At 64.2% G+C, this 112,548-nt stretch carries 118 protein-coding genes, 1 tRNA gene and 1 pseudogene (1 of these 120 only partly in view); 86 read left to right on the top strand and 34 right to left on the bottom strand.

Annotated features, from left to right (window positions below):
- Positions 1-187: the end of a D-alanyl-D-alanine endopeptidase gene (pbpG, locus tag HWX25_RS12525; RefSeq protein ID WP_175908674.1), read on the top strand. Its footprint begins 965 nt before the window's first position; only the last 187 of its 1,152 coding nucleotides appear in the window; the start codon falls outside the window, past its left edge; it ends in the stop codon at positions 185-187.
- A gap of 101 nt (positions 188-288) precedes the next feature.
- Here the strand turns inward: pbpG and HWX25_RS12520 are convergent, their stop codons facing one another.
- Positions 289-1,098, bottom strand: a complete 810-nt coding sequence (locus HWX25_RS12520; protein WP_059535866.1) for an IclR family transcriptional regulator — start codon at positions 1,096-1,098, stop codon at positions 289-291.
- 183 nt (positions 1,099-1,281) lie between these two features.
- On the opposite strand from HWX25_RS12520, the gene HWX25_RS12515 reads away from it, so the two are divergent.
- The 12 genes from HWX25_RS12515 to iscX all read left to right on the top strand — a co-directional run bounded on the left by HWX25_RS12515 (position 1,282) and on the right by iscX (position 10,425).
- Positions 1,282-2,004 carry a (Fe-S)-binding protein gene (locus HWX25_RS12515; RefSeq protein ID WP_175908673.1) on the top strand — a complete coding sequence of 241 codons (723 nt, stop codon included), beginning with the start codon at positions 1,282-1,284 and terminating at the stop codon, positions 2,002-2,004.
- 34 nt (positions 2,005-2,038) lie between these two features.
- A complete protein-coding gene (locus tag HWX25_RS12510) occupies positions 2,039-3,451 on the top strand; it encodes a lactate utilization protein B (RefSeq protein ID WP_175908672.1) in 1,413 nt (470 codons plus the stop codon).
- Positions 3,452-3,578: 127 nt separating this feature from the next.
- Positions 3,579-3,806, top strand: coding sequence for a hypothetical protein (locus tag HWX25_RS12505; RefSeq protein WP_175908671.1), 228 nt, complete (start codon positions 3,579-3,581; stop codon positions 3,804-3,806).
- 101 nt (positions 3,807-3,907) lie between these two features.
- Positions 3,908-4,390, top strand: a complete 483-nt coding sequence (locus tag HWX25_RS12500; RefSeq protein WP_175908670.1) for a low molecular weight protein-tyrosine-phosphatase — start codon at positions 3,908-3,910, stop codon at positions 4,388-4,390.
- Positions 4,391-4,509: 119 nt separating this feature from the next.
- Positions 4,510-5,049 carry a Fe-S cluster assembly transcriptional regulator IscR gene (gene iscR, locus HWX25_RS12495; protein WP_009691731.1) on the top strand — a complete coding sequence of 180 codons (540 nt, stop codon included), beginning with the start codon at positions 4,510-4,512 and terminating at the stop codon, positions 5,047-5,049.
- A gap of 63 nt (positions 5,050-5,112) precedes the next feature.
- Positions 5,113-6,336, top strand: a complete 1,224-nt coding sequence (locus tag HWX25_RS12490; RefSeq protein ID WP_175908669.1) for an IscS subfamily cysteine desulfurase — start codon at positions 5,113-5,115, stop codon at positions 6,334-6,336.
- 68 nt (positions 6,337-6,404) lie between these two features.
- Positions 6,405-6,812 (top strand): Fe-S cluster assembly scaffold IscU, encoded by a 408-nt coding sequence (gene iscU / locus HWX25_RS12485; RefSeq protein WP_009691729.1) that lies wholly within the window; start codon positions 6,405-6,407, stop codon positions 6,810-6,812.
- 64 nt (positions 6,813-6,876) lie between these two features.
- On the top strand, positions 6,877-7,200 hold the full coding sequence (iscA, locus tag HWX25_RS12480) for an iron-sulfur cluster assembly protein IscA (protein ID WP_011885413.1): 324 nt from the start codon (positions 6,877-6,879) through the stop codon (positions 7,198-7,200).
- Positions 7,201-7,294: 94 nt separating this feature from the next.
- Positions 7,295-7,822, top strand: coding sequence for a Fe-S protein assembly co-chaperone HscB (gene hscB, locus HWX25_RS12475; protein WP_034176899.1), 528 nt, complete (start codon positions 7,295-7,297; stop codon positions 7,820-7,822).
- 54 nt (positions 7,823-7,876) lie between these two features.
- A complete protein-coding gene (gene hscA, locus HWX25_RS12470; protein ID WP_175908668.1) occupies positions 7,877-9,745 on the top strand; it encodes a Fe-S protein assembly chaperone HscA in 1,869 nt (622 codons plus the stop codon).
- An 84-nt stretch (positions 9,746-9,829) separates the two neighbouring features.
- Positions 9,830-10,171, top strand: coding sequence for an ISC system 2Fe-2S type ferredoxin (fdx, locus tag HWX25_RS12465; RefSeq protein ID WP_059464189.1), 342 nt, complete (start codon positions 9,830-9,832; stop codon positions 10,169-10,171).
- Between the two features lie 44 nt (positions 10,172-10,215).
- Complete coding sequence (gene iscX / locus HWX25_RS12460) at positions 10,216-10,425, top strand: Fe-S cluster assembly protein IscX (protein ID WP_040144569.1); 210 nt, start codon at positions 10,216-10,218, stop codon at positions 10,423-10,425.
- Between the two features lie 128 nt (positions 10,426-10,553).
- On the opposite strand, the gene HWX25_RS12455 is transcribed toward iscX, so the two are convergent.
- The 5 genes from HWX25_RS12455 to HWX25_RS12435 form a co-directional block, all read right to left on the bottom strand.
- Positions 10,554-11,297, bottom strand: coding sequence for a glycine zipper 2TM domain-containing protein (locus tag HWX25_RS12455; protein WP_059535846.1), 744 nt, complete (start codon positions 11,295-11,297; stop codon positions 10,554-10,556).
- A 346-nt stretch (positions 11,298-11,643) separates the two neighbouring features.
- Positions 11,644-13,170, bottom strand: a complete 1,527-nt coding sequence (gene lysS, locus HWX25_RS12450; RefSeq protein ID WP_059535844.1) for a lysine--tRNA ligase — start codon at positions 13,168-13,170, stop codon at positions 11,644-11,646.
- Between the two features lie 75 nt (positions 13,171-13,245).
- A protein-coding gene (prfB, locus tag HWX25_RS12445; protein WP_107938119.1) for a peptide chain release factor 2 occupies positions 13,246-14,350 on the bottom strand; the annotation gives its coding sequence in 2 pieces (ribosomal slippage) (positions 13,246-14,268 and positions 14,270-14,350; 1,104 coding nt in all).
- A 160-nt stretch (positions 14,351-14,510) separates the two neighbouring features.
- Positions 14,511-16,208, bottom strand: coding sequence for a single-stranded-DNA-specific exonuclease RecJ (gene recJ, locus HWX25_RS12440; protein WP_175908667.1), 1,698 nt, complete (start codon positions 16,206-16,208; stop codon positions 14,511-14,513).
- A 10-nt stretch (positions 16,209-16,218) separates the two neighbouring features.
- Complete coding sequence (locus tag HWX25_RS12435; protein ID WP_175908666.1) at positions 16,219-17,295, bottom strand: regulator; 1,077 nt, start codon at positions 17,293-17,295, stop codon at positions 16,219-16,221.
- Between the two features lie 152 nt (positions 17,296-17,447).
- Here HWX25_RS12435 and HWX25_RS12430 point away from each other — a divergent pair, with 152 nt between their 5' ends.
- The 9 genes from HWX25_RS12430 to ftsB all read left to right on the top strand — a co-directional run bounded on the left by HWX25_RS12430 (position 17,448) and on the right by ftsB (position 28,403).
- On the top strand, positions 17,448-18,701 hold the full coding sequence (locus HWX25_RS12430) for a lipoprotein-releasing ABC transporter permease subunit (protein ID WP_059535838.1): 1,254 nt from the start codon (positions 17,448-17,450) through the stop codon (positions 18,699-18,701).
- 55 nt (positions 18,702-18,756) lie between these two features.
- Positions 18,757-19,452 carry a lipoprotein-releasing ABC transporter ATP-binding protein LolD gene (gene lolD, locus HWX25_RS12425; protein WP_059450449.1) on the top strand — a complete coding sequence of 232 codons (696 nt, stop codon included), beginning with the start codon at positions 18,757-18,759 and terminating at the stop codon, positions 19,450-19,452.
- Positions 19,453-19,516: 64 nt separating this feature from the next.
- Positions 19,517-20,305, top strand: coding sequence for a TatD family hydrolase (locus HWX25_RS12420; RefSeq protein ID WP_175908665.1), 789 nt, complete (start codon positions 19,517-19,519; stop codon positions 20,303-20,305).
- Between the two features lie 54 nt (positions 20,306-20,359).
- Positions 20,360-22,852 (top strand): DNA internalization-related competence protein ComEC/Rec2, encoded by a 2,493-nt coding sequence (locus tag HWX25_RS12415; RefSeq protein ID WP_175908664.1) that lies wholly within the window; start codon positions 20,360-20,362, stop codon positions 22,850-22,852.
- Positions 22,853-22,985: 133 nt separating this feature from the next.
- Positions 22,986-23,831 carry an alpha/beta hydrolase gene (locus tag HWX25_RS12410; protein WP_059535830.1) on the top strand — a complete coding sequence of 282 codons (846 nt, stop codon included), beginning with the start codon at positions 22,986-22,988 and terminating at the stop codon, positions 23,829-23,831.
- Between the two features lie 164 nt (positions 23,832-23,995).
- The gene (locus tag HWX25_RS12405) at positions 23,996-25,654 is read left to right on the top strand and encodes a CTP synthase (RefSeq protein ID WP_175908663.1); all 1,659 of its coding nucleotides are present in this window, start codon (positions 23,996-23,998) and stop codon (positions 25,652-25,654) included.
- Positions 25,651-26,505 carry a 3-deoxy-8-phosphooctulonate synthase gene (gene kdsA, locus HWX25_RS12400; protein ID WP_014896643.1) on the top strand — a complete coding sequence of 285 codons (855 nt, stop codon included), beginning with the start codon at positions 25,651-25,653 and terminating at the stop codon, positions 26,503-26,505. Before HWX25_RS12405 ends, kdsA begins: the two co-directional genes overlap by 4 nt.
- 106 nt (positions 26,506-26,611) lie before the next feature.
- On the top strand, positions 26,612-27,895 hold the full coding sequence (gene eno / locus HWX25_RS12395) for a phosphopyruvate hydratase (RefSeq protein WP_011885396.1): 1,284 nt from the start codon (positions 26,612-26,614) through the stop codon (positions 27,893-27,895).
- 82 nt (positions 27,896-27,977) lie between these two features.
- Positions 27,978-28,403, top strand: a complete 426-nt coding sequence (gene ftsB / locus HWX25_RS12390; protein WP_175908662.1) for a cell division protein FtsB — start codon at positions 27,978-27,980, stop codon at positions 28,401-28,403.
- A 94-nt stretch (positions 28,404-28,497) separates the two neighbouring features.
- Here ftsB and HWX25_RS12385 read toward each other — a convergent pair whose 3' ends face one another.
- The 3 genes from HWX25_RS12385 to HWX25_RS12375 form a co-directional block, all read right to left on the bottom strand.
- Complete coding sequence (locus tag HWX25_RS12385) at positions 28,498-28,857, bottom strand: hypothetical protein (protein ID WP_059817823.1); 360 nt, start codon at positions 28,855-28,857, stop codon at positions 28,498-28,500.
- A gap of 138 nt (positions 28,858-28,995) precedes the next feature.
- Complete coding sequence (gene hslO, locus HWX25_RS12380) at positions 28,996-29,946, bottom strand: Hsp33 family molecular chaperone HslO (protein ID WP_059535822.1); 951 nt, start codon at positions 29,944-29,946, stop codon at positions 28,996-28,998.
- Between the two features lie 25 nt (positions 29,947-29,971).
- A complete protein-coding gene (locus tag HWX25_RS12375) occupies positions 29,972-30,496 on the bottom strand; it encodes a gamma carbonic anhydrase family protein (RefSeq protein ID WP_059817822.1) in 525 nt (174 codons plus the stop codon).
- 144 nt (positions 30,497-30,640) lie between these two features.
- On the opposite strand from HWX25_RS12375, the gene HWX25_RS12370 reads away from it, so the two are divergent.
- The 11 genes from HWX25_RS12370 (at position 30,641) to HWX25_RS12320 (ending at position 40,026) form a co-directional block, all read left to right on the top strand.
- Complete coding sequence (locus HWX25_RS12370) at positions 30,641-31,498, top strand: ferritin-like domain-containing protein (protein WP_175908661.1); 858 nt, start codon at positions 30,641-30,643, stop codon at positions 31,496-31,498.
- 200 nt (positions 31,499-31,698) lie between these two features.
- Positions 31,699-32,589: an alpha/beta fold hydrolase gene (locus HWX25_RS12365; protein ID WP_175908660.1), complete on the top strand. Its 891-nt coding sequence runs from the start codon at positions 31,699-31,701 to the stop codon at positions 32,587-32,589.
- Between the two features lie 82 nt (positions 32,590-32,671).
- Positions 32,672-33,502, top strand: coding sequence for a 3',5'-nucleoside bisphosphate phosphatase (locus tag HWX25_RS12360; RefSeq protein WP_175908659.1), 831 nt, complete (start codon positions 32,672-32,674; stop codon positions 33,500-33,502).
- Between the two features lie 72 nt (positions 33,503-33,574).
- A complete protein-coding gene (locus tag HWX25_RS12355) occupies positions 33,575-34,207 on the top strand; it encodes an L-threonylcarbamoyladenylate synthase (protein WP_059535812.1) in 633 nt (210 codons plus the stop codon).
- Between the two features lie 45 nt (positions 34,208-34,252).
- On the top strand, positions 34,253-34,915 hold the full coding sequence (locus tag HWX25_RS12350) for a site-2 protease family protein (RefSeq protein WP_059817815.1): 663 nt from the start codon (positions 34,253-34,255) through the stop codon (positions 34,913-34,915).
- 8 nt (positions 34,916-34,923) lie between these two features.
- Positions 34,924-36,126 carry a tryptophan--tRNA ligase gene (locus HWX25_RS12345; RefSeq protein WP_059690935.1) on the top strand — a complete coding sequence of 401 codons (1,203 nt, stop codon included), beginning with the start codon at positions 34,924-34,926 and terminating at the stop codon, positions 36,124-36,126.
- Positions 36,127-36,135: 9 nt separating this feature from the next.
- Complete coding sequence (locus HWX25_RS12340) at positions 36,136-36,738, top strand: class I SAM-dependent methyltransferase (protein WP_175908658.1); 603 nt, start codon at positions 36,136-36,138, stop codon at positions 36,736-36,738.
- A gap of 47 nt (positions 36,739-36,785) precedes the next feature.
- Entirely contained in the window at positions 36,786-37,688 is a 903-nt protein-coding gene (gene dapA / locus HWX25_RS12335) for a 4-hydroxy-tetrahydrodipicolinate synthase (RefSeq protein WP_059464169.1), read from the top strand.
- 111 nt (positions 37,689-37,799) lie between these two features.
- On the top strand, positions 37,800-38,945 hold the full coding sequence (gene bamC / locus HWX25_RS12330; protein WP_059535804.1) for an outer membrane protein assembly factor BamC: 1,146 nt from the start codon (positions 37,800-37,802) through the stop codon (positions 38,943-38,945).
- Between the two features lie 4 nt (positions 38,946-38,949).
- Positions 38,950-39,726 (top strand): MBL fold metallo-hydrolase, encoded by a 777-nt coding sequence (locus tag HWX25_RS12325; protein ID WP_175908657.1) that lies wholly within the window; start codon positions 38,950-38,952, stop codon positions 39,724-39,726.
- A gap of 117 nt (positions 39,727-39,843) precedes the next feature.
- Positions 39,844-40,026 (top strand): hypothetical protein, encoded by a 183-nt coding sequence (locus HWX25_RS12320; protein ID WP_162499716.1) that lies wholly within the window; start codon positions 39,844-39,846, stop codon positions 40,024-40,026.
- Between the two features lie 320 nt (positions 40,027-40,346).
- Here HWX25_RS12320 and HWX25_RS12315 read toward each other — a convergent pair whose 3' ends face one another.
- Positions 40,347-41,567 carry a cupin domain-containing protein gene (locus tag HWX25_RS12315; RefSeq protein ID WP_175908656.1) on the bottom strand — a complete coding sequence of 407 codons (1,221 nt, stop codon included), beginning with the start codon at positions 41,565-41,567 and terminating at the stop codon, positions 40,347-40,349.
- Positions 41,568-41,599: 32 nt separating this feature from the next.
- On the opposite strand from HWX25_RS12315, the gene HWX25_RS12310 reads away from it, so the two are divergent.
- Positions 41,600-42,142: a peptidylprolyl isomerase gene (locus HWX25_RS12310; RefSeq protein ID WP_175908655.1), complete on the top strand. Its 543-nt coding sequence runs from the start codon at positions 41,600-41,602 to the stop codon at positions 42,140-42,142.
- Here the strand turns inward: HWX25_RS12310 and HWX25_RS12305 are convergent.
- Positions 42,122-43,393, bottom strand: coding sequence for a hypothetical protein (locus HWX25_RS12305; RefSeq protein ID WP_175908654.1), 1,272 nt, complete (start codon positions 43,391-43,393; stop codon positions 42,122-42,124). The two genes, HWX25_RS12310 and HWX25_RS12305, sit on opposite strands and share 21 nt — an antisense overlap.
- Positions 43,374-46,064 (bottom strand): DNA mismatch repair protein MutS, encoded by a 2,691-nt coding sequence (gene mutS, locus HWX25_RS12300; RefSeq protein WP_175908653.1) that lies wholly within the window; start codon positions 46,062-46,064, stop codon positions 43,374-43,376. Before mutS ends, HWX25_RS12305 begins: the two co-directional genes overlap by 20 nt.
- Positions 46,065-46,223: 159 nt before the next feature.
- Here mutS and HWX25_RS12295 point away from each other — a divergent pair, with 159 nt between their 5' ends.
- Positions 46,224-47,531, top strand: coding sequence for an integrase family protein (locus HWX25_RS12295; protein WP_175908652.1), 1,308 nt, complete (start codon positions 46,224-46,226; stop codon positions 47,529-47,531).
- Between the two features lie 295 nt (positions 47,532-47,826).
- On the top strand, positions 47,827-48,186 hold the full coding sequence (locus HWX25_RS12290) for a Crystal protein ET79 (protein ID WP_175908651.1): 360 nt from the start codon (positions 47,827-47,829) through the stop codon (positions 48,184-48,186).
- 367 nt (positions 48,187-48,553) lie between these two features.
- On the opposite strand, the gene HWX25_RS12285 is transcribed toward HWX25_RS12290, so the two are convergent.
- From HWX25_RS12285 to HWX25_RS12260, 6 genes are all read right to left on the bottom strand, one after another.
- Positions 48,554-48,793, bottom strand: a complete 240-nt coding sequence (locus HWX25_RS12285; protein WP_175908650.1) for an AlpA family phage regulatory protein — start codon at positions 48,791-48,793, stop codon at positions 48,554-48,556.
- 8 nt (positions 48,794-48,801) lie between these two features.
- The gene (locus HWX25_RS12280) at positions 48,802-49,263 is read right to left on the bottom strand and encodes a hypothetical protein (protein WP_244138765.1); all 462 of its coding nucleotides are present in this window, start codon (positions 49,261-49,263) and stop codon (positions 48,802-48,804) included.
- On the bottom strand, positions 49,260-50,609 hold the full coding sequence (locus tag HWX25_RS12275; protein ID WP_175908649.1) for a pyridoxal phosphate biosynthetic protein PdxJ: 1,350 nt from the start codon (positions 50,607-50,609) through the stop codon (positions 49,260-49,262). The genes HWX25_RS12280 and HWX25_RS12275 overlap by 4 nt, the downstream gene beginning before the upstream one ends.
- Complete coding sequence (locus HWX25_RS12270; RefSeq protein WP_059545840.1) at positions 50,609-50,971, bottom strand: hypothetical protein; 363 nt, start codon at positions 50,969-50,971, stop codon at positions 50,609-50,611. Before HWX25_RS12270 ends, HWX25_RS12275 begins: the two co-directional genes overlap by 1 nt.
- A 50-nt stretch (positions 50,972-51,021) precedes the next feature.
- The gene (locus HWX25_RS12265) at positions 51,022-51,240 is read right to left on the bottom strand and encodes a hypothetical protein (protein WP_059545821.1); all 219 of its coding nucleotides are present in this window, start codon (positions 51,238-51,240) and stop codon (positions 51,022-51,024) included.
- Between the two features lie 370 nt (positions 51,241-51,610).
- The gene (locus HWX25_RS12260) at positions 51,611-52,018 is read right to left on the bottom strand and encodes a hypothetical protein (RefSeq protein WP_175908648.1); all 408 of its coding nucleotides are present in this window, start codon (positions 52,016-52,018) and stop codon (positions 51,611-51,613) included.
- A gap of 623 nt (positions 52,019-52,641) precedes the next feature.
- On the opposite strand from HWX25_RS12260, the gene HWX25_RS12255 reads away from it, so the two are divergent.
- The 34 genes from HWX25_RS12255 to HWX25_RS12090 all read left to right on the top strand — a co-directional run bounded on the left by HWX25_RS12255 (position 52,642) and on the right by HWX25_RS12090 (position 82,055).
- On the top strand, positions 52,642-53,112 hold the full coding sequence (locus HWX25_RS12255; protein WP_155623738.1) for a hypothetical protein: 471 nt from the start codon (positions 52,642-52,644) through the stop codon (positions 53,110-53,112).
- The gene (locus tag HWX25_RS12250) at positions 53,109-53,639 is read left to right on the top strand and encodes a phage regulatory CII family protein (RefSeq protein ID WP_175908647.1); all 531 of its coding nucleotides are present in this window, start codon (positions 53,109-53,111) and stop codon (positions 53,637-53,639) included. The genes HWX25_RS12255 and HWX25_RS12250 overlap by 4 nt, the downstream gene beginning before the upstream one ends.
- A 1-nt stretch (position 53,640) precedes the next feature.
- Entirely contained in the window at positions 53,641-54,024 is a 384-nt protein-coding gene (locus HWX25_RS12245) for a hypothetical protein (RefSeq protein ID WP_175908646.1), read from the top strand.
- A 259-nt stretch (positions 54,025-54,283) separates the two neighbouring features.
- Positions 54,284-56,791 (top strand): VapE domain-containing protein, encoded by a 2,508-nt coding sequence (locus HWX25_RS12240; RefSeq protein ID WP_175908645.1) that lies wholly within the window; start codon positions 54,284-54,286, stop codon positions 56,789-56,791.
- Positions 56,792-57,013: 222 nt separating this feature from the next.
- A complete protein-coding gene (locus tag HWX25_RS12235; RefSeq protein WP_175908644.1) occupies positions 57,014-57,601 on the top strand; it encodes a hypothetical protein in 588 nt (195 codons plus the stop codon).
- A 312-nt stretch (positions 57,602-57,913) separates the two neighbouring features.
- The gene (locus HWX25_RS12230; protein ID WP_175908643.1) at positions 57,914-59,041 is read left to right on the top strand and encodes a hypothetical protein; all 1,128 of its coding nucleotides are present in this window, start codon (positions 57,914-57,916) and stop codon (positions 59,039-59,041) included.
- 328 nt (positions 59,042-59,369) lie between these two features.
- A complete protein-coding gene (locus HWX25_RS12225; RefSeq protein WP_175908642.1) occupies positions 59,370-59,939 on the top strand; it encodes a MarR family transcriptional regulator in 570 nt (189 codons plus the stop codon).
- Positions 59,902-61,875, top strand: a complete 1,974-nt coding sequence (locus tag HWX25_RS12220) for a terminase gpA endonuclease subunit (protein WP_175908641.1) — start codon at positions 59,902-59,904, stop codon at positions 61,873-61,875. The genes HWX25_RS12225 and HWX25_RS12220 overlap by 38 nt, the downstream gene beginning before the upstream one ends.
- 9 nt (positions 61,876-61,884) lie before the next feature.
- Positions 61,885-62,091: a hypothetical protein gene (locus tag HWX25_RS12215; protein ID WP_059540509.1), complete on the top strand. Its 207-nt coding sequence runs from the start codon at positions 61,885-61,887 to the stop codon at positions 62,089-62,091.
- Positions 62,088-63,575 (top strand): phage portal protein, encoded by a 1,488-nt coding sequence (locus tag HWX25_RS12210; protein WP_175908640.1) that lies wholly within the window; start codon positions 62,088-62,090, stop codon positions 63,573-63,575. The genes HWX25_RS12215 and HWX25_RS12210 overlap by 4 nt, the downstream gene beginning before the upstream one ends.
- 1 nt (position 63,576) lies before the next feature.
- A complete protein-coding gene (locus HWX25_RS12205) occupies positions 63,577-64,677 on the top strand; it encodes a head maturation protease, ClpP-related (protein ID WP_175908639.1) in 1,101 nt (366 codons plus the stop codon).
- A 29-nt stretch (positions 64,678-64,706) separates the two neighbouring features.
- Entirely contained in the window at positions 64,707-65,051 is a 345-nt protein-coding gene (locus tag HWX25_RS12200; RefSeq protein ID WP_069227277.1) for a head decoration protein, read from the top strand.
- A gap of 75 nt (positions 65,052-65,126) precedes the next feature.
- Positions 65,127-66,122, top strand: coding sequence for a major capsid protein (locus HWX25_RS12195; protein ID WP_175908638.1), 996 nt, complete (start codon positions 65,127-65,129; stop codon positions 66,120-66,122).
- A 1-nt stretch (position 66,123) separates the two neighbouring features.
- The gene (locus tag HWX25_RS12190) at positions 66,124-66,414 is read left to right on the top strand and encodes a hypothetical protein (protein ID WP_059546359.1); all 291 of its coding nucleotides are present in this window, start codon (positions 66,124-66,126) and stop codon (positions 66,412-66,414) included.
- A gap of 2 nt (positions 66,415-66,416) precedes the next feature.
- A complete protein-coding gene (locus HWX25_RS12185) occupies positions 66,417-66,947 on the top strand; it encodes a phage tail protein (protein ID WP_175908637.1) in 531 nt (176 codons plus the stop codon).
- On the top strand, positions 66,937-67,461 hold the full coding sequence (locus tag HWX25_RS12180; RefSeq protein WP_175908636.1) for a hypothetical protein: 525 nt from the start codon (positions 66,937-66,939) through the stop codon (positions 67,459-67,461). The genes HWX25_RS12185 and HWX25_RS12180 overlap by 11 nt, the downstream gene beginning before the upstream one ends.
- Positions 67,462-67,464: 3 nt before the next feature.
- Positions 67,465-68,145, top strand: a complete 681-nt coding sequence (locus HWX25_RS12175; RefSeq protein ID WP_175908635.1) for a phage baseplate assembly protein V — start codon at positions 67,465-67,467, stop codon at positions 68,143-68,145.
- A gap of 59 nt (positions 68,146-68,204) precedes the next feature.
- Positions 68,205-68,405 (top strand): hypothetical protein, encoded by a 201-nt coding sequence (locus HWX25_RS12170; RefSeq protein ID WP_069227272.1) that lies wholly within the window; start codon positions 68,205-68,207, stop codon positions 68,403-68,405.
- Positions 68,405-68,740: a GPW/gp25 family protein gene (locus HWX25_RS12165; protein WP_175908634.1), complete on the top strand. Its 336-nt coding sequence runs from the start codon at positions 68,405-68,407 to the stop codon at positions 68,738-68,740. The genes HWX25_RS12170 and HWX25_RS12165 overlap by 1 nt, the downstream gene beginning before the upstream one ends.
- On the top strand, positions 68,737-69,633 hold the full coding sequence (locus tag HWX25_RS12160; RefSeq protein ID WP_175908633.1) for a baseplate J/gp47 family protein: 897 nt from the start codon (positions 68,737-68,739) through the stop codon (positions 69,631-69,633). The genes HWX25_RS12165 and HWX25_RS12160 overlap by 4 nt, the downstream gene beginning before the upstream one ends.
- Entirely contained in the window at positions 69,623-70,201 is a 579-nt protein-coding gene (locus HWX25_RS12155) for a phage tail protein I (RefSeq protein WP_059542506.1), read from the top strand. The genes HWX25_RS12160 and HWX25_RS12155 overlap by 11 nt, the downstream gene beginning before the upstream one ends.
- Entirely contained in the window at positions 70,189-72,243 is a 2,055-nt protein-coding gene (locus tag HWX25_RS12150) for a phage tail protein (protein WP_175908632.1), read from the top strand. The genes HWX25_RS12155 and HWX25_RS12150 overlap by 13 nt, the downstream gene beginning before the upstream one ends.
- 16 nt (positions 72,244-72,259) lie before the next feature.
- The gene (locus HWX25_RS12145) at positions 72,260-73,021 is read left to right on the top strand and encodes a tail fiber assembly protein (protein WP_175908631.1); all 762 of its coding nucleotides are present in this window, start codon (positions 72,260-72,262) and stop codon (positions 73,019-73,021) included.
- A gap of 78 nt (positions 73,022-73,099) precedes the next feature.
- Entirely contained in the window at positions 73,100-74,269 is a 1,170-nt protein-coding gene (locus HWX25_RS12140) for a phage tail sheath family protein (RefSeq protein WP_175908630.1), read from the top strand.
- A 9-nt stretch (positions 74,270-74,278) separates the two neighbouring features.
- A complete protein-coding gene (locus HWX25_RS12135) occupies positions 74,279-74,785 on the top strand; it encodes a phage major tail tube protein (RefSeq protein WP_175908629.1) in 507 nt (168 codons plus the stop codon).
- Between the two features lie 86 nt (positions 74,786-74,871).
- Positions 74,872-75,174: a phage tail assembly protein gene (locus HWX25_RS12130; protein WP_059545941.1), complete on the top strand. Its 303-nt coding sequence runs from the start codon at positions 74,872-74,874 to the stop codon at positions 75,172-75,174.
- 80 nt (positions 75,175-75,254) lie between these two features.
- Complete coding sequence (locus tag HWX25_RS12125; RefSeq protein WP_175908628.1) at positions 75,255-77,687, top strand: phage tail tape measure protein; 2,433 nt, start codon at positions 75,255-75,257, stop codon at positions 77,685-77,687.
- Between the two features lie 10 nt (positions 77,688-77,697).
- Positions 77,698-78,576, top strand: coding sequence for a phage tail protein (locus tag HWX25_RS12120; RefSeq protein WP_175908627.1), 879 nt, complete (start codon positions 77,698-77,700; stop codon positions 78,574-78,576).
- Entirely contained in the window at positions 78,551-78,757 is a 207-nt protein-coding gene (locus HWX25_RS12115; protein WP_059540562.1) for a tail protein X, read from the top strand. Before HWX25_RS12120 ends, HWX25_RS12115 begins: the two co-directional genes overlap by 26 nt.
- A 9-nt stretch (positions 78,758-78,766) precedes the next feature.
- Positions 78,767-79,816, top strand: a complete 1,050-nt coding sequence (locus HWX25_RS12110; RefSeq protein ID WP_175908626.1) for a contractile injection system protein, VgrG/Pvc8 family — start codon at positions 78,767-78,769, stop codon at positions 79,814-79,816.
- Positions 79,817-79,902: 86 nt separating this feature from the next.
- On the top strand, positions 79,903-80,196 hold the full coding sequence (locus HWX25_RS12105) for a phage holin family protein (RefSeq protein WP_175908625.1): 294 nt from the start codon (positions 79,903-79,905) through the stop codon (positions 80,194-80,196).
- Positions 80,189-80,608 carry a glycoside hydrolase family protein gene (locus HWX25_RS12100; protein ID WP_175908624.1) on the top strand — a complete coding sequence of 140 codons (420 nt, stop codon included), beginning with the start codon at positions 80,189-80,191 and terminating at the stop codon, positions 80,606-80,608. The genes HWX25_RS12105 and HWX25_RS12100 overlap by 8 nt, the downstream gene beginning before the upstream one ends.
- A complete protein-coding gene (locus HWX25_RS12095; protein ID WP_175908623.1) occupies positions 80,605-81,099 on the top strand; it encodes a DUF2514 family protein in 495 nt (164 codons plus the stop codon). Before HWX25_RS12100 ends, HWX25_RS12095 begins: the two co-directional genes overlap by 4 nt.
- A 167-nt stretch (positions 81,100-81,266) precedes the next feature.
- The gene (locus HWX25_RS12090; protein WP_175908622.1) at positions 81,267-82,055 is read left to right on the top strand and encodes a DNA adenine methylase; all 789 of its coding nucleotides are present in this window, start codon (positions 81,267-81,269) and stop codon (positions 82,053-82,055) included.
- A 36-nt stretch (positions 82,056-82,091) separates the two neighbouring features.
- On the opposite strand, the gene HWX25_RS12085 is transcribed toward HWX25_RS12090, so the two are convergent.
- The 8 genes from HWX25_RS12085 to HWX25_RS12050 form a co-directional block, all read right to left on the bottom strand.
- Positions 82,092-82,820, bottom strand: coding sequence for an immunity 52 family protein (locus HWX25_RS12085; RefSeq protein WP_175908621.1), 729 nt, complete (start codon positions 82,818-82,820; stop codon positions 82,092-82,094).
- Between the two features lie 4 nt (positions 82,821-82,824).
- Entirely contained in the window at positions 82,825-83,415 is a 591-nt protein-coding gene (locus tag HWX25_RS12080; RefSeq protein WP_244138768.1) for a restriction endonuclease fold toxin 5 domain-containing protein, read from the bottom strand.
- The gene (locus HWX25_RS12075) at positions 83,300-83,779 is read right to left on the bottom strand and encodes a hypothetical protein (protein ID WP_244138764.1); all 480 of its coding nucleotides are present in this window, start codon (positions 83,777-83,779) and stop codon (positions 83,300-83,302) included. Before HWX25_RS12075 ends, HWX25_RS12080 begins: the two co-directional genes overlap by 116 nt.
- Entirely contained in the window at positions 83,772-84,275 is a 504-nt protein-coding gene (locus HWX25_RS12070; protein WP_175908619.1) for a DUF4123 domain-containing protein, read from the bottom strand. The genes HWX25_RS12075 and HWX25_RS12070 overlap by 8 nt, the downstream gene beginning before the upstream one ends.
- Positions 84,276-84,279: 4 nt before the next feature.
- Positions 84,280-84,687, bottom strand: a complete 408-nt coding sequence (locus HWX25_RS12065) for a PAAR domain-containing protein (protein WP_175908618.1) — start codon at positions 84,685-84,687, stop codon at positions 84,280-84,282.
- A 116-nt stretch (positions 84,688-84,803) separates the two neighbouring features.
- Positions 84,804-85,271, bottom strand: coding sequence for a hypothetical protein (locus HWX25_RS12060; RefSeq protein ID WP_322040770.1), 468 nt, complete (start codon positions 85,269-85,271; stop codon positions 84,804-84,806).
- A 459-nt stretch (positions 85,272-85,730) separates the two neighbouring features.
- The gene (locus tag HWX25_RS12055) at positions 85,731-86,063 is read right to left on the bottom strand and encodes a putative quinol monooxygenase (protein ID WP_175908616.1); all 333 of its coding nucleotides are present in this window, start codon (positions 86,061-86,063) and stop codon (positions 85,731-85,733) included.
- A 734-nt stretch (positions 86,064-86,797) separates the two neighbouring features.
- On the bottom strand, positions 86,798-87,817 hold the full coding sequence (locus HWX25_RS12050; RefSeq protein WP_175908615.1) for an IS110 family transposase: 1,020 nt from the start codon (positions 87,815-87,817) through the stop codon (positions 86,798-86,800).
- A gap of 59 nt (positions 87,818-87,876) precedes the next feature.
- Between HWX25_RS12050 and HWX25_RS12045 the strand changes: the two genes are divergently transcribed.
- The 6 genes and pseudogenes from HWX25_RS12045 to HWX25_RS12020 all read left to right on the top strand — a co-directional run bounded on the left by HWX25_RS12045 (position 87,877) and on the right by HWX25_RS12020 (position 92,672).
- Complete coding sequence (locus HWX25_RS12045) at positions 87,877-88,533, top strand: SOS response-associated peptidase family protein (RefSeq protein ID WP_175908720.1); 657 nt, start codon at positions 87,877-87,879, stop codon at positions 88,531-88,533.
- A 131-nt stretch (positions 88,534-88,664) separates the two neighbouring features.
- A pseudogene (locus tag HWX25_RS12040) lies at positions 88,665-89,261 on the top strand (sensor histidine kinase); the annotation flags it as partial.
- Positions 89,262-89,571: 310 nt separating this feature from the next.
- A complete protein-coding gene (locus tag HWX25_RS12035; protein WP_175908614.1) occupies positions 89,572-90,420 on the top strand; it encodes a TIGR04255 family protein in 849 nt (282 codons plus the stop codon).
- Positions 90,421-90,999 (top strand): hypothetical protein, encoded by a 579-nt coding sequence (locus tag HWX25_RS12030; protein WP_175908613.1) that lies wholly within the window; start codon positions 90,421-90,423, stop codon positions 90,997-90,999.
- A 46-nt stretch (positions 91,000-91,045) separates the two neighbouring features.
- A complete protein-coding gene (locus HWX25_RS12025) occupies positions 91,046-91,552 on the top strand; it encodes a hypothetical protein (RefSeq protein ID WP_175908612.1) in 507 nt (168 codons plus the stop codon).
- A 211-nt stretch (positions 91,553-91,763) separates the two neighbouring features.
- Complete coding sequence (locus tag HWX25_RS12020; RefSeq protein WP_175908611.1) at positions 91,764-92,672, top strand: hypothetical protein; 909 nt, start codon at positions 91,764-91,766, stop codon at positions 92,670-92,672.
- Positions 92,673-94,039: 1,367 nt separating this feature from the next.
- Here HWX25_RS12020 and HWX25_RS12015 read toward each other — a convergent pair.
- Positions 94,040-94,273, bottom strand: coding sequence for a hypothetical protein (locus HWX25_RS12015; RefSeq protein ID WP_175908610.1), 234 nt, complete (start codon positions 94,271-94,273; stop codon positions 94,040-94,042).
- 430 nt (positions 94,274-94,703) lie between these two features.
- On the opposite strand from HWX25_RS12015, the gene HWX25_RS12010 reads away from it, so the two are divergent.
- Positions 94,704-95,096: a colicin immunity protein gene (locus HWX25_RS12010; RefSeq protein WP_244138763.1), complete on the top strand. Its 393-nt coding sequence runs from the start codon at positions 94,704-94,706 to the stop codon at positions 95,094-95,096.
- Between the two features lie 723 nt (positions 95,097-95,819).
- The gene (locus HWX25_RS12005) at positions 95,820-96,710 is read left to right on the top strand and encodes an amino acid ABC transporter substrate-binding protein (protein WP_175908609.1); all 891 of its coding nucleotides are present in this window, start codon (positions 95,820-95,822) and stop codon (positions 96,708-96,710) included.
- Between the two features lie 116 nt (positions 96,711-96,826).
- On the opposite strand, the gene HWX25_RS12000 is transcribed toward HWX25_RS12005, so the two are convergent.
- From HWX25_RS12000 to HWX25_RS11990, 3 genes are all read right to left on the bottom strand, one after another.
- Positions 96,827-97,732 (bottom strand): AraC family transcriptional regulator, encoded by a 906-nt coding sequence (locus HWX25_RS12000; protein WP_059690927.1) that lies wholly within the window; start codon positions 97,730-97,732, stop codon positions 96,827-96,829.
- A 238-nt stretch (positions 97,733-97,970) separates the two neighbouring features.
- The gene (locus HWX25_RS11995) at positions 97,971-99,593 is read right to left on the bottom strand and encodes an NAD(P)/FAD-dependent oxidoreductase (RefSeq protein ID WP_059690926.1); all 1,623 of its coding nucleotides are present in this window, start codon (positions 99,591-99,593) and stop codon (positions 97,971-97,973) included.
- Between the two features lie 109 nt (positions 99,594-99,702).
- Positions 99,703-100,506 carry an inositol monophosphatase family protein gene (locus tag HWX25_RS11990; protein ID WP_006751612.1) on the bottom strand — a complete coding sequence of 268 codons (804 nt, stop codon included), beginning with the start codon at positions 100,504-100,506 and terminating at the stop codon, positions 99,703-99,705.
- 279 nt (positions 100,507-100,785) lie between these two features.
- On the opposite strand from HWX25_RS11990, the gene HWX25_RS11985 reads away from it, so the two are divergent.
- Both HWX25_RS11985 and cysE read left to right on the top strand, forming a co-directional pair.
- Positions 100,786-101,610 carry an RNA methyltransferase gene (locus tag HWX25_RS11985; RefSeq protein ID WP_175908608.1) on the top strand — a complete coding sequence of 275 codons (825 nt, stop codon included), beginning with the start codon at positions 100,786-100,788 and terminating at the stop codon, positions 101,608-101,610.
- A gap of 313 nt (positions 101,611-101,923) precedes the next feature.
- Complete coding sequence (gene cysE, locus HWX25_RS11980; RefSeq protein WP_059817796.1) at positions 101,924-102,697, top strand: serine O-acetyltransferase; 774 nt, start codon at positions 101,924-101,926, stop codon at positions 102,695-102,697.
- Between the two features lie 39 nt (positions 102,698-102,736).
- Here the strand turns inward: cysE and HWX25_RS11975 are convergent, their stop codons facing one another.
- From HWX25_RS11975 to HWX25_RS11960, 4 genes are all read right to left on the bottom strand, one after another.
- Positions 102,737-103,537 (bottom strand): UDP-2,3-diacylglucosamine diphosphatase, encoded by an 801-nt coding sequence (locus HWX25_RS11975; RefSeq protein ID WP_059817794.1) that lies wholly within the window; start codon positions 103,535-103,537, stop codon positions 102,737-102,739.
- 27 nt (positions 103,538-103,564) lie between these two features.
- Positions 103,565-104,056 (bottom strand): peptidylprolyl isomerase, encoded by a 492-nt coding sequence (locus HWX25_RS11970; protein ID WP_006483987.1) that lies wholly within the window; start codon positions 104,054-104,056, stop codon positions 103,565-103,567.
- Positions 104,057-104,145: 89 nt separating this feature from the next.
- Positions 104,146-104,721 carry a peptidylprolyl isomerase gene (locus HWX25_RS11965; protein WP_012364186.1) on the bottom strand — a complete coding sequence of 192 codons (576 nt, stop codon included), beginning with the start codon at positions 104,719-104,721 and terminating at the stop codon, positions 104,146-104,148.
- 39 nt (positions 104,722-104,760) lie between these two features.
- Entirely contained in the window at positions 104,761-105,483 is a 723-nt protein-coding gene (locus HWX25_RS11960; protein WP_059535775.1) for a tetratricopeptide repeat protein, read from the bottom strand.
- 234 nt (positions 105,484-105,717) lie between these two features.
- Between HWX25_RS11960 and cysS the strand changes: the two genes are divergently transcribed.
- The 6 genes from cysS to HWX25_RS11930 all read left to right on the top strand — a co-directional run bounded on the left by cysS (position 105,718) and on the right by HWX25_RS11930 (position 112,349).
- Positions 105,718-107,115: a cysteine--tRNA ligase gene (cysS, locus tag HWX25_RS11955; RefSeq protein ID WP_175908607.1), complete on the top strand. Its 1,398-nt coding sequence runs from the start codon at positions 105,718-105,720 to the stop codon at positions 107,113-107,115.
- Between the two features lie 43 nt (positions 107,116-107,158).
- A complete protein-coding gene (locus tag HWX25_RS11950) occupies positions 107,159-108,028 on the top strand; it encodes a DNA-3-methyladenine glycosylase (protein WP_059702212.1) in 870 nt (289 codons plus the stop codon).
- 99 nt (positions 108,029-108,127) lie between these two features.
- Positions 108,128-109,099 carry an acetyl-CoA carboxylase carboxyltransferase subunit alpha gene (locus HWX25_RS11945; RefSeq protein ID WP_006478433.1) on the top strand — a complete coding sequence of 324 codons (972 nt, stop codon included), beginning with the start codon at positions 108,128-108,130 and terminating at the stop codon, positions 109,097-109,099.
- Between the two features lie 43 nt (positions 109,100-109,142).
- On the top strand, positions 109,143-110,549 hold the full coding sequence (gene tilS / locus HWX25_RS11940; protein ID WP_175908606.1) for a tRNA lysidine(34) synthetase TilS: 1,407 nt from the start codon (positions 109,143-109,145) through the stop codon (positions 110,547-110,549).
- Positions 110,550-110,891: 342 nt separating this feature from the next.
- Positions 110,892-112,145, top strand: coding sequence for an aspartate kinase (locus HWX25_RS11935; protein ID WP_175908605.1), 1,254 nt, complete (start codon positions 110,892-110,894; stop codon positions 112,143-112,145).
- A 110-nt stretch (positions 112,146-112,255) separates the two neighbouring features.
- Positions 112,256-112,349: transfer RNA gene (locus HWX25_RS11930), tRNA-Ser, on the top strand.
- Positions 112,350-112,548 lie beyond the last annotated feature (199 nt).

The following is a 112,548-nucleotide window of genomic DNA, read 5'->3' as shown; positions in this document are numbered from 1 at the left end:
CATCAACGAGGCAGGCGAATGTCTCGTGATGCAGGCGACGATCCACGGCCGGCCGATGGTGATGGTGCTGCTGGATTCGTTCGGCAAGTACTCGCGTTTCGCCGACGCGGCGCGCCTGCGCAACTGGCTCGACGCCGGCGGCGGCGAGCGCTTGACGGCGGCCAACACGGCGAGCGGCGGCACCTGATCGCGCCACGGCGGTTCGCCGCCGTACCGTCGCCGCAAAGAAAAAGCCCCGCAATCGCGGGGCTTTTTTTCGTCCGGCCGCCGTGCGGCGGGCGGTGCGGGTCATGCGTGCCGTTGCAGCCCTTCGGCGTCCTTCGCGGGCTCCGGCCGATAGCCGAGCGATTCCGAAATGGTGAGGGCGGTGCGGCTCAACTGGCCGAGCCACGCGTCCTGCAGGCGATCGGCCGGTGCCGACAGCGAGAGACCCGCGACGAGCTTGCCCGAGTCGTCGTAGATGCCGGCCGCGATACAGCGCACGCCCAGCTCCAGTTCCTCGTTGTCACGCGCGCACGATTGCTGGCGCACGAGCGTCAGTTCGCGCTCGAGCTTCGCGATGTCGGTAATGCTGTTCTGCGTATGGCCGGACAGCCCGGTGCGCGTCGCGTAGGCGCGCACGCGCGACGTTTCGTCGACTGCGAGAAACAGCTTGCCGACCGACGTCAGGTGCAGCGGCGCGCGGCCGCCGATCGCGCGGACGACCTGCATCCCCGAGCGCTCCGAATACGCGCGCTCGATATAGACGATTTCGTCGCCCTGGCGTACCGATAGGTTCACGGTCTGGCCGGTCAGGCGGTGCAGTTCGCGCATCGGCATCAGCGCGGCGTCGCGTACCGACAGGCGCGCCTTCACGAGGTTGCCGAGCTCGAGCAGCCGCATGCCGAGCCGGTAGGTGCCGGGGTCGGAGCGGTCGACGAGGCGGCAGGTCACCATGTCGTTGAGGATGCGGTGCGCGGTCGACGGATGCAGCTCGGTGCGCTGCGCAAGCTCCTTCAGGCTGACGGGGTCGCTGTGCGCGGCGAGCGCGTCCAGCAGCCGCATCATGCGTTCGATCACCTGGATCGACGTTTTGGAATCCGGGGTGGGTTGGCTCATGTCGGGGGAGAATCGGTTGACGCATCAAGCGGTGGTTGCGTCGATTGTATCTCGTATCGTGAAAAAAGCGAACGCCGTTCGAGGAAGTCCTCGTTTCCGGCCGTGCGTGCTTGCGCGCGCGCCGGCGTTGGTCTTGCCGGCCAAACGGCGGATAATGAGAGCCGTTTTCTCGAAGGAGCGCATATGCGAGTCGGTTTGTTCGTGACCTGCCTGGTCGACCTGATGCGTCCGGAAATCGGTTTTTCCGCGCTGAAACTGATTCGCGAAGCCGGCTACGAGGTGTTTGTGCCGCCCGCGCAAACCTGCTGCGGCCAGCCGGCCTACAACTCGGGCGACCGCGCGCTCGCACGCGATCTCGCCGAAAAGACGCTGCGCGAGTTCGAGCAGTTCGACTACGTCGTCGCGCCGTCGGGCTCGTGCGGCGGCATGATCCGCACGCACTACGGCGACCTGTTCCGCGACGACCCCGAACTGATGGGGCGCTATGCGCGATTTCAGCAGAAAGTCTATGAACTGACCGATTTCCTCGCGAACGTCGCGAAGGTGACGCTCGCGCCCGGCGAATTCACGGGGCCCGTCACCTATCACGACTCGTGCTCGGGCCTGCGCGAGCTCGGCGTGAAGGCGCAGCCGCGCGTGTTACTCGCGCAGCGCGGCGTGGCCGTCACCGAGATGAAGGACTGCGAGCACTGCTGCGGCTTCGGCGGCACGTTCGCGGTCAAGTACGGCGACATTTCGGCGGCCATCGCGGATGAGAAATGCGCGAACGTGCGCGCATCCGGCGCAGGCGCCGTCGTGCTCGGCGATCTCGGCTGCATGCTGAACATCGAAGGGCGGTTGCGCCGCACGGGCGACCGCGACACGCGCGTGCTGCACGTCGCGCAGGTGCTGGCGGGCGACGTCTGACGCCCGGTTCCGCTCACTTTTCCCCGATACCGCGATGCAAGTCCAATCGATGCATTTCAAGGCTCGCGCCGGCCAGAAGCTGGCCGACCAGCGCCTGCAGCAGAACCTGAAGAAGCTGTCGACGAAATTCGTGTCCGCACGCGCTGACGCGATGACCGCGATCGACTTCCAGGCGACGCGCGACGCGCTGAAGGCGCGCCGCAACCGTGCGCTGGAGAATCTCGACGTGTGGCTCGAGGCGTTCGAACGCGAGGCGACGCGGCGCGGCACGACGGTGCTGTTCGCGGAAACGACCGCCGACGCCGCGCGGCTCGTCGCCGACATCGCGCGACGCCACGACGTGAAGAAGGTCATCAAGACGAAGTCGATGGTGTCCGAGGAAATGCGCCTGAACGCGGTGCTCGCCGAGATGGGCGTGCAGTCGATCGAGACCGACCTCGGCGAATACATCCTGCAGATCAACGACAACGAGCCGCCGAGCCACATCATCGCGCCCGTCGTGCACAAGGACAAGGACGAGATTGCGGACCTGTTCGCGCGCACGCACCACCGCGAGCGGCTGACCGAAATTCCCGACATGACGCGCGAGGCGCGTGAGGTGCTGCGTCCGCATTTCCTGTCGGCCGACATGGGGGTGACGGGCGGCAACTTCGTGATCGCCGAGACGGGGTCGGTCGCGGTCGTCACGAACGAAGGCAACGAAGGGATGTGCACGGTGATGCCGCGCGTGCATGTCGCGGTGACGGGCATCGAGAAGGTGCTGCCGACGCTCGAGGATCTCGCGACCGCGATGCGTCTGCTGCCGCGCTCGGCGACCGGGCAGAAGACCTCGAACTATTTCTCGCTGCTCACCGGGCCGCGTGGCCCCGGCGACGAGGACGGTCCGGAGCACAACTACGTGGTGCTTGTCGACGGCGGTCGCACGGGACTGATCGGCGGCCAGTTCCAGGAGATGCTGCGCTGCATCCGCTGCGGCGCATGCATGAACCACTGCCCGGTATATCAGAAGGTCGGCGGGCACGCGTACGGATGGGTCTATCCGGGCCCGATGGGCTCGGTGCTGACGCCAAGCTACGTGGGGCTCGACCGAGCGCTCGACTTGCCGCAGGCCGCGACGCTGTGCGGCGAATGCGACAGCGTGTGCCCGGCCGGGATCCCGTTGTCGCACTTGCTGCGCACGCTGCGCGAGAAACAGGTCGAGCGGCATCTGAGGCCGTGGCGCGAGCGCGCCGCGCTCGCCGCGTGGGGCTTTGTCGCGCGCCGGCCGATGCTGTACGCGCTCACGACCAAGCTCGCGGTGCGCATCCTCGAGCGGCTGGGCGGCAGCGGCGGCACGCTGCGGCGGCTGCCGATGATGGGCGGCTGGATGGATACGCGCGACATGCCGACGCCGACCGGACGCACCTTCCGCGAACTGTACGCGGCATCGCAAAGCCATCTCGGCTGACGACTGTTCATCGAGCGACAACAGTGCGTTCGCTATTCATGTATTTATCTCGATAGGTGCGGTCTATAGAATCCTGCCTGTAGTCCCCGGAATCGGGTTTCGGGGCATGAGGTCAAGGAGCCGCATCATGAGAAAGACAATATCGATGTACTGGCCGCTGGCAATCGTTGTTCCGCTCGCCGCTGTCGCTTATCTGCACGCGATGGCCGACGCGCCGTCGCGTGGCCCGCTCGCCGTTCATCAGGCATCGGCCGAGCTCGCGCGCGCGGTGTCGTTCGGGCTGGTCGGCGACGCGGCGAAGCCGTTGCCGGCCGTATCCGGCGGCGTCGTGCTCGCCGCACCCAAGGCGCTGTAAGGCACGCCGCCGTCGCTTTGCGCGGCGGCGCGATTCCGGGCGCCTTTGTATAATGGCGCGTTCTTCTTCCACGCGGTTCGCCGCGGCTTTTCGATAGTGCGATGACCCGCGTTGCGATCTGTTTCGTCTGTCTCGGCAACATCTGCCGTTCGCCCACGGCCGAAGGCGTGATGCGCCACCAGGTCGATGCGGCCGGGCTGGCCGATCGGATCGTGATCGACTCGGCCGGGACCGGCGACTGGCACGTCGGCGAGCCGCCCGACACGCGTGCGCAGGCGGCGGCCCGCACCCGTGGCTACGACCTGTCGGCGCTGCGGGCGCGGCAGGTGAGCGCGGTGGATTTCGAGCGGTTCGATCTGCTGCTGGCGATGGATGAAGCCAATTTCGCGGAATTGCGGCGGCGCTGCCCGCCCGAGCATCGCGACAAGGTGCGCCTCCTGATGGAATTCGCGCCGGGCGCGACCGAGACCGAAGTGGCGGATCCTTATTTCGGCGGCGCGCAGGGCTTCGAACAGGTGCTCGACCAGGTCGAGCGCGCATGCGCGGGCCTGCTGGACACCCTCCAGAGCGGCGCCGCACGCTGATCGCGGCGGGGTGTATTCAGCGATCTGCGAATACCCTGTCGAAGACATGGATACTTGACTAAAATCGTCAAATATTTATACTTGACCAAAATCGTCAAGATTGCAGTCCCCTAGACACCATGAGACTCACCACCAAAGGCCGTTTCGCCGTCACGGCGATGATTGACTTGGCACTGCGCCAGGAGCAGGGCCCGGTGACGCTTGCAGGCATCAGCCAGCGCCAGCGGATTTCGCTCTCGTATCTCGAACAGCTGTTCGGCAAGCTGCGCAGGCATGAAATCGTCGAATCCGTGCGCGGCCCGGGCGGCGGCTACAACCTCGCGCGCCGCGCGCAGGACGTCACCGTCGCCGACATCATCATCGCGGTCGATGAACCGCTCGACGCCACGCAGTGCGGCGGCAAAGGCACGTGCGACGGCTCGAAGCAGCCCGACGGCCATTGCATGACGCACGAACTGTGGTCGACCCTGAACCAGAAAATGGTCGAATACCTCGATTCGGTATCGCTGCAGGATCTCGTCGATCAGCAGCGCGCACGCGAAGGCGCACCCGCGGTGCTGCGCGATCGGCGCACGCCGGAGCCCGTCGCGGCGCCGGCCGAACCGGTGCGCACGATGCCGCTCGGTCCCAATTCGGTGTTCAACATCGCGAGTTCGTGAGCGCGAACGCGCCGCACACCCCATAACGCACATAGTCCCTGCACAGAATTCCCGGAGCGACAGATGACCCAAGAGACTCTCCACCTGCCCATCTATATGGATTACAGCGCGACGACGCCGGTCGACCCGCGCGTGGTCGACAAGATGGTGCCGTATCTGCGCGAGCAGTTCGGCAACCCGGCGTCGCGCAGCCACGCATACGGCTGGGACGCGGAACGCGCGGTCGAGGAAGCGCGCGAGCAGGTGGCCGCGCTCGTGAACGCGGATCCGCGGGAGATCATCTGGACGTCCGGCGCGACGGAATCGGACAACCTCGCCATCAAGGGTGCCGCGAACTTCTACAAGGGCAAGGGCAAGCACATCATCACGGTGAAGACCGAGCACAAGGCCGTGCTCGACACCTGCCGCGAGCTGGAGCGCGACGGCTTCGAAGTCACCTATCTCGACGTGAAGGAAGACGGCCTGATCGACCTCGACGTGTTCAAGGCCGCGCTGCGCCCGGACACGATCCTCGTATCGGTCATGCACGTGAACAACGAGATCGGCGTGATCCAGGACATCGAGACGATCGGCGAGATCTGCCGCGAGAAGGGCATCGTGTTCCACGTCGACGCCGCACAGTCGACCGGCAAGGTCGAGATCGACCTCGCGAAGCTGAAGGTCGACCTGATGTCGTTCTCGGCGCACAAGACCTACGGCCCGAAGGGCATCGGCGCGCTGTACGTGCGCCGCAAGCCGCGCGTGCGCATCGAAGCGCAGATGCACGGCGGCGGCCACGAGCGCGGGATGCGTTCGGGCACGCTGGCGACGCACCAGATCGTCGGCATGGGCGAAGCGTTCCGCATCGCGCGTGAAGAAATGGCGACCGAGAACGAGCGCATCCGCATGCTGCGCGACAAGCTGCTGCGCGGCCTGTCGCAGATCGAGGAAACGTACGTGAACGGCGACATGGAGCACCGTGTCCCGCACAACCTGAACATCAGCTTCAACTTCGTCGAAGGCGAGTCGCTGATCATGGCGATCAAGGACGTCGCGGTGTCGTCGGGCTCGGCGTGCACGTCGGCGTCGCTGGAGCCGTCGTACGTGCTGCGTGCACTCGGCCGCAACGACGAACTCGCGCACAGCTCGATCCGCTTCACGGTCGGCCGCTTCACGACGGAGCAGGACGTCGACTTCGTGATCGCACTGCTGAACAGCAAGATCGCGAAGCTGCGCGAACTGTCGCCGCTCTGGGAAATGCACCAGGAAGGCATCGATCTGTCGACGATCGAATGGGCCGCACACTGAACACCGCATTGAATACATTCGCGGGCGGATTTGCGCACGCAGACGTAACGAGTCAAGGAGTCTGAGTCATGTCATACAGCAACAAGGTTCTGGATCACTACGAAAACCCGCGTAACGTCGGTTCGTTCGCGAAAGACGACGACGCGGTCGGCACGGGCATGGTCGGCGCGCCGGCCTGCGGCGACGTGATGAAGCTGCAGATCCGCGTCGGCGCGGACGGCGTGATCGAAGATGCGAAGTTCAAGACGTACGGCTGCGGTTCGGCGATTGCGTCGAGCTCGCTCGTGACCGAATGGGTGAAGGGCAAGACCCTCGACGAGGCGCTGTCGATCAAGAACACGCAGATCGCCGAAGAGCTGGCCCTGCCGCCGGTGAAGATTCACTGCTCGATTCTCGCGGAAGACGCGATCAAGGCAGCCGTGGCCGACTACAAGAAGCGCCACGACACGAAGGAAGGCGATCAGGCAGCGGCCTGAGCGGCATCGAGCGGCTTGTGAAGGAACGCGGCGGGCCCGGGTGGCGCGCCGCGGCAAGGACATCATGGCAATTACACTGACCGAAAAAGCAGCACAGCACGTCCAGAAATACCTCGTCCGTCGCGGCAAGGGTGTGGGCCTGCGGCTTGGCGTTCGCACGACCGGGTGCTCGGGGCTCGCGTACAAGCTCGAGTATGTCGACGAGCTGGCCCCCGAGGATCAGGTGTTCGAGAGCCATGGCGTGAAGGTCGTCGTCGACCCGAAGAGCCTCGCGTACATCGACGGCACCGAGCTCGACTTCGCACGCGAAGGCCTGAACGAAGGGTTCAAGTTCAACAACCCGAACGTCAAGGACGAGTGCGGTTGCGGCGAATCGTTCCGCGTGTGACGCGGGTATCCGCGCGATGCGGGCAAGAGGCGGCACGGGCCGCCTTTTTAATGTGCGGCGTTTGCCGCGCGACGAACCGGAATTGAACGCGACGATGGTTTCGCTGAAAGACAGCCACTTCGATCTGTTTCACCTGCCGGCGCAATTCGCTCTCGACGAGGCTGCGCTCGACAGCGCGTATCGCACGGTGCAGACGCAGGTTCACCCGGACCGCTTCGCGGCGGCCGGCGACGCGCAAAAGCGCATCGCGATGCAATGGGCGACCCGTGCGAACGAAGCCTACCGCACGCTGCGCGATCCGCTGAAGCGCGCGACCTATCTGCTGTCGCTGCGCGGCGTCGACATCGGTGCCGAAAACAATACCGCGATGGAGCCCGCGTTCCTGATGCAGCAGATGGAGTGGCGCGAAGGCATCGAGGATGCCGCGGCCGCCCGCAACGTCGACGCGCTCGATGCGCTGCTCGCCGAACTGCGCGACGAAAAGCGCGTGCGCCTCGAGCGCCTCGGCACGCTGCTCGACAGCGCCGCCGATCAGGCCGCCGCCGAAGCCGTGCGTCAGCTGATGTTCATCGAACGGGTCGCGTCGGAAGTGGGCGCGCAGATCGAGCGCCTCGAAACTTAACCGCGTGCCTCGCGGCACGCGCAGCAAACGGGCCGAGCGCCCGAACGAACCAAGATGGCTTTACTGCAAATTTCCGAACCGGGCATGGCGCCGGCGCCGCACCAGCGGCGACTCGCTGTCGGGATCGATCTCGGCACGACGAACTCGCTCGTCGCGGCCGTGCGCAACAGCGTGCCCGAAGTGCTGCCGGACGAGACAGGCCGCGCGCTGCTGCCGTCGGTGGTCCGTTATCTGGAGAAGGGCGGCCGCCGCATCGGCCACGAAGCGAAGGAACAGGCCGCGACCGATCCGCGCAACACGATCGTGTCGGTCAAGCGCTTCATGGGCCGTGGCAAGGCGGAAGTCGAAGGCGCGGCGAACGCGCCTTACGAATTCGTCGATGCGCCGGGCATGGTGCAGATCCGCACGATCGACGGCGTGAAGAGCCCGGTCGAAGTATCGGCCGAGATTCTCGCGACGCTGCGTTACCGCGCGGAAGACACGCTCGGCGACGAACTGGTCGGCGCGGTGATCACGGTGCCCGCGTACTTCGACGACGCGCAGCGCCAGGCGACGAAGGACGCCGCGCGTCTTGCGGGCCTCAACGTGCTGCGCCTGCTGAACGAACCGACCGCGGCCGCGATCGCCTACGGTCTCGACAACGCGGCCGAAGGCCTCTACGCGGTGTACGACCTCGGCGGCGGCACGTTCGACCTGTCGATCCTGAAGCTGACCAAGGGCGTGTTCGAAGTGCTGGCCGCGGGCGGCGACTCCGCGCTCGGCGGCGACGATTTCGACCACGCGCTGTTCGATCACGTACTTGCGCAAGCCGGCATCGATGCGAAGACGCTCGCGCCCGAGGACGTGCGCCTGCTGCTCGATCGCGTGCGCGTGCTGAAGGAAGCGCTGTCGTCCGCGCCGCAGGCGTCGCTCGACGTGACGCTGTCGAGCGGTGCCCGGATCGAGCAGACGATCTCGCACGACACGTTCGCCGCGCTCGTCGAGCCGCTCGTGCAGCGTACGCTGACGCCGACCCGCAAGGCATTGCGCGATGCGCAGGTGAGCCCGGCCGACATCAAGGGCGTCGTGCTCGTCGGCGGCGCGACGCGCATGCCGGTGATCCGCGAGGCGGTCGCGAAGCATTTCGGCCAGCCGCCGCTCGTCAATCTCGATCCGGACCAGGTCGTCGCGCTCGGCGCGGCAATCCAGGCCGACCTGCTCGCCGGCAATCGCGGCAGCGGCGACGACTGGCTGCTGCTCGACGTGATCCCGCTGTCGCTCGGTGTCGAGACGATGGGCGGTCTCGTCGAGAAGATCATTCCGCGCAATTCGACGATTCCGATCGCGCGTGCACAGGAATTCACGACCTTCAAGGACGGCCAGACCGCGATGGCGATCCACGTCGTGCAGGGCGAGCGCGAGCTCGTCGCCGACTGCCGGTCGCTCGCGCGGTTCGAGCTGCGCGGCATCCCGCCGATGACGGCCGGTGCGGCGCGCATCCGCGTGACCTACCAGGTCGATGCGGACGGGCTGCTGTCGGTGTTCGCGCGCGAGCAGCATTCGGGCGTCGAGGCGTCGGTCGTCGTGAAGCCGTCGTACGGCCTCGCCGACGACGACATCGCGAAGATGCTCGAGGACAGCTTCAAGACCGCCGAGATCGACATGCGGGCGCGCGCGCTGCGCGAAGCGCAGGTCGAGGCCGAGCGGATGATCGAGGCGACGCAGGCGGCGCTGGCGGCCGACGGCGAATTGCTCGACGACACCGAACGCACGCAGGTCGACGCGCTCGTCGCGGCGCTGCGCACGATCGCGCAGGGCGACGACACGGACGCGATCGAAACCGCGACCAAGACGCTGGCCGACGGCACCGACGAATTCGCGGCGCGCCGGATGGACAAGAGCATCAAGCGCGCACTGTCGGGCCGACGGCTCGACGAGATCTGAACGAACTGCGCGCGGGCCGGCGACGGCCCGCGCGATATTGAACCGTGCGGCGCCAGTCGCCGCACCCTGACTGACGGAACGGACATGCCTCAACTGGTGGTGCTGCCTCACGTCGAACTGTGCCCGGACGGCGCAGTGATCGACGCGACGCCCGGCAAGAGTATTTGCGACAACCTGCTCGACAACGGGATCGAGATCGAGCATGCGTGCGAGAAGTCGTGCGCATGCACGACCTGCCACGTGGTGATCCGCGAGGGCTTCAACGATCTCGACCCGTCCGACGAGGACGAAGACGACCTGCTCGACAAGGCGTGGGGCCTCGAGCCGACGTCGCGCCTGTCGTGCCAGGCAATCGTGAAGGAAGATTCGGACCTGGTGGTCGAGATCCCGAAGTACTCGATCAACCACGCGAAGGAAAATCACTGACGGATCGGCGGGGCGGACTCGCCGCGCACACGGGAGAGCAGGCCATGAAATGGACCGATTCGCGCGAAATCGCCATCGCGCTGGCAGACAAGCATCCGGACGTCGATCCGCAGCGGATCAATTTCGTCGACCTGCGCCAATGGGTCATCGAACTGGACGGCTTCACCGACGACCCGGCGCACTCGGGCGAGAAGATCCTCGAAGCGATCCAGGCCCACTGGATCGATGAATCCGACTTCGACGACGAAGACTGAGATTCGCTGTGGCGCCTCGCGCCATGTGGCTCCGGCAACGCTCCCGCAAAAAGAAAAGGCTCGTGAAGCATCACGAGCCTTTTTCATTTCCGGCGCGGCGCAAGGGCCGCCCGGCGAGACGTCAGGCGTTACGCGCCGACCAGCGTCCCGTTCTCGATCCGCACGCGCTGGCCCTGGCCGAACGGCGGCGGGTTGTGGTACGTGAACGTGCGCGTCGCGCCGCTTTCCATCTGGACCTGCACCTGGTAGTCGGTTTCCGCGCGCACCTGCTTCTCGACCTGATTGCCGGCGAGACCGCCGCCGAGCGCGCCGATGATCGTCATCGCCGTGCGGCCGTTGCCGTGACCGAACTGGTTGCCGAGCAGGCCGCCGGCCGCTGCGCCGCCGACCGCGCCGATCCCCGAGCTCTGGCCCGGCGTACGCGTCTGCGTGATCGCGACGACGGTGCCGCAGGTCTGGCAATAGGCCGCCTGCGCGGGCGCGGACGGCTGCTGCGCGTATTGCGGCGGTTGCGGCGCCGGCGTATGGCGGCGGTGCGTGGCGGCAGGGCGCGGCGCGGGCTTCGGTTCGGCCTGGGCTGCCGCCGCCTTCTCAGCCGCCGCCTTCTGCTGCGCGGCCTGTTCGGCTGCCTGCTGCTGCGCTTGCGCGGCGAGCGCGGCGCTGGCCGCAGCGGCCGTATCGACGGCCGGCTGCGACGCGATCAGCGCGGCCTGGGTCTGGCCGTTCTGCGCATTGTTGCTGTTGGCCTTCGGGAAGATGCCCGTGATCGCAGCGGTGGCCGCGAGGCTCGCGACGATCACGGCGCCTGCCGCGGTCGCGATGAGCGGGTGAAGGCGTTGCTTTTGCGGCGTGGTTTGATTCTGGTTGTCCATTTTGTTCTCCGGTGTCGACCTGGCTTCGCACGTTGGTGCCGGCCGGATCCCACGCTCGGGAGCGAGCAGACTCGGCGTTCCGGCGCCGCGTTCTGGTCCCGTGGTCATGCGTGGTGACGCAACAGGAGTGTCATTCACGGGCGAGGGTCGCACCGTATCAAGGTGTAACGAATTGCTGCAGCGGGGCGGCGGGCGTTACAGGGAAAACCCGGAGAAGGCCGTCGCGACGAGGAGATAAAACGGGGGAGGATCGAAAACCGGCGAACGCCGGCGGGCGGGATTTACGCGTGGTTACAAAGCTGACGCGTGCGCGCCGCAGGGCGCGGCGCACACGCGGGATCGGCCGTCAGTCTTCGCGGCGCAGGTGCGGGAACAGCAGCACGTCGCGGATCGTCGGGCTGTCGGTCAGCAGCATCACGAGACGGTCGATGCCGATCCCGCAACCACCCGTCGGCGGCATCCCGTGTTCGAGCGCGCGGATGTAGTCGGCGTCGAAGAACATCGCTTCCTCGTCGCCTGCATCCTTCTGCTCGACCTGCTTCTTGAAGCGCGCGGCCTGGTCTTCCGGATCATTCAGCTCCGAGAAGCCGTTCGCGATCTCGCGGCCGGTCATGAACAGCTCGAAACGCTCGGTGATGCCCGGCACCGTATCCGATGCGCGTGCGAGCGGCGACACCTCGACCGGGTAATCGATGATGTAGGTCGGCTCCCACAGCTGCGATTCGGCGGTTTCCTCGAACAGCGCGAGCTGCAGCGCGCCGATGCCGGCGTTCAGGAAGGCCGGCTGCGACACGTCCACGCCGAGGCGCTTCAGTTCGGAGCGCAGGAACGCGTCGTCCGACAGCTGGCCGTCGGTGTACTGCGGCGCGTACTTCTGGATCGCCTGCGTGATCGTCAGGCGGTGGAACGGCTTCGCGAGGTCGAGCTCGCGGCCCTGGTACTGGATCGTCGCGGTGCCGAGCGCATCGATCGCCGCCTGGCGGATCAGCTGCTCGGTGAAGTCCATCAGCCAGCGGTAGTCGGTGTACGCGGCGTAGAACTCCATCATCGTGAATTCCGGGTTGTGGCGCGGCGACACGCCTTCATTCCGGAAGTTGCGGTTGATCTCGAACACGCGTTCGAAGCCGCCGACGATCAGGCGCTTCAGGTACAGCTCCGGCGCGATGCGCAGGAACATCTGCATGTCGAGCGCGTTGTGGTGCGTGACGAACGGCTTCGCCGCGGCGCCGCCCGGGATCGGGTGCAGCATCGGCGTTTCGACTTCCATGAAGTCGGCGTTGTCCATGAACTTGCGGATCGACGCGATGGTCTTGGTGCGCGCGCGGAACGTGTCACGCGTTTCCGGCGTGACGATCAGGTCGACGTAGCGCTGGCGATAGCGCATTTCCTGGTCGGCGAGGCCGTGGAACTTGTCCGGCAGCGGACGCAGCGCCTTCGACAGCAGGCGCAGCTCCTTGCACTGGACCGACAGCTCGCCCTTGTTGGTGCGGAACAGCACGCCGCGCGCGGCGACGATGTCGCCGAGGTCCCACTTCTTGAATGCGTCGTAGGTTTCCGCGCCGACGTCGTTCGGCGTCACGAAGAACTGGATCTGGCCCGAACCGTCCTGCACCGTCGCGAAGCTCGCCTTGCCCATCACGCGCTTGAGCATCATGCGGCCGGCGACCGATACCTCGACCGGGTTCGCCTCGAGCGCGGCCTTGTCCGAGTCGGCGAATTTCGCCTGGAGATCGGCGGCGTGATGCGTCGGCCGGAAATCGTTCGGATAGGCGACGCCTTGCTCGCGCAATGCGCGCAGCTTCTCGCGGCGCTCGGCGATGATCTGGTTTTCGTCCGCCGCGACGGCGGGCTGCGTTTGGGTCGGTTCGGTCATGATGGTCGGAATTCGGAGTGGGTGCGGCAACGCAACGGGAAGGGCGGCGCGACCGCAGGGGCCGCGCCGCGGCGCTTACACGCCCTGTTTGAGGCTCGCGCTGATGAAGTCGTCGAGATCGCCGTCGAGCACGGCCTTCGTGTTGCTCATTTCGACGTTCGTACGGAGGTCCTTCACGCGGCTCTGATCGAGGACGTACGAGCGGATCTGGTGACCCCAGCCCACATCGGTCTTGCTCGATTCGAGCTTGTCCTGCTCGGCCTGGCGCTTGCGCATTTCGGCTTCGTACAGGCGCGACTTCAGCATGGCCATCGCTTCGGCGCGGTTGCGGTGCTGCGAGCGGTCGTTCTGGCACTGCACGACGATGCCGGTCGGCATGTGCGTGATCCGCACGGCCGAGTCGGTCTTGTTGATGTGCTGGCCGCCCGCGCCCGATGCGCGGTACGTGTCGATGCGCAGATCGGCCGGGTTGACCTCGACTTCGATCGAGTCGTCGATTTCCGGATACACGAACACCGACGAGAACGACGTGTGGCGGCCGCCCGACGAGTCGAACGGCGACTTGCGCACGAGGCGGTGGATGCCGGTTTCGGTGCGCAGGAAGCCGTACGCGTATTCGCCCGACACCTTGATCGTCGCGTTCTTGATGCCCGCGACGTCGCCGTCGGACTCTTCGAGCACTTCGGCCTTGAAGCCCTTGCGTTCGCAGTAGCGCAGGTATTGGCGCAGCAGCATCGACGCCCAGTCGCACGCCTCGGTGCCGCCGGCGCCGGCCTGGATGTCGATGAAGCAGTTGTTCGGGTCGGCCGGGTTCGAGAACATCCGGCGGAATTCGATGTCGCCGACGCGCGCTTCGAGCTTCTTCGCGTCGTCTTCGGATGCGACGAGGGTGTCTTCGTCGCCTTCCTCGCGTGCCAGCTCGAACAGGTCGAGCGCATCGCGCAGGTCGCTATCGAGTGCCGTCAGCGTCGTGACGACGCCTTCGAGCAGCTTCTTCTCGCGGCCGAGTGCCTGGGCGTTCTTCGAATCGTTCCAGACGTTCGGGTCTTCGAGTTCCTTGTTGACTTCGGTCAGACGCGCAGATTTGGCGTCGTAGTCAAAGATACCCCCGAAGCTCGCCCGCGCGCGTGCGCAGGTCGAGCAGGGAGCTTTCGATCGCGTTGAGACGTTCCGCTTCCATGATCGTTCGCTATTCTTGCTTCGTAAAAAAGCGGAATTATAGCCGATCGGCAGGGTTTCCCGGTGACGCGGAACGTGCTTGCATGCGCGCCGCGGCCCCGTGCGGCGCGGCGCGCATGCGGCCCGCGCGTGCCGCGGCGGGTTGGCCGGGCGGGCGGCGCTCAGCCGGCCGCGTGTTCGACGATCAGCTGGACGCGCGTCACGCCGTTCCACGTGTCGGCCACGAGGCGGTACGCGATCAGCGCGCTCGCCGGAAGCGGCTCGGTGTGGTTGAACCAGATCGCGTTGAAGCGCTGGCGGCCGCGCGCCAGCTGCAGCTTCAGGTGCTTTTCCTTCACGAGCGACTGCGACACGACATCGAATTCGCCGGAGAAAAGCGGGGCCGGAAAGCCCTGGCCCCAGACGGCTTCATCGAGCAGCCCGACGAACTGCGGCGTGAAATACGCTTCTTCGAGTTCGCCGTCGGTCTCGATCACGCGCGCCAGCGCGTCGTCGGACAACCACTCGCGCGCGACGGCCTCGAACGCGGCCGCGAAGCGCGGCACGTTGTCGGTGTCGAGCGTGAGGCCCGCCGCCATCGCGTGGCCGCCGAACGCGACGATCAGGTCGGGTTCGCGCTTCGATACCAGGTCGAGCGCGTCACGCAGGTGGAAGCCGGGAATCGAGCGGCCCGAACCCTTGACCCGCGTGCCGGCTTCGTCCGCATGCGCGAACGTGAACGACGGGCGGTGGAATTTCTCCTTGAGCCGCCCGGCGACGATGCCGATCACGCCCTGGTGCCATTCGGGGTTGAACAGCGTGATCGTGCACGCATCGGCCGGATCGACGTCGGCGAGATCGGCCAGCGCCTGCTGCTGCATGCCGGCCTCGATCTCGCGGCGCTCGCGGTTCATCGTATCGAGCTGCTGCGCGAGGTCCCACGCGCGGCCGATGTCGTCGGTGATAAGGCACTCGATGCCGAGCGACATGTCCGAGAGCCGCCCGGCGGCGTTCAGGCGCGGGCCGAGGCCGAAGCCGAGGTCGAAGCCCGATGCGGTGCGCGCCTCGCGGCCGGCCGCGCGGAACAGCGCGGCGATGCCCGGCTGCATGCGGCCGTTGCGGATGCGCTGCAGCCCCTGCGCGACGAGCACGCGGTTGTTGCCGTCGAGCCGCACGACGTCGGCGACGGTGCCGAGCGCGACGAGGTCGAGCAGCCCGTCGAGGCGCGGTTCGGCCTCCTTGCTCGCGAACGCGCCGCGGCGGCGCAGCTCGGCGCGCAGCGCGAGCAGCACGTAGAACATCACGCCGACGCCGGCGATGTGCTTGCTCGGGAATGCGCAGCCGGGCTGGTTCGGGTTGACGATCGCGCGCGCCGCGGGCAGCGCGTCGCCGGGCAGGTGGTGATCGGTGACGAGCACGTCGATGCCGCGCGCGTTCGCGGCTTCGACGCCCGCGACGCTCGCGATCCCGTTGTCGACGGTGATCAGCAGGTCGGGCTTGCGCGCGGCCGCGAGTTCGACGATCTCGGGCGTGAGTCCGTAGCCGTATTCGAAGCGGTTCGGCACGAGGTAGTCGATCTGCGCGCCGAACATCCGCAGGCCGCGCACCGCGACCGCGCACGCGGTCGCGCCGTCGCAGTCGTAGTCGGCGACGACCAGCAGGCGCCGCTTGTCGGCGATCGCGTCGGCGAGCAGCGCCGCGGCGTCCGCGCAGCCTTTCAGTTCGGTGGGCGGGACGAGGCGCGTGAGGGCCGTCTCGATGTCGGTCGGAGACTGCACGCCGCGCGACGCATAGAGGCGCGCGAGGACGGGATGCAGGCCGTGGCGCGCGAGCGCTTCGGCGTCGGCGGGCGCGACGGGGCGGGTAACGATCCGGGTCATACAGGTCGGGTTATTCGAACAGGGATGCCAGCGCGCGGCGGCGCCAGAACTTGCGCAGGTCGCCGCGCGTCGCGTGCAGCGTCACGGAGCTGGTGTCGCCGCACAGCGTGAAATCGACGCCGGCCAGCTCGCCGTTCTGCAGCGCGGCGAGGGACGGCGCGAACCAGTCGCGCTCGAGCGCGGCGAGCGCATCGTGCCAGCGTGGCCAGTCCTGCTCGATGTACGGGGCAGACAGCGTGGGCAGCTCGACGAGCGTCGCGCCGGCGGCGGCGGGCAGTGTGTCGAGTGCGGCCGGCACGGCACCGGCTTCGGCTTGCGCGGCGCGCGCGAGGCCGAGCGCCGCGGGCGACGCGGAGAGCACGCGCGCGAACGGCTTGCCGACCGGCTTCAGCGTGCCTTGCGCATGGAACCAGATCGAATTGACGGCGGGCAGCCCGCGCGCTTCGCGCGCTTCGTTGACCGGATGCTGGAACCACGCCATCTGCACTTCGTTCTGCAGCTTCATCCACATCCGCGAGCGTTCGCCGGTGTGCGCTTCGTGCGGCAGCCAGATCTCGATGTTGCGGCCGCTCGCGCGCAGCGGCGCTGCGCCGGCGAGGCGGGCGAGCTGCTCGCTGGACAGGTACCAGCGCGCCGGCTGCGGCGCCTCCAGCCGCACGCCGAGCTCCTCGATCAGCGGGCGCGCGACCGCCAGCAATGCGGCGGCGTCGCCGTCGTCGAGCGCGAGGCTCGCCGGGTCGACGAGCACGAGGTGGTCGTGAGCGATTTCGACGTGGACGGGTTCGACGCACGCCCAGGCCTGGGTGCCCGGGTCGCCGCCGTCCGCCAGCAGCATGTAGGGCGCGAGCGGCGCCTCGTCGGCGGCGTTGCCCTGGGTCGCGCCGAACTGGCGGGCCAGCCAGCGTTCGTGCGGCAGCGTGCGCTGGAAGTCCTCGCCGGCCACGCGCTCGACGAGGCTTGCGCGGGCGAGCAACTTTTCGAGCGCGGGGCTGTCCAGCGTGTGCAGGGACGAGGTCGCATCGGCCGCCGACGGCAGCGCGAACGGAACGAGAAAATGGAGGCGTCGGTCGTGCATGATGGTGCGCATTGTATGGCAAACTGCGCGCGTGATCGGGCCGGCGGACGGCCCGATTGCGTCCGGCGACCGTTTTTTCGGCCGTGCCCGGGCGGTCGGCCGCCGCCGGACGGCGCTCCGGCCACGGGCCGCCATCCCCGCCGTAACCAGCAGAAAGGATTCGCTTGAAACTTCCGTACGAATGGCAGATCGGCTGGCGCTACACGCGCGCCGGCAAACGCACGACCGGCAACGGCTTCATTTCCTTCATCGCGCTCGTTTCGATGCTCGGGATCGCGCTCGGGGTCGCGGCGCTGATCGTCGTGCTGTCCGTGATGAACGGCTTCCAGAAGGAAGTGCGCGACCGCATGCTGTCGGTGCTTGCGCACGTCGAGGTATTCTCGCCGACCGGCTCGATGCCCGATTGGCAATTGACCGCGCAGGAAGCGCGCCGCAATACGTCGGTGATCGGCGCGGCGCCGTACGTCGACGCGCAGGCGCTGCTCACGCGCCAGGACGCGGTGAGCGGCGTGATGCTGCGCGGCGTCGAGCCGTCGCTCGAACCGCAGGTGTCGGACATCGGCAAGGACATGAAGGCGGGCCAGCTCGCCGCGCTCGTGCCCGGCCAGTTCGGCATCGTGCTCGGCGACGCGCTCGCCGGCAACCTCGGCGTGACGGTCGGCGACAAGGTCACGCTCGTCGCGCCCGAAGGCACGATCACGCCGGCCGGGATGATGCCGCGGCTCAAGCAGTTCACGGTGGTCGGCGTGTTCGAATCGGGCCACTACGAATACGACAGCACGCTCGCGATGATCAACATCCGCGATGCGGAGGCGCTGTTCCGGATGTCCGCGCCGACCGGCGTGCGGCTGCGGCTCACCGACATGCAGAAGGCGCCGCAGGTCGCGGTCGAGCTGTCGCATACGCTGTCGGGCAGCCTGTACATCCGCGACTGGACCCAGCAGAACAAGACCTGGTTCTCGGCCGTGCAGATCGAGAAGCGGATGATGTTCATCATCCTCACGCTGATCATCGCGGTGGCCGCGTTCAACCTCGTGTCGTCGCTCGTGATGACGGTGACCAACAAGCAGGCCGACATCGCGATCCTGCGCACGCTCGGCGCGCAACCAGGCTCGATCATGAAGATCTTCGTCGTGCAGGGCGTGACGATCGGCTTCGTCGGCACCGCGTCGGGCGTCGCGCTCGGCTGCCTGATCGCGTGGAGCATTCCGTGGCTGATCCCGATGATCGAGCATCTGTTCGGCGTGCAGTTCCTGCCGCCGTCGGTGTACTTCATCAGCGAGCTGCCGTCGGAGCTCGTCGCGGGCGACGTCATCAAGATCGGTCTGATCGCGTTCGTGCTGTCGGCCGTCGCGACGCTCTATCCGAGCTGGCGCGGCGCGAAGGTGAAGCCGGCGGAGGCGCTGCGCTATGAATGATCGCGCGACCGCATTGGCGGATTCACGACAACCCATCAGACAGGATTCGGCAGGTATGCAGGAATACGTGCTTCAGGCGCGCGGGATCACGAAGGCGTTCGTGCAGGGCGGCTTCAACGTGCAGGTGCTCAACAACACCGAGCTGACGGTGCGGCGCGGCGAGAAGCTCGCGGTCGTCGGCGCGTCGGGCTCCGGCAAGAGCACGCTGCTGCACGTGCTGGGCGGCCTCGACGAACCGAGCGCCGGCGAAGTGTCGCTGCTCGGCAAGCCGTTTACGCAACTCGCCGAGCGCGAGCGCAACGAACTGCGCAACCGCGCGCTCGGCTTCGTCTACCAGTTCCATCACCTGCTGCCGGAATTCACCGCACTCGACAACGTCGCGATGCCGCTGCGCATCCGCCGGATGACGACCGAGGATGCACGCGCGCAGGCACAGGCGATGCTCGAACGCGTCGGTCTCGGGCCGCGTGCGAAGCATCGGCCGGGCGAGCTGTCGGGCGGTGAGCGGCAGCGCGTGGCGATCGCGCGTGCGCTGGTGACGAAGCCCGCGTGCGTACTCGCCGACGAGCCGACCGGCAACCTCGACGGCACGACCGCCGACACCGTGTTCAACCTGATGCTCGAACTGTCCGAGACGCTCGAAACGAGTTTCGTGATCGTCACGCACGATCCCGAGCTCGCGGCGCGCTGCGACCGCATCATGCGCCTGCGCGACGGCGTGCTGCACGAGGAGCCGGCGCTGCCGGTGTGAACGAACGCCCCGCCGTGCCGCCGGGCGAGTCCCGGCGCGGCGGCGAGGGCGCAGGAAAGCCGCCATGTGGATCGATACGCATTGCCATCTCGATGCCGCCGAGTTCGACGCCGACCGCGACGCCGTCGCGCACGCGGCGCGCGCGGCCGGCGTGTCGCGCATCGTGATTCCGAGCATCGGACGCGACAATTTCACGACCGTGCGCGAACTGGCGCAGCGCACGCCGGGCGCCGTCTACGCGCTCGGCATCCATCCGATGTATACGCCGCACGCGCGCGACGAGGATCTCGACCGCCTGCGCATGGAGATCGAGGCAAGCCTCGATGATCCGCGCTTCGTCGCGATCGGCGAGATCGGTCTCGACTACTTCGTGCCGGGCCTCGACGAGGATCGCCAGCAATTCTTCTATCAGGGGCAGCTGAAGCTCGCGCGCGAATTCGACCTGCCGGTGTTGTGCCACGTGCGCAAGTCGCAGGACCGCGTGCTCGCCGGGCTGCGCCGCTTCGGCGTGCGGCGTGGCATCGCGCATGCGTTCAACGGCAGTTTCCAGCAGGCCGATGCGTATCTCGCGCAGGGGCTGCATCTCGGTTTCGGTGGCAACGTGACGTTCGGACGCGCGTTGCAGATCCGGCGGCTCGCCGCGCAGTTGCCGCTCGACGCGATCGTCGTCGAGACGGATGCGCCCGACATCGCGCCTGAATGGGCGTACAAGTCCCGCAACGCGCCCGACCAGGTGCCGCGCATCGGCGGCGTGCTCGCCGAACTGCGCGGGATCGACGCGCACGCGCTGTCCCTATCCACAACGGCTAACGCGCTCGCCGCGCTGCCGCGCCTCGCACTTTCGTCCGCATAATCGTTGCCGGAAGGTGCCGCATCGACGGCGGCGCCAGATCGACGAGGAGGTGCGATGCGCGTGTGGTGGATCGCGTTTGCGCTCGGCGTCGTCGTGCTGCAGCGGCAGGCGGCGTTGCCGGGCATGGGCGGCTGGGTGGGCGGGGCGGTCGTTCTGGCCGGTTGCGGCGCGCTGCTCGCAGGGTGTGCGCGGCGCCGTCGAACCCGCGCGAACGTCGCGCTCCGGTGGATGCTGTGCGCATGCGCCGCCGGTGCGATCGGATTCGGCTATGCGGCCGCACGTGCCGAATGGCGGCTGCGTGACAGCCTGCCTGTCGAGCGGGAAGGGCGCGATATCGTCGTCACGGGCGTGATCCGCGGGTTGCCGGTGATCGACGATACCGGCGCGCGACTGCTGTTGGCCGTCGAATCGAACGATGCGGGGCTGGCCCGTTTCCCTCCGCTGATCCGGTTGTCGTGGCGCACGTACGGCGCGCGCGCAGCACGCGACGCGATGCCCGATTTGCGCGCCGCGCAGCGCTGGCGTCTCGTGGTGCGCCTGAAGCGCCCGCATGCCGAGGCGAATCCCGGCGTGCGCGACAGCGAGGCGGCGTGGCTTGCCGCGGGCATTCGCGCGATCGGCTATGTGGTCGCGCCCGAGCGGGCGGAGCTGCTCGACGCGAGGGCATCGGGATGGCGCGCATCGATCGATCGGCTGCGCGACGCGCTGCGCAACGATATCGGCGACGCGCTCGGCAGCGACGCGCGCCACCGCGGCATCGTGACCGCGCTCGCGGTCGGCGATCAATCCGGCATCGGCGACGACGCATGGCGCGTGCTGCGCAATACGGGCACGAGTCATCTGGTCGCGATTTCGGGCCTGCACGTCGGGCTCGTCGGCACGATCGCGGGCGGGATCGTTTCGTGGGTCTGGCGGCGTCTGCGCTGGCGCGGACACGCCGCGGCACTCGCGATGCCTGCGCCATATGCGGCTTCGGTGGCGGCGCTGACGGCTGCCGCCGGCTATGCGGCGCTTGCCGGGTTCAACGTGCCGGCGCAGCGCGCGTGGTGGATGATCGCGGCCGGGGCGGCTGCCTATCTCGCCGGACGCAGCGTGCCGCCGTCCGCCGTGTTGTGCGCGGCGCTCGGCGGCGTGCTGCTGGTCGATCCGTGGGCGGTGGTGTCGGCCGGGTTCTGGCTGTCTTTTGGCGCGGTCGCCGTGATCCTGATGGCCGTGGCGGGCTGGCGCGCGGTGCGCGAATTCGACGGCGGCGACGACCGTGGGACGGACGGCGTTGCCACGGTCGACCGCTGGCACCGCCTGTGCGCGTGGTGCAAGCGTGCCGGGCGCCGTGTCGCGGAGGCGACACGCGTGCAGTACGCGGTGACGATCGGTCTTGCGCCGCTGACGGCCGCGTGGTTCGCTCAGATCTCGGTATCGGGCCCGTTCGGGAATGCGTTTGCGATCCCGTGGGTCAGCGCCGTGGTGACGCCGATCGTGCTCGCCGGGATCGGGTTGCCCGCGCCGTTGGACGCGTATGCGTTCCGGCTCGCGCATGCGGCGCTCGAACCGATGATGGCGCTGCTCCGGCACCTTGCCGACTGGCCGGCCGGCGTGTTCTGGCTGCGCATGCCCGACTGGCCGGTTCTGGCGCTTGCGTGCGTGGGTGTCGCGTGGGTTTTGATGCCGCGCGGCTGGCCGCTGCGCTGGGCGGCGCCGATGACATGGCTGCCGCTGGTCGCGCCAGCACCCGATGCGCCGCCGCCTGGCGGCTTCCGGCTGACCGTGCTCGACGTCGGGCAGGGCGCGTCGGTGCTGGTGGAGACCGCGCGCCGGACCTTGCTGTTCGACGCGGGACCGGGGGCGGAGTCGACCCACGCCGGTGCGCGGATCGTCGCGCCGACGTTGCGCGCCCGCGGAATCCGTACCGTCGATTCGCTCGTCCTGAGTCATGCGGACGCCGATCACGCGGGCGGCGCGGCGGCCGTCTATGCGGCCGCCGAGGTCCGCCAGCTGCTCGCCGGCATTGCGCCGCGGCACCGGCTGTGGCGCGACGCGCAGGCGGCCGGCGTGGCGGATCGGCTGCCGTGCGCGGCCGGACAGCGGTGGATCTGGGACGGCGTCGTATTCACGATGTTGTGGCCGCCGGGCGTTGCCGGCGCGGGTTCCTCGAACGAGAAATCGTGCGTGCTGCGCATCGACGCGGGTGACACGTCGGCGCTGCTGACGGGCGACATCGAGGCACGCGCCGAGCGCCGTCTGGTAGACGATGCGCGCGACGCGCTGGCCGCGCAGATCCTCGTCGTGCCGCACCACGGCAGCCGCACGTCGTCGGTCGAGCCTTTCCTCGATTCGGTCGGGCCGCGCGTCGCGGTATTTCCTGTAGGCTATCGCAATCGATTCGGGCATCCGCACCGGACGGTCCTCGCGCGCTACGAAACGCGCGGGATTCCGCTGCCGCGCACCGATCGCGACGGGGCCGTGAGGTTCGACATCGCCCCGGCGGGCGGCGGCTTCGCGTTCGAGCGTCATCGCGATGCGCAGCGGCGGTACTGGATGGACCGGTGAGCGGCGCGATGGCGCGGGTCAAGAAGGCGGAGGCCGGAGGTGGCGCTGAAGGGCCAGCCCCGGCGACCGCGAAGCATGGGACGGGAGTCAGCTCGAGCGCGCTGACTCCGGTCGACAAAGGAGACATCGGCGTTTGAAGGACATCCTCCATTTCTCGCACGCGAACGGTTTTCCGGCATCGACGTACCGGACGATCTTCGCCGAGCTGGCAGACGACTACGAGCTGCGCTACATCGAGCGCATCGGTCACGACCGCCGCTACCCGGTGACGCGCGACTGGCCGCATCTCGTCGAGCAGCTGCTCGACGACATCGGCAGTCGCTACGAGCGCCCGGTCTGGCTCGTCGGCCATTCGCTCGGCGGCTACCTGTCGCTGATGGCCGCGCTGAAGAAGCCGCACTGGGTGCGCGGCGTGGTGATGATCGATTCGCCGATCATCGCGGGATGGCGCGCCGGCGCATTGCGCGCGAGCCAGTGGGCCGGGCTCGACGAACGGCTGTCGCCGGCGGCCGCGACGCGCAACCGACGCACGCGCTGGGTGAGTCGCGACGAAGCCTGGCGGCACTTTCACGAGAAACCCGCGTTCGCGCGCTGGGACGAGCGGATGCTGTCCGACTACATCGACTACGGCATTCCACAGGCGGGCGCCGACGGCGAACGCGTGCTCGCGTTCGACCGGCAGGTCGAATACCTGATCTACCGGACACTGCCGCATACGCTCGGTCCGCGGCTCGCGCATGGCGCGCCGGTGCCGCTCGGCTTTCTCGCCGGCACGCGCTCGCGCGAAGTGCGGCAGGTCGGGCTCGATGCGACGCGTCGCGCGGCGCGCGGGCGCATCGAATGGCTCGAGGGCAGCCACCTGTTCCCGATGGAGCGGCCGATCGAGACGGCCCGCGCATTGCAGCGGATGCTGAGTTCGCTGAAAACGGCGGAGGGCGGCGTGCCGCGCGACAGCGCGGCGCTCGCGAAAAGCGCCTGAGGCATCGGCCCGGTGCACCGGGCCGGCGTGCGCGGTTGCACCGACCAGCCGGCCGGCGCGCACGGCTGGCGCGGCACAGCGCGAAAGGGCGCGATCATCGCGTCAATTGCTGAGAGAAGGGCGGGCTTTACGGTATAATCCGTTTTTCCCGCGAGCATCCAGCGATGACCAAATATGTTTTCGTCACCGGCGGCGTAGTTTCTTCCCTCGGCAAGGGTATTGCCGCCGCCTCTCTCGCCGCGATCCTCGAATCGCGCGGTCTGAAAGTCACCCTCCTCAAACTCGATCCCTACATCAACGTCGACCCCGGCACGATGAGCCCGTTCCAGCACGGCGAAGTGTTCGTGACGGAAGACGGAGCGGAGACCGACCTCGACCTCGGCCACTATGAGCGCTTCATCAGCACGAAGATGCGCAAGGCCAACAACTTCACGACCGGCCAGATCTACGAATCGGTGATCCGCAAGGAACGCCGCGGCGACTATCTCGGCAAGACCGTGCAGGTGATTCCGCACATCACGAACGAAATCCAGGCGTTCATCGAGCGCGGGGCGGCATCGGCCACCTGCGGCGAGCCGGACGTCGCGATCGTCGAGATCGGCGGCACGGTCGGCGACATCGAGTCGCTGCCGTTCCTCGAGGCCGCGCGCCAGATGAGCCTGCGCCTCGGCCGCAACAGCGCGTGCTTCGTGCACCTGACGCTGGTGCCGTACGTCGCGACGGCCGGCGAGCTGAAGACGAAGCCGACCCAGCACAGCGTGCAGAAGCTGCGCGAGATCGGCATCCTGCCGCACGTGCTGCTGTGCCGTGCGGATCGCCGCATCCCCGACGACGAATCGAAGAAGATCTCGATGTTCTCGAACGTGCCGGAAGACGCCGTGATCTCGGTGTGGGACGCCGACAGCATCTACAAGATTCCGCAGATGCTGCACGACCAGGGCCTCGACCGGATCATCTGCGAGGAACTGAAGCTGTCGCCGAAGGACGCCGACCTGAGCATGTGGACGGAGCTCGTCGAGAAGCTGGAAAACCCGAAGCACGAAGTCACGATCGGCATGGTCGGCAAGTATGTCGACCTGACCGAGTCGTACAAGTCGCTGATCGAGGCGCTGCGCCACGCATCGCTGCACACGTCGACCAAGGTCAACATCGAGTACATCGACTCGGAAGAGATCGAGACGAACGGTGTCGACAGCCTGAAGCATCTCGACGCCGTGCTGGTGCCGGGCGGTTTCGGCCGTCGCGGCACGGAAGGCAAGATCGCCGCGATCCGCTACGCGCGCGAGTCGAAGGTGCCGTACCTCGGCATCTGCCTCGGCATGCAGCTCGCGGTGATCGAATTCGCACGCGACGTCGTCGGCATGAAGCAGGCGAACAGCACGGAATTCGATCCGGACACGCCAGAACGTGTGGTCGCGCTGATCACCGAGTGGTACGACCGCGAAGGCAAGGTCGAGACGCGCACCGAGGAATCCGATCTCGGCGGCACGATGCGCCTCGGCTCGCAACGTTGCCCGATCAAGCCCGGCACGATGGCCGAAGAGATCTACGGCAAGGACGTGAACGAGCGCCACCGCCACCGTTATGAAGTCAATAACCGCTTCGTGCCCCAGCTCGAAGCCGGCGGCCTTATCATCAGCGCCCGTACCCCGAGCGAGGATCTGCCGGAAATGATGGAGCTGCCGCGTTCGATGCACCCGTGGTTCGTTGGCGTCCAGTTCCACCCGGAATTCACGTCCACGCCGCGTGACGGTCATCCCCTGTTCAAGTCGTTCGTCGAAGCCGCGCTCGCCAACAAGCAGGCGCGTGGAGTGCAAGCATGAAGCTGTGCGATTTCGAGGTCGGTCTCGACCAGCCTTTCTTCCTGATCGCGGGTACCTGCGTCGTCGAATCGGAGCAGATGACGATCGACACGGCGGGCCGCCTGAAGGAGATCTGCGAGAAGCTGAACGTTCCGTTCATCTACAAATCGTCCTACGACAAGGCGAATCGCAGCTCGGGCAAGTCGTTTCGCGGCCTCGGAATGGACGAGGGGCTGCGGATCCTCGGCGAGGTGAAGCGCCAGCTCGGCCTGCCGGTGCTGACCGACGTGCATTCGATCGAAGAGATCGAGCAGGTCGCGTCGGTCGTCGACGTGCTGCAGACGCCCGCGTTTCTGTGCCGCCAGACCGACTTCATCCACGCGTGCGCGCGCTCGGGCAAGCCCGTCAACATCAAGAAGGGCCAGTTCCTCGCGCCGCACGACATGAAGAACGTGATCGACAAGGCGCGCGACGCGGCGCGTGAAGCCGGTCTGTCGGAAGACCGCTTCATGGCGTGCGAGCGCGGCGTCTCGTTCGGCTACAACAACCTCGTGTCCGACATGCGTTCGCTCGCGATCATGCGCGAGACGAGCGCGCCGGTCGTGTTCGACGCGACCCACTCGGTGCAGCTGCCGGGCGGGCAGGGCACGAGCTCGGGCGGCCAGCGCGAATTCGTGCCGGTGCTCGCGCGTGCCGCGGTCGCGACGGGCGTCGCGGGCCTGTTCATGGAAACGCACCCGAATCCGGCCGAAGCGAAGTCGGACGGCCCGAACGCGGTGCCGCTGAACCGGATGGGCGCGCTGCTGGAGACCCTCGTCACGCTCGACCAGGCGGTGAAGCGCAATCCGTTCCTGGAAAACGATTTCAACTAAAGATCGAATGAACCTTGCGGCGGCTTCGCGCGTCAGTAGCGTAGGCGGTTTCGGCGCGCGTGCCATCGCAGTTTGAAGAATCCATCGTCATTCTCAGAGGAAACCCATGAGTGCAATCGTAGATATCATCGGCCGCGAGATTCTGGATTCGCGCGGCAACCCCACCGTCGAATGCGACGTGCTGCTCGAATCGGGCACGATGGGCCGCGCGGCGGTGCCGTCGGGCGCGTCCACCGGCTCGCGTGAAGCGATCGAACTGCGCGACGGCGAAGCCGGCCGCTACAACGGCAAGGGCGTGCTGAAGGCAGTCGAGCACATCAACACCGAAATCTCCGAAGCGATCATGGGCCTCGACGCGTCGGAACAGGCGTTCCTCGACAAGACGCTGCTCGAGCTGGACGGCACCGACAACAAGTCGCGCCTCGGCGCGAACGCGATGCTGGCCGTGTCGATGGCCGTCGCGAAGGCAGCGGCTGAAGAAGCCGGCCTGCCGCTGTACCGCTACTTCGGCGGCTCGGGCGCGATGCAGTTACCCGTCCCGATGATGAACATCGTCAACGGCGGCGCGCACGCGAACAACAGCCTCGACATCCAGGAATTCATGATCGTCCCGGTGAGCCAGCCGACGTTCCGTGAAGCCCTGCGTTGCGGCGCGGAAGTGTTCCACGCGCTGAAGAAGATCCTGAGCGACCGCGGCATGAGCACGGCAGTCGGCGACGAAGGCGGCTTCGCGCCGAACTTCGGCAGCAACGACGAGTGCCTGTCGACGATCCTGCAGGCGATCGAGAAGGCCGGCTACCGTGCGGGCGAAGACGTGCTGCTCGCGCTCGACTGCGCCGCATCCGAGTTCTACCACGACGGCAAGTACCAGCTCGCGGGCGAAGGCCTGCAACTGTCGTCGGCCGAATTCACCGACTACCTCGCGACGCTCGCCGACAAGTTCCCGATCGTGTCGATCGAGGACGGCATGCACGAAGGCGACTGGGACGGCTGGAAGCTGCTGACCGAGCGCCTCGGCAAGAAGGTGCAGCTCGTCGGCGACGACCTGTTCGTCACGAACACGCGCATCCTGAAGGAAGGCATCGAGAAGGGCATCGCGAACTCGATCCTCATCAAGATCAACCAGATCGGTACGCTGACCGAAACGTTCGCGGCAATCGAAATGGCGAAGCGCGCGGGCTACACGGCCGTGATCTCGCACCGCTCGGGCGAAACGGAAGATTCGACGATCGCGGACATCGCGGTCGGCCTGAACGCCGGTCAGATCAAGACGGGTTCGCTGTCGCGCAGCGATCGCATCTCGAAGTACAACCAGCTGCTGCGCATCGAGGAAGACCTCGGCGATATCGCGAGCTACCCGGGCAAATCGGCTTTCTATAACCTGCGCTAACGCGCTACTATCGGGTTCGTCATCTCGACGCCGCTCTGTGCATGTTGCGCGGAGCGGCGCTTCTTATATCTGCGTCTCCTACATGCGGCTTGTCACTGTCGTCCTGATTGCCTTGCTGGCGCTCATTCAGTACCCCCTATGGTGGGGACACGGCGGCTGGTTGCGGGTGCACGAATTGCGCCAGCAGCTCGGCGATCAACTGCAGAAGAATGCGGACGAGAAGCTGCGCAATGAACGGATCGCGGGCGAAGTGCAGGATCTGCAGGGCGGTACCGCGGCCATCGAGGAGCGCGCGCGCTACGAGATGGGCATGGTGAAGGACGGCGAAGTATTCGTGCAGTTCGTGTCGCCGAATGCGCCGGCCGCGCCGCTGAACAACATGCCTTCGAGCACGTCGACGCGCGGTACGGTGTCCTCGGCGCCCGTGCGGGTCGTGCCGAACCCGCAATCGATCGCGAAGCCGTCGCGGCATCACGGCGGCGAGAAGGGCAAGGCCGCGCATCACTGAGCGCGGGAGTCCGAACCATTGAAAAAGCGCGGGAAATGCCGCGCTTTTTTATTTCCTGTCAGTCTTCAATCGAGTCGGTCGACGCGATCACGCGTCACCACCACCAGCCCGGGTAACCGTAGCCATAACCGATGCCGGTGCCCCACCGGTTTCCCCAACCGCCGCCGTAATAACCGCCGTAGACGGTCACGGGGGGCGGCGAGTAATACGCCCAGGCGCGCGCGGCGGCCTCGGCCGCCATCGCGTCGTTCTGCTCGCGCAGCACCTGCCGGTCGATTTCGTCGTAGCGTTTGCGCTCCGCGCTCGACAGTGCGGGCGGCTGTCCGCCCGATGCGCCCGGTTCGGGCAGCCGGCTCAGGATCGTCGACGAAGGCGGCTGTACCGCGCAGCCGGCGAGGGCCAGTGTGCCTGCTGCGACACTGGTCAGGACGAGGGTGCGGAATGGGCGATTCATGAATTTCTCCAGCAGCGCGCCGACAGCGGAAAGCGGTTTGCGCCGAAGGCCGGACCTCCGGCGCCTGAGCCGTGCGTGCGACGCTCGTGCGTCATTATGCGCCCGCGCGCGCATGGCTCGCACGGGCGCGCCGCTCACTCAGTGACGCTGATCGGTCGCGGGCGTGATGCCGGTCGCGAGCTCCGGCGCGGCGAACAGCTGCGCGACGTCGACGGGATCGAACTCGTAGCGCTGGTTGCAGAACTCGCAGTGGATCTCGACGTGACCGCGCTCGACGATCACGCTGTCGACTTCGTCGCGGCCGAGCATGCGCAGCATCGCGCCGACCTTCTCGCGCGAGCACGAGCACTGGAAGCGCGTACCGGCCGGGTCGAAGTGCTGCACGTTTTCCTGCCAGAAGAGCCGGCGGAACACGACTTCCGGTTCGACCTCGAGCAGTTCCTTCGCGGACAGCGTGCCGCCGAGCGTGCAGACGCGCTCCCACGTGTCGGCGTCGGTCTCGGCGTTGCGCGGCACGATGCCGCCGTCGCCCGGCAGCTTCTGCAGCAGCATGCCGACCGCGCGGTCGCGATCGGCCGCGAGCCACAGCCGCGTGTCGAGCTGCTCCGAGTGATGCATGTAATGCTCGAGCACTTGCGACACCGATTCGAGCGGACCGTCGACGCCGTTCAGCGGCACGATGCCCTGATACGGCTGCTGGCCCGGCAGCTTCTCGGCCGGGTCGAGCGTGATCACGCAACGGCCGTGGCCGCTCGCGTTGACGAGCGACGCGAAGTGCGTGTCGTCGCCGATCGTCTGCGCGACGTCGCCGGCGAACTTGGCGGTGGCGCGCATCGACAGGTCCGAGCCGCACTGGACGACCAGCATCTGGACCGGCCCGTCGCCGAAGATCTGCATGATGAGGGTGCCGTGAAATTTCAGGTTCGCGGACAGCAGCGCACACGCGGCCATCATCTCGCCGAGCACCGTGCGCACCGGGGCAGGGTAGTCACGGCGGGAAAGCACCTCTTGCCACGTGTTGCGCAGCGACACGATCTCGCCGCGCACGGGTGCCGAATTGAACATGAATTTCTGTAACTGGTCGCTCACTCTTCTTCCTTGAAATCCGCGCGAATCAGCCGATCCGCACGAGTTGCTCCTTGAAATGCGCGCGTCGTTCGACGTACGTCTTCGCATTTGCGCGCAGCCGCGCGATGTCGTCTGCCGACAGCTCGCGCACGACCTTCGCCGGGGCGCCGAGAATCAGCGAATTGTCCGGGAACGTCTTGCCTTCCGTCACCACCGCGCCGGCACCAACCAGACAGTTGCGGCCGATGACCGCACCATTCAAGACCACGGCCTGAATCCCGATCAGCGAACCTTCGCCGATCGTGCATCCGTGCAGCATCGCCTGGTGCCCGATCGTCACGTTCTCGGCAATCGTCAGAGGAAAGCCGGGGTCCGTATGCAGGACCGCGCCTTCCTGGACGTTGCTGCCGGCACCGACCGCGATCGTCTCGTTGTCGCCGCGAATCGTCGCGCCGAACCATACGCTCGCGTTTTCCTCGAGCACGACCTTGCCGATGATGGCCGCCGTATCGGCGACGAATACGCTTTCGTGGATCGTCGGGGCCGTCTCGCCCAGTTTGTAGATCGTCACGGAGTCTCCTGGTCTCTTCGATGATGGGCGCCGGTAGAATGGCGCGTCTGGCGTGCCGGGCGCATTGCGTGACGGCACAAACGCATATTGTAAACCGTCGCGTGCATGCGCTCCCGCGATGCGCACGGGCGGTGCCCCCGCTTGATGAACATGGAGCCTTCTACTTTCATGGCTGCGCCGTACTGCGTGCGACGCACCGCGCTCGACGCGCTGCGGATGTCCGAGCCGGCCGCGAAGGCCGCTCGGGTCCGCGCGCTGCATGACGCGCTGCTGGCCGGGCAGGCCGCGATCGCACCGGCGCTCGATCTGGACGAACCGACCGACCTGCCCGGCCGTCCGGCGCGCCCGCCGCTCGTCGAGCCGCGCCAGCTCGAGCGCCGCAGCATGCGCTCGCCCGCGGGGCGCGCGGTGCTGCTGCACGCCCTCGCGCATATCGAATTCAACGCGATCAACCTCGCGCTCGACGCTGTGTGGCGCTTCGCCGGGATGCCGGACGCATTCTATGCGGACTGGCTGCAGGTCGCGGCCGAGGAGGCCCATCACTTCACGCTGCTGTCCGAGCGGCTTGCCGGGTTCGGGCATGCGTACGGTGATTTTCCCGCGCACAACGGGCTGTGGGAGATGTGCGAGCGGACCAAGGCCGATGTGCTCGCGCGGATGGCGCTCGTGCCGCGCACGCTCGAGGCGCGCGGGCTCGACGCGTCGCCGCCGATCCGCGCGCGGCTCGTGCAGGCGGGCGACGACGCGTCCGCGGCGATCCTCGACGTGATCCTGCGCGACGAGATCGGCCATGTCGCGATCGGGAATCGCTGGTTCCGGTACTTGTGCGACGAGGCAGGCCGTGATCCGGTGCCGGCCTACCGCGAGCTCGCCGAGCAGTACCATGCGCCGCGACTGCGCGGCCCTTTCAATTTCGACGCGCGTCGCATCGCGGGGTTCGAGCAGGCGGAGCTGGACGAACTCGCCGCGCAGGACGCGGCGGACGGCAAGGCGGCCGGTTAGCGCGGCCGGCCGCCGCGAGCTCCCGACGGGCGGGCGAACGCTGTCGCTGCGCCGGCCCCGCGGATCGTTCGGCGGCATGTCCGCGGTGTCCGACATGCCGATTCCATACGCCGGCGCTAGAGAGTTGCCTCGACTGCCAGGCGCCGGAACGGAAGCGCCATCGCTATAATCGAACGATCATTCTTTTTTTGGCGGCTGCAATGGGTGCCTCGAGTTCTGTTTCCGATTTCGTCACGGTGCGCGGCGTCAAGCTGCATGTGCGGCGCTGGGGCCGGCCCGATGCGCCGACGCTGTTCATGCTGCACGGCTGGATGGACGTCGCGGCATCGTTCCAGTTCGTCGTCGACGCACTCGCGGGCGACTGGCAGGTGATCGCGCCGGATGCGCGCGGCTTCGGCCAGTCCGACTGGCCGGTCGCGAGGCAGGGCGGCGGTCATTACTGGTTCCACGAGTACCTGGGCGACCTCGATGCGCTCGTCGATCACTATGCGCCTACCGGCGAAGTCAATCTGATCGGGCACAGCATGGGGGCGAACGTCGTGTGCCTGTACGCGGGCGCGCGCCCGGAGCGCGTGCGGCGCGTGGTCGACCTCGAAGGGTTCGGGCTCGCCCCCGCGCGGGCCGAGCAGGCGCCGCGCCGGCTGCGCGGCTGGCTCGACGAGCTGCGCGAGCCGCCGGTGTTGCGCCCTTACGCGTCGCTCGACGATGTGGCGGCCCGGCTGATCAAGACCAATCCGCGGCTCGAACCGCGCAGGGCCGCATTCCTTGCCGCGCACTGGTCGAAGCGTGGCGACGACGGCCTCTACCACCTGCTGGCGGATCCCGCGCACAAGATGGCGGGCCCGCAGCTGTACCGGCTCGACGAGGTGATGGCCGTCTGGAAGCAGGTGCGTGCGAAGGTGCTGCACGTCGAGGCCGTCAATTCGCCGACGCTCGCGTATCTCGCCGGCGACATCCCGCTGCCGGAATTCAAGGCGCGCTTCGGCGCGTTCCCCGACTGGCGCGAAAAGCTCGTCGAGGATGCCGGCCACATGGTTCATCACGACCAGCCGGAGCAGATCGCGGCGCTGATCGAGGCGTTCTGCGCGTAGGCCGGCGGCAGCGGCGGCGGGGCAGGCGGGCGGCGCAATTGCCGCATTGCAGTAGAATGAAGCTTCACCTGCCATACCGACAATGAACGCTGATCTCCACTGCCATTCGAATGTTTCCGACGGGTTGCTGTCGCCTGCCGACGTCGCGCGCCGCGCCCATGCCGGCGGCGTGACCCTGTGGGCGCTGACCGACCACGACGAAGTCGGCGGCCAGGCGGCGGCGCGCAGCGAGGCGGAGGCGCTGGGGATGCGCTACCTGAGCGGTGTCGAGATTTCGGTTACATGGGCGTCGCGCACCGTGCATATCGTCGGGCTGCACATCGATCCGTCGAACCCGACGCTCGTGGACGGCCTCTACCGCACGCGCCACGGCCGCGCCGCCCGTGCACGGGCGATCGCCGCGCAACTCGAGACGCTCGGCATTCCCGGCGCGTACGAAGGCGCACTCAAGTACGTATCGAATCCCGACCTGATCTCGCGCACCCACTTCGCGCGCTTCCTGGTCGAGAACGGTCATGCCGAATCGACCTCCGATGTGTTCGACCGCCTGCTCGGCGACGGCAAGCCCGGGTTCGTCCCGCACCGCTGGGCGACGCTGTCCGACGCCGTTGCATGGATTCGCGCGGCGGGCGGCGAGGCCGTGGTCGCGCACCCGGGCCGCTATCGCTACACGTCGGTCGAATTCGATGTGTTTTTCGGTGAATTCATCGATCTGGGCGGCCGCGCGATCGAGGTCATTACGGGCAGCCACACGCCCGACCAGTACCGCGAATACGCGGACGTCGCGCGCCGCTTCGGCTTCGAGGTGTCGCGCGGCTCGGATTTCCATGCGCCGGGCGAGGGCCGCATCGAGCTCGGTGGCCTGCCGCCATTGCCGCCCGACCTGAAACCGCTCTGGGAGCGCTGGCTCTGACGTACCGCGGCCGCTTGCCGCTAGCGCTGCCGCCCAGGCGCGCATCCGACTTCTCCCTCTTTACGTGTCCCCATGTCCCAGTTCTTCAGGATTCATCCGGATAATCCGCAGCCGCGCCTGATCAAGCAGGCCGCGGACATCGTCAGCAAGGGCGGCGTGATCGCGATGCCGACCGATTCGAGCTACGCGCTCGCGTGCCACCTCGACGACAAGGACGCGGTCGAGCGCGTGCGCCGCATCCGTGGCCTCGACGAGAAGCAGCATCTTTCGCTGCTCGTGCGCGACCTGTCGGAACTGGCGAACTTCGCGATGGTGGACAATCGTCAGTACCGGCAGATCAAGTCGGTGACGCCGGGCCCGTACGTGTTCATCCTGCAGGCGACGAAGGAAGTGCCGCGCCGGCTGTCGCACCCGTCGCGCAAGACGATCGGGCTGCGCGTGCCCGACCACGCGATCACGCTCGCGCTGCTCGAATCGCTCGGCCAGCCGCTGCTCGGCACGACGCTGATCCTGCCGCCGGACGACGAGCCGCTCAACGATCCCGACGACATCCGCGCGCGGCTCGAGAAGCAGGTCGATCTCGTGATCGACGGCGGCGCGTGTCCGCGCGAGCCGTCGACGGTGATCGACCTGACGGGCGACGAGCCGCAGCTCGTGCGCGCGGGGCGCGGCGCGCTCGAACCGTTCGGGCTTTCGGCCGCGTAAGCGCCTTTCATTTTTGCGCGAGTGCGCTTGTTACAATAACGCGATATGGACGCTTCCCTGATACAGACCATCGCCGTCTACGCGCTGCCCGTGATCTTCGCGATCACGCTGCACGAGGCCGCGCACGGCTATGCCGCACGCCTGCTCGGCGACAACACCGCCTACATGATGGGGCGCGTGTCGTTCAACCCGATGCGCCACATCGATCCGCTCGGCACGATCGCGATCCCGCTCGCGATGTATTTCCTGACGGGCGGCGCCTTCCTGTTCGGCTATGCGAAGCCGGTGCCGGTGTCGTTCGGCAACTTGCGCAATCCGCGCTGGGGCAGCCTGTGGGTGTCGCTGGCGGGGCCGGCCTGCAACTTCGTGCAGGCCCTGATCTGGGGCGTGCTGACCATCGTGCTGCCCGCTGCCGGCATCGACGAGCCGTTCTTCACGCGGATGGCCTACGCAGGCGTCAGCGCGAACCTGGTGCTCGGCGTGCTGAACCTGTTTCCGCTGCCGCCGCTCGACGGCGGCCGCATCCTGGCGGCGCTGCTGCCGCCGAAGCAATCGATCGCGCTGTCGCGCATCGAGCCGTATGGTTTCATCATCGTCCTCGTGCTGGTCATGACGGGCGTGCTGACGAACTTCTGGCTGCGTCCGCTCGTGAACGCCGCGGCCGGCGTGTTGAGCGCCATCCTGTCTCCCTTCGCCTCGCTTTTCTAACGACAATCATGTTCCCAGATCGTATTTTCTCCGGCATGCGACCCACCGGGTCGCTGCACCTCGGCCACTACCACGGCGTGCTGAAAAACTGGGTGAAGCTGCAGTCCGAGTACCCGTGCTTCTTCTGCGTGGTCGACTGGCATGCGCTGACGACGCACTACGAAACACCCGAGGTCATCGAGAAGAACGTGTGGGACGTGCTGATCGACTGGCTCGCGTCCGGCATCGATCCGGCGCAGGCGACGCTGTTCATCCAGAGCAAGGTGCCCGAGCATGCGGAACTCGCGCTGCTGCTCGGCATGAGCACGCCGCTCGGCTGGCTCGAACGCGTGCCGACCTACAAGGAGCAGATGGAGAAGCTGAAGGACAAGGACCTGTCGACCTACGGCTTCCTCGGCTACCCGGTGCTGATGGCGGCCGACATCCTGCTGTATCGCGGCTCGCTCGTGCCGGTCGGCGAGGACCAGGTGCCGCACGTCGAGATGACGCGCGAGATCGCGCGCCGCTTCAACTACCTGTACGGCCGCGAGCCGGGCTTCGAGGAGAAGGCGCTCGAAGCGGCGAAGAAGCTCGGCGGCAAGCGCGCGAAGCTTTATCACGAGCTGCGCAACGCGTATCAGCAGGAAGGCGACGACGAGGCGCTCGAACAGGCGCGCGCGATGCTGCAGGAATCGCAGAGCCTGTCGATGAGCGACCGCGAGCGCCTGTTCGGCTATCTCGAAGGCGCGCGCAAGATCATCCTGGTCGAGCCGCAGGCGATGTTGACCGAAGCGTCCCGGATGCCGGGCCTCGATGGCCAGAAGATGTCGAAGTCGTACGGCAATACGATCGGCCTGCGTGAGGACGCGGAGACGATCACGAAGAAGGTCCGCACGATGCCGACCGATCCGGCGCGCGTGCGCCGCACGGATCCGGGCGATCCGGACAAGTGCCCGGTGTGGCAGCTGCATCAGGTCTATACGGACGAAACGACGCACCAGTGGGTGCAGAGCGGCTGCCGCTCGGCGGGCATCGGCTGCCTCGACTGCAAGCAGCCGGTCGTCGAAGGGATCCTGCGCGAACAGCAGCCGATGCTCGAGCGCGCACAGAAGTACATGGACGATCCGTCGCTGCTGCGCGCGATCGTCGCGGACGGCTGCGACAAGGCGCGCAAGCACGCGGTCGAGACGATGCGCGACGTGCGCGAGGCGATGGGTCTGTCGTACACCTGACCTGACGGCATGCGCGAACCTGTTATTGCCGCCGCGGGCGGCCACGTCGTCCAGACCGAACCGTCGCGCTGGGTCGCCCGCTGGTCGCGGCTCGTCCCGGCGGGCGGCGCGGTGCTCGACGTCGCCGCGGGCGGCGGCCGCCATGCACGCTGGTTTGCGTCGCACGGGCATCCGGTCGTCGCGCTCGACCGCGATCCGGCCGCGCTGGCCGCATTGCGCGCGATTGCCGGCGTCGATGTGCGCGACGCCGATCTCGAGGGCGCGCCCTGGCCGCTGCCGGCCGGCGCGTCGTTCGCGGCAGTGATCGTCACCCATTATCTGCATCGCCCGCTTTGGCCCCAACTGCTCGATGCGGTGGCGCCGGGCGGCGTGCTGATCTACGAAACCTTCGCGCAAGGAAACGAAACGGTCGGCAAGCCGTCCAATCCCGCGTTCCTGCTCGCCCCGGGCGAGCTGCTGGACGCGGTGCGCGGCCGCCTGCGGGTGGTCGCGTACGAGGACGGATTCGTCGCCGCGCCGCGCGAGGCGTTCGTGCAGCGCGTCTGCGCGGTACGCGAGGGCGCGACCCCGACGGCGGGGGCGGGAATTCCACGTTACGAACTGCCCGGCTAATCCGCTACAATCTCAACGTTTACCGGTACATCAATCAATCGCGTTTCATGGCTAACGGCACCCAAGACGGCATTCAAATCCGCGGCAGCATCCCCGCGATCGTCACCCCGATGCTCGAAGACGGCAGTCTCGACCTGCCGGCGTTTCGCAAACTGATCGACTGGCACATCGCGGAAGGCACCGACGCACTCGTCGTGGTCGGCACGAGCGGCGAGTCGGCAACGCTCAACGTCGAAGAGCACATCCTGATGATCCGCACGGCGGTCGAGCATGCGGCGAAGCGCATCCCGATCATCGCGGGCGCGGGCGGCAATTCGACCGCCGAGGCGATCGAACTGACGAAGCATGCGAAGGCCGTTGGCGCCGACGCGACGCTGCAGGTCGTGCCGTACTACAACAAGCCCACGCAGGAAGGGATGTACCGGCACTTCAAGACGATCGCCGAAGCGGTCGACCTGCCGGTGATCCTGTACAACGTGCCCGGCCGGACGGTCGCGGACATGGCGCACGAGACGACGCTGCGCCTCGCGCAGGTGCCGGGCATCATCGGCGTGAAGGACGCGACCGGCAACATCGATCGCGCCGCGCACCTGATCAAGGCCGCGCCGAAGCATTTCGCGATCTACAGCGGCGATGATCCGACCGCGATCGCGCTGATGCTGCTCGGCGGCCACGGCAACATCTCGGTGACGGCGAACGTCGCGCCGCGCGCGATGAGCGACCTGTGCCGCGCGGCGCTGGCCGGCGACGTCGCAACGGCGCGCGAGCTGCACATGAAGCTGCTGTCGCTGCACAAGAACCTGTTCGTCGAGGCGAACCCGATTCCGGTGAAGTGGGCGCTGCAGGCAATGGGCAAGATGCAGGGCGGCATCCGCCTGCCGCTCACGCCGCTCGACGAGCGCTGTCACGATGTCGTGCGTTCGGCCCTCGTCGAGGCCGGCGTCCTCTGATGCTCAGGCGGCCGTGTCCTGCGGCCGCCGGCTCGACCCCTCATCAACCCGCACCGGCCGGCTCCGTCCGGCGCCGCTCCTGACGAGCGTTCTAGCAAGACGAAGGATTTCATGAAACGTTTCGCCTTTTCCTCTCGCGCCATCCAGGTTTCGGTGGTGGCGCTGGCGCTGGGCGCGCTCGCCGGCTGCGATACGCTGAACGATTATCTGGCTCCTGACCGGGTCAACTACAAGAACACGGGTTCGGCGCCGCCGCTCGCGGTGCCGAGCGACCTGAAGCCGGTGCCGACGACCCAGCAGTTCGTCGCGCCGCCGAGCAACGCCGGTCTCGGCACGCTGCCGCCGCGGGCGACGACGGCCGCCGGCAACGCGACCGACGGTGTCCCGAGCGCGCAGGATCCGCTCGGCATGCATATCGAGCGCGATGGCGACCGCCGCTGGCTCGTCGTGGACGGGCGCACGCCCGAGCAGCTTTGGCCGATCCTGAAGGAATTCTGGCAGGAGAACGGCTTCTCGCTGAAGACCGACGCACCGTCGACCGGCATCATGGCCACCGACTGGGCCGAGAACCGCGCGAACATTCCCGACGACTGGTTCCGTCGCACGATCGGCAAGGTCATCGACTTCGCTTACTCGTCGGGCACGCGCGACCGTTTCCGCACGCTCGTGAACCGCACGCCGGACGGCAACACCGACATCTCGATCACGCACAGCGCGATGGAGGAAATGATGGTCGGCCCGCAGGGTGGCACGTCGTCGCGCTGGGAAGAGCGTCCGCGCAATCCGGTGCTCGAGGCCGTGTTCCTGTCGAAGCTCATGCAGAAGTTCGGCCTGAGCGACGCGCAGGCGAAGCAACTGCTGACCGATGCGCGTCCCGCGACGGCACCGGCGCAGGTCAGCGATACGAGCAGCGGTGCCGCGACGCTGCAACTGGCGGAATCGTTCGACCGTGCATGGCTGCGCGTCGGTCTCGCGCTCGACCGTACCAACTTCGCGGTCGACAATCGCGACCGCGAGAAGGGCGTGTACACGGTCCGTTACGCGAACACGATGGAAGAGCTCAAGCGCGACGGGCTGTTCGGCAAGCTGTTCTACGGCGGCCCGTCGGCGGCCAAGCCGGGCAAAGAATACCTGGTCAACGTGCGCGCGCAGGGCAGTGGCGGCACGCAGGTCGCGGTGGTCGACGCGAACGGCAAGGTCGACAACTCGTCGGACGCGCAGCGGATCATTTCGCTGCTGCACGCCCAGTTGAACTGATCGCGTGCGCTTCGCCAGCCTCGGTAGCGGCAGCGAAGGCAACGCGCTGGTCGTCGAGGTCTCGAGCGGCACGACGACCACCCGCGTGCTGCTCGACTGCGGTTTTTCAGCGAAGGAGGTCGAGCGCCGCCTCGGCCGCCTGAATCTCGCCATCGACGATCTCGATGCGATCCTCATCACCCACGAACACAGCGACCACGTCGGTAGCGCGCTGACGCTCGCGCGGCGCGGGTCGCTGCCGCTCTACATGAGCTGGGGCACGGCACGCGCGGTGGGCGCGGACGAAGCCGATGTCGATCTCCACGTGTTGTGGGGCGACGAGACGGCCGCGATTCGCGATCTGGCCGTGATGCCTTATACGGTGCCCCATGACGCGCGGGAACCGCTCCAGTTCGTCTTCATGGACGGTTGCAGCCGGCTCGGCGTGCTGACCGACGTCGGAATGGCCACACCGCATATCACGGCCGTACTGAGCGGTTGTGACGCGCTGGTGCTCGAATCCAACCACGATACCGAGATGCTCGCCGGGAGCCGCTATCCGCAGTCGTTGAAGGCGCGGATCGGCGGCAATCACGGCCACCTGAGCAACGCCGCCGCCGCGGACATCCTCGCATCGCTCGAACGCAGCCGCCTCCAGCACTTGGTCGCGGCGCACCTGAGCCAGCAGAACAACCGGCCCGAGCTGGCCCGCCAGGCATTGGCCGGCGTGCTGGGAACGGACGGGGAGGAAGTGGTCGTGGCCACGCAGGACGCGGGCTTCGACTGGCTGACGCTCGGCTGAGCGGGGCGCAGGATAGGGCGTACAGGACGGCTCCTGGCCGGCCTGGCTGCCGGAAATGATGCGCGTAACCGACAGACGTAAAAAAACCGGCCCGAAGGGCCGGTTTTTTTTCAGCTGATGCTGAGGCTTACTGGCTTGCGCCCGAAGCCGGAGCAGCCGTCGCTGCCGAAGCAGCCGACGCCACAGCAGCAGCTGCGTCGCTCGCAGCAGCCGTCGCCGACGAAGCAGCAGCCGAAGCGTCGCTCGCAGCACCAGCAACTGCCGAAGCAGCCGACGAAGCAGCAGCCGATGCGTCGCTAGCAGCCGACGAAGCAGCTTGATCAGCGCTCTTGTTGCAAGCAGCCAGTGCAACAGCAGCCAACAGGGAAGCTACGAGGAGGGATTTCTTCATGATCACGTCCTTTTATGGTTAAAGGTAAGCAACAGCGCGAAACAATACCGGTAATGTGCTCCAACACCGACCTGGGCCGCTGGTGGAGACGCACTTCTAGAGCGTGAATCTTCCCTACGGCTTGGGCGGAAATTATATGCACTTTCCTATCGACCGTCGACAAATGCGGGGTCAATACGTTGTCTTTCCCATACAGAATTTGATCTGCACGGGCATACGGGGAGGCTCACTAAATCCGGTTTCCGACCCGTATCCAGCCCGCACAATACCACTCGTGCAGCAAGGCTGTCATTGAGGGAACCCGGGATAGTGTTACAAACCGTTTCGCCTCCATGTGGCGCAGATTGGCCAGTTCGGGCAGCCATTCGCCGGCCTGCTCGAGCGGTTCTTCCTCGCCATTAATGAAGTACGAGCGCGCGTTATACATCAATGCGGCCCGTCTGTCGAGATACACGCCCCGGCGCGATGCCTGCGCGACGAACGCGGCCTCCGACAGCGGACGCGCCGGCGGCTCGAATACTACGTTTGATTTGGGTTCGCTCAGGTAGCAACCGAGGAATTCGGCGACGTCGCGCTTGCGCCAGCGGATCGCATCGACGATCTCGGCGACGCGATCGACCATCGCCGGCGGCAGTTGCGCAGGGGTGTCGACCGCCGGCTGCTTCGGGTCGCGGTAAAGCGCGTCGCCACGCTCGTCGCGCAGGCCGCCGCGTTCAGCGAGGTAGTACAGGAATTGCGCGCCCAGCTCCCCGGCGGACGGCGCCCGAAAGCCGATCGAGCAGGTCATGCATTCGCCTTCGGCCACGCCGTCGTGCGCGATGTGCGGCGGCAGGTACAGCATGTCGCCCGGCTCCAGCACCCACTCGTCGCTCGGCTCGAAATGCTCGAGGATCTTCAGCGGGACGTCCGGCTGCAGCGACAGGTCCTTCTGCGCACCGATGCGCCAGCGGCGCCGGCCCTCGACCTGCAGCAGAAATACGTCGTACGAGTCGAAGTGCGGGCCGACGCCGCCGCCGTCAGTCGCATACGAAATCATCAGGTCGTCGAGGCGCGCGTCCGGGATGAAGCGGAAGCGGTCGAGCAGCGCGCGTGCCGCGTCGACGTGCAGGTCGAGCCCCTGCACGAGCAAGGACCAGGACTTGCGCGAAACGGCAGGCAGCGCGCCCGGCTCGAACGGACCGTGGGCCAGTTGCCACTTGTTACGAAAATGGGTGATCAGTCGCGATTCGGCGTCATAGTCGGCTGCGAGCTCGAACAGGGCGTCGCGCGTGACCGGCGGCTTCACGCCGGGGATCGCCTGGCGGATCAGCAGCGGCTTCTTCTGCCAGTAGCGGCGCATGAATTGCGCCGGCGAGAGGCCGCCGAGCAGCGGTGTGGGAAGATCGGAAGGCGGCGCGCCGTGCGGGGCGGCAGCGGTATCCCGCGGTTCGGCTTGAGACCGGTTGCGCATCGTATAATGAGACTTGTATTTGGGAGAATTGGATGAAAATCGCAAAAAACACCGTCGTGTCGGTCACTTACAAGCTGTCGGATGCGCAAGGCAATCTGATCGAGGAAAGCGACGAGCCGATGGTTTATCTGCACGGCGGCTATGATGGCACGTTCCCCAAGATCGAGGAACAGCTCGACGGCCAGGAGCCTGGTTACCAGGCGCAGATTCAGCTCGAGCCGCAGGACGCGTTCGGCGACTACGATCCCGAACTCGTGAAGATCGAGCCGCGCGATCGTTTTCCCGAGCCGATCGAAGTGGGCATGCAGTTCGAAGGCACGCCGGAAGACGGCGACGAGGAAGTGGATTCGCTGATCTACACGGTCACCGACATCGCCGAGGACAAAGTCGTGCTCGACGGCAACCACCCGCTCGCGGGCATGGCGCTGCGTTTCGCGCTGACGGTCAAGGACGTTCGCGAAGCGACCGAGGACGAGATCGAGCATGAGCACGCGCATGGCGCGGAAGGCCTCGAAATCGTCGACGAGGACGAAGACGACGACGGCGACGCGCCGTCAGGGCGTACCCTGCACTGAGCTGGCGGGCAGGCCCGGCGCCGGCCCTGAAGCAGGGGGCGGCGCGGGCCACGAAGCGCCGCCCGGAGTCGTGCCGTCGCCCTGCAGCGGCGGCGCGACCGACGACGAGTCGGGCAATGCCGGCAAGGCCGGGATCTCCGGCATCTGCGGCAGCGGGACCTCGTCGCGCGGCACGGCCGGCAGCGCGGGCGGAATCGGCAGATCCTTCGGGACGTCCTGGACGCTCACGTTGAAGATGGTCTGCCGCGCCGGCGACACGTTGACCTTCACCCACTGATTCGCCGGATGACGCGGTCCGATCGCGACACGCGTCACATTTCCCACCAGCACGCCATCGTCCGCATGCAGCGGGCGATCGATCAGGAAGCCGTTCGCAAGCGGCTCGCTGCTCGCGTGCATCACCAGGATCGGGCCGCGGAATGTCGCTGCCGCCTTCACCAGCGTTCGTTTCAGTTCACGAAAGCCGTCACGGACGCGCGGCCGGTTGAAACGCAACCACGCAAAGCGTTCGGCACGTTCATAGCGATCGAACTGCGGATCGCCTTCGAAAATCACCACCATCGCGCGCGCTTCGCGCCGCTTCGCATATTCGGCCGCATGGTCGATCCAGAAGCCGTTCGCGATGATGCGGTCCTCGAATTCGCCGTTGCGCCCGCCGGCCGTCAGATAGTGATTGTTCGGCGCCGGTGCGTTCAGCGCGACGTAGACGACGTCGTCATGCAGCCAGCGCGCGTTTTCACGATAGGGCCGGAAGCGGGCGACTTCGCTTTCGCGCGTGATCTGCAGCGCGCCGGGGTCGGGCAGCGCCGCGTCGGCCAGTAGCGTCTGACGCAGGAAGTCCAGGCGTTCGACCGGGTCGTAGCTGCCGCCTGCCGCCGTGTTGCACGTTACCCAGTCGTCGTGACCGGGAATGAGCACGAGCGGCACGCGCGATGCATCCAGGATCGCGCCGCGCTGCGTATACAGCGAATCGCGGCACGCTTCCTTCGCACCCTTGATGTTGCCTGCATAGACGACGAAGGCCAGATTGCGTTCGCGCGCGATCGATTCGAACAGCCGCTGTGCGGCAGGTTCGTCGGCCGGCGCGTCGATGACGCCCGACACGACCGCGAACGAATAGGGGGCGGCGGCACGTTTGGGCGGCGCGGCCAGCGCGCCGGCCTGCGCCAGCGCAAGCATCGCCGCGACCAGCGCAGCGGTGGCCCGGGCCGGCCAGCCCGACGGGGTGCGTTTATGCGTGCCCGTCGGCATCGTGCGAGCGGACGAGCGTGCGCAGTTCGTACAGCAGGTCGAGCGCGTCGCGCGGCTTGAGGTCGTCGGGATCGATGTCGCGCAGCCTTTCGAGCGCCGGATGCGAAGTGTCGGACGGCGCGGGCGCATCCGCGCATTCGAGTTCGTCGGTCGCGGCGGGCGGCGCGCTGAACAGATCGAGCTGCGGCGTATGCTGCGTGGCCGACTGCTGTTCGAGATACGCGAGATGCTTGCGCGCGGCGCGGATCACCGGTGCCGGCACGCCCGCGAGTTGCGCAACCTGCAGCCCGTAGCTCTGGTTCGCCGGGCCTTCGTTGACCGCGTGCAGGAACACGATGCCGTGACCGTGCTCGACGGCCGACAAGTGGACGTTGGCCGCTTGCGGGAATTCCGCGGGCAGTTGCGTCAACTCGAAGTAATGCGTCGCGAACAGCGTGTAGCAGCCGTTTTGCGCCAGCAGATGGCGCGCGATGGCCCATGCGAGCGCGAGGCCGTCGAACGTCGACGTGCCGCGGCCGATTTCGTCCATCAGCACGAGGCTCTGCGGTGTCGCGTCGTTCAGGATCGCAGCCGCTTCGGTCATCTCGACCATGAAGGTCGAGCGGCCGCCGGCGAGGTCGTCGGCCGCGCCGATCCGCGTGAAGATCCGGTCGATCGGGCCGAAGCAGGCCGACTTCGCCGGCACGTAGCTGCCGACGTACGCCATCAGCGCGATCAGTGCCGTCTGCCGCATGAAGGTCGACTTACCGCCCATGTTCGGGCCGGTGATCAGCAGCAGTTTGCGCTCGGCGCCGAATCGGCAGTCGTTCGCGATGAACTGCTCGACCTGCGCTTCGACGACGGGGTGACGCCCCTGTTCGATCTCGATGCCGATTTCGTCGGTGAAGGCGGGCGCAACCCAGTCGAGCGTGCGGGCGCGCTCGGCGAACGCGGCGAGCACGTCGAGCTCGGCGAGCGCCGACGCGACGCGCTGACACTCGGCAATGAACGGCAGCAGTGCCTGCAGCACGCCGTCGTACAGCGCGCGCTCGCGGGCCAGCGCGCGTTCCTGCGCGGACAGCGCCTTGTCCTCGAAAGTCTTCAGTTCGGGCGTGATGTAGCGCTCGGCGTTCTTCAGCGTCTGGCGGCGGCGATAGTCGTCCGGCACCTTGTCGGTCTGGCCGCGCGTGACTTCGATGTAGAAGCCGTGCACCTTGTTGTATTCGACGCGCAGGTTCGCGATGCCCGTGCGGGTACGCTCGCGCGCCTCGAGATCGATCAGGAACTGACCGCAGTTCTCGGAGATGTCGCGCAGCTCGTCGAGCTCCGCATCGTAGCCGCGCGCGATCACACCGCCGTCGCGCACCATCGCGGCAGGCTCGGGGGCGATCGCGCTCGTCAGCAGGTCGAGACATTCGGCGGGCGGCGCGAGCGCCGCATCGACGCGCGTGAGCGCATCCGCGTTCGCGACGATCGCGCTGATGCGTTCGCGCAGCGCGGGCAGCGCCGCGAACGTGTCGCGCAGGCTCGACAGATCGCGCGGGCGCGCGGACAGCAGCGCGAGACGACCGGTGATCCGCTCGACGTCGGCGATCTGGCGCAGGGCGGTTCGCAGTGCGTCGAGGCTCGCGTTCACGGGCGCCTCGAGCAGCGCGCTGATCGCTTGCTGGCGTGACTGCGCGGCGACGGACGCGCGCGGCGGGTGATGCAGCCAGTGGCGCAGCAGGCGGCTGCCCATCGTCGTGCAGCAGGTGTCGAGCAGCGAGTACAGCGTCGGCGATTCGGTGCCGCGCAGGGTTTCGGTCAGTTCGAGGTTGCGGCGCGTTGCCGGATCGAGCCCGATGTATTCGGTTTCGTTCTCGACCTTCAGACTGCGCACGTGACGCAGTTGCTGACCCTGTGTAGCGGCCGCGTACAGCAGCAGTGCGCCGGCTGCGCCGCATGCGCTCGTCAGCGAATGCGCGCCGAAGCCGTCGAGGCCCGCGACGTCGAGCTGGTCGCACAGGCGCTGCGTGCCCGACGCGATATCGAAGTGCCATGCCGGCACGCGCTTGATCGCGCCGGCGCCGGCGGGCACGGCGTCAGTCGCGCCGTCCGCCGTGAGGATCTCGGCCGGCCGGATGCGTTCGAGCGCGGCGCCGAGCTGCTCGGGTTCGATTTCGGCGAGCCGCAGCGCGCCGCTTGCGAGGTTCAGCCACGCGAGGCCGATGTTGACCGCCACGCCACGCTTGTTGTGCCCCGTGCACATCGCGAGCAGGTAGACGTCGTTCTTGTCGGACAGCAGTGCCGCGTCGGTCAGCGTGCCGGGCGTGACGACGCGCACGACCTTGCGTTCGACCGGCCCCTTCGACGTCGCAGGGTCGCCGATCTGCTCGCAGATCGCGACCGATTCGCCCATCTTCACGAGCTTCGCCAGATACTGTTCGACCGCGTGATGCGGGACGCCGGCCATCTTGATCGGCGTGCCGGCCGATGCGCCGCGTTGCGTGAGGGTCAGATCGAGCAGACGCGCCGCTTTCTCCGCATCCTCGAAGAACAGCTCGTAGAAGTCGCCCATCCGGTAAAAGACGAGCGTGTCGGGGTGATCGGCCTTGATGCGCAGGTACTGCTGCATCATCGGAGTGTGGTTGCTAAAAGCTGCTTCTGTAAGCTGCTGTTTTCGTTCCGTAATTTCCTGCACGTCCTTATCCATCAAGGCATTCCGTCAGTTTTGGGGGATTCAGTATCGAGTTTCCCCGTGTTGCGACATCTTGCTAAATTCTCGTTGCCAGCGTAGCTTTTCGTCCTTCACGAAATCTACGCCTACGCCGGTGCTGTCCTGTGTGTGGCGGAAACCTACGCCGAGGATTGAATGCGGTTTGACGCACGCACTGCAAAGCAACTTTTGCCCGGTGCACATTTGAATATCGACGGTTGTCCCGGTCTCAGGCTTGAGGCAACAGCCTCGCGTCGTAGCTGGACTTACCGGTACAAATCGCCCGTCGACGGGCGCATGCGACAAATCAAAATCGGCGAATGGCCTGCGCTGTCAATCGCAGCTGCGGCCGTTGAATGGGAGCGCTTGAGGGACCAGCGCAACGCAGGCAACGACCCGGCATTGTCTAAGCGGCAAGCACGCGGCACTGTCGCCGTAATGGTACAGCAAGGGGATTCGCCGACAGTGGGGGAAGTGTGTGCGGCGTACCTGAAAGGGCACGTGGAGCTCAATCGCAAACAGAAGGGCGCATCCGAAGTTGCCCGGATGTTTCTGACCATGATCGGTGACCTTGCTGAACTGCCTGCCGCCGAACTAACACGTGAGCGCGCGTTCGCCAAGATCGACGCATTCCGCCATATCCCGGTGCAGGCGTCGAAGCTGCGGCTGGAACTTGGCGCTGCGTGGGACTATGCACTCGACGCCGGCAAGCTCCCTGAATCTGCGCCGAACTGGTGGCGGCAGATCATGCGCGGCCGGCTGCGCAGCAATGGTAAGCGGATCGGTGGGCAGCCGGTCGGAACAGCTAAGCGATTCCTGAGCGATGCTGAGGCAGGCGCGCTCATCAACTGGCTGCCGAACTTCAGTCGAAACGTTGAAGATGCGCTGACGCTGTACCTCTGGACCGGGACGCGAGGTGCAGAGATTGGTGCGATGGAGGGAGTTGAAATCACCGACGAACCGGATGGGCTGTGGTGGACGATCCCTAAGGTCAAAACAAAAAATGCCCGGCACGAGAACGCAACAGACCTTCGGGTGCCATTGATCGGTCGCGCGGAGGCCATTGTTCGTCGACGCCTCGCACGTTATGGCAAGCGGTGGCTATTCCCGGCAGAGCGGGGAGGCTACATGGAGCAAAAGGTTTTCGGGCAGGCAGTCCATTTTCATATGCCCTACAGCGAAACGCGGCCGGAACAGACGCGGCCTCGCCTTCCCGTTACGCATTGGGCGCCACATGATCTTCGCCGTACGGTCCGCACTATGCTGGCTGCTTTGGGGTGTCCGTTCGAAATCGGTGAAGCAGTTCTCGGGCATATGCTCCGGGGCGTCGGCGGCGTTTACAACCGGCATGGATACGACAACGAACGTCGGTATTGGCTGGCAAAACTGAGTTCGAGGCTGGAAGACTTGGCCGTACTCGACTCGCAATCTGTCGCGCCAAGCGCGCTCTCAGCGTCGCGCTAGCAGCGGCTTTCGTACAAAAGAGCGTTCCCATTGGGGAACTAAAGGTGCGGCGCGAACGGTCGAGTCGTTGTCGCACTTGGTGCTCAAGTGCGGGCCAGTGTCTCCATGGGTCGCACTTGGGGTGCTGCGGCGAAAGGCATGGTCGCATTTTTGACTTATTTGGCCTGTCAAGAATGACAGCTTTCTTGTCAATATTTTTTGTCCTATTTTTTCAGAATAGTATTTATTCAATAGAATTTGAGAGCGTGATGATGTGGTGAGTTGGTAGTGCTACTTTGAGCGAGGGGTGACTGAAATGGCTGCACGTAGCGTGATCGCGAAGTTTACCAACAACACGAAATTTCTATTGACGCTAGATAAATCATCGGTTCAGTTGGAGCGCGGTGAGTGGGTAACCTCACCTCCCGATCAAATCCTTCCTGGTGATGTCGGGCAATGGGAGAGTGAGTCGGATAGCTACGACACTGGCACGCAGGGCAATCTTCGGTATCAATTCTTCGATCAATCGACGTACAACGTTTACGTCAATTGGATGGATCCGTTTTCTGCTGAAAGTCATTATTCGATTGAATGCGATGCAGATGGATTCAAGGTCGGTCACGACGGAAATGATGATCGTAATGCGACTGTTGATTATTACATTAATGAGGCTTGATGGGTTCGAATTGCTTGCGTTGATCCGGGTGCGGGAGTGTGGGCGTGTGATTCTTGTGAGGAGGGTGAGTTATTATGTCGCAAAAATACAGTGATCTGACTCCTGAGTTGCAGAATTTGTTTAATACATTGGAGGGGGCCGTCGATATGAGCGCGGTCCTCGGTGATAAGGTGCGGGATCAATTTGATGTCTTGTTCAATAATTTTATGTACGCGAGTTTAACCGTTGAAGAGTTCAATTCCAATCTGATCAGAGTAATGAACGCCAGCTGAGTGTTCGGCATCTCGATTATTCAATCGGCCATCCCGCGCCGAAGCATCTGTGCCCGTGGAATCGGGTGCAGATGCTTGCAGTGCTTGGGCGGTTCCTAACCCTCATCATTTCTTGCCCTGCTGCGGCCGGTCCCGCAGTTGGCAGGGGGCAAAAATTCCGACACGGTTCTCGCTTCGGCCCATGCTTCGATTTCGCGCGTGAGCCATCCAACGCGTCGACCAGAAAGTGCGCGTGGTTTCGGGAATTGCTCCTGACGCACTAGTTTGTGAATCACTGCGGGCGACAGTGAGATTGCGGCAGAAACCGACGTGATATCAAGGTAGATTGGTTTCATCGCTACCGTCATACGCAGAATTTTCCATATTGATCGAAAGGCATCGAGCGCGCGAGCTGCATCAAGCCAGTTTCCAGCGTGATGCCGGTGGTTTCTGCCCAGGTGCGCGTGTCCTGCGCGGCTTTATGGCGAGCGGACGAGCCGATCTCGCCGGCCATCAGGTCCAGCGGCTCGACGTCTGCCGCGTGCGAGATCTCGGTGATCAGCGCGCGGATCTCGATGCGAAGGGCGTTGAGTCGCGTGAGCCTGCCTTGGCGGATATCCGCCAAGGCGTCGTCCGTCTGTATAGGTTTGCGCCGCGCGAGCGGCGCTTCGTCTTTCTGGATCGCTTTTGCGGGTGTCAGCCCGTCGCAGTTCGACTGCATCGAAGTGCCGTTGACGCTCGCCAGTTTGATAGCCGCGAGGCTGTTCGCGTTTTCCCGCTTTCGCGGCAGCGGACGTGGGGTAGAAAGGGCCGGGCGCGGAGTCATTGGGGCGTCTCCAGCGCCATTTCCGGCCTCCAGTCGGGATCGGGCATCGCATACAGGTTGTCGAGCCATTTGCGTACGCTTGCGGTTTCCTTGGCCTTCGACATGGAGGTGCTCGTCTCGATGCGCAGGGTGAGGTCACGGACGGCCCCGCGAATTGCCTGCACGCGGGTCGGATAGGTCGCCATACCCGCGTGGTATGAGCAAGGCGAGGCACCGCCGGCAGTCCCGATCGTGTAATCCATCCCGTAGATCCAGACGCCTTTGGCAATCAGCGCGATCCGAATTTCTGCCGGGCTTCGGCCAGTGCGTTGTTGCTTCGGTGCGGACACGATGTCCGTCGGCGTATAGACGCCGTGATCATTTGCGGTCGCAATGGCGTAGGCAGTCTTGCTTGCGGGCGGAGTATCGAGCAGATCCGCGAGTGGCGTTAGCGCGGCATGTACTGCGTCGATGGTGCCCGCAGCAAGCTTGCCGAACACGGGGTCGTGCAGCACGGCCTGGAGCGCCTGCAAAAGTTGCTTTGACTGTTTCTCGCTGATCTTGGCGGACGCAGTCGTCCGGGCGGGCGTTTGCGCGGGCCCGTGTGTCTCGACTGCTGCGTCCGCGGTCGGCGACTGCGTGGGTGCCGCGTCGAGATGCTTCTTCGTCACGCGCGCCTTGCCAGACGCTGCTGCCTTCGTTGCGCCTTTCTGCAGCCGCTCGAGCGCTTTATCTGCCCCGTGTTCGCGGATCTGCTCGATCGCGAGCGTGCCGGCGACTGCGCCGTCACGAACCATGCGATGCAGTTCGAGCGGGGCGCGTTCGAGTAGACCGACGTCGCGGATCGTTTGGTCAGTGACATTAAGGCGCTCGCAGATGGCTGCGAGCGTCATGCCATGAATGTCGCGTAGCTCGGCAACAACGCCAGCCAGTTCGAGCGGCGACGATCGCTTGCTGTCGTTGCTGAGATAGCCGTCGATCACCATTTCGGCGCGGTTGACTGTCTTGGCGTCGCGGACGACGACCGGGATCTTCCCGATGTCCTTGCCAGCTTCGATCGCCTTGCCGGCAGCGAGGTAGCGGTGCTGCCCCTTGTACACGTACAGCAGATCCTTCCCGTCGACCTTTCGCGCATAGCAGTGGAGGGGTGACCCCTTGTCATACCCGTTCGCCGCGATGAGGGCGGTGAGGTGCGTCACCCATTCGGGATCAACCGGTCGGATATTGTCGGACGGGTCGTAGCGAAGCTGTTCGTAGGGGACCATCCACAGGTCTGCCGACGTTGCGCCGGCCGCTGCGGCTGCGGCCTTAATGTTTCCGGTCGGGATCGGCGCGGTGAGGTCGAGCTGTTGCGTGCGGTCGTCCATTACGCAACCTCCTGCGTTGCTGCCGTCCCCGTCTTGCCGCGCTTCTTCGCTCTATTGATCGCTTTCGACGCCTCGACGTCAGCTGCGCGCTTAGCGTCGCGCAGGCGCTTGATCGCGTCTGCGCAGTTGCCTTCGTCCGGAATCGAGATTTGCTTGCCGGCGATCTCAGTGCCGTCGAGGATCAAATACTCCGTATGCACGCTGTCCGCCAGCGGGCGGCGTCCGACAACGTACTTGCCGATCAGGATCGGTGTCGACGGACGGCGTGCGTTCCGGTCGTATCGCGTAATGGTGCGAAGTGAGAGGGTGTCGCGACGCTCGACGTCGACGAGGGGAAGGGTTTGGCCTTTGATTCGCGGCATGGTGGTCTCCATGACGCCGGGGGCGTTCGCCCCGGCAGGATCGGGGCGGTTTAGACGGTGACGTGATAGGCGGTCGTCGGTGCGACGACAGGGTCGTCCTGGAACACGTTTACGACGACAAACAGCAATGCGGCGACGACCGTCCAGCGGAAGACTTTCGACTTCTCAAAGTTGCTTTGGCGGGCAGGCTCGGACGGCGTGACGCGGGGCGTCTGCTCGTCGCGGAGCCATTCCTTACGTGTGGCGGAATGTTGATCGACAAATTTCATGCAGGTTCTCCGTTACGCGTCACCTGACGCAGCAAACGGATTAAACACTATGTTTAGTCTTAAGGCAAACATAGTGTTTAATTTGTGGGCGTGCCTGTGCCCTCGCGTCAAGTTCGCGTGAGGGGCGGATATAAACGTGTGGTTAGGTCAAGCGGTGGCGTCTAGATAGGAATCTAAGACCAGTGCAGATAGGTTCTGGCACCACGAAAGCACTGCGAGAAGATGGTTGTCGGCGAAGCGCGGCGGGGACGTCACGATGTCGCCCCCGCGAGTGATTGAAAAGTGAATTTCTGTTACGAATTCCGATTCGTCTGGATCGATTCGGAGACGCTGCTGGCGAGCTATCCGGTACGTAGCAAAGTCGATGACGTTATCGCGTTGATCCCCGTTTCTGTCCTTCATTTTCAGCCTGGCCCTCGGGCTGCACGGCCGCGCGAATGGCGGCACGTGAGCGTTTTGCAAACGCCGCTGCGTTGGAGTTTGCAATTCCGGCCTCTAGCATGCCTTCCAGCGCTTGCATCAGTTGAGGGGTGACGAGGTGCTGTTCCGCTGCTTTGGTCAGGGCGGAATTGAACGACCGTGTGCGTTCGATGATGTCGAGGTTGTCTGTTGGCAGCGGCTTCGATTTCCGGCTCGTTGTTAGATCGCCGGAAACCTTACTGTCTCGTAATGTCTCTCTCGCTGCACCGGTGTCAGCCATTTCACCGATGCCAGACCTGAGCCATTCCGCCCTGCATCCAATTGCGGCTGCGGCTTTGATGATGCCGGCTGCGGACATACCTCGGCGCTCCCAATTGTTCAGAAGCTGAGGGGAGTCATTCAGCAGGCGCGCGACATTTGCGGGACCGTCAACGTCCCGAAGTTCTCGCGCCGCAATGTAAAGGCGCTGCGCTGTTTCATGTATGGCTCGCATGGGGCCAATGGTCGTTGAAGTAAACGTCTTGTTGTTAAACGCTGTGTTTGCTTCTTGTATAAACATAGTGTTTAATATTGTCCCATGGACAAATCAGCTCACATCCAATCGGATCGGCGGACGATCGAACGACTTGGCGGACCCGCGAGGGTCGCCGAATTGCTTGGCTACGAAAAGCAACTTGGCGGGACGCAGCGGGTTTGCAATTGGCTTGTGCGTGGCATCCCGGCGGCGGTGAAGGTGGAGCACCCCGATCTGTTCATGGCGAACTCCGTAGTAGCAATTCCTCAAGATCCGACGCGTTGAACTGCCCATCCAACTGGCCTCGCATCGTAGCGGCCGATTTGGTGAGGCGACAGCATGAAACGCGGCCTCTCTCAAATATTCCGACTATGACTTGCCGATACGACAGCACTGAATGGCTGGATGCGCACCCCAGCCCGTGCGCCCCGGAAGAGCGATTCTCAGGTTTCGCCCTTGGCCCTGGCTTGGATGTCTCCCTTGCGGTCAGTGCGCGAAAGACGCGCTGCATCGTCAAGCGCACACGCAATGGCGCTCGCATCAAGCTCATTCACCTTCTTGAGGTCTACGAGACGGTCGAGCAGGACAAGGTGGTAAACCAAGTAGCGACTAAACGCCGCTATCGGTCGGTTGGCGCCGCGTTGTCCCTCGATCTTCGCGATCTCAAGGTGCGCGAGATGCTCCGCTCGCGCAGCGTCATACGCTCGCTCGACAAGGTGCTCTCTCTGTCTCTGTCGAATGGTCTGCCGAGTAGTGACCAACGTCGTGAGCGCACCGCAAACAGCGCCGATGATCACGCCAATCGTGCTCGAGAGCGCGGCGACGGTAGTTGTGTCCATGGTGAAAAACAAGCGATGGCTAAGGAAGGTGTGAATGCGATTCTCGCACGCTCGCCATTCCCATTTCTCACGAAACTAATTCGCACGGGCTGCGCATGACTTGCCGATACGACAGCACCGAATGGCTGGACGTGCTGTACACATCCGTTCGCAACACGCCGGGCGGAGTCGCCGATGCCGCCAACTATCTGACCGTGCGACGCGGCAAGAACGTCACGACGGAGTCTCTGCGTCTGCGCCTGCGCGGAGTCGGCGACAGTCGTTTGTCGATGGAAATGTTCGAGCTACTGGTCGAGTGGATGCAGGAAAAGACCGAAGGCAGCGCGCATGCGCTCGACGCGCTGCACGCACTGAATGCGCGTTTCGGTTTGGTTGCCGAGCATGTCGGCGATCACGGAGCTGATGAGGCGCTCGAGCAGGGCACGATGCATCTCGTCTCGACGACGCTGCACTTGCAGGCGCACGTCGGCCGCGTTGCCGACGACGTGACCCGCGCTCTCGAAGATCAACGAATCGATGACCGGGAGGCCGAGCAAATCATCGCGACGGGGCGAAAGGGACAGCGCCTGTTCCAGAGGTTGATCCACGCGGCCCGCAACCTCGCTGCAAAACGTCGGAATCGCTGACATGGAGCGATTCAAGCACGGCATGGGGTGCTGTCGGCCTGAGCGTGAACGGATCGATCTCTGCTGCTCAATTCAGCAGCAGCTGGCGTGCGCTATCACGAAGCTTGCATCCAATTTTGAGTGCGCCCCTGATGAAGCAGGGCGCCTGCTCTCAGAACTGATCTCTACCTTCCCCGATCGTCTCGCTCCGATTCTTGCGGAAGCGTGCGCAGCGGGGCAGGTGCGTCCGTTCGTCGACCGAGCTGCGCGCGCATGCGCCGCGCTCGCAACCAAGGCGGAACGGCACGCGTTTCGCAATCAGCTTACCGATCGTCTCTGCGCGCTGGACCTAGCCGCGTTCGACGATCTCATGTCGGCGGAATGGCGTCGACTACGCGGCAAATAACAGGAGACCCCCGTGAACGTGAACGGAAACAGTAGCGCATTGCGACGCGGCGCTTCGCAGTACAGCCGGTCGCCGAGTGGGCGGCAGTGCTATGCAGCCGGACTGGCAGCGTGGCGCAGCTTCGCTCACAAGGTCGCACGCGACCGTCGCCTTGCCGAGCTGGATGCGGCTCGGCGTGCGAGCTAACGGGTGCTGCTCAACGGATTGTGATCTGGCCGCGAGGCGCGGCCAAAGTAACTTTGATCGAGGGAATTTTTGTATGGCGACACTGGACCAGATCATTCAGCAATTGCGTGCGGCCGGACATCCCGACCTGCCCGCCGGGCATCCCGTCGCGGACGGCAAGCATCACCGGTACGGGCCACGCAAGAAATACTGGTATCAGCTTCGAGAGGTTGTCAGCAAGGGCGCTGTAATCGGCTATGGCGGTACGTTCGGTCACTTCTCGGGTGACGATCCGGGCACCGAGCGATTCGAATGGAGCGGTGCACCACTGAGCGAGGAAGTGCTCGCCGAGACGCGTCGCCGTCAGGAAGCGGCCGAACGCGAGCAGGCTGAACGCGACGCCCGGCAGGCGAAGCTCGCCGCAAACCGTGCGCGTGATCAGTGGAACCGGGCGTCTGAACAGGGCACGTCCGCGTACCTGGAGCGAAAGCAGATCATGGCCGAAGGCGTGCGCTTTGATACCGGCGGCACGATGTTCGTGCCGATGTACCAGTACGGCGACGAGGCTCGTCTCGTCGGCCTGCAGAAGATCACGCCTGACGGCGCGAAGCGCTTCAACAAGGGCATGGAGAAGAAGGGCGCATCGTGCTTGCTCGGCGTGGTGGGTGCTGACGATCAGATCGTCTTGGTCGCCGAAGGCTACGCGACCGCCCGCTCGATCCGAATGGCGCTGGACCGTGCCTTCGCCGTCGACGTCTGCTTCGACGCAGGCGGCATCCTGCCGACCGTGCGCCGCTTGCGTGCAACGCACCCGGACGTGCACGTGTTGATCTGCGCAGATGATGACTGGAAGATCGAGCAACGCATGCGCGAGTGGCTGGCCGACGAGTTCGGCTTCCGTGGCGAGCTGGTATTCGGTGCGGAGCCGGTTCGGATCGAGGCGAAGAATACGTGGTACATGGTCGCGGCAGCACGTCGCCGTGACGACAACGGCGTGCCCTACGTCGAAGTGAGCTACGGCAATGATGTGATGCCGGTGCGCCGCAAGCGTTTCGAGAACACCGGCCTTAAACGTGCGTACGAGGTGGCAGCCGAGGTCGACGACGTCAGCGTCGTCTATCCGGTATTCGCCAATCGTGGCGAGCGCAAGCTGACGGACTTCAACGACCTGCATGTCGAGGACGGTCTCGAATCCGTCGTCGGGCAGATGCAAGCGGCAATCTTGCGCGTCATCGCGCCAGCGAACGAAGACATCCGGCCGGCGACGGTGGCACCGTCGTCCGTAGACACGCCACAAACGCAACCGCACGCGGCGTCCGCTGCCGCAGAACAGCCCGAATGGGATGGCCGCGAAGCGGAGAACGGTGCTCATACGTGGGAGCAGGATCTCGCGCGCTCCGATAAGGGCACGCTTCTGCCGACGCTCGGCAATGTGCACATGATCCTGTCGAACCACAAGGCGTGGAAGGGCGTGATCGAGCAGGACGACTTCGGCGGGCGCGTCATGAAGCGCAAGGCGCCGCCGTTCCCGCAGGGCGTGACGGGCGAATGGACGGACATGGACGATCAACGCTGCGCGTTGTGGTTGTCGCAGCGGTATGGCCTGTCGGTGCGCACCGACATCGTGATGAACGCGGTGCTGCTGGTAGCAGACGCGACCCACTTCCACGATGTACGCGAATACCTCGAAGGGCTCAAATGGGACGGCGTGCCGCGTGTGCGGTCGATGCCGTCGACGTACCTGAGAGTGGCCGACAGCGAGTATGTACAGCTCGCCTTCATGAAGTGGATGATCGCGGCCGTCGCACGCGTGATGGAGCCCGGTTGCAAGGTCGACAACGTGCTGATCCTCGAAGGCAAGCAGGGGCACCGCAAATCGACCGCACTGAAGGTGCTGGCGGGTGCGTCGTGGTTCACCGACACGCCGATCCAGATCGGCAACAAGGATACGTACGCTGTTCTGGCGGGCAAGTGGGTGATCGAGCTGGCCGAACTGGATTCGCTGAACAAGGCTGACTCGTCGGCGGTGAAGAGCTTTTTCGCGACGGCCGTCGACCGGTTTCGCAACTTCTACGGCAAGCGGGCGACGGACGTGCCACGCCAGTGCGTGTTCGCCGGCTCGGTCAACTTCGACACGTACCTGAAAGACGAATCCGGCAACCGGCGTTACTGGCCGCTGCGTGTCGGAGGTCTGGTCGACATTGACGGCATCGTGGCCGTTCGTGACCAACTATGGGCCGAAGCCGTTCACCTGTACCGCTCGGGCGTCGTATGGCACGTGACCGAGCAGGAACGGCCGCTGTTCGAGATCGAGCAGGCAGAGCGCTACGAGGGCGACGTGTACGAGGACAAGATCGCCAAGGCTCTGGAATACGTGCCCCGCACGACGATGGAAGAGATCCTCGCCGACGTCCTGAAGCTCGACACGTCGAAATGGACGCTACCGGAGCAGCGCCGCATCGGCAAGGCGCTGAAGTCGCTCGGTTGGGTGCGCAAGCGCGAATCGACTGGATCGCGCGGCTGGTACTACGTGCGCGAAGAGCAAGAGCCCGAAGCCGAGCGCGAACTGGTCGCAGCGGGTGATGACGACAGTCCGTTGTGATTGCGTGGCGCGCTGTGCCTGCACGGCAAGCGCGCCACTGGCCCCGTCTTGGCGCGCTGCGGACGTCCCATGTCCCAATGTCCCAAGGCGCGGTCTCGGGCGCGGGTGCAGGGGCGCGACATGCGCGACGTGAGCGGCGCATGTCGCGCATGTCGCAGGCGCGCACCCCTGCAAGCCTTTTCCCTTGGGACATTGAGACATTAGGACGATAAGGAGAGGATGATGATCGATTTGATGGAGCGGGCAGGCATCGCAATGAGCGTTCGTGGTCAGTTCACCGACCCGATTGCCGATCCTAAAGTTACTTTGGGCGCACTCGCCTTTGCTAACGATCTCGGTCGCTTGCTGGTCCGGATCAAGGCAGGGCAAGAGACGAAGCCAGAGACGATCCGAAAAGCGACGTTGCTGTTTGCGCAGATGATCCGTTTGTCGGGCCGTTTCAAGCGCAGTCGCTTCACGGGCCTGAAGCGCGACGAGCGACGCGATCAGCGTGCCGGACATGAAGTCGAGCGTGCAAAGGCAGATATCGTCGAGCGCTTCGCACTGCGCGTCCTGGACGAGTGGATCAACGATCAGTGCGCGCGGTGCGAAGGGCGCGGCATCGTGCGGCGAGACGGTCGCTACATTTGCCCGGATTGCGCTGGCTCCGGCAAGCGCCCGATCGACGAAGCAGCGCGCGCGCTGGCGATCGGTGTGCCGCTCGATGAATACCGTCGCCACTGGTCGCGCCGCTTCCATGACATGCACGCGCTGCTCGATCATGTGAACGGATCGGTGTCCGACACAATGCGTCGACAGTTGCGAGAATGAAATGGCTTCCATTCCAAGAGCGGATCGCTTAAACTGCGCATATCCTTTACCGCGTCACTGGATATTCGCTGGCACCGCGCGTTAGTCGTGCAAACCTCTCGGGACATAAGAACAATTAAGGGTGCCCATTAGGTCGGTGGGAGGCGTTCGCCCTCGCGAAATAGAATTATCGAAGCCTCGAGTGCGAAAGCCTCGGGGCTTTTTGCTTCTCGTCGCGCGGATACGTTGCTCCAGCAACATCAATTGATGTTGGGCACCGGCAACTTCGATAGACGGAGTAGGTCTCGATTCGATATCATCGGAACATAAATATTGGGTTCACATCCTGAAACGGTGATCAAATTGGTGCCTACCTTGCTAGATGAGTATGACAAGTCCAAAGAAATGTACGCTTCCTTTGGCAAGGCGTTAGAAGGATTGGTGCGTCAACTCTTGGAGCATGCTGGGATCCGAGTGCTGGATGTCACGCATCGAATTAAGGATCGCGAAAGCGTAAAAAATAAGATTGCTCGAAAAAGCCAGGGTAAATATCGCGGCCTAAGGGATATGACCGATGTCTGTGGCCTTAGAGTTATTACTTACTTTGAGGATGATGTGAAGCGGGTGTGTGACATCATCGAGTCGGAATTCGAGATTGATCGAGATAATTCTATAGATAAATCCGCGACTCTTGAGCATGATCAATTTGGTTACCGTTCTGTTCATTATGTCGTATCAAACGGGCGTGTGAGAAGTGGGCTCGTCGAATATAGTAAATTTAACTTACTGTCGGCAGAGATTCAAGTTCGATCAATTCTCCAGCATGCGTGGGCTGAAATTGAGCACGATCTCGGTTATAAAACCGCTGAGGCGGTTCCTCTGCCTGTAAAGAGGCAATTTTCTCGATTGGCCGGATTGCTTGAGCTTGGTGATCAAGAGTTTACTGCAATTCGTGACCTAGTTAAGGATTATGTCGGTCAGTTGCCGTCAAAGTTGAATGAAACTCCTTCGCGTGTTGAGATCGATGCAGAATCGCTGTTGGTATTCGTGAATACCGATCCGCTGGTTAATATTATAGATATGAACATCGCGGCACTGCTTGGGGTGAAATTGGTAAATTCAGCCAGTGAGACTGCTGGCAGGAGGGTCGCGCCACTCAGAATGTTGTCTATCGTGACAATCGAGCAGTTGAGTGAGGCGCTTCGTGAGAATGAAGATATTGTTCCAATTTTCGCTAAAAGATGGGTTAGTTTTCGCAAGAATAACTATAAAGACGAGGAGCCGAGCGTCGATTTTACGGTTAGGGGCATATCAATATTCTATTTGCTGTATTTACTTTTCCTGCGAGACGATAGGCCGGGGGTTCTCGCTGAGTATCTGAAAGGAAATTTTTTCCCCAATGATGCGTTGGAGGATGATTTAAAGAAAGTTTACTCAGAGTTACCCAAGTCGCAAGCTTAGAGGAGCGGACTTTTGAAGCCCTGAGTGCGAAAGCCCTCAGGGCTTTTTGCATTGGGGCGCTGAAATGCGAATCGAGTCGACGAGCGCCGGGCCGAGCGAGGTCTGGTCGACGTGGGATGAAGATCGAAGCATGGGGCGCGTTACCGCGCGGTGCTTCGTGTGTGACGATGCGATGGACCGCGCAGGCGACGGAGCGACGGCCGATGTCGCGATCGGTGCCGGTCTGCCTACTTTTTGAGCAGGCGGGGACCCTCAGGGCATCGCCACACGCGGGGGCTCACACCCGCGTTTTTTCTCTACTGTCGAATCTCCATAGGGGGTCATATTCATGCCGACCCAACAACAGATTGCCGAGCATCTCGACCTCGACCAGTCGGCCGTTTCGCGCTTTGTCGACAAGGTCCAGCTCGACTATCGCGAGGCGACGCTCGATGCGATCCGCATCGCATATATCCGGCACCTGCGCGAGATGGCAGCGGGCCGCGCGAGCGGCACCGGCATCGATCTGGTCGCCGAGCGCGCGAAGACCGAGATCGTCGAGCGCGAGATCAAGCTGCTGACGCTGGCCGAGAAGAAAGGCCAGCTCGTGAACGTCGCGCAGCTGGAACAGGCGTTCGGCCAGATGGTCGGCGCATTTCAAACGGAACTGCTGGCGCTGCCCGACAAGCTGGTGCAGGAGCTGCGCGCACTCTACGACGTCGAGGTCGACGTCGAGTGGTTGAACGAGCATATGTATGGATGCCTTGAGCAGCTATCTCAATACGATCCAGACCGTCCAGGCGGTGATCCGAAGGATCGCGCAGCTGCTGCGCCCGCCGGAGAGGATTGGCACGACGGATTGGGCGCGTCAGTACCGGCGCATGAGTGCGAAGGCGACCGCGAGTCCCGGCCGTTATAACCCGAACATCACGCCGTGGGTGTTCGGCATGCATGCTGCGCTCGACGATCCTCGCGTGCAGAAAGTCGTCTGCATGAAGTCAGCGCAGGTCGCGTGGACTGACGGCGTGCTGTTGAACTACATCGGCCGGCGCATCGACGTCGATCCGTGCCCGATGATCGTGATGTTCGCCAAAGAGAAGTCGGCGAAGAAGTTCAACCTGGAGAAGTTCGAGCCTATGGTCGAGGTTACACCGCGCCTCGCTTCGAAGGTGCCGGTGCACGCCGGCCGCGACAAGAACAACCTGTGGGATCACAAGACCTTCCCGCGCGGCTTTCTGAAGTTCATCACGTCGAACGCGCCGGACGATGTGAAGTCGACACCGGCCCCGGTCGTCGCGGTCGAGGAGCCAGACGACGCGAACACCAACGTGCGCGATCAGGGCGATTCGATCACGCTGCTCGAGGAGCGCAACAAGAGTTACTCGGATAGCCGCCGCAAGGTGATTTTCGGCGGCACGCCGACAGTCGACGGCTTCTCGCGGATCCAGCAGGCGTTCGAGTCGTCGGATCAGCGCGTCTATCTGGTGCCGTGTCCGGACTGCGGTGAAGAGCATGAGCTTGCGTGGGAGAACGTGACCTGGTCGGAGGGGGCCGAGGTCGAGCACGAGGTGTTCGGCCGGGCGCAGCCCGAGACCGCGCGATACACGTGCCCGCACTGCGGCAGCCTGTGGGACGACAACGCCCGTATTCGCGCTGTGCGACGCGGCCGGTGGGTCGCGACCGCGCCGTTCTACGGTGTGGCCGGCTTCCGGCTGAACGAGCTGGTGTCGCCGTTTCCAGGCTCGCGCATGGGCGAGCTGGTCAAGAAGTGGCTGACCGCAGAGCGGGCGCTGCGTGCGGGTGACGACACGAAGATGCGCTCGTTCGTGAACAACACGCAGGGCCGACCGTACAAGTACAAGTCGGATCTGCCGGAGCTGGACCTGCTGGCCGAGCGGGCGCTGCCGTATGCGCCGTTCAGCGTGCCATCGCGTGGCCTGCTGCTCACCATCGGCGTCGACGTCCAGCACGATCGCATCGCGGTCGTCATCCGTGCGTGGGGCCGGGGCGAGGAAAGCTGGCTGGTGTTGTGGGACGAGTTGCACGGCAACGTACTGGAGCAGGGCGAGAATCCGCTGACCGGCGGCGTATGGGGCGCTCTGACCGAACTGCTGACGCAGGCATACCGACACGAATCCGGCGGACTTGCCCGGATTCGTGCGGCATCGATCGACTCGTCGGACGGCTCGACGTCGGACGCCGTGTACAAATATGTGCGGGCCGCTCAGCGGGCCGGCCTGAACGTGATGGCGATCAAGGGCGGTACCGATGTCGGTGCGGAGATTTTCAGCGTGCCGAAGGCGTCAATCGACTCGACGCGTAACAACAGCAAGGCCGCGAAATACGGCCTGCGACCGTTCATGGTCGGCGTCAGCAAGGCGAAAGACCTGATCCTGGACAACCGGCTCAAGCTGGACGGCGACGGGCCGGGGCGAATGCACTGGTACGTCGGCGTACGTTCCGACTACCTCACGCAGGTCACGGCCGAGGTGAAGGTGCCGGGGCGCGTCGGCGGCAAGCGGGTCTGGCAGAAGAAGGCGGGTGCGCGAAACGAAGCGCTCGACTGCGAAGCATATGCGTTGCATGCGGCGCGTAGCCTCAAGACGCACTTGCTGACCGAGCAGCACTGGTTGTTGGAGCAGCATCGCATTTCGCAGGTAACGCTGTTCGACGCGGTGCCGGTGATCGAGGCATTGCCGCTTGCTCAACCGTTCGAGCAACCACCCGATCCGCCGGACGAACCGATCGAAGTCGCCACGATGGCACCGAAACCACCCGAAACCCCGCCACCGAGCGGGGTTTCGCGCATTCAGGGCCGGCGTGTCGGTCGCTCGACGTACCTGAAACGCCGATAGGAGAAACACATGGCTTACACGATGAGGGACCTGCAGCGCATCCAGTCGGCGATCGCGAAGGGCGAACTGGAGGTCCAGTACGCAGATCGGAAGGTGCGTTACCGCTCGATTGCCGAGTTGCGCGATGCGCAGACCGAGATCATCCGGGCGCTGGACGGAGCGACTGGCCGCTCGCGGCTGGTTCGCCTGCGCCACGCCGGCAAGGGGGTGCGATGAGCCGCACGTATCCGGTTCTCGCGCAGCGCGGCTTTGTCGTGCCGACCCGGCTGAAGGCTGCTGCGTACGAATCGGCAGGCACGCGCGGGGCGCGGGCAAAGTCGTGGCAGGCATCGAGCGCGGGGCCGAACGCTTCGGTCGTGCAGAACCTGCCGCTGATGCGTCACCGTGCACGGGACGCGATCCGTAACGACCCGTGGGCGAAGACGGCGATCGCGCGTCTGGTGTCGAACACCATCGGCACCGGCATTCAGGCGCATCCGCAGCATCCGGACGCGGACGTGCGTCGCGCGCAAAAGCAACTTTGGGATGACAGCTCGGGGGAATTGGACGCCGACGGTGTGCACGACCTGTACGGCTTACAGACGCTCGCGGCGCGGGCGTTCTTCAGCGACGGCGAGGTGCTAGTGCGTCGTCGTCTACGCCCACTGCATGCCGCGCTGGCCGTGCCGATGCAGATTCAGCTGCTCGAAGGCGACATGCTGCCGGTCACGAAGAACGAGCCGATTCCAGGCGGCGAGATCATCAACGGTGTCGAGTTCAACGAAGACGGCGAGCGCGTCGCGTATCACCTGCTGCGCCGGCACCCGGGCGAGTACAACCGATATGCGGGTGACACGGTGCAGACGGTGCGCGTGCCGGCCGACGAGATCGCGCACGTCTTCCACGGGCTGCGGCCCGGTCAGGTGCGTGGCGTGCCGGAGCTATCGACGGTGCTGCTGCGGTTGCATTCGCTCGACAACTTCGACGACGCAGTGCTGTTCCGGCAGGAGGTGAGCAACCTCTTTGCCGGCTTCATCGTGAAGCCGCAGGCGGAGGTCGGCCCGCTCGGCGATCCAGTCTCCGGTGCGCCGATCGACTTCGACGTCGACGGGTTCTCGCCGGTGGTGTCGCTGGAGCCAGGTGCGATGCAGGAGCTGGCGCCGGGGGAAGACGTGAAGTTCGCGACGCCGCCCGGCGCGGGGGCCGATTACGCGCCGTTCATGCGCCAGCAGCTGATGGCGGCAGCGGCATCGGTCGGCATGCCCTACGAGGTGCTGACAGGCGATCTGCGCGATGTCAGCGACCGTGTCCTGCGCGTATTGCTCAACGAGTTCCGGCGCTCGATCGAGCAGCTGCAGCAGAACGTGTTCATCCATCAGTTCTGTCGGCGGATCTGGTCCTGGTGGGTCGACGCCTGTGCGCTGTCCGGTGCGATGCCGATGCCGAACTATCACCGCACCAGGCGCGAGTACGTGCGCGTGCGGTGGGTGCCGCAGGGTTGGCCGTATATCCATCCGGTGCAGGACGTGTCGGCCAAGCGCGCGGAAATTCGGGCGGGGCTGACCAGTCGCACCGGCGCAATTCTCGCGAAGGGCGAAGATCCGGAGCAGGTCGACGACGAGAACGCGGCCGACCAGCAGCGCGCGCAACGGCTCGGATTGCAGTACGACACGCACGCGACGGACGACACCGATCCGCTCGCGCACACGAATGGGGAGTGAGATGAAACGCAATCTTAAGTGGTGGGATATCCGGGCGCAGGCGAACGCGGCCGGCGAGGTCGAGATCCGGATCTACAACGAGATCGGCTTCTGGGGCACCGACGCACAGACGTTCGTGACGCAGCTCGATGCCGCAGCGGCCAACGCATCGGCGATCGTGGTCGCGATCAACTCGATGGGCGGTGATGTGTTCGATGCGTTCGCGATCTACAACGCGTTGCGTCGGCATGCGGGCAAGGTGAAGGTGCGGGTCGACGGCATTGCGGCATCGGCCGCATCGCTGATCGCGATGGCCGGCGACGAGATCGTGATGCCGGAAAACGCGATGTTGATGATCCACAACGCGCACACGGTGACGGCGGGCGAGGCGAAAGACCTGCGGCGCATTGCCGACCTGCTCGATAACGCAGGCGACGGGATTCTCGCGGCGTACGCAGCCAAGAGCGGTCAGTCGGTCGACGACATCCGGGCAATGATGGATGCCGAGACGTGGCTGACGGCCGCGCAGGCGAAGGAAAAGGGATTCTGCGACACGATCGAGGCAGCCGTGAAGCTGTCCGCGTCTGCAAGTTCGACGGCGCTGCTCGCGCGCTTCTCGGCGTTGCCCGACGTTGTGCGGGCGCTGGTCGACGAGACGGAGCCGAGCGACCCACCGCAGCCTCAGACCCCGCCGGATACGCCGCCCGAGCCGAGGCCCGATCCGGAGCAACCCGCTCCGCAGCCCGCGCCAGCGGCTCCGGACGTCTCGGCGCTGGCGTCGCATGTATTCGCGGCCTGCCGCGACGCGCGCCTGCCGCACTGCGCGGAGGCGATCGTGACGGCGACTGGCTTGAAGGACCGGGCAACGGTCGATGCGGCGATCCAGCAGGCGGCTGACATCGCCGGAATCTGCCTTGCGGCGAACGTGCCGGAGCTGACCGCGCAGTTCGTCGCTGACGGTCTGACGCCGGATCACGTACGTGCGCGGTTGTTCGAGCGCGTGACGGCATCGCAATCGCGCATCAATCCGCGTGCGCAGCCGACGGTGCAGAACGAGCCGCCGGTGGTGGCGAATGCGCCGCGTGCGGCGTCCATCTACGCGGCTCGCAAGAGCGGCAAGTAACTTTGACGATACCCGAGGAGGGAATACTCATGTCGAACGTGAAGGTACAGGGCAGCCAGACGGCGGAATTTCTGGTGTCGGAGGGCAACGGGCAGATTTCGCGCGAGCACATCATCGTGAAGGCCGGGCCGGCGCTGTCGGCCGGGCAGGTGCTCGGGGTGACGAGCACCGGCGAGTATGCGCCGTACGACAACGCGGCGAACGACGGGGCCGAAGTCGCTGCGGCGGTGCTGTATGCACCGCTGGCAGCGTCCGAGGCACCGCGCTCGGCGACCGGCATTGTGCGACTCGCCGAGGTCGCCGCCGCACGCCTGACCGGTCTGAATGCGGCAGCGCGCACCGATCTCGCGGAACGCCATGTGATCGTCCGCTGATCGCAGCACAACTGATTCCGAAGGCCACGCATCGCGCGTGGCCTTTTTTGTGTCCATTTCCTTGTTGGAGGTTGTATGGCGGACATCGCCCTGTTTCAAGATGAAGCGTTCTCGCTGTCGTCGCTCACCGCAGCGATCAACGACCAGCCGCACGTGCCGGGCCGCGTCGGTGCGCTCGGCCTGTTCGAAGAGGATGGCATCACCACGACGACGATCCAGATCGAGCGCGACGGCGACACGCTGTCCCTCGTCTCGGCCGGTGAGCGCGGCTCGCCGTCGGCGATCGTGGTTGGCAGCAAGCGCAGCATGATTCCGTTCAATACCGTGCACCTGCCGCAGCGTGCCTTCGTGAAGGCCGACGAGATCCAGAACCTGCGTGCGTTCGGTTCCGAAACGGAGCTGGAGGCGCTGCAGACCGTCGTGAACCGGCGGCTCGCGAAACTGCGTCGCCAGCTCGACGCGACGCACGAGTTCCACCGCATCGGCGCGATCAAGGGCGCGGTGCTCGACGCCGACGGCAAGACGGTACTGATCGATCTTCTGCAGTACTTCGGCATCGAGCAGACTGTGATTCCGTTCGAGCTGGGCAAGGCTGAAACAGAGATCCGCGTGAAGTGCGTCGACGTGCAGGACGCGATCGAAGATGCGCTGGGCGCGACGACCTACACGGGCGTGCGCGTGCTTTGCGGCCGGGCATTCTGGAACAAGCTGATCGTCGCGAAGACCGTGAAGGAAACGTATCTCGCGACCGCGATGGCGGCGTCCCTGCGGGGCGATGCGCGCGACGCATTCGACTTCGGCGGTTGCACGTTCGAGCGCTATCGCGGTCGTGTCGGCGACATCGGCTATGTGGCCGACGACGAAGCGTATGCGGTGCCCGAAGGCGTGCCGGAGCTGTTCATTACGCGCTTCGCGCCGGCTGACTATGTCGAAGCAGTGAACACGACGGGCCTGCCGTACTACGCGAAACAGGAACTGGCGCAGTTCGGCAAGGGCGTCGACCTCGAGGCGCAGTCGAACCCGGTGCACCTGTGCACGCGCCCGAAGGCGATCGTCAAGCTGAAGGCGTGATATGGCGTTCCGGGATCTGATCGCGGACGTCGATGCGGCAGTGCTGCGTGATCTCGGCGACGCGGATATCACGATCGACGGTCGGCCCGTCGACGGGATGTTCACGTCGCCGTGGCTCGGTCCGGATCTCGGAACGCAGCGCACGCAGCTCGTGGCGCCCGTCCTGCATATCACCGACGCCGATGCGGTCGACGTGACCGAGGGCAGCATCGTCGTGACGCCGAGCGGGCGTTACCGCGTGTTCGAGCTGCACCCCGATGGGACTGGCTGGACGATCCTGATTCTGAGGTGACGATGGATTTGCTGAAGGTCGAGATCGACGTGAAGGGGGCGCTCGAAGCGCTCGCGGGCCTGCCGCCTGCAGCGATGCAGGTGGCATGGCGGCGCACGCTGCGCAAGACAGGCGCGTGGATCCGGAGCCAGACGGCGAAGGAGGTCGGTAATGCGACTGGCATCCAGCAGAAGCTGCTGCGGCAGCGGATGTATTTCTTCATGCGGTCGGCCGATACCGGGAAGGTGTGGCTCGGTTTGAATCCGATCGAGGCGCACCGCCTAGGTTCGGTTCGACGCACGAAGAAGGGCATGCGGGCCGGTAAATCGTTGTTCGAGAGCGCGTGGCGCAAGACGAATCGACAGCCGGACGGGCCGATCTACCGACGTATCGGGAAAGAGCGGACGCCGTTCGAGGTGGTGAAGGTCGAGTGGTCGCAGACCGGCGATCCGGCGTTTCGCCGGGCCGCACAGGCATGTGAGGCCCGGCTGATGACGGTGCTGCGGCAGGAGGTCAACTATGAACTGCAGAAGGCGATGAATCGTGCTCGATAACCTGAAGCAACTGCATGACGGGATCGAGGCGGGGCTACGGCAACGCCTCCCGGACCTCGAACGCATTCATGCGTATCCGAAGATCGGCAAGGCGATCGAAACGCCTTTCGTCGCAATCGAGCTTGCAGAGCTGGAGCCGGGACACGACGACGGCACGGGCCGCGTGCCGCTAATCGCGCGTATGCAGGCCCGCGTGATCGTCGACCCGCTGGTGCCTGATGCCGAGTTGCAGGTGCGCGAGCTGTCCGCTCGCGTGCTGCAAACGGTGCACGGGGCGACGTGGGGGCTGCCCGTGACGCCGGGTAGGCAGGTCGGGTCGGCGGGCGTTGATCCGTTTCGCCCGGAGCTGGACACGTATCTCGTCTGGCTCGTTGAATGGGTGCACGAATTCGACCTGGGCGACGTGTTCGAGCCGCCGACGAAAGGCCGCTCGGTGCTGTGGGGTCTCGATCCGGAGACGGGTCCGGGACACGAAGACCAGTACTGGAGTGCGGCCGATCAGGATGCGAGGTGACCTGTGAGCGACTTCGAGCTTGGTGAGATGGATCGCCGCATGGCATGTCTGACACAGTCCGCGGTCGTCGAGGCGGTCACGTACGATCCGCCGCGCGTGAAGGTGCGCATCGGCGATTGGGTGAGCGACTGGCTCAAATGGCAGGCGGGTGCCGCTGGCAAGGTTCGACAGTGGCGTCCGCCGTCCGTCGACGAAGAGGTCGCACTGTGGGCGCCGTCCGGTGATCTCGCGGGCGCATTCGTCGCGCCCGGTTACTACACCGAGCAGCACGGCGGGTCTGGCCGGTCGAATCCCGACGAGACTGCAACCGACTTCCCGGATGGCGCATTCGAACAGTACAACCATGCGAGCCATGAATACGTGCTGTCGGTGCCGGCCGGTGGCCGGATCGTGTTCCGTATCGGCGAAACCGAGTTCGAGCTGAAGGCGGACGGCGCGATGCTGCGCAGCGCGAAGCTGCTCGCCGATGTGCCGGACTCGACGTTCACCGGCAACACGACGACCGAGCAACTGTTGACGTTCAACGGCGGCATGCAGGGCAAGTCGGGTAAGGGCGGCGGTGTCGCGATGAAGATCGTGGGCGGTGCTGAATATACCGACGACGTCGTTGCGGACGGTAAGTCGCTCATTAGACACCGGCACCGCGAGCAAGATGACGGCGAGCTGGTCGGGCCGCCGGTTTGATCAATTCAAAGTGACTTTGGACCCCGCGCGTGCGGGGTCTTTCGTTTGTGGAGGTGGTTATGGCGAAAGACGCACGGCAAGGTAGCGGCACGGTCCCCGTGACGTTCATCGATACCGAGTTTCACAGCCGAATCGTTGTGTTTCCCGATGGTTCACACATCGCCGTGCTGGCGGGCAAGGCAACTGTAACGGAGCCGCAGCACATCAAATATCTCGACTCTCGCGCGGACTTCAAGCGCGTTGACGTGCAGGTGCAGTGATGGTCGCGCTGGTCGGTATGTGTCGCCGCACGGGCCGATTGATCGGCGGCGTCGAGCATCTTGTGCAGAGCGTCGCGGACATTCTCGGCACGCGCAAAGGAACGCGGCGCGAGCGTCCCGAGTACGGTTCGGATCTCCCGGCGATGGTCGACATGCCGATCACGCGCGGCTGGATCTCGGCGGCGCAGGCTGAATCTGCGCGCGCAATCGTCCGCTGGGAGCCGCGCCTTCAACTGGATCGCGTGAACGTGCTGTCTGTCGTGGATGGCAAAGTAACTTTTCGAATCGCCGGGCAATACAACGGCGATGACGTCGTATTCGAGGTGACGACATGACAGTAATCGATCTGTCGGCGCTTGATCCGCCCGATCTCGTCGAAACGCTGGACTTCGAGGCCGCGTATCAGTTCAAGCTGCAGCATTTCAAGAGCATCTATCCGGACTGGACGGCCGCGCTTGAATCCGATCCGGTCGTGAAGCTGATCGAGCTGGCCGCGTACGACGAAGTTCGGTTTCGTGCGCGCGTGAACGACGGGGGGCGTGCCGTGTTGCTGGCCTACGCGACGGGCGCCGATCTCGAACATCTGGCGGTGCTCTGGAATCTGCAGCGGGAGACGGTCGACCCCGGAGATCCGGAAGCGCACCCGCCGGTGCCGGCGACGGTCGAGCGCGACGACCGCCTGCGTTTGCGCACACAGATGGGGATCGAGCGATCGTCGACGGCAGGCCCGTTTGGCGCGTATCGATCGCTCGCGATGGACGCGTCGCCGGACGTTGCCGACGTGCGCGTCGATCGCCCGGAGGGTGGTGTGGTGCGCGTGGTCGTGAAGTCGTATTCGAACGGTGGAGTAGCGAGTGCGGCATTGCTCGACACGGTACGCCGCGCACTTTCGCCGGAAGACCGTCGACCGCTGAACGACACGCTCCTGGTCGTCGCGGCCCGCCCCGTCAATTACACGATCGTCGCCGACGTGTACGTCGGGCGGGGACCGGATCCGGGTGTCGTGATCGCCGCACGTCGACAGGATCTGGATATCGCGGTCGCCGCAGGCGAAGCGCTGCGTGTGGGTATGCCGCGTTCGGCCGTGACCGGGGCACTGCATCCGAAGGCATCGGGTGTCGTGCGCGTCGACCTGAAGTCGCCGGTCGCCGACGTCGTATGCGCGATCGACCAGTTCGCGCGTTGCACGTCGATCGTACTCAATCCAAAGGTGGCCGATGACGATTGAAGCGTTGTTGCCAACAAACCAGACGAGTCTCGAAGCTGCGCTCGCACAGGTGATGCGCCCGAGCGTCGACCCGGACGTGATCAGGACGCTATGGGATGCGGATCGCTGCCCGGCTGCGTTCCTGCCGTGGCTCGCATGGTCGCTCGCGGTCGACGGGTGGGAACTGGCCGAGTCCGAAGACGCACGCCGAGCGCTGATCAAATCGTCGCTGGCGATCTACCAGAAGAAGGGCACGCCGTGGGCAATCCGCGAGATCGTGCGGCGGCTCGGCTTCGGCGAGATCGATATTCAGGAAGGGCGGCAGGTCAAGCGCCGCGACGGATCGGTGAAGCGCAATGGTCGATATCTGTATGGCGGGTCCGCCGCCTGGGCCGAATACATCGTCACATTGAAGCAGCCGGTGACGCGCGATCAAGGCGAAAACCTGAAGCGCGCGATTGAGCGCTACGCGCCAGCGCGCAGCTTGCTCGCATGGCTCGATTTTTCTGAGGTTGCGATCCGACACAACGGCGTCGCAACGCGCAACGGTCAATATACGCGAGGGGTAATCGGAACATGGCCGATTTGAAGGAAGAGAGTAAGTGGGAGCCGGGAATTCGACAGTTCGAGACGTCGGATCAAGTGCTGGGTGGCCCGGACGGGGTCGACAACATCGCAATCAGGCAGCTTGGAAACCGCACGCGCTACCTCAAGGACCGAGCGGATGCAGCCGACAAAGTTGCTTTGGGACTTGGGACGCGGGCGGACGCGACGGACAGGAAGGTCGCCGACCTCGGGACGCGTGCGGATGCGACGGACAAGAAGGTCGCCGATCTCGGGACGCGCGCCGATGTGGCCGACAAGAAGGTCGCAGACCTCGGCACGCGCGCCGATGCGGCTGACAAGAAGATCGGTGATCTCGGCAACGACAAGGTTGCCAAGGCCGGCGATGCGCTGAAGGGTAAGCTGCTCGGGAAGGTCGGTGCAATCACGCCGAACAACACGAACAATGCAGGCTTCGCGTTTGACGGAGATCCCGACACGGGGATGTTTTCGCCGGCAGACGGACACCTGCAGCTCGGTGCGCAGGGCGTACCGTACGTCGTGATGCAGGCCAACAATCTGACGCTCGGAGCGGCCGGGTCGCTGTCGTTCATCGCCGGCAAGACCGAGCGCGGCCGCATCACGGCGGAGGGGCGATGGTTGGTCGGAGGAGCGGCGGATGACGGTTCCAGCACAATGCTCGTCCAGAATCCCGCGACAGGCTATGCCATCGCCGCGAGGCGGCCTGATATCGGTGCGCAGTATCTCGCGCTCGGTGCCGCTGCGGGTGTCGGCAACAACCCGAAAGACAACACGCTCGCGAGCTATTCCGATCCGGGGGCGGCCAAGTCGCTGATCATTGCTGCGTCGACAGACGCCGCAAACACGGCTCCGACGAACGGTGCGCTCGGTATTCGGTTCACGATTCTCGACATCACGCGAGCGCAGATCGGGCAAACGGGGAACATGATCGTCGGCACGTCGGCGGCAGATCGGGAGACGGGGCGGCTTCAGGTAGTCGCGGATGCGACGGGCTACGCTGTTGTGGCGTACCGCACCGGAAATGCCGCTCAGTACATCGGCATCGGCGCTGCACCGGACGGACCCGGTGGCGTGATCGACAACTACATCGATGCGTACTCGCAGACGGCGGCCGGCAAGATCCTGTATTTGAACTCGACGACCGACGCGAATAACACCGTGCCGACCGGCGGACGACTCGGGATCGGATTCAACATCCTCGGTCAAACGAAGATGATGCTGAATCAGGCCGGGCGATTGCTGATCGGTGAGGTCGCTGACGACGGCTCGTCGTTGGTTCGGGTCGGGGGCACGGTGAGGGCGACGGCACCCCCTGCTGGCGACAGTTCGGACAAGCTGATCACGTCGGCGTGGTTTGCGGCGGCCGTCGCCAATGTCCAGATCGGGCAGATCGTGTGGGAGGCCCGAACTGCGCCGCGTGCGGGATTCCTGAAGCTGAACGGCACCGAGCTGAAGCGGACGGACTACCCGCTGCTGTGGGCGTACGCGCAGGCGAGCGGAGCAATCGTCGCAGATGCGGACTGGGGCAAGGGGCGTCACGGTTGCTTTTCAACCGGAGACGGAAATACAACGTTCCGACTGCCGGATCTTCGCGGCGAGTTTATCCGCTGCTGGGACGATGCGCGCGGTGCCGATGCGCAGCGCCAGATCGGCAGCTGGCAGGACAGCTTGAACCGCGCGCATGCGCACGGCGCATCTGCCGCCGCCGTGGGTGATCACTCCCACAGCGCATGGACCGATTCACAGGGTTGGCACGGTCACAACGTCAGTCAGCAGCCGCACGCGCACGGCTTCGGTCTTGGATCGAACGGAGCGTATTCGACCTCGACCGGCCGTGGCTACGGGATGGACAACGGTCGCGCCAACAATCTCGGCACCGATGGCGCGACGATCGCGATTGGCATTGAAGGGTCCGGTGCACACGGCCACAACGTCGGAATCGGCGGGGCCGGCGCCCACTCGCACACGATCAGCGTCGCGGCTGACGGTGGCAACGAAAGCCGTCCGCGCAACATTGCGCTACTCGCGATGATTCGGGCTTACTAAGAATTCGAGGACAAACATGCTTTGCAATCAATACGACAATCAAACCGGGCGCTACATCGCGAGCTTTCTCGCGGAACGCGACCCGATGGACGCGAATCGCTATCTCGTGCCGGCCTTCTGCACGCTCACGCCTTTGCCGGAAGTGCCGACGCGCTCCTGGCCGTTCTGGCAGGACGGCAAATGGAAGATGCAGCCGGACTATCGCGGGGTGCGCCTGTATCGAACCGATACGGGTGAAGCGGGCGAGATCACGGTCGCGGGTGTGACGCCCGACGACGCGGGATTGACCGAGGTGCCGCGTCCGTCCGATGAATACATCTGGAAAGACGGCGCTTGGGTGCTCGATGAGGCTGTCGTTGCGGAGCGCGTACGTGAAGCCGCGATGGAGGATTTCTACGCGCGCATGGAAAAAGCGCGTCAGCAGAATCTCGGGAAGTCGGACGCGCGTGTGACGGGTTTGCTGTCGGATATCGAGTCGGCGACGTTCGACGCGTGGGCCGCGTATCAGGTCGCACTGGTCGGCGTGGTCGATTCGCCGACCTTCCCGAGCGACGTTGCATGGCCGGCCGAGCCGGACCCTGCGGCGTTGCTCGCCAAGGTCGAGGCGCAGCGGGCGGAGAAGGCTGCACGTGAGGCCGAGGAAGCCGCTCGGCGCGAGGAGGAGGCGGCGCACCGCAATGAGGCGGGCGAGACACCCCCTGACGCGGAATTCGCGGCGCCGGCTGACAGTGACGGCGCGAGCGACACCGAGCCGCCCACCGAGGTCGACGCAAAGTAACTTTCCCGGCGCGTTCGTGCGCCGTCCTGTTTCGTAAGCCGCTCACTCGAGCGGCTTTTTTCATTTCTGGAGATCCGCATGGCAGCGACTTCGTTTTTTCACGGTATCACGACGACCATCGTCGACAGCGGCCCGCGCACGATTGCGGTGCCGTCGTCGTCGGTCGTCGGCCTGACCGACACCTACACGCCTGGCGCGGGTCTGGCGCAGCCGAATATGCCGGTTCAACTGACGAGCTACGGCGACGCGGTGCGGGCGTTCGGCGAAAAGAGCGCGATCGCCCGCTCGGCGCGTGCGATCTATGCGCAGAGTAGTGCGGTCGTCGTTGCGGTCGGTGTCGCATCCGTCACCGACGCGGCGCAGCTCACGTCCGCGATTGTGGGCGGTGTCACCGCAGGCGGTGCCCGCACCGGCATGCAAGCGCTGCTCGACGCAAAGTCGCTTTTCAACACGCAGCCGCGTCTGCTGATCGCGCCGGGCCACACGTCGAAGCAACCGGTCGCAACAGCCGCTGATTCGCTGGCCGGCAAGCTGCGCGCGGTCGCCGTGATCGACGGCCCGAACAGCGACGATGCGGCGGCGATTGCGTACGCGAAGAATTTCGGCAGCAAGCGCCTCTACATGGTCGACCCCGGCGCGAAGGCGTGGGACAACGCGACGAACGGCGAGATCTCGCTGCCGGCGTCGACGTACGCAGCGGGGCTGTTCTGCCAGACCGACGCGAAGATCGGTTTCTGGGCGTCGCCGTCGAACAAGGAGATCGTCGAGATCACGGGCACGGGCCGGCCGATCGAATACCTCGACGGCGACGAGACGTGCCGCGCGAACCTGCTCAACAACGCGAACATCGCGACGATCATTCGTGACGGCGGCTTTCGCCTGTGGGGCAACCGCACGCTGTCGGCCGATCCGAAATGGAAGTTCGTCACGCGCGTGCGCACGCTCGACATCGTCATGGATGCGGTGCAGGCCGGCCACAAGTGGGCGGTCGACCGTGGCATCACGGCGACGTACGTCAGTGACGTGACCGAGGGGCTGCAGGCGTTCATGCGCGACCTGAAGCGTCAGGGCGCAGTGATCAATTTCGAGGTCTACCCGGACCCGCAGCTGAACACGGCGAGCCAACTCGAAGACGGCAAGGTGTACTGGAACATTCGCTTTACGGACGTGCCGCCGGCCGAGAACCCGATTTTCCGCTTCGAGGTCACGAACCAGTGGCTGACCGAAGTGCTCGATAACCAGATCTAAGGGGGAGCGATGATTCCGGAAACTCTGTACAACTGCAACACGTTCGTCGATGGCCGTAGCTATGCTGGTCGTGCGACGAGCATGACGCCGCCGAAGCTGAAACTCAAGACGGACGACTTCCGCGCGGCCGGCATGGATGCGGCGGTCAAGGTCGATCAAGGCATGGAAGCGCTCGAAGCGTCGTTCGCGATGGCGACGATGGAGTACGACGTGCTGAAGTTCTTCGGGCTGGTGGATCAGGGCGCGTTCAACGGCGTGTTTCGCGCGGTATTCAAGGATCGCAGCGGCAATTCGAAGAGCGTCGTGGTGTACCTGCGCGGCATGCTCTACGAAGTCGATCCGGGCGAGTGGAAGCCGGGCGACAAGGTCGACGCGAAGTTCAACGTATCGTGCGACTACTACAAGCTGGAGATCGACGGCGCGGTCGTGCACGAGATCGACATCTTCGCATGCAAGCGCGTCATCAACGGCGTGGATCAGCTCGCCGACATTCGCAAGAAGCTCGGCATGGCGTAACCGTCATTCGACGGACATGTTGCAAAGTTACTTTATTCAATCAATGGCGAGCCGGCGGCTCGCCATTTTTCATTTCAGGAACCGCAATGGACAAGGTCACGGTCAAGCTCGACTATCCGATCAAGCTCAACGGTGTCGAGTGCGACACCTTCACGATGCGTCGGCCGAAGGTGCGCGACATGCGTGGCGCGCAGAAGCTCGCGCCAAACGATGCCGAAGAGCAGGAGCTGATCCTGTTCGCGTCGCTCGCCGAGATCGCGCCGAGCGATCTCGATGCGATGGATATGGCTGATTACGAGCGCGTGCAGGACGCCTACTACTCCTTTCGATCCGTACGCAAAGCTGGACCGAAAGACGCTCAAGGCGCTGGCGAATCGGCTGCTGCGTGAACTGGGCATGTCGCCGGCATCGATCGACGAGATGACGATCGACGACATGCTCTGGTGGCTCACCGACTGAAGGGACCGATATGGCGAAAGACCTGGCACTTGGCATCGTGATCGGCGGGGCGGTGTCGGCGACGTTCGGGAAAGCGATCACCGACACGTCGTCGAAGATCGACGCGATGAAAAAGCGGGCGAACGACTCGCGGCTCTGGCAGCGCCAGATCGGCGAAACGATGCGCCTGCAGGATGAGTTCCGCCGGCTGCACTTGGCGGGCGACAGCGCGGCGGACGGCATCCGCCGCAAGCTCGATAGCAATCTGAAGTCGCTGCGGGATGCCGGCATCGAGGTCGACCGGCTCGATCGCGCGTATGCGCGGCTCGGCCGGACGACGCGGGGGCTGGATCTGAAGGTCGCGGGACACGAGCGGCTGGCAGCCGGTCAGGAGGCCGGGCGCGGCGTGATCGGTGACGCAGTGAAGCTGACGGCGGCGGTCGCGGTGCCTGCGACGATTGCTGCGAACTATCAGGCGATCATTCGCGACATCGCAATCAAGGCCGGCATCGCGCGCACGAAGGAAGAGGCCGCGATGGGCTCGCGTATCCGGCGCGACGCTGCGGCGAACGGCATCGGCCGCAACGAGCTGGCCGACGCCGTCAACCAGATGGTTGCGGGCGGGATGGATCTGAATCGGGCGCTGGATTTTGCTCCGCTGGTTGCGCAGTTCGCGATCGGACAGGGCGCGACCTCCGTTGAGACTGCGAAGATGATTCAGGCGCTGCAGCAGAACGCGGATATCGTCGACCGGAAGGAGATGGGGAAGGCGCTCGAATCGATTGCGTATCTTGGCAAGGAGGGGTCGTTCGAGTCCGTCGACATGGCGCGATGGTTCCCGGTTCTGCTCGCCGAGATGAAGAAGCTCGGCATCACGGGGCAGGACTCGGTGAACCAGCTCGGCGCGATGCTCCAGGTGCAGATGAAGACGGCGGGCAGCTCCGACGAAGCGGCGAACAACCTCAAGAACTGGTTTTCGAAGATCGGTTCCGGGGAGACCGAGCGCAACTACGCGAAGGCCGGCGTCGACTATCAGGCGAAGATGCGCGAGGCGATCAACAAGGGATGGTCGCCGCTGGAAGCGTCGTTCGTGCTCGCCAAGGCATATATCGAGCGCGTCGATCCGGCCAAGGCAAAGCAGCTGGCGACGGCGGCGAAGCAATTCAACTCGGAGATGGACCCGGCCAAGCGTCAGGCGCAGATGAACGCGTTTGCCGAGACGATGAAGACCGGCGACCTGTTCAACGACATGCAGGTCAAGGCTGCGCTGACGGCATACATGCAGAACGATGAGCTGTATGCGCAGTTGAAGCGTAATGCGGCGCAGGCGAGCGGCGAGATCCAGAAGGATCTGGAGGCGCGTCGTGAGACGTCCAAGCAGATCTGGAGCGAGGTCGGGCAGCGCTGGGACGACGCGATGCGCAGCATCGGCGACGCGCTGCGTCCGATCACGGATCGCATCGGCGAGGGCGCGAAGGGACTCGGGAGCGGTATCCAGTCCGTTGCGGACGCCGCACCGAAGGCGACAGCCGCCGTCGTTGGCATCGCGGGCGCAACGCTTGCGTTCCGTGGTGCAAAGGCACTTTGGAACATCGGCCGTGGCGCAGTCGACATCGCGCGCGGCACGGTGCTCGCGCGAGGCGGTCGCCTTGCGGCGGGACGTGCTGCTGGTGCCGGCGGTGTCGCGGGCCGCGCGCTCGATGCACTCGGCGGGGCTGCCGGTGCTGCCGGCGGGGTGCAGCGGGTGTTCGTCGTCAACTTGCCCGGCGGTGGGGTGGGAGGGGGCGGCCTTGGCGATCTGCTCGGCGGTGGGCGGGCCGGTCGTGCTGCTCGCGGCGCGGCTCGGGCAGGCCGGATCGGGCGAGTCTTCAGCGCCGGCAGGGCGCTGTTCGGTCGGGTCGCGCCGTATGCCGGCAAGCTCGCCGTGGCCGGCACGGTGCTGAAGCTCGGATTCGCGGCGCGTGACGCGTATGCCGTTGCGTCGAGTACCGATACGAACACGCAGAAAGCGAACCGCTTTGCAGGCATCGCGGGCAGCCTTGCCGGTGGTGTGGCGGGAGCGAAGCTCGGCGCGATGGCTGGTGCGTTTGTCGGGCCAATCGGTGCTGCGGTGCTGGGCGTGATCGGTGGCGCTGTCGGTACGTTTGCAGGCGACAAGCTGTTCAGTGCTGTCTCGCGCAGGGTATTGGGGCGCAAGAGAGACGAGACGCCGCCGAGCGTCGCGGCGCTCGTGAAAGCGAAGGCGATAGCGTCCGATGGCGCGGGTGCCGGCGCTCGACCGGGGCCGCGCATCGAGCAACAGAACAGTTTCGCGCCGGTCTTCCACGTGAAGATCGAAGGGACTGATGCCGACATGGCGAACAAGTTTCTCGCGCAGGTTAGTCCAATGTTGACGCGAATGATGGACGAGCATCAACGCAAGACGAACGCGCGAACGGCAATGTTCGACGCGCCGCATATGTAAGGGGATGGCTATGAATGTGATTCAGCAGATCACGGGGGCGGCGACGCAGGCGGGTATCGCGACCGAGCGGGTGCGTCAGATGGTCCGCATTTTCGACCGGAATCGCGCGGCGAGCATGGCGACGGTCGACGTGCTGCAGCGACTCGCGAGCGGCAATCTCAGCAGCGCGGCCGAGCTGCTGACCGGCGCGTCGGGTGCGCTGTCGGTGGCCGGCGATCTGCTTCCGCAAGTCGGCACGGTGCTGCGCAGCTTCAACGCGACGCAGGCGTCGATCGGCTCGATTCTGAAGGCCGTCGACGGGTCGAATTTCCCCCTTGTGCGGGCTGCCGCCGACAGCGTGAAGTCGGCGCTGGGCGGGGCGTGGAATCAGTTCAACGCGGCGGTCGGCATCAAGGACTCGGCGGTAGTCAAGGTGATCCAGTCGACGGGCGTCGGCTCGATGCTGTCCGGGCTGGTCGGCGGGGCGACGTCGAGCACGCCGCACCTGATGTCGATGACGAGCGAAGCGGGTGATGCATTCCACTTCAACTTGTCGACGGCCGCGTACGACAAGCTGCGACGAGCGACGCGTTATCGCGTCGCGTCGCAGGAGCGTCTGAACCGGCAGGAGGCGCTGCAGCCGGTCAGCGAGGGCGGCGAGACGATTACGCTGTCGGGCGTCGTGTTTCCGGCGCTTGGGGCCGGCACAAAGCAGATCCACCGCCTGCGCGAGATCGGCGGCCGCATGAAGCCCGTGCAGCTCACGACGGGCGACGGCGATGTGCTCGGCCGCTGGCTCCTGCAGTCGATTGAGGAGGAGCAGGACGCGCTGCTCGTGGATGGCGCGCCGCGCAAGCAAACATTCTCGGTGGAGTTCGGCCGCTATGGCGAAGACTTTAAGAACGTCTGACGGCGACGTGCTCGACACGCTCTGCTTTCGGTACTACGGAACATTGCGGGGCACGGTCGAGGCCGTGTACGAAGCGAATCCGGGGCTTGCAGCTCGGCCGCAGCCGTTCCCGGCCGGCGTCGAGATCCTGCTGCCGGATCTCGATGCGCCGCGTGTTGAATCGGTCCAGCTCTGGACATAGCGAGGTGCGATGGAAGCGATTTTTCAGGTCGTCGCGAACGGCTCGGACGTGACCAAGGTGATACAGGATCGTGTGCTGGAGATCCGCGCGATCGACAAACCCGGTCTAGACGCCGACGAGTGCACGATCACGCTCGATGATCGCGACGGCCGCATCGAGTTTCCGCCGAAGGGCGCAACGTTGAAGGTGTCGATCGGATGGGACGAGCAGGGACTGTCGATGCTCGGCGAGTACGCGGTCGACGAGGTCGGTGTGCGCGGGCCGCCGGCCAGCGTCGTGATCCGGGGCAAGCCCGCGAACATGCGTGCGACGTCGAAAACGCAGCGATACGGGAGCTGGTCGAATGCGAAGCTGGCCGACATCGTGGGCGACGTCGCGCGTCGTAATAAATGGTCGGCCGCGTGCGACGTCGACGCCGTCGTGCCGCGTATCGACCAGTTCGGCGAGAGCGACCTGCATTTCATCACGCGCGTGGCTCGCCAGTATGGTGCGACGGCGACGGTCAAGGCAGGGAAGCTGATCGTGTTGCCGCGTGGCGGCGGCAAGAGCGCGAGCGGCAAACCGCTGCCGGTCGTCACGCTCACGCCGGGCGATCTGCTTGATTACGACATCAATTTCCCGGATCGCGCGAGCTTTGCGGCCGTGCGCACGAAGGTGCACGACCGCAAGACCGGGAAGAAGATCGACCTGACGATTCCGAATCCGGATGCTCCGCCAGGTGCGTCCGCGGTGCATACGGAACGGCATGCGTTCGCGAGTCCGGAGGCCGCGAAAGCGGGTGCGACGTCGCGACTGACGACGCTCAATCGGCACACGTCGACGAGCCGGCTCACGATGCGCGGCCGGGCCGATCTGTCGGCAGAGAAAACGATCGCGCTCAAGGGTTTCAAGACCGGCGTAGACGGTGAGTTTCTGATCGAGTCGGTCGAGCATACGTACGCATCACGCGGATGGATCACGGTTGTGACATTGAATGGAGGGAACAAGGGGAAAGCGAAGGTCGGGCACGGGAAGAAGAAGGGCAAGAAGATCGATCTGGTGGTGCCGGCGCCGAAGTAGCGCGAGTTGCGCGTCACGCACTGTATTTGCAGGTCGCTTACGGGAAACCGGAGCGGCCTTTCTTTTTATCGGGACAAGGGGAACCGATGCAAGAGCATGAAAAGACGATTGTGGAGCTGATCGTGATGGGCGGATTGATCGGGGTCGCGAAGGTCTTGGTGGGTAGCGAGCATTTGACGTTTCGGCTGGTCGCTGGCCGGGCCGTGCTGGGGTCGGCGACGTCGATGGTCGCGGGCATTGCGCTGTTGCAGATCCCGGACCTCCCGCCGATTGCGCTGCTCGGAATCGGCAGCGCGTTCGGCATCGTCGGATCGCAGTACCTGGAGGTGCTGCTGCGCAGGAAGGCAAAGCAACTTTTTGGGGGAAGCAAAAATGGGTAAGTACGACGGGGTCAAGCTGAAGGCGGAACTGACGCGCGATGAGGACCGGCGGTATCGGATCTACACCGACACGGTCGGCAAGGTGTCGGGCGGAATCGGCCGCAATCTGACGGACAAGGGGTTCCGCGATAACGAGATCGACCTGATGTACCAGAACGACATCGCCGAGACCGAGGCATGGCTCGATCGCAATCTGTCGTGGTGGTCGTCGCTCGATCCGGTGCGCCAGCGCGTGATGATGAACATGGCGTTCAACATGCAGGGCAAGTTGCTCGGGTTCCGCAAGTTTCTCGCGGCGACGCAGCGGGGCGACTGGAGCGCGGCGGCAGCCGAGATGCTCGACAGCCTGTGGGCGCGACAGGTCGGCGATCGCGCGAAGCGGCTCGCATCGATGATGCGGAGCGGCGCATGACGTGGTTCGATCCTCGACTCTGGCTCGCGCTCATCGCAGCCGTTTTCGTCGGCGCTGCTGCCGGCTATTCGAAGGGGCACCGTGATGCGGATCAGTCCGCGACGGTCGCCGATCAGACACGGCAGATCGACCATCTGCGCGCTGTACGTGATGAATTTGGCCGCCGATTGGCGGCGCAACAGGAGGTCGCAACCGATGCTGCGAAAGAACGTGATCAGGCACGCGCTGATGCTGCTGTTGCCGATGGTGTTGCTGACGGGCTGCGCAAGCAGGTCGCCGCGCTCGTTGCCGACGCTCGACGTGCCGGCGCTGCGGCCGGAGGCGCGGCAACCGGCGACGCCCTCGATCTGCTTGCCGACCTGTTCGGCCGGGCTGACGAGCGCGCGGGAGAGCTGGCGAAGATCGCTGACGAGCGAGGCATCGCCGGCCAGCAGTGCGAGCGTAGTTACGACGCGTTGATCGCCGACGCATCAACCAATCTGTCGCAGTAACGCGGCAATCGAGGCCGCGCGGTCTCGAAAGAAACAGGGCGACCGGTGGAATGTTCGCGCATTTTCCCGGTCGCCTTTCCACTGCTTGTGCCAGTGAATCGGCCAAGGCCCTGCTTACCTACGTAGGCGGGCCGGATTCTACACCAAGTTTAAAAACGGCTTTCACAATGGCAAATCCCATCATTCCTTGGATCGGCGGCAAGCGCCGTCTGGCAGACCACATCATCCCGCGTTTCCCGGCGCACGACTGCTATGTCGAGGTGTTCGCTGGCGGAGCGGCGCTGTATTTCTTGCGCCCGCCGGCCAAGGTCGAAGTCATTAACGACGTGAACGGCGAACTGATTAACCTGTATCGCGTCGTGCAACATCACCTGGAGGAGTTCGTGCGCCAGTTCAAATGGGCGCTGACGAGCCGGCAGGTGTTCGAATGGCTGAAGCAGACGCTCCCGGAAACCCTCACCGATATCCAGCGGGCGGCCCGGTTCTACTACCTGCAGAAAAGTTGCTTTGGCGGGAAGCTGGAAGGGCAGACGTTCGGTACCGCGACGACAACGCCGCCCGGCCTGAATCTGTTGCGGATCGAGGAGGAACTGTCGGCGGCCCACCTTCGGCTCGCGAACACGTTCGTGGAGCGGCTGGATTGGGCTGCATGTATCGATCGTTACGATCGGCCGCATACGCTCTTCTACCTCGATCCTCCGTATTACGAGACGGAGGGGTACGGCGTGGCATTCCCGTTCGGCGAGTACGAGAAGATGGCGCGGCGTCTGCGATCGCTGAAGGGACGTGCGATCGTCAGCCTGAATGATCATCCAGATATTCGGCGTGCGTTCGACGGGTTCCACATCGAGACCGTGCCGATTCAATACACGGTCGGTGGCGGGAAGGGGGTCGAGCGCAACGAGCTGATCATCTTCAGTTGGGATGACGCGGCCGAGCCTGTCGGACTGTTCTAAAGACAGATGATCGGTGGGGCGGTCGCCCCACCTCCGTCAAATACTCGCGTAGGTCGGCAGGAGATCCTGATCAACGAGGCGGATCTCGATGCGATTTGCGACCTCGACGTGCTCGGGATTGCCGACGGAGAACGTGCCATCGATCACGCTGACGATGATCGTGCCAGTCTGCGTTCCAGAAGCCGGGACCGGAATAATGGCGCGTGCCTCCGGTACCTGTTGTTGCGTGATGATCTTCGGTAGGTACAGCATCCAGCCGACGCCCGGCTTGTCATCGAAAACCTGCTTCGATGCGTATTTCCGTGGGGCGACGGTTACGTACGCTGGAGCATAAGCGGTGGCTATAGAGGCAACGATTCGCCCGATCGACTCGAAATCCCCAAGGCGGGATGACGTCGTGCTTTCTTCGCCAACTGATAGATCAAAATCGCACGGCATCGAACCGGTGTCGAAGCCGACGGAAAGAGACGCCCCATCTTTCTTCGCGCTTTGACCGTTCCATATCCCGATGGTCTTCGCAAGACTGTCTTCGCCTCGATACTGTTCGCGTAGCACCGCGAGCACAGCGGTCGAGGGCGTTCCCGGTGCCTCATAAACCGAATACAGGCGTGCCTCTTCTTCCGAATGCCCCTGTAGGAACCATTCGGCCAAGCGTGCATCTTTCGCGGCAAGCGATTCGATGACGGGCCATAGTCGAGTCAGCTGGTGAGCGTAGTCGGAATGCTCGACGTTCGCTATTTCACGGTATTGAGCGATGAATTGCATGGCGTTACGGTTGGTAGACGGATGGCACGCGAGCCCGGCGCAAGTCAGGCAGCAGATACTCCCTTGCGCGCGGGGTCATGAAATACCACATCAACTGAGTCGGTGGGTTGGCGTTCACGGCGGCGGACTGCCGGAGAATTTGTCTGCGAGTGTCAGTGAAGCCCGTGAAGAAGAATTTTGGATCGCCTTCCTCGTCCAGGAACTGATCATAGTTCCCCTTCGTCTCCTGTAGCAGACACGCTTCACGTTGGAATCCATCGAAATCGACGTTCTGCCAATTCCACTCGTCACTCCAGCGGCACTCGGCGGTATCGAATGCAAAGCCAGTGATGCGTGCCTGATAACGGTACGACGTCCAGTTTACGCCGTGATTCATCCGCTGAAGGCGACCGCCTTCCGGTGGGCATTTCTTGCAGCTTTCGCCGGTTCGCGGAATCGCGCGGACGTCAGGCTTTGCGTCACTTTTGTCCTGCGGTGTATCACCCGACAGACTCCCCGTTCCCGCCACTGCCGCCCCGCCCAACAAGGCTACGCCAGCGCGCACCAATAGTGGCCCAAGCTCCACCGCCGCCGCTTCTATCACCGGTACTACCAATCCCGCCATCTCGAGATCCCCCGTTGTCTTGTGGATGTTCGATGCGCCATTTGATGACGCGAAGGTAATCGTGAAAACGTTCGTCGGCCGAGCGGCCGGGCCGAGTCAGCCACGCGCGTGTGGCCGGCTTTTCGTAAAATTTCGGCGCGTATGCCTCGATCCGAAGAAACGCGGCGACATTCTCGTCGGACTGGATGCCGAGTCGCCGAGCGGCGACGTACGCGTTCCAGAGCCGCGTCGGCAGCGTGCCGTCATCGGCCAGTTTCGGATCCGCTTTGATGAGATCTAGCCGGGTGCGTTCGACATATCCACGTGCATCGATCTCGGCAAGGCCGGCGATCTGTTCGCCTGTCAGTTCAAGCATGCGGGTGCACTCCCTTTAATTTCCCGTTCACCTCCACGAGCCAGTTGAATGTCGGGACGAAGAACTGCATGCGTTGTGTGAGTTCCATCAGCGATGCCATGTCGGCCATGATGCGGGCATCGTAGAAGCGTAGGAGCGCCGTGCGCCCGTCGGGCAGGCGCACGTCGAGCCGGCGACGCAGCTCGTCCGCGAGCGATTCGATCGGATAGGCACTGATGAGCCATGACACACCGGTCGAGCTGCCGGCCATCGCCGAAAGCGCACGCCGAACACTCCCGGACGCCCGTTCCCAATCGAGCAGCCACGGTCCGGCGTCGGCGAGCGATGCGTCCGGTGTGCCGTCAAATAGGGCGACTGTCACTTGCGAGCGCTCAGGGGGCGATCCGCCGGCCGCGTCCTCGAACAGAAGACCGTCGACGAGGGCGTACAGGTGCACCTGCATGGTCAACTGCTGTTGACGCGTAGCGAAGAAGGATTCGATCGAGATGTCCGCCATGAGCCTACCCGCGCGCGATCATGGTCGCGGCGTTCTCGGCCGCCGACTTCAGGCATTCGAGGCAAAGCGTCGGCGATGGTGCGAGCGCTGCTGCTGCGGCTGCTACTGCACCGCCTGTGGTCGCCTCGCCGTCCCCGACGTCGTCGAGCGTCGCTGACGACTGCGAGGCAATCAGCGTTGCGCCGCACGCGGTTTTCATGCCTTCGATGGCCGTTTCCCGGCCCGCGATTTGGTGCGGGTAGTGTCGTCCAGTGGCGGGCAGGATTGGAAAGACTCCCTTGCACTGCGGGCAAAGTACCTTGTGCCCGACGCCGGCAATGGGTTTTCCGTCAATCGTTGCGTTCGCGCTGCCCTCCAGCACGCGGCCGCCGTGCGTCGTCGTGTCGCCGACGCAGATCATGGCTCGGGCCATATGTTCTCTCGTAGGTGTGGTTTTCGTATGAATTTACCATTTCCGGGAGAACGGCCGGCGCATCGGCTATCGTGCTGTCGGTCAACTATTGTCAATCGATCTGGGCGGCATCGGCGTCACGGCATCCCGGCGCGACCCTTCTCGGCGCGCAGGAGATGGCGGAGGCGCTGAAATTCACCTTGCCCGCCGGCGAGCGCACCCCGGTCGGGGACGTTCTTGTCAACATAATCGAACCATGCTTGAATGCGATTGATCGACTGTCGAAGCGCCAAAATTTCGAGGATAAGCCAGCGCACTTGTAGGTCGGTGTGGTCGCGCCATATTGCCCTCAGCTCGGCATCGGTTGGCGCATCGAACTCAGGCATCTTCGGTTTCATTTTTACCCTGGAATCCCTGAGCGGGACGCGATTGCGATCTATCCGCGTGCGTTCGATAGGCCTCCTTTCGGGCATTTCGAGCGGATCATAGACCGCCTCAATCCACCACTCCAGCTCGTGCTCAGTCAGCTCGCTGGGCGTGCGTTTCCACTCCGTTTCCCCGGAGAAACGAAACTCCCAAATGAACGCCCACTGAGGTTTGATCACGGTAGCGATACTGTATAAAAACACAGTGTATCGCGAGGTAAGATGGTCCGGTCAAGCACGAAAGGCGGGGGGCGGCGATGTGCACCTATATGAACGCCGCGATTTAGCAAGCTGTCTTTGCTGGCAACGGCTCTTGGGGCAAACCAATCGCCCCAGAATCGGTGACGGACTGACCGACCAGGCTGTCTGCAATCGGCAGCCATAATGCGCCGTTCACCTGCACGCTTTCATCGACGGTCAAATGTCGATGCCGCGCGGGACAGCGGACTTTCGTGACCGAGAGATATTGAATGAGTCGCAAGCTGATTCGAACGTTCGTCACCAAAGTTGGCCACTTCGCGTGCGAACGGCCTGTCTGCCTCTGACGACGGACGTTCGGCAGAAGTCCACCTGGCGACGGGCGGCCCATCATTTCGCCATCTGGGCCGGCCCTGATCGCGGGCTGCGTTGGCAGATCGACTATGCGAGGCTATCGGGAGCAAGTTGTAAAACCCATGCCGGTGCCGCCCTGAAGGTCGGGCTATATGCATCGGCCGCAATCATGTGAGGCGTTACGTCGTGTGCCGCCAATGCTTCAGTTGACGCCCAGCGTTCGATCAAGACAAATCTATTTTCGTCGCCGACGACAGAATGGAGATCGTACTGGAGACAGCCTTGCTCCGCACGTACAAGCGGCGCTAACTTTTCATATGCCGCGATTTGCTCGTGGCCTTTCCCGGGAAGGGTTTGAATCGAGATAACAAGCATCACCTCTCGTTCGCTATTTCGGCTGTGATGATCTACTTTGCTCATGACGACTCCGTGCTGGTGTGATACCGACGAAAGACGATCAGCCGTAAACGCGAAAGGCCCCGTCTTTTGCCGGCGGGGCCCCTGAAAATATGCAACGACGAAGATTACCGCGTGCGCATCAAGGACGACCCACCGTTGCCGGTGGTCGTCGTTGTAATGACGGTCACGAAAGGAATCAGATTGCGTTGCATATCGCTACGCTAACTCACTCGCCGCAGGCGAGTCAACTCCACTGAAACCTACACACATTTCTCCAACGTTCCTCGAACGGCGGTTGCACATTTGAAAGCCGCCGTCGACTCCGAGCGGATTCGAGAGGCAGATGTGGGTCGGAAGCGGTTAAGACGAATTGCAGATGCGTCGAGACGCCGCGATCAGGAAAGGCATTTTCGCAATGCGCACTCCACCCGATCTGCCCGAAGCACGTGCAGATGAGCAAGACCTGCTTGAGCTTGCAAAGCGCTCCTTGTCTTCGATAGAACTCCGGAAAAATGGAGAAGGGCGGTGACAGAAAAGGCGGATCGCGTACGTATATTCGGCCTTGTTGCGACGCGGAGGCTGTCGCGGGCCACGATGAGAACCGCTGACTCGCGCCTATACGAACTATCGCGCTCGAGGCGCCAGTGCACACTCAGGTTTAGCGAGTCACGGTCCAACCTGTCCAGTCATCTCCTTCTGTTACGCCTAGCGATCGGATGAGATTCACTCCTCTGTCGTTGAAGATTCGCGCCGGACTATGCAGGCTTTGTGCTGACGAAGTCCTGCTGATATGGTCTGCCGCGAGCGAGCACTGCCCAAATTACACGCGCCAGCTTGTTGGCCAGTGCGACAACTGCGACGTTATAAGGTCGTCGCTTCAGCAGTTGTTCAATCCAGGGGTGTCGAGATCGGAGTTGAACGGAGATGACTCTCGCGCAGTGCACGAGCAACGTGCGTAGATAAGCGTCGCCGCGTTTGCTAATTCCCAGCAGCGTTGTTCTACCACCTGAGCCGACTTGCTTAGGCACCAGGCCAATGGATGCCGCGAACTCGCGGCCAGATTTGAAGGCTTTCGCGTCGCCGATCGTGGCAACTGCGGCGGTGGCGGTAAGAAGGCCGACGCCCGGAATAGCGCCGATCGCTTGCGCGCTCAAGTCGGTGCTCATCCACTGTTTGAGCCGCTCCTCGATGCGCGCGATCTGCTCGTCCAGGTGAGCTAGGGCCGCCCACTGCTCCCGGAGGGTGTCGATCAGCGGAGCCGCGATGTGGTCGCCGACCCGATCGAGAACTGCGGCGATATTCGCGTTAAAGGCGCGCCGGCTCGCCGGCATGACTTCGCCGTATTCGCCCAAGAGTCCACGGATGCAGTTGATCTGGGAGGTGCGGAACTTCACGAGCTGTTGGCGCAGCCGATGCAGCGCCAGCACGGCTTGCTGCGCCTCGCTTTTCACCGCGACCGTATTGCCAGGCTGCTGCACTGCCAGCCAGATTGCCCGTGCGTCCGCTGCATCGTTTTTGTTACCGATGTTGAACGCTTTGGCGAAGCGCGGAGCCATCAGGCGGACCTTGTGCCCGAGCCGGCTGAGTGATCGAGCCCAGTGCTGCGAGCCGCCACATGCTTCCATGCCGATCATGCACGGCTCAAGGTTCGCGAAATATTCGAGGAAGTTCGCTCGTTTGAGCGATTTGTTGATAATTTCTCCGCTGTTTGGTGCAATGTAGTGGATCTGGAAGACGTTCTTGCCGATGTCGACTCCCACGGGAATGGGATTCATAGCTGCCTCCGTTCAGAAGTACCGCACGCGTATGATGTGCTCAGTGCGCAGCGGCGTTCATCCCATCGAACTATAAAGCGCCGGGCGAAGATCCGGGCATCAATGAGCTGAGGATTGGCATCGGCGATTTGTACCGCCGCGACCCGTGGGAGCCGGACGTGTATCCGGACTATGCAGCTCCGATCGCTTGGGCTGCAGGCGACGGTCTTGGCGTGGTCAAGGCCGTGTTCGGGTTCTGGCCGAAGTTCATGCAACCGGAGCGCGTCGACGCGCGCGGTCGGAAGCGGAGGAAGCTCGATACGATGAACGCCCGTTCCGAGACGGTCGCAGAGTCGCGGCTGTATAGCAAGGCGTGGCGCGCTGGCCAGCGCTGCTTGATTCCGGCCCGCTGGATATATGAGCCGTGTTACGAAACGGGCCGAAACGTATGGCAGCGAATCGGTCTTACCGAGTGGCAATCATATTGCGTTGCTGGCATCTGGCGGCGCTACGAGGGGGACGACGGCCGAACGCTGGTCGGCATGAGCATGCTGACCGTCAACGCTGGGGATCATCCTGTGATGAGCCGTATGCATAAGCCCGGTGACGAGAAGCGGTCCGTGGTGATATTGCGGCCGAGCGACTATGACGAATGGTTGCACACGTCGAATGTCGAGGCCGCCCGCGCAATGCTGCAGCTCTATCCGGCAGACCAGATGATCGCCGAGTCAAAGTAACTGTGGGCGACGCATGGAGGGCCGCCGCATGCGAGCGGCTGGCGACGTAATCGCCTTCGATCGTTGGTATTCGCGTGATATCGTTTGGTACGAAAGGAGCAGCCACCGTTCATTCCATGATGTGGGGCGACATGCGACTAGCTGATTTCATCGTTCGGAACATGGAACCAATCCTAGTGCCGTGGGAGGCGTTCGCGGCCACGCTGCTACCGGCCTCGAGCAGCATGGACTCGCGCGGACTACGCGACCATGCGCGTCAGATTCTGGAGGCCGTGGCCAAGGACATAGACACACCGCAAACAAGGGACGAGCAACGCGAAAAATCGCTTGGACATGCACCCGAGCCGGCGAACGCCACGGAAACCGCCGCGCAGACGCATGCTGTACTGCGCGCCCGGAGAGGCTTCAACATCAATCAGTTAGCGGCCGAGTATCGGGCGCTGCGTGCCAGTGTCCTGCGCTTGTGGATCGACGAGAGTCAGCCGAGTCCACCTCATCTGAACGACATGATTCGCTTCAATGAGGCGATCGATCAGGCGCTGGCGGAATCAGTTGCTTTTTTTACCGAACAGGTCGAACAGGCGCGCAACTTGTTGTTGGGCATGCTGGGTCACGACATGCGCACGCCGCTGCAGACCATCCAGTTAACGGCGACCTATCTTGCGGCGCTCAATGCGGGAGAGGAAGTATCGGAGGCCGCCGGTCGACTGATCAGAAGCGGGGGCCGGTCAGAAGAGGGCGACAGCCCCCGCGTCAGTCGTCCTTGTCGTCGCATCCGAATGCCCGGTCATGGCGCATATCCCGACTGGTGATTTCTTCCGGTGGCCCCAAGTATCCGTCAAGCGGACCACATCAGCGTTTTCGCACCAAGATTGTGCGTGGTCGACATGCTGCACCGCAAGAAAGAGCTATTTAGCCGACTAGATATTGCGCATGCGCCCCCTTATCCATAACATTGCACTTAAATTGAGGACAAGTGTGCCGCGCAGTCGCCGCTCCTGCTGCAGATAGGCGCTGGCATGGACATGCAAGAATAAAATGACCATAGATTCTCTCCATCCCTTTGCTGGGGATCACGCCGTTCAGAACGTTGCGTTCGTCCTCGAGTGGGCCACACCCTTGGACCGGTCAGCGCTCGAAGCTGTCAAACGACTCGCGCCCCAATTTCGTAGTAGCTTCCCCGTTGTACAAGAGCAGCAACTCATCACGGTCAACGTAGACGCGCCAAAGCAAGCGATTACCAAACATCACAAGCCAAGGCTGCCTCCTACGCCCGCCACGCAACTCGGCGGGATTCAGTTCTTGCACACCAGTGGTGGTGCGCCGGGATCGTTTACTCGGATGATCCAAGTGCAGCGAGAGAGCTGCCTGGTCGCCTTGAATGAATACTCGCGATGGGACGCAGTCTGGCCGAAAGTTAGCGGCTGGCTTGAGATCGTTTTGCCGGTCATTTTGACCGGTCGTTCACTTAATTCTTTCACGCTCCAATATCAGGATCTTTTCTTTTGGCGAGATGATCCTGCGAATCTACAGTTGCGCGAGGTCTTTGCCGCCGAATCACCCTACATTCCGTCGAACATCTACGACTTGAAATCGGCATGGCATTCGCATCACGGCTACATCGAGCCGTACGATGGTGAATGGTCCGGCCATTTGCTGAACAATGTGAATGTCAATGTTGGCGACTTGAACGGGGTGCGTCAAATTGGAACCATGCTGACGCACAAAGTTACTTTTGGGACACCAATTTGGTCACTGGAGCGTGCAATGACCGCTCTTCGTGCCGTGATGCCAGAACTTCATCAGGCAAATAAATCGATTCTGCATCGCTTGTTTACTGATGCGGTCAGAGACAAAATTGGGTTGACCCTTCAGAAGGGGGAGTGAATGAACATTGCTACCGTGGCGAGCGTTGCGTTCAACATGGCTGTGCTTGCTCATCCCAGCGTAACGGAAGCGCCGAATTGGTTGGCCTTCGGGTATGAAGCGCCTGTAAGCAGTCCTTCAGAGTTTAATTCGTCGTTTGCGTACTCGTACATCGACGTTCAGGGCGATCTCTTACAGACCAATATCAAGCCAGCTTTTGAGAAAGCGGGGATCCAAGTGGATCGACTCACATTGGTCAGGGAGGAGCTTGCCAGCTACTCGAGGCTCGGCGAGGACTGGGATGGTAACGGCGCCTCGACTGCCAATAAGGAACATCTGAACGATGCGCTTAGCTTCCTCGATCAGCTACCTGGCGGAATCGCTATACCCACGCCAATGATCGGATCATCTGGTGATATCGGTCTTTATTGGGATCTTCCAGAGTTTTACGCCGACATCGCCTTCGAAGGAGGCGGTGCATTTTCTCTTTTTGCAAAGAACAAGGTCTCCGGCGCGGAAGCTTTCGACTGGATTGATGATGTCCGGAATTTAAGTCAAGACCAGCTTTTCCAAATGCTTGGCCGCAAACATAACGCTTAGGGACGCTATGGCGGGGAACGCATGTAAAGATTTCTTTACGCAACACATGGGTGACACTCAGAAAGTGAAGGCGTTGCAGAAAATTCCGGAAGCCCTTGCTTGGGAAGGTGAAACTGCATCTGATCACTCTCCCGGCCCCGTGGCAAACGATGAGTCAATCGTCCGTCAGGTGACGCATCCGAATTTTGTGGACGCTGAAAATAAGATTAAGCCTATATGGTTTGACGACGTGACTAACAAGGGCTTTTCGAGTGATCGACTCACCCTCACCACAATCGATGAGGTCGTCGAGAGAGCGCAGAGACGAGCCGACGAGCGGAATGCCAAACCAGAGAATGCCGAAAAGCAAGTGACGGTCCATTCGCTTGGAAAACTAAGCGTAGAGCAGATTCGACGCGTGCGGTGCGACAATACTCAAGCATTCGGCGTATACGATACCGGTCTGCCTGATAATCGCGCCCACGCGGATGTGTGTCAGTTGGTTCATAGTACGCAGGCTGCCAGGAGCGTGCGTTATGAGCTGTTCGCCATGACTGAACTCGTTCTCGCTTAAGACGCATCGGGGGGGGAGGCAATGCTTGCAGCACAGTCTCAATTTGCCAGTGGCTCGTCTGCGATTGACCGAAATTGGCCATCCCGCAATTTGTCGGCGATGGCGAACCGCAGCGATCGGCCGGCGTCATCCGGTCGGCGGATTCGCTCCATGCCGTTCGTTTGACTGCTATCCTTGCACTCTCTTAATACCAATGATGCTAGGGGAAGCCGTGAGTACGATCAAAGAAGAGCAGACAGAAAAAAACAGTCCGCAAGTACTGCAATGCGGGATCGTGATGCCGATTGCAGCGATGGACGGAGTTACCGCTGATCACTGGGCAGAAGTTAAAACGGTCATCATCGAGGCGATGAATACTCTCGACTCGCCACGATTTAACACTGCGTTGGTAAGCGATGCCGACGATGTTGGTGTAATCCAGAAGCGCATTGTCCAAGGAGTCTACGCATCAGATGTCGTTGTATGTGATGTCAGTGGGAAAAATCCTAACGTTATGTTTGAATTGGGCATGCGGTTGGCCTTCGATAAACCGACCGTTATCATCAAAGATGACAAGACGGACTATATGTTCGATACGGGCGTTATTGAGCATTTGACGTATCCGCGCGACTTGCGTTTTACACGTATCGTGGAATTTAAGCAACTCTTAGCAAAGAAGGTTCTTGCGACATATCAGGCGTCACAGCGGGATCCGGAGCACTCCACGTTCCTGAAGAATTTTGGCACATTTAAGGTTGCGCATCTCAGCGAAAAAGAAGCATCTGCTGAACAAGTCATACTCGAATCGCTCGCAGAACTACAACGAGAAGTCAGGGGCTTGCGAAACTTCACAGCCCCAGGGTATCCAATACCACTCGATCTGATCGATGAAAGGCCCCTCAGCCTCGACGAAGTCGAAACAGTTTTGAGGCAGGCCGAAAAGCTCTGGAATTACGGAGGTCCGGATGCCATGAAGGAACTCTCGACGATGAGGGCGATGTTGAAGAGAATAGTCGAGACACCGTCACTGCCCAACGTGTACACCGATAGAGCCAAGATGTTGCTTCGAAAAAATCGAATTACGGCGGCGGACATTGCTCGAAACGGTATCGGACATCAACCGCGTTCAGACGCGTCGTAGTATTGCCTCCCCGTTCAATCCCTGCCGCGCCGAAGAAGAGATCAGAGGCTGTGGCAGCTCGACCGGCCGTCGTGGGTCGGTCGGCCCCTTGCTGAAAGGGGGCGCGTGTTAGATAAGGCGCAGGTACTGCTGCATCATTGGGGTGACGGTTGCAGGTGCTGCGGTGGGTTGCGTGCTCATGTGACCGGGAAAAGTTGCTTTGGCTGCCCGAGTTTACCAGTGGCCCGCACGGGACTGCTCGCAGTTCGCCGTTCGGCCAGTTGCTGGAGATCACGACCGGCGGCTGCCGGTCAGTTGTCGCTGATGGGGAGGGACAGCTACCGGCCAGCAACCGTCGCTCAAGTCGGGCATAAGCCAGACATTCGGGTGCCGACTCCTGGTTAGCTAACGGTCATTCACGCTCGGTTCTTTGCGTCGAGCCTTTTTGTTTGTATGCTCCGAATACTTTAACCAGCAATTACTGCCCCTGGAGCTAACGATATGCCAATTACGGTGACATTCGACATAGATGACGCGTCCGTACTCGATGGCAACGACCGCACCCGAATTCTCGCGTGCTTTACCAGACTAGGATGGGAACGTGTCGGCGGTTCCGCGTGGCGATACCCCGCGCTGGGTACGGCTAATGTCTCCGAAGATTGGATGAACCATGTTATTCCTGCGCTGATGTATCTGCGGAGTATCGCTTGTCACGCCAACCTAGACGTTTACAACTTCACGATTGACGCGCACTCCGAGGCTGGGCATCGAGGGCAGGCAAATCCTCCTTTAGGAGAGCCGATAACACAGGCCGCACAGATAACGATGTACCCTACCAACGCGGCCTACAACGGAGTACTTTCCGAACAACGTCTAAGGGATTTCATCCAAGCGTCGACGGACAACCTGTAAATCGGCCGTAGACAAAGAAGTTGCAGGCGGTTGGGTCTTGCGGCTTCCCTATGCCTCCAGTCAATAATCGTTGCCGGGCTGAACGCTTGCGAACCGTGGGACCGTTGCACCTCGAAAAACGGACCAAGGTAACGTCTCGTATCGAACGACGGGCTTGGGTCGGTAACGACTCCCCGCTGAAAGGGGAGGCGTAGGTCTCGGCGAAGGTTTGTGACCTGTGTCCTGTCAGATAAGGCGCAGGTACTGCTGCATCATTGGAGTGACGGGTGCAGGTGCTGCGGTGGGTTGGGTGCTCATGTGACCGGGAAAAGTTGCTTTGGCCGCCCGAGTTTACCAGTGGGCCTGACGGGACCGCTCGAAGTTTGCCATCCGGCCAGTTGTCGCCGGCGATGGCGAGAGACAGCTACCGGCCAGAAACGGCCGTTCGACACAGCTTTTTAGATCGTCGACAATCGGTGCAGATAAGGGTGTAGCCTTTAGCGGTTACCGTCGATCAGATCGTTCAGCAGCGCATCGAACGCGGCCTGTGCGTCTTCAAGTTCCTGCAGGGCGGCATCAAAGGTTTGCAGCGCGAACGACGAAGGCTCGCCGCTGCCTTGCGGCGGGAATTGCTTCTGCATCGAGGCGAACGTACTCTGCACGCGCAGCGTGGCGGCCACCATGCGCTCCATCGCCTGGGTTTCTTCGGCTCGGGCCTGTTCCGGATTCATTCCACTCTCCTTGGATGGTTTTCTTGAAGACCAGATCGTACACGCTGTGTCCGTTCTTGCCGCCCTTGGCAGAACGACTCCGTTGAAGGTTCCAACGGCACGCTGCGCGAGAAGCGATTTAATCGGGAATGATTCCGCAGTCGCGCCGAGGCCAAGATACTCATCGAGCGTGGCTACAAAATCCCGCCGCAGGTCACAACGATTGACCGCTTTGGATGAATCTGAAGGGCCGTTCAGGGTCGATAACGGCCTGTCGCTGAAAGGGTAGGGGTTCAAGATATTGTTGACGAAGGTCTCACTGGGGCGGCACTGGGCAAACGAGGTCCGGCGAAGACCCCGGATGGCGTGGCGAGAGGAATCCAGCAACCGTATATGGCTCACCTGACTGCTATGTCACCCCGTGAATGACCGAACCGGCGAGGTGGTGCAGGTGAGCGACAAGACCGGTGCGGCCGGCGCGTTGACTCTCGGATTGCGGGGAAATGAAAGAATGAACATTGATCGTGGTCGTCTATATCATTCGTCGGATGACTTCTTCGCCCTCGGTGAAAATCCGGCGATGAAGCTCTCGACAGCCGCTGCAATCGATGTCTGTGAGCGCGCGGCCCAATATGGCTTGGTCGTCGCTCGAATTGAAGGTGGCATCTGGCATTTGGATCCCCCCCAATTCGAGGCGCGGTACGATTGCATTTGGGACGGCGCAGATCCGCCCATCGACGTGAATTCAGCGGATCAGAATAACCATGCGGGAGCTGAATTTATTCGACGAATGAGTCCGCCCAACGATGTTTTCGTGCTGATGACCCTGCCGATAACAGGGTGAAGGCAGTATGTGGATTCTTGGCTTCGAGAGGCTTATAGAAATTCGTGTGACCGTTGATAGCGAAGTTGATCAAGAGAAGCAGCCGTCCGGTCAATTGAACGACTTCTTCCCAAAATGCTGAAGGCTCACTTCGGGTCGGTAACGGCCGGTCCCTAAAAGGGCAGGCGTAGGTCTTGGCGTAGCTTTGGGCGTCAGGCTTTGTCAGATAAAGCGCAGGTACTGCTGCATCATTGGAGTGTGGCCTGCAAAGGCCTCGGGCGACAGCGTGGTCATAGATCCGGCATGAATTTGTTGCTTGAGTTGCCCCGAGTTTACCAGTGGCTTCGACGAATACGATCGAAGTTGGCCGATAGGCCAGCAGATCGCGCGATACGACTCCATGTCCGGCATCGATTCCTGGCCGCTCGGATGGTCCCAAGGGATGGCACCGGTGTTCGTCTTACCGGCGTGACACTGATGAATCAGCCAAGGCGGGCAGGCGGCCTATCGACCAACCGGATCTCAATACGATTTGCGGCATCGTGCTGAAACCTTCTCCGGGCACTCGTTCCGAGACGGCCGCGCTGTTGACCTGAATCAATCGGGGGCGATCGACTCCGCTTAAAGTGAATTCACGTCGGAATCGATGGACGCGCGGCAAGGGATACGATGTGCGGTCCGCTACTGACGGAGACGGCTCGGCAAATCGAGCTTCTGCAGAGAAAACGTCGTGAAAGAGGCATCATGAGATCCCCATCGTTTGCCATGCTCGCCGCATTATTCGCGGGGTACGCCGTGTCGATGACTGCCAATGCGCAGACGTTAGACAAAATCTCCCGGTCCAATCAAATCGTTGTTTCGTACAGGGAAGCCGCCGTGCCGTTCAGCTATCTGCTGACGCCGCATAAAGCCGTCGGCTTTTCGATGGACGTAACGGAAGCAATCGTCGACGACGTTCGCAAGGCACTTCGCAGACCGGATCTGAAGGTCGCTTACGTGCCGGTCACAGGTCAAAATCGAATTCCGCTGCTCGTCAATGGCACCTACGATCTGGAGTGCGGGTCGACGACAAATACGTCGGCGCGTGGCAAGGACGTCGCGTTTTCGATCAATTACTTTTATGCCGGCACGCGGCTGATGGCCAAACGGGCGTCGGGCATTGGCGACTATGCCGACCTCGCGCATAAGTCCGTCGCGACGGTCGGCGGGAGTACGAACGAAAAAACGCTGCGGCGCCAGCTCGAAGCGCAGCACATCGATGCCGAAGTCGTGCTGACAAAGGACTATGCCGACGCACTAAAAATCGTCGCGGACGACAAAGCGGCAGCGCTCGCCCTCGATGACGTGCTGCTTTACGGGCTCAGGGCCAACGCGGACGACCCGAGTACGTGGGCCGTGGCAGGAGACGCGCTGCAGGTGGAGCCGTACGCATGCATGGTGCGCAAGGACGATCCGGCGTTCAAGCGACTCGTCGATGGCACGCTCACTCGGCTCATGAAGAGCGGCGAATTCACTCGCCTGTACGCAAAGTGGTTTGAATCGCCGATTCCGCCACGCGGCGCGAATCTCGACATGCCGATGAGCGCGGCACTAAAGGGAAATCTGGTCACGCGCAGCGATCGACCTGCACAGTGACGATCCATCGGCCGGGCGCAGGTCGTGGCGGAGCTTCGTGCGCCAGGACTTGTCGAATCATGCCGGAGAACGAGGAAATACCCGCTTGCGAAAGCGGGGCGTCGCTCATGCGATCCTCAAGCGTTGTCCGTGCGCCAACGACGCGGTGTCACGCCGGTGACGCGCGTGAATGTTCTCGTGAAGTGGCTCTGGTCGGCGAAGCCGCATGCGTCCGAGATCATTTGCAGGGGCATGGAGGACGTGCGCATGTACATCATCGCTCGCTCAATACGCTGGTTGATCAGCCAGCGATGGGGCGGTAACCCGGTGGTTTGATGAAAGGCTTTGACGAAATGGCCGCGAGACAGGCCGCATGCTCTCGCCACATCGGCAATCGAGATGTTCCCGGTAAGGTGTTCGAGAAGAAGTCCCTTCGCCATTCGCTCCTGCCACGCAGTGAGTTTGCAGGTCGACTTCTCCCGGCGCTCGCTGACGCCGCCATACAGGCGCGCGACATGCGCCTGGAAGGCAAGCGCGACGTGGTCGATAAAGAGCTGAGACGCATGCTCGGGCCGCGCTAAAGCGGGGAGCAGAGCCTGGCCCAGGCGGTGGATGATCGGATCCGTCGCGCTCAAGTGCGGCGGCAAGTAGAGCTGTGGTCGCTGTCTGCCGCCGATTTCATCGACTGTCTCCTCCAGCGTTCGGCGAGGGAGGTGAAAATGGATGCAGTCGAACGCCCCCTTGAGGTCGGAAACCCATCTGCGATCAAGGTCATGAATCGTGACGGTCCCCGCATCGTAGGGGACGAAACGGGCAACACGTCCATCAAGCCACAATTCCTGTTCGCCGAACGCGCGCAATTGCAGCACGATGAGATCGGCGTCTTCAAGTTCATATGGCGCAGTTCGGCCAATATTTCTACGAGATGTCTTCAGTCGGCTGATGCCGACCTGGGAATGCGGCAACGTCTGCGTGACCACGCTTTGCCTGAGGTCAGCCGGCATGAAATCAGATGACGCGTTGTCCGACTGTGCGGCGGCCATGGATGCGGGGAAACGTAGAGGGCTTGGCCGCGAAGTATACCAAAGCGAAATTTGGCTCGGCGTCAGTCGTGTCCGGCACATCGGCCTCTGAATGGCCGCGGTGCATCGCAAAGGCGGGGCGATCGAGATCGGAGAGCGTCGGTCCGATGCGGCGATTCGAGCTCGCCCCGGGCGGGCATTGAAAATGCCGGCTTCACTCGGCGCACGGGCGTACGTGCGCCGAGTCCGTCCTGCAATATCAGGACGTGTGCGCCGACATCAGATCGAGCGCCACCGCCTGCGCGACTTCGATACCGTCGATCGCTGCCGAATAGATGCCGCCCGCATACCCGGCGCCTTCGCCGGCCGGATACAGCCCTTCGACGTTCACGCTCTGGTAATCGTCCTTGCGCCGGATCCGGATCGGGGACGACGTGCGCGTCTCCACGCCGGTGAGCACCGCGTCGTGCATCGCGAAGCCGGCGATCTTCTTGTCGATCTGCGGCAGTGCTTCACGAATGGCTTCGATCACGTAGTCGGGCAGCGCGGTGCTGAGATCGGTCGGGCGCACACCCGGTTTGTACGACGGCACCACGGAGCCGAGCGACGTCGACGGCCGGCCCGCGATGAAATCGCCGACCAGCTGCCCGGGCGCGCTGTAATCGCCGCCGCCGAGCTCGAACGCGCGTTCTTCCCATTTGCGCTGGAACGCGATGCCCGCCAGCGGGCCGCCCGGATAGTCTTCCGGCGTGATGCCGACGACGATGCCCGCATTCGCGTTGCGCTCGGCGCGGGAATACTGGCTCATGCCGTTGGTGACCACGCGGCCCGGCTCGGAGGTCGCCGCGACCACCGTGCCGCCGGGGCACATGCAGAAGCTGTAGACCGCGCGTCCGTTGCTGCAGTGGTGAACCACCTTGTAGTCGGCCGCGCCGAGTTGCTTGTGACCGGCGAACTTGCCGAAGCGGCTGCGATCGATCAGCCCCTGCGGATGTTCGATCCGGAAACCCAGCGAGAACGGCTTCGCTTCGACATACACGCCGCGGTCGTGCAGCATCTGGAACGTGTCGCGCGCGCTGTGGCCCACGGCCAGCACCACGTGATCGCACCGGAGCGTTTCGCCGTTCGACAGCGTCAGCGAGCGCACCTTGCCCTGGTCGATTTCGATGTCCTCGACCCGGGTTTCGAAGCGCACTTCACCGCCCAGTTCGTGGATGGTCGCACGCATCTTTTCCACCATGCTGACGAGGCGGAACGTGCCGATGTGCGGCCGGCTCAGGTACAGGATGTCTTCCGGTGCACCGGCCTTGACGAATTCGTCGAGCACCTTGCGGCCGTAGTGGTGGGGATCCTTGATCTGGCTGTAAAGCTTGCCGTCGGAAAACGTCCCGGCGCCGCCTTCGCCGAACTGCACGTTGGACTCGGGATTGAGGACGCTCTTGCGCCACAGGCCGAAGGTGTCCTTGGTGCGCTCGCGCACGGCCTTGCCGCGCTCGAGGATGATGGGGCGGAAACCCATCTGCGCGAGGATCAGGCCGGCAAACAGGCCGCACGGCCCCATGCCGATGACGACCGGGCGCAGGAAGTCGGCGTGCTCGGGCGCCTTCGTGACGAAGTGGTACGCCATGTCGGGCGTCACGCCGCAATGCGGCGTGCCGGCGAGTCGCGGAAGCACGGCCGCTTCGTCCTTGACTTCGACGTCGACGATATACGTGAGCTTGATGTCGGCGCGCTTGCGCGCATCGTGCGCACGGCGGAACACCGTGTAACGGAGGAGCCCGTCTGCCGGCACGCCAAGCTCCGCGAGGCGCGCGCGGATCGCGGCCTCGAGGGCGCTCTCGGGGTGGTCGAGCGGGAGTTTAAGTTCGCTTAGCCGTAACATGAGTATTCGGATACGGTCGCCACGAAGTCGTGGCGGTGTTGAGACGGGCGGGGCGGCGCGCTGGCGGCAGGGGGCTGCGTCAGCCGCGCCGCGCGGGCGCGGCCCGGATTTACTCCGCTGCCGGATGCACGCGGCTGTAGCGGTTCAGGATCGGGATCATCTGCGCGTAGATCTTCGGGTTCGCCGCGACGATCTCATGACGATGCAGGAAGTCGGCGTCGCCCGTGTAGTTGCCGACGAGGCCGCCGGCTTCGGTGATCAGTAGGCTGCCCGCCGCCATGTCCCACACGTTGATGCCTTGCTCGAAGAACGCGTCGAGACGGCCGGCCGCGACGTTCGCGAGATCGAGCGCGGCCGCGCCCGGACGGCGCAGCCCCGTGCAGGCCTGCGTCATTTCGGTGAACAGGCGCGCATATGCGTCGAGGCCGTCCTTCTCGCGGAACGGGAAGCCAGTGCCGACCAGCGCGTCCGCCAGGCGGTCGCGACGGCCGACGCGGATGCGGCGGTCGTTCAGGTACGCGCCGCGGCCGCGGGTGGCCGTGAACAGGTCGTTCTTGTTCGGATCGTAGACGACGGCCTGCGTGACGACACCCTTGTGCTCGAGCGCGATCGACACGCAGTAGTACGGGAAGCCGTGGATGAAGTTGGTCGTGCCGTCGAGCGGATCGATGATCCACTTGAATTCGGATTCGTTCTCGGATTCGCCCGATTCTTCCGCGAGGATCGCGTGGTCGGGGTAGGCGGTCTTCAGCGTCTCGATGATCGCCTCTTCGGCGGCCTTGTCCACTTCGGTGACGAAGTCGTTCTGCTGTTTCTTGCGGATCTCGATCAGGTCGAGGTCGAGCGAGGCACGGTTGATGATCTGTCCGGCGCGGCGCGCAGCCTTGACAGCGATGTTGAGCATGGGATGCATGAGCCTGGATCCTGTAGCCGGCGGCACGGGCCGCCACGAAGTGGAACACACCGCCCGGAACGGCGCAAACGTGCCGGGCGAGATGAGACGCGAATTGACAAAGAGCAGGGTACGACCCGTGTCGCACGGGATGCGACACGTAAACGCATGATTTTACCCGATTTTCGAGAGTTTCAGGTGGCCGGAATGCGGGGAAACCCCACTGGCCGTCCGGACGAGTGGGTTTGCCGGGGCGATGGCGATACCATACTGCCATTCTGATGAACCGAGTCGTATGTAGTGGAAACCCCGCAGAACCCTGCCGCGCCGTCCGAATCGGGCGCGGCCTCGTCCCCGCCGCCGTCCGGCGGCTTCACGTCCACCCGCTTCGTGCTCGTCGAGCCGAGCCATCCCGGCAATGTCGGGGCGGCCGCCCGCGCGCTGAAGACGATGGGTTTCTCCAGGCTCGTACTGGTCGCGCCGCGCGTGCCGCACGTGCAGAGCGACCCCGAGGCGATCGCGATGGCGAGCGGCGCGGATGACGTCCTCGCGTCCGCGCATGTCGTGCCGACGCTCGGCGACGCGCTGTCCGGCGTCCAGTGGTCGATCGCGCTGACTGCCCGCGCGCGCGAATACGGGCCGCCGCGCCTTGCGCCGCGTGCGGCCGCCGAACAGGCGCGCGCGCAGGTCGGCACCGGCGACATCGCGCTCGTGTTCGGCAACGAGCGCACGGGCCTCGCGAACGAGCACGTCGAGCAGTGCAGCGCGCTCGCGCACATCCCGGCAAATCCGGCTTACAGTTCGCTGAACCTCGCACAGGCCGTGCAGGTGCTCGCGTATGAACTGCGCGTCGCGCTCCTGGAGCAGGGGAGCGGGCCGTCGCATCAAGCGCAGGCCGAAGTAGGCACGCTCGCGCAGAGCGATGAGATCGAGCGGATGTACGCGCACCTCGAGAACGCGCTGATCGCGCTCGATTTTCTCGATCCGCGCAACCCGAAGAAGCTGATGCCGCGGCTGCGGCGCCTGTTCGCACGCACCGGTCTCGAGCGCGAGGAAGTCAACATCTTGCGCGGCATCGCGAAGCACATCCTGCTGAAATCCGGCACGCCTGACGGCGACGCGTAAGCGGCCCGGCACGCCGGCTGCCGGGCGCTCGCGCGCTGCACGGCTGCGTCCCCGCCCGCCAACGCCGCATTGCATCGACCGCTCGATGTCGGTGACCTTGCGCGCGCCGATCCATCGGAAGGCCGTGTCGATCCGCCGCGACGGGTATTCCGCGCGAATACCCGTGCCGCCGGCGGGGTGAACGCGCGACGCCGTGCGGCCGCGCGCGAGTGGCCCTACAATCGCCGGACGTCATAAGCAAATTACCCGGTGCGATAACGGCCGGCCTTTGCCGGCGGGGCACGCCGGCCTTTTCCCCAGCCCAGACCAGATCATGTTCACTAGACTGCGCGAAGACGTTGCGACGATTCGCGAGCGGGATCCCGCCGCTCGCAGTGCCTGGGAAGTGCTGACCTGTTATCCGGGGTTGCACGCGCTCGTGCTGCATCGCTTCGCGCATGCGTGCTGGCGCGCGAAGCGCTACTGGCTCGCACGCTTCGCGTCGCAAGCCGGGCGCTTCCTGACGGGTATCGAGATTCACCCGGGCGCGACGATCGGCCGGCGCGTGTTCATCGATCACGGGATGGGTGTCGTGATCGGCGAAACCGCGGTCGTCGGCGACGACTGCACGATCTATCAGGGCGTGACGCTCGGCGGCACGTCGCTCACGCGCGGCGCGAAGCGCCATCCGACGCTCGAGGCCGGCGTGATCGTCGGCGCGGGCGCGAAGGTGCTCGGCGGTTTCACGGTCGGCGCGGGTGCGAAGATCGGTTCCAACGCGGTTGTCGTGAAGCCGGTGCCGGCAGGCGGTACCGCGGTGGGCAATCCGGCGCGCATCGTGATGCCGGCGCAATCGAAGCCGCAGCCCGAGCGCGCCGCGTTCTGCGCGTACGGGATCACGCCGAACGCGGACGACCCGATGTCGCTCGCGATTCACGGCCTGATCGACCACGCGGCGAAGGAAAGTCGGCGCGTGGACGAGATCGTCGCGGCGCTCGAGCAACTCGGCACGCATCTGGAAACGCTGCAGGGCGCGGACGCGGCGCGTCTCGACCTGCGCAGGCTGTCGGCGGTGCTGGAAGGCAAGGCGCTCGAGCGCCAGTCGTAACGCGGCGCATGCCGGCGGCCGCCGGCAGCGCCGATCGCGTCAGTCGAGCGGCATCGCGTGGATGCCTTCGGCGTCGACGCGCAGATAGCCGCCGCGCGGCATGCCGTGGTCGAGATCCCAGTCGGGCAGTACCCAGCGAATCCCGCCCGGTTCGGCGTGGCTTGCGGGGCGATGCGTGTGGCCGTGAATGATCACGCTCGCGCGGCTCTTCCGGAACAGCGCGGCGATGCCTTCACGCGTGACGTCGTAGAGCGGCGAGGCGGGGCGCATCCGGCCCGCTTCGCTGTTCGAGCGCATCCGTTGCGCGAGCGCGCGGCGCCAGCGGAACGGCCACGCGAGAAACAGCGCCTGCGCGATGCCATTGCGGGCAAACCGCCGAAATATCTGGTAGCCGCGATCGGCCGTGCATTGCGCGTCGCCGTGGGCGAGCACGATGCGCTGGCCGAACGACGTGATCAGCGCCGGATCGGGCAGCAGCATCGCGCCGGCCGCCTTCATGAAGCGCCGGCCGAGCAGGAAATCGCGATTGCCGTGCATCACGTAGAGCGCGATCCCGCGTTCCGAGAACGTATGCATCAGCGCGGCCATGCGCGCCGCGAACGGATCGTGGTCGAGCACGTCGTCGCCGATCCAGTATTCGAACAGGTCGCCGAGGATGAACACCGAGTCGGCGCTGTCGGCCGTGTATTTCACGAAATGCTCGAACGCGGCGACCGTCTTCGGAATCGCCTCGCTCAGGTGCAGATCGGAGAGAAACAGGAACGGGCGTGCGGCTTGCGCGTATTCGCGCTCGCCCGGCACGCCCGCGGAGACGCTTCGCGGCGGACTCTCCTGCAACATCGAAGTGCCTCCGTAACGGACTATGCGTCAGACCACCACGGCCTTTTCGATCACGACGTCGTCGGTCGGGACGTCCTGGTGGAAGCCCGCGTTGCCCGTCTTGACGCCCTTGATCTTGTCGACCACGTCCTGGCCTTCGACGACCTTGCCGAACACGGCGTAACCCCAGCCCTGCGGCGTCGGCGACGAGTGGTTCAGGAAGTCGTTGTCGTTCACGTTGATGAAGAACTGGGCGGTCGCCGAGTGCGGATCGTTCGTGCGCGCCATCGCGATCGTGTAGTTGTCGTTCTTCAGGCCGTTGTTCGCTTCGTTGTCGATCGGCGCGTCGGTCGGCTTCTGCTTCAGGCCCGGCTCGAAGCCGCCGCCTTGAATCATGAAGCCGTTGATCACGCGGTGGAACACCGTGCCGTCATAGTGACCCTTCTTCACGTAGTTGAGGAAGTTCTCGACCGTCTTCGGTGCCTTGGCGGCGTCCAGCTCGAGCTTGATCACGCCGTGGTTCGTGTGCAGTTCAACCATGATGAAATTCCTTCGGTGAGGCGGTTTAAATGGCACGCGGCCGGTCGTGCGACGCGGCCGCGTGTGGCGCCGGACGTGCCGGCAGGTGCTTATTTCGAGACGATGCTGGCCGATTCGATCAGGACCGGCTGAGCCGGCACGTCCTGCATCGGGCCGCGCGAGGTCGTCGCCACGCCTTCGATCTTCTTCACGACGTCGAGGCCCGACACGACCTTGCCGAACACCGCATAGCCGTTGCCGTCCGGGTTCGGGTAGTCGAGGCCGCTGTTGTCGACCGTGTTGATGAAGAACTGCGCGGTGGCCGAATTCGGATCGCTGGTACGCGCCATCGCGATCGTGCCCGTCAGGTTCTTCAGACCATTGCGGCTTTCCAGCGGGATCGGCGCGCGGGTCGGCTTCTCCTCGAAGTTGGTCTTGTAGCCGCCGCCCTGAATCATGAAGCCCTTGATCACGCGATGGAAGATCGTACCGTTGTACTGGCCGGCCTTCACGTAATCGAGGAAGTTGGCGACCGTCTTCGGCGCCTTCTCCGGATAGAGCTCGACGCGGATGTCGCCCTGCGAGGTCTTCAGCTGCACGACGGGGTGCGCGGTGGCCGATTGCGCGAACGCGGGCGCGGTCGCGAGAAGGGCGGCGCCGCCAAGCGCCAGCAACAGACGTTTCATTGCGATCCTCAGATTGGGAGGGAAGAAAGGTTGCGCCGCTTACTGCGACGGCGCGACGTACGGCGCTGTCAGCGCGCCGGACGGACCGTTGAACTGGAACGTCGGCGACATCGGCAGCGTGGTGGTGCTCACGTTCGCGGCGGCGCGATCGGTGTACGCGCGCGTCGCAGGCGTGACGGCGCGTGCATTCGCCGCCGCCTTCGGCGGCGACACGATCTTCTGCAGGTCGGCGAGGCGCTGCGCGGTCGCGCCGCTCGTGCGGCCGAGCGATTGCGCGCGCTTGTACGATTCGGCCGCGAGGCGCAGATAAAGGTCGCCGAGGTTCTCGTACGCGAGCGAGTAGCTCGGGTTCGATTGCGTCGCGGTGACGAGCGCGCTGCGCGCTTCGTCGTAGCGGCCGTGCTTCGCGTAGAGCGCCGCGAGGTTGTTGTACGGTTCGGGCAGTTCGGGGTAGGCCTGCGTGATCGCGACGAACTGCTGGATCGCGTCGTCGTCGCGGTTCAGGCGGGCGAGCACGGTGCCGCGCTTGAACTGCGCCTGCACGTCGTGCGGATTCGACGCGATGCGCGCGTCGAGTTGCGCGAGCGCCTGTTTCCACTGCTTGCCGGCGATCGACCCGTCGATTTCGGGCGTGCCGTCGGCGGTGGCCGGGGCCTTTTGCGCGTATGCCGCGGGGGCCGCGAAAAGCGTCAGTGCGACGCCCATGACGGCGGTCGCAACGAGGGTCGCAGCGCTCGGCGCGCGGCCGCGATGAGGTTTCATAGGCGTAAATCGGAATGTTATACTCCGACCCATTCTAACAAAACGTCTGCGCGTTCCGGCGAGCCGCAGATAGTCTTTCTTTGCCTCTCGTGGCCGTCACCGCTGTGCTTGCAGCCTGACCGCCCCATGTGATACCGAGGACGCGCGGCGTCGTGCCGCGGCAGGTGGTCCGTCCGTTTCGCATGCTGGGCGAGCTTCGCCAGGGCGGTTTCCTTCGGCTCACGGTTCATCTCTATGGAATCACTGCGCATCTACAACACGCTCGCGCGTGACAAGCAAGTTTTCGTGCCGCGCCAGACAGGCGAAGTGCGGATGTACGTATGCGGGATCACCGTCTACGACTATTGTCACGTGGGCCACGCGCGCATGCTGGTCGTGTTCGACCTCGTCCAGCGCTGGCTGCGTGCGATCGGCTATCGGGTCACGTACGTGCGCAACATCACCGACATCGACGACAAGATCATCCGCCGCGCGGTCGAGAACGGCGAGACGATCAAGTCGTTGACCGACCGTTTCATCGGCGCGATGCACGAGGATGAAGCGGCGCTCGGCATCCAGCGGCCGGACATCGAGCCGCGCGCGACGCAGTTCATTCCGCAGATGCTCGGGATGATCGAGCAGCTCGAGGCGAACGGCTATGCGTACCAGGCGACCGACGGCGACGTCAATTATTCGGTGCGCAAGTTCGCGAACTACGGGAAGCTGTCGGGCAAGTCGCTTGACGATCTGCGCGCGGGCGAGCGCGTCGCCGCGAACGATGCGAAGGAAGATCCGCTCGATTTCGTGCTGTGGAAGCGCGCGAAGTCGGACGACCCGGAAGGCGCGTCGTGGGCATCGAAGTATGGGATGGGCCGGCCGGGCTGGCACATCGAGTGCTCCGCGATGGGCTGCACGCTGCTCGGCGAGCATTTCGACATCCACGGCGGCGGCCAGGACCTGCAATTCCCGCACCACGAGAACGAGATCGCGCAGAGCGAAGGCGCGACCGGCCAGACGTTCGTCAATTACTGGATGCACAACGGCTTCGTGCAGGTCGACAACGAGAAGATGTCGAAATCGCTCGGCAACTTCTTCACGATCCGAGAAGTGCTCGAGCGCTACGACGCCGAGGTCATGCGCTTCTTCATCGTGCGCACGCACTACCGGTCGCCGCTCAACTACAGCGACGTGCATCTCGACGATGCGCGCGCGTCGCTCACGCGCCTGTATACGGCGCTGAAGGATGTCGAGCCCGACGCGCTCGCGCTCGACTGGAACGAGCCGCATGCGCAGCGTTTCGCGGCCGCGATGAACGACGACATCAACACGCCGGTCGCGGTGGCGACGCTGTTCGAGCTGGCGGGCGAAGTCAACCGCACGCGCGATGCATCGCTCGCGCGGCAACTGAAACAGCTGGCTGGCCTGCTGGGCCTGCTTGGCCGCGAACCGCGCGCGTTCCTGCAGCAGGGCACGGGTGCCGCGCAGGCACGCGGGCTCGCAGCCGACGAAATCGAAGCGAAGATCGCCGCGCGTGTCGCGGCGAAGCAAGCGAAGGACTATGCCGAAGCGGACCGGATTCGGGCGGAACTGCTCGACGCCGGCATCGCACTTGAAGACAAACCGGGCGGATCGACCGAATGGCGTCGCGTATGAGCGCGGTGCGTTCCACTGACCGATCCGTCAGGTAGGAGGCAAGATGGCAACGGCCAGAAAAGCGCCGGTCAGGCGCGCGACTCCGCTCGCCGCGCGTCCGGCGGCCAAGCGCGCGCCAGCGGCGAAGGCGGACGCGACGCGCGCCGTGCCGAACGGCGCGCTCAACGGTCATGCGAAGCCCGCACGCGGGAAGGGCGCGGACGCGGCGCAGCCGGAGGTCGCGATGGCGGCCGCCGACGCGGCCCGCAAGGTGCGTGCTGCCGATGCGGCAGTCGACGGCGCCGATGGTGTCGTGCGCCCCGCATACTGGGACAAGGCGTGCGCCGATCTCGTCAAGCGCGACCGCATCCTGAAGAAACTGATCCCGAAGTTCGGCCCCGCGCATCTCGTGAAGCGCGGCGACCCGTTCGTCACGCTCGCGCGCTCGGTCGTCGGCCAGCAGATCTCGGTGCCGTCCGCGCAGGCGCTGTGGGCGCGCATCGAGGATGCGTGTCCGAAGCTCGCGCCGCAGCCGGTCATCCGGCTCGGGGCGGACAAGCTGATCGCGTGCGGACTGTCGAAGCGCAAGACGGAATATATTCTCGACCTCGCGCAACACTTCGTGTCCGGCGCGCTGCACGTCGACAAATGGACGTCGATGGACGACGAGGACGTGATCGCCGAACTCACGCAGATCCGCGGCATCAGCCGCTGGACGGCCGAGATGTTCCTGATCTTCAACCTGTCGCGGCCGGACGTGCTGCCGCTCGACGATCCGGGCCTGATCCGCGCGATCAGCGTCAATTACTTCAGCGGGGAGCCCGTCACGCGCAGCGAGGCGCGCGAAGTGGCCGCCAACTGGGAGCCGTGGCGTACCGTCGCGACCTGGTACATGTGGCGCAGCCTCGACACGCCGGACGCCGACGCCGATTGACGGCTATCGGGTTTTAAACATCAATAGTTGAGAGCCGGTCTTGCACGTCGCCCGCGCGGGTAGAATACGCGCTGCCGCAAGACCCAAGGATTCGAACACATGAAGACCACGTTTCTGGATTTCGAACAGCCGATCGCCGAACTCGAGGCCAAGATCGAAGAGCTGCGATTCGTGCAGGACGACTCGGCTGTCGATATTTCGGAAGAAATCGAGCGTCTGTCGAAGAAGAGCCAGCAACTGACGAAGGACCTCTACGCGAATCTGTCGCCGTGGCAGGTCTCGCAGATCGCGCGGCATCCGCAGCGTCCGTACACGCTCGATTACGTTGCGGAACTGTTTACCGATTTTCACGAACTGCATGGCGACCGCGCATTCGCGGACGATCTTTCGATCGTCGGCGGTCTCGCGCGCTTCGGCGGCCATCCGTGCATGGTGATCGGCCATCAGAAGGGGCGCGACACGAAGGAACGCGCGGCGCGCAACTTCGGGATGCCGCGTCCGGAAGGCTATCGCAAGGCCGAACGCCTGATGCGTCTCGCCGAGAAGTTCGGGCTGCCGATCTTCACGTTCGTCGACACGCCGGGCGCGTACCCGGGCATCGGCGCGGAAGAGCGCGGCCAGTCGGAGGCGATCGGCCGCAACCTGTACGTGATGGCCGAACTGAAGACGCCGATCATCACGACCGTGATCGGCGAGGGCGGTTCGGGCGGCGCGCTCGCGATCGCTGTGGCCGACACCGTGATGATGCTGCAGTTCTCGACCTATTCGGTGATCTCGCCGGAAGGCTGCGCGTCGATCCTGTGGAAGAGCGCGGCGAAGGCGCCCGAGGCGGCGGAAGCGCTGGGCCTGACCGCGCATCGCCTGAAGGCGCTCGGCCTGATCGACAAGATCATCAACGAGCCGCTCGGCGGCGCGCACCGCGATCCGAAGGGCATGGCCGCGCTGCTGCGCCGTGCGCTCGCCGATTCGCTGCGCCAGTTCCAGGGCATGAGCATCGATGCGCTGCGCGAGCGCCGCTTCGAGCGCCTGATGGCCTACGGCAAGTTCAAGGAAACCACGCCCGGCGCATGACCGGCGTGTTCGCATCGCGCGCCGTCCGGCGCGCGTCTGTCTCGTGATCCCCTCGACCGAATTCTCCGCCGACCGCGTCGTTCTCGACGCGGTCGGCGTTGCGCTTGCCGATCTGCCGGCCGATGCGCGCATCGCGATCGCGTACAGCGGCGGCCTCGACTCGACCGTGCTGCTCGACGCGGCCGTGCGCGTGGCGGGTGCATCGCGCTGCGTCGCGCTTCACGTGCATCACGGCCTGAGCGCGAATGCCGACGCATGGGTGGCGCATGCGCAGGCGGCGGCCGAGCGACTCGGCGTCGCGTTCGAATCGGAGCGTGTCGACGTGCCGCGCGACAGCGGCCTCGGCATCGAGGCGACCGCGCGCGAGCGCCGCTACGCGGCGCTCGACGCGATGTGCGAACGTCATGGCGTGGCCGCGCTCTGGGTCGCGCAGCATGCCGACGACCAGGCGGAGACCGTGCTGCTGCAGTTGCTGCGCGGTGCGGGGATCGCCGGCCTGGCCGCGATGGCGCCGCGATATCGCCCTGACGGCGCGAGCGTCGAGCGCGTGCGACCGCTGCTGCAATTGTTGCGCGCGCAACTGGAGCGCTACGCGGTGCAGCGTAAGCTGACGTGGATCGACGACGAATCGAACGCCGATACGCGCTATGCGCGCAATGCGCTGCGCCTTGACGTGCTGCCGGCGCTCGCCGTGCATTTCCCGGGCTTTCGCGATGCGCTGGGCCGCGCGGCCCAGCATGCGGCCGCCGCGCAGCGGCTGCTCGACGATCTCGCCGAACTGGATTTCGCCGGCGCCGCGCGTGACGACGGCCGCGCGCTGTCGCGCGATGCGCTGGTCGCGTTCGATGACACGCGCGGCGTGAACCTGCTGCGTTTCTGGATGCGCCGGCTCGGCTTGCCCGGCGCATCGGCAGGGCGGCTCGCGAACATGATGCGGCAACTGCGCGCCGCGCACGACGCGCATGCGCTGCGGGTCGATCATGCCGGGCAGTGTCTGCGGCTCTATCGCGACACCGTGTACTGGGAGGCGGGCGACAGCGCCGAGCCGGCCGACGACGGCACCGGAACACCGCATCCCGAATCCTCGCTTGCGTGGACCGGCCAGGAAGTCTGGCACGTACCGGCATGGCGCGGCACGTTCGTGTTCGCGCCGGCCGAAGCCGGCAGCGACGGTGCGGTGCCGGAGGCGCTGCTGCGAAGCGCCGCGCTCGCCGCGCGCGCCCGCGCGGGCGGCGAGCGGCTGCGGACGTCACCTGGCGGCCCGAGTCGCACGCTGAAGAATCTGTTCCAGGAGCGCGGCGTGCCGGCCTGGCAGCGCGACGTACCGCTGTTGTTCGCGGGCGACCGGCTCGTCTACGTGCCACGGCTCGGCGTGAATCATGGCGACGGGCTGTCCGGCGACGGCGGGTGGCGCCGGATCGAGTGGCGTCCCGATCTGCTGATCGCGTAGCGGCGGCACGCTTCCGGCCGCGCGATCGCGCGCCGGTTTTCACCATTTGGTAAACAGCGCCGGAACGCTTGCCAAACCGGCGGGCGGCTTGTCAAGCGGGCCTCTATCGGGTACGCTCGGTCGTTTGCTCGGCTCGATTTTTGAGCGATTTGTGCAGGTTTTCCGCGTGACGTACCCGGTTTGCGCGGCCTGATCGGCCTTCCGGGCAAAATCCGTCACGCTTGCGTGCTGCGTCCCAGCCGTCCCCCTCGTCGTCCGTCCACAGCCACAAGCCGCGTGACCGAACGGCAACTCGGCCTGCCCTGCGCGCCCGTGCGGCTTCTCCTTCAGTTCAGAACGACAATGGCACTCATCGTACACAAATACGGCGGCACTTCGATGGGCTCGGTCGAGCGCATCAAGAACGTCGCGAAACGCGTCGCAAAATGGCATCAGGCCGGGCACCAGATGGTTGTCGTGCCGTCCGCGATGTCCGGCGAAACCAACCGCCTGCTCGGTCTCGCGAAAGAGATTTCGAGCCAGCCGAGCCCGCGCGAGCTCGACATGATCGCGTCGACCGGCGAGCAGGTCAGCGTCGGCCTGCTGTCGATCGCGCTGCAGGAAATCGGCGTCGAAGCCGTGAGCTATGCCGGCTGGCAAGTGCCGATCAAGACCGACAGCGCGTTCACGAAGGCGCGTATCCACTCGATCGACGACGAGCGCGTGAAGGCCGATCTGAACGCCGGCAAGGTCGTGATCATCACGGGCTTCCAGGGCGTCGATCCGGATGGCCACATCACGACGCTGGGCCGTGGCGGCTCGGACACGTCGGCGGTGGCGGTGGCGGCCGCGCTGGATGCCGAAGAGTGCCTGATCTACACCGACGTCGACGGCGTCTACACGACCGACCCGCGCGTGGTCGAAGAGGCGCGTCGCCTCGATCGCGTGACGTTCGAGGAAATGCTGGAAATGGCCAGCCTCGGCTCGAAGGTCCTGCAGATCCGCTCGGTCGAATTCGCCGGCAAATACCAGGTGAAGACGCGCGTGCTGTCGAGCCTGACCGATCCGCTGATTTCGCTCGACGAAGAAATGCGCTCGGGCACCCTGATTACTTTTGAAGAAGACGAGACCATGGAAAAGGCAGTCATTTCCGGCATCGCGTTCCAGCGCGACGAAGCCCGCATTGCGGTGATGGGCGTGCCCGACAAGCCGGGCATCGCGTATCAGATCCTCGGCCCGGTCGCGGACGCGAACGTCGACGTCGACATGATCATCCAGAACCAGAGCGTCGAAGGGAAGACGGACTTCACGTTCACGGTCGGCCGCGGCGACTACCAGAAGGCAATGGACATCCTCACCAACCAGGTGCAGGGCCATGTGAGCGCCGAGCGCGTGCAGGGCGACCCGAAGGTGTCGAAGGTGTCGGTCGTCGGCGTCGGCATGCGTTCGCACGTGGGCGTCGCGAGCAAGATGTTCCGCACGCTGTCGGAAGAGGGCATCAACATCCAGATGATCTCGACGTCCGAAATCAAGATTTCGGTGCTGATCGACGAGAAATACATGGAGCTGGCCGTCCGCGCGCTGCACAAGGCATTCGAACTCGACCAGGCAGCGTGAATTTTTTGTGATGCATTAAAGAAAATGCATCACGGAAATTGACGCACGGTTCGAAACCCTATATTATTTCGTTCTCGTCGCACTGCCTCCCTGGTGCGAGCGAAAGTTTGGGAGACGTGGCCGAGAGGTCGAAGGCACTCCCCTGCTAAGGGAGCATCTGGGCCAAAACCTGGATCGAGGGTTCGAATCCCTCCGTCTCCGCCAAAAGCGGTGAGAAAGCCCCGTAAGTTCAAGGACTTGCGGGGCTTTTTCTTTTTCAGTCCCTCAGCAGGCCCATCTGTTTACGCCGACCGGAAATTGAGCCACTTGTAGGGATCGCGCCGACTGAAAACTGAGCCGGGCAATCAACCTATCCTGCTAGTTTTTCAGGCAGGGTGTTTGGGGATGATCCCGATGACCATGA

The sequence above is a fragment of the Burkholderia sp. BCC1640 genome (assembly GCF_902833125.1).
Classification (GTDB): domain Bacteria; phylum Pseudomonadota; class Gammaproteobacteria; order Burkholderiales; family Burkholderiaceae; genus Burkholderia; species Burkholderia diffusa.
The sequence above is the reverse complement of the archived record's forward strand: the minus strand, read 5'-3'. Positions and strand labels throughout refer to the sequence as shown.

Coding starts and splice junctions, on each gene's coding strand:
- HWX25_RS12520 (WP_059535866.1), bottom strand. CDS start 1,098: ATGAGCCAACCCACCCCGGATTCCAAAACGTCGATCCAGGTGATCGAA.
- HWX25_RS12515 (WP_175908673.1), top strand. CDS start 1,282: ATGCGAGTCGGTTTGTTCGTGACCTGCCTGGTCGACCTGATGCGTCCG.
- HWX25_RS12510 (WP_175908672.1), top strand. CDS start 2,039: ATGCAAGTCCAATCGATGCATTTCAAGGCTCGCGCCGGCCAGAAGCTG.
- HWX25_RS12505 (WP_175908671.1), top strand. CDS start 3,579: ATGAGAAAGACAATATCGATGTACTGGCCGCTGGCAATCGTTGTTCCG.
- HWX25_RS12500 (WP_175908670.1), top strand. CDS start 3,908: ATGACCCGCGTTGCGATCTGTTTCGTCTGTCTCGGCAACATCTGCCGT.
- iscR (WP_009691731.1), top strand. CDS start 4,510: ATGAGACTCACCACCAAAGGCCGTTTCGCCGTCACGGCGATGATTGAC.
- HWX25_RS12490 (WP_175908669.1), top strand. CDS start 5,113: ATGACCCAAGAGACTCTCCACCTGCCCATCTATATGGATTACAGCGCG.
- iscU (WP_009691729.1), top strand. CDS start 6,405: ATGTCATACAGCAACAAGGTTCTGGATCACTACGAAAACCCGCGTAAC.
- iscA (WP_011885413.1), top strand. CDS start 6,877: ATGGCAATTACACTGACCGAAAAAGCAGCACAGCACGTCCAGAAATAC.
- hscB (WP_034176899.1), top strand. CDS start 7,295: ATGGTTTCGCTGAAAGACAGCCACTTCGATCTGTTTCACCTGCCGGCG.
- hscA (WP_175908668.1), top strand. CDS start 7,877: ATGGCTTTACTGCAAATTTCCGAACCGGGCATGGCGCCGGCGCCGCAC.
- fdx (WP_059464189.1), top strand. CDS start 9,830: ATGCCTCAACTGGTGGTGCTGCCTCACGTCGAACTGTGCCCGGACGGC.
- iscX (WP_040144569.1), top strand. CDS start 10,216: ATGAAATGGACCGATTCGCGCGAAATCGCCATCGCGCTGGCAGACAAG.
- HWX25_RS12455 (WP_059535846.1), bottom strand. CDS start 11,297: ATGGACAACCAGAATCAAACCACGCCGCAAAAGCAACGCCTTCACCCG.
- lysS (WP_059535844.1), bottom strand. CDS start 13,170: ATGACCGAACCGACCCAAACGCAGCCCGCCGTCGCGGCGGACGAAAAC.
- recJ (WP_175908667.1), bottom strand. CDS start 16,208: ATGACCCGGATCGTTACCCGCCCCGTCGCGCCCGCCGACGCCGAAGCG.
- HWX25_RS12435 (WP_175908666.1), bottom strand. CDS start 17,295: ATGCGCACCATCATGCACGACCGACGCCTCCATTTTCTCGTTCCGTTC.
- lolD (WP_059450449.1), top strand. CDS start 18,757: ATGCAGGAATACGTGCTTCAGGCGCGCGGGATCACGAAGGCGTTCGTG.
- HWX25_RS12420 (WP_175908665.1), top strand. CDS start 19,517: ATGTGGATCGATACGCATTGCCATCTCGATGCCGCCGAGTTCGACGCC.
- HWX25_RS12415 (WP_175908664.1), top strand. CDS start 20,360: ATGCGCGTGTGGTGGATCGCGTTTGCGCTCGGCGTCGTCGTGCTGCAG.
- HWX25_RS12405 (WP_175908663.1), top strand. CDS start 23,996: ATGACCAAATATGTTTTCGTCACCGGCGGCGTAGTTTCTTCCCTCGGC.
- kdsA (WP_014896643.1), top strand. CDS start 25,651: ATGAAGCTGTGCGATTTCGAGGTCGGTCTCGACCAGCCTTTCTTCCTG.
- eno (WP_011885396.1), top strand. CDS start 26,612: ATGAGTGCAATCGTAGATATCATCGGCCGCGAGATTCTGGATTCGCGC.
- ftsB (WP_175908662.1), top strand. CDS start 27,978: ATGCGGCTTGTCACTGTCGTCCTGATTGCCTTGCTGGCGCTCATTCAG.
- HWX25_RS12385 (WP_059817823.1), bottom strand. CDS start 28,857: ATGAATCGCCCATTCCGCACCCTCGTCCTGACCAGTGTCGCAGCAGGC.
- HWX25_RS12370 (WP_175908661.1), top strand. CDS start 30,641: ATGAACATGGAGCCTTCTACTTTCATGGCTGCGCCGTACTGCGTGCGA.
- HWX25_RS12365 (WP_175908660.1), top strand. CDS start 31,699: ATGGGTGCCTCGAGTTCTGTTTCCGATTTCGTCACGGTGCGCGGCGTC.
- HWX25_RS12360 (WP_175908659.1), top strand. CDS start 32,672: ATGAACGCTGATCTCCACTGCCATTCGAATGTTTCCGACGGGTTGCTG.
- HWX25_RS12355 (WP_059535812.1), top strand. CDS start 33,575: ATGTCCCAGTTCTTCAGGATTCATCCGGATAATCCGCAGCCGCGCCTG.
- HWX25_RS12350 (WP_059817815.1), top strand. CDS start 34,253: ATGGACGCTTCCCTGATACAGACCATCGCCGTCTACGCGCTGCCCGTG.
- HWX25_RS12345 (WP_059690935.1), top strand. CDS start 34,924: ATGTTCCCAGATCGTATTTTCTCCGGCATGCGACCCACCGGGTCGCTG.
- HWX25_RS12340 (WP_175908658.1), top strand. CDS start 36,136: ATGCGCGAACCTGTTATTGCCGCCGCGGGCGGCCACGTCGTCCAGACC.
- dapA (WP_059464169.1), top strand. CDS start 36,786: ATGGCTAACGGCACCCAAGACGGCATTCAAATCCGCGGCAGCATCCCC.
- bamC (WP_059535804.1), top strand. CDS start 37,800: ATGAAACGTTTCGCCTTTTCCTCTCGCGCCATCCAGGTTTCGGTGGTG.
- HWX25_RS12320 (WP_162499716.1), top strand. CDS start 39,844: ATGCTGAGGCTTACTGGCTTGCGCCCGAAGCCGGAGCAGCCGTCGCTG.
- HWX25_RS12315 (WP_175908656.1), bottom strand. CDS start 41,567: ATGCGCAACCGGTCTCAAGCCGAACCGCGGGATACCGCTGCCGCCCCG.
- HWX25_RS12310 (WP_175908655.1), top strand. CDS start 41,600: ATGAAAATCGCAAAAAACACCGTCGTGTCGGTCACTTACAAGCTGTCG.
- HWX25_RS12305 (WP_175908654.1), bottom strand. CDS start 43,393: ATGCCGACGGGCACGCATAAACGCACCCCGTCGGGCTGGCCGGCCCGG.
- mutS (WP_175908653.1), bottom strand. CDS start 46,064: ATGGATAAGGACGTGCAGGAAATTACGGAACGAAAACAGCAGCTTACA.
- HWX25_RS12295 (WP_175908652.1), top strand. CDS start 46,224: ATGCGGTTTGACGCACGCACTGCAAAGCAACTTTTGCCCGGTGCACAT.
- HWX25_RS12290 (WP_175908651.1), top strand. CDS start 47,827: ATGGCTGCACGTAGCGTGATCGCGAAGTTTACCAACAACACGAAATTT.
- HWX25_RS12285 (WP_175908650.1), bottom strand. CDS start 48,793: ATGAAACCAATCTACCTTGATATCACGTCGGTTTCTGCCGCAATCTCA.
- HWX25_RS12280 (WP_244138765.1), bottom strand. CDS start 49,263: ATGACTCCGCGCCCGGCCCTTTCTACCCCACGTCCGCTGCCGCGAAAG.
- HWX25_RS12275 (WP_175908649.1), bottom strand. CDS start 50,609: ATGGACGACCGCACGCAACAGCTCGACCTCACCGCGCCGATCCCGACC.
- HWX25_RS12270 (WP_059545840.1), bottom strand. CDS start 50,971: ATGCCGCGAATCAAAGGCCAAACCCTTCCCCTCGTCGACGTCGAGCGT.
- HWX25_RS12265 (WP_059545821.1), bottom strand. CDS start 51,240: ATGAAATTTGTCGATCAACATTCCGCCACACGTAAGGAATGGCTCCGC.
- HWX25_RS12260 (WP_175908648.1), bottom strand. CDS start 52,018: ATGTCCGCAGCCGGCATCATCAAAGCCGCAGCCGCAATTGGATGCAGG.
- HWX25_RS12250 (WP_175908647.1), top strand. CDS start 53,109: ATGACTTGCCGATACGACAGCACCGAATGGCTGGACGTGCTGTACACA.
- HWX25_RS12245 (WP_175908646.1), top strand. CDS start 53,641: ATGGAGCGATTCAAGCACGGCATGGGGTGCTGTCGGCCTGAGCGTGAA.
- HWX25_RS12240 (WP_175908645.1), top strand. CDS start 54,284: ATGGCGACACTGGACCAGATCATTCAGCAATTGCGTGCGGCCGGACAT.
- HWX25_RS12235 (WP_175908644.1), top strand. CDS start 57,014: ATGATCGATTTGATGGAGCGGGCAGGCATCGCAATGAGCGTTCGTGGT.
- HWX25_RS12225 (WP_175908642.1), top strand. CDS start 59,370: ATGCCGACCCAACAACAGATTGCCGAGCATCTCGACCTCGACCAGTCG.
- HWX25_RS12220 (WP_175908641.1), top strand. CDS start 59,902: ATGAGTGCGAAGGCGACCGCGAGTCCCGGCCGTTATAACCCGAACATC.
- HWX25_RS12215 (WP_059540509.1), top strand. CDS start 61,885: ATGGCTTACACGATGAGGGACCTGCAGCGCATCCAGTCGGCGATCGCG.
- HWX25_RS12210 (WP_175908640.1), top strand. CDS start 62,088: ATGAGCCGCACGTATCCGGTTCTCGCGCAGCGCGGCTTTGTCGTGCCG.
- HWX25_RS12205 (WP_175908639.1), top strand. CDS start 63,577: ATGAAACGCAATCTTAAGTGGTGGGATATCCGGGCGCAGGCGAACGCG.
- HWX25_RS12200 (WP_069227277.1), top strand. CDS start 64,707: ATGTCGAACGTGAAGGTACAGGGCAGCCAGACGGCGGAATTTCTGGTG.
- HWX25_RS12195 (WP_175908638.1), top strand. CDS start 65,127: ATGGCGGACATCGCCCTGTTTCAAGATGAAGCGTTCTCGCTGTCGTCG.
- HWX25_RS12190 (WP_059546359.1), top strand. CDS start 66,124: ATGGCGTTCCGGGATCTGATCGCGGACGTCGATGCGGCAGTGCTGCGT.
- HWX25_RS12185 (WP_175908637.1), top strand. CDS start 66,417: ATGGATTTGCTGAAGGTCGAGATCGACGTGAAGGGGGCGCTCGAAGCG.
- HWX25_RS12170 (WP_069227272.1), top strand. CDS start 68,205: ATGGCGAAAGACGCACGGCAAGGTAGCGGCACGGTCCCCGTGACGTTC.
- HWX25_RS12165 (WP_175908634.1), top strand. CDS start 68,405: ATGGTCGCGCTGGTCGGTATGTGTCGCCGCACGGGCCGATTGATCGGC.
- HWX25_RS12160 (WP_175908633.1), top strand. CDS start 68,737: ATGACAGTAATCGATCTGTCGGCGCTTGATCCGCCCGATCTCGTCGAA.
- HWX25_RS12155 (WP_059542506.1), top strand. CDS start 69,623: ATGACGATTGAAGCGTTGTTGCCAACAAACCAGACGAGTCTCGAAGCT.
- HWX25_RS12150 (WP_175908632.1), top strand. CDS start 70,189: ATGGCCGATTTGAAGGAAGAGAGTAAGTGGGAGCCGGGAATTCGACAG.
- HWX25_RS12145 (WP_175908631.1), top strand. CDS start 72,260: ATGCTTTGCAATCAATACGACAATCAAACCGGGCGCTACATCGCGAGC.
- HWX25_RS12140 (WP_175908630.1), top strand. CDS start 73,100: ATGGCAGCGACTTCGTTTTTTCACGGTATCACGACGACCATCGTCGAC.
- HWX25_RS12135 (WP_175908629.1), top strand. CDS start 74,279: ATGATTCCGGAAACTCTGTACAACTGCAACACGTTCGTCGATGGCCGT.
- HWX25_RS12130 (WP_059545941.1), top strand. CDS start 74,872: ATGGACAAGGTCACGGTCAAGCTCGACTATCCGATCAAGCTCAACGGT.
- HWX25_RS12125 (WP_175908628.1), top strand. CDS start 75,255: ATGGCGAAAGACCTGGCACTTGGCATCGTGATCGGCGGGGCGGTGTCG.
- HWX25_RS12120 (WP_175908627.1), top strand. CDS start 77,698: ATGAATGTGATTCAGCAGATCACGGGGGCGGCGACGCAGGCGGGTATC.
- HWX25_RS12115 (WP_059540562.1), top strand. CDS start 78,551: ATGGCGAAGACTTTAAGAACGTCTGACGGCGACGTGCTCGACACGCTC.
- HWX25_RS12110 (WP_175908626.1), top strand. CDS start 78,767: ATGGAAGCGATTTTTCAGGTCGTCGCGAACGGCTCGGACGTGACCAAG.
- HWX25_RS12105 (WP_175908625.1), top strand. CDS start 79,903: ATGCAAGAGCATGAAAAGACGATTGTGGAGCTGATCGTGATGGGCGGA.
- HWX25_RS12100 (WP_175908624.1), top strand. CDS start 80,189: ATGGGTAAGTACGACGGGGTCAAGCTGAAGGCGGAACTGACGCGCGAT.
- HWX25_RS12095 (WP_175908623.1), top strand. CDS start 80,605: ATGACGTGGTTCGATCCTCGACTCTGGCTCGCGCTCATCGCAGCCGTT.
- HWX25_RS12090 (WP_175908622.1), top strand. CDS start 81,267: ATGGCAAATCCCATCATTCCTTGGATCGGCGGCAAGCGCCGTCTGGCA.
- HWX25_RS12085 (WP_175908621.1), bottom strand. CDS start 82,820: ATGCAATTCATCGCTCAATACCGTGAAATAGCGAACGTCGAGCATTCC.
- HWX25_RS12075 (WP_244138764.1), bottom strand. CDS start 83,779: ATGCTTGAACTGACAGGCGAACAGATCGCCGGCCTTGCCGAGATCGAT.
- HWX25_RS12070 (WP_175908619.1), bottom strand. CDS start 84,275: ATGGCGGACATCTCGATCGAATCCTTCTTCGCTACGCGTCAACAGCAG.
- HWX25_RS12065 (WP_175908618.1), bottom strand. CDS start 84,687: ATGGCCCGAGCCATGATCTGCGTCGGCGACACGACGACGCACGGCGGC.
- HWX25_RS12055 (WP_175908616.1), bottom strand. CDS start 86,063: ATGAGCAAAGTAGATCATCACAGCCGAAATAGCGAACGAGAGGTGATG.
- HWX25_RS12050 (WP_175908615.1), bottom strand. CDS start 87,817: ATGAATCCCATTCCCGTGGGAGTCGACATCGGCAAGAACGTCTTCCAG.
- HWX25_RS12035 (WP_175908614.1), top strand. CDS start 89,572: ATGACCATAGATTCTCTCCATCCCTTTGCTGGGGATCACGCCGTTCAG.
- HWX25_RS12030 (WP_175908613.1), top strand. CDS start 90,421: ATGAACATTGCTACCGTGGCGAGCGTTGCGTTCAACATGGCTGTGCTT.
- HWX25_RS12025 (WP_175908612.1), top strand. CDS start 91,046: ATGGGTGACACTCAGAAAGTGAAGGCGTTGCAGAAAATTCCGGAAGCC.
- HWX25_RS12015 (WP_175908610.1), bottom strand. CDS start 94,273: ATGAATCCGGAACAGGCCCGAGCCGAAGAAACCCAGGCGATGGAGCGC.
- HWX25_RS12005 (WP_175908609.1), top strand. CDS start 95,820: ATGAGATCCCCATCGTTTGCCATGCTCGCCGCATTATTCGCGGGGTAC.
- HWX25_RS12000 (WP_059690927.1), bottom strand. CDS start 97,732: ATGGCCGCCGCACAGTCGGACAACGCGTCATCTGATTTCATGCCGGCT.
- HWX25_RS11995 (WP_059690926.1), bottom strand. CDS start 99,593: ATGTTACGGCTAAGCGAACTTAAACTCCCGCTCGACCACCCCGAGAGC.
- HWX25_RS11990 (WP_006751612.1), bottom strand. CDS start 100,506: ATGCATCCCATGCTCAACATCGCTGTCAAGGCTGCGCGCCGCGCCGGA.
- cysE (WP_059817796.1), top strand. CDS start 101,924: ATGTTCACTAGACTGCGCGAAGACGTTGCGACGATTCGCGAGCGGGAT.
- HWX25_RS11975 (WP_059817794.1), bottom strand. CDS start 103,537: ATGTTGCAGGAGAGTCCGCCGCGAAGCGTCTCCGCGGGCGTGCCGGGC.
- HWX25_RS11970 (WP_006483987.1), bottom strand. CDS start 104,056: ATGGTTGAACTGCACACGAACCACGGCGTGATCAAGCTCGAGCTGGAC.
- HWX25_RS11965 (WP_012364186.1), bottom strand. CDS start 104,721: ATGAAACGTCTGTTGCTGGCGCTTGGCGGCGCCGCCCTTCTCGCGACC.
- HWX25_RS11960 (WP_059535775.1), bottom strand. CDS start 105,483: ATGAAACCTCATCGCGGCCGCGCGCCGAGCGCTGCGACCCTCGTTGCG.
- cysS (WP_175908607.1), top strand. CDS start 105,718: ATGGAATCACTGCGCATCTACAACACGCTCGCGCGTGACAAGCAAGTT.
- HWX25_RS11950 (WP_059702212.1), top strand. CDS start 107,159: ATGGCAACGGCCAGAAAAGCGCCGGTCAGGCGCGCGACTCCGCTCGCC.
- HWX25_RS11945 (WP_006478433.1), top strand. CDS start 108,128: ATGAAGACCACGTTTCTGGATTTCGAACAGCCGATCGCCGAACTCGAG.
- HWX25_RS11935 (WP_175908605.1), top strand. CDS start 110,892: ATGGCACTCATCGTACACAAATACGGCGGCACTTCGATGGGCTCGGTC.